The following is a 109,949-nucleotide window of genomic DNA, read 5'->3' as shown; positions in this document are numbered from 1 at the left end:
GCCCGCGCGAACAGCGCCAATCTTGACGAACCCCCGTCCATCCGCGAGACGCGCACCACTATGACCATGCGCACCGTCTCCGGCATCCAGCCCACCGGCAACCTGCACCTCGGCAACTATCTGGGCGCGATCCGCAATTGGGTGCGCATGCAGGACGATGCCGGCCAGTGCCTGTTCTTCCTGGCGGATCTGCACGCGATCACCGTCTACAACGATCCGGCCGCGCTGGCCGCCAATGTGCGCGGCATGGCGGCAGCGCTGATTGCGGCCGGCATCGATACCGATCGCGCCATCCTCTTCAACCAGGCGCGCGTGCCCGCCCATTCTCAGCTCGCCTGGATCCTCAACTGCACGGCCCGCATCGGCTGGCTGAACCGCATGACCCAGTTCAAGGAGAAATCCGGCAAGAATCGCGAGGGCGCGAGCGTCGGCCTCTATGCCTATCCGGTGCTGCAAGCCGCGGACGTGCTGCTCTACCAGGCAACCCATGTGCCGGTCGGAGAGGATCAGAAGCAGCATCTGGAGCTGGCGCGCGATATCGCGACCAAGTTCAACACCGATTTCGGAGTCGAGCTGTTCACGCTGCCGGAACCGATCATCCCGCCGGCGGCCGCGCGGATCATGTCGCTGCGTGACGGCACGGCGAAGATGTCCAAGTCCGATCCATCGGACATGAGCCGAATCAATCTCACCGACGATGCCGACACCGTCGCGCAGAAGATTCGCAAGGCGAAGACCGATCCGGAGCCGCTGCCGGAAGACTCCGCGCTGCTCGAAGGCAGGCCCGAGGCACGCAACCTCGTCGGCATCTATGCCGCTCTCGCGGACGAGAGCGTGTCGCAAGTGCTGGAGCGCTTCGCCGGCCAGGGATTCGGCGCGTTCAAACCGGCGCTGGCCGATCTGCTGGTGGAGACGCTGCGCCCGATCAAGACGCGTCTCGATGCCTTGCTCGCCGATCCGGCAGAGCTCGACGCGCTGCTGGAGAAGGGCGCTGCGCGTGCGAGGGAGCTGGCCGCGCCGACGCTCGATGCCGCCCATCGCGCACTCGGCCTCTCCGGCTGAGACCGGTCCGAATGAAGGCGCTCGGAGGCTGCGGAGCTCCAATCGTCGCGGATCATTCGACACGGGCCGCATAAGCCCTTGACTGTTCATCTATTGTTCAAACCCCGTTCAGGTGCCGATTGCGATAGAAGCAATCGTTCCTATATCCGGGTATCCGCCCGAGAGGTCGCAAGCCATGGCACTGAACAAGAAGATCTTTTCTCTCGCTGCTCCGGTAGCGCTGCTGGCCCTCTCGGCTTGCGCCACCCCGTTCCAGGCGGACGTTGCCCGGTTCCAGGCAATGCCGGCCCCGCAAGGCCAGAGCTTCGTCATCCAGCCGGCCAATCCGGCAAATGAAGGTGGCCTGGAATTCGCACAATATGCAGCGATCATCGCGCAGCGGCTGACCAGCCAGGGCTATGCTCAGGCGAGTGATCCGAAGAGCGCCACGCTGGTCGTGATGGTCGATTATGGCGTCGATCACGGCGTCGAGAAGATCCAAACCACCCCTGGCTTCGGACCCGGGCCCGGCTGGGGAGGCTGGGGCTGGGGTCGTCCTTATGGTTGGGGTGGCTGGGGCGGCTGGCGCGGCCGTTATTATATGGGCTGGGGTGATCCCTTCTGGGGCTGGGACTATCCGGACGTGTCCAGCTACACCGTCTATACCAGCCACCTAGACATGCAGATCAAGCGCACCGTCGATGGCCAGAGCCTCTTCGAAGGCCACGCCAAGGCTCACTCGCGCGGTGACAAGCTGACCGAGCTGGTTCCGAATCTGGTCGAAGCGATGTTCACGAACTTCCCCGGCCGCTCGGGCGAAACGGTGAAGATCACCATCGCGCCGCCGGACAAGAAGTGAGAATGCTGCTCCCTGCGCCTGCCGCAGGGAGCACGGCATGGGATGCGCGCTTCATCGGAGCTGAACGGGGTTGAGCTTAGCGAGGAAGGGCTGCGACCGCGTCGGTAGGCAGCGCCGCTACGCCGCCTCCCTATCGACCGATACTGAATACCTTCAGCGTTGATTGATGTGCCGACGCGATGAATGCGTCCGGCTGAAAAGCCCGATCAGCCCTCAAGCTGGCGCATCAGCAGGCGGACGTCGGCGTCCAGTTCTGCGTCGCTCTGGCGGAGCTTCTCGATCTGACGGACGGCGTGAATCACCGTCGTATGGTCGCGGCCGCCGAATCGCCGGCCGATCTCGGGCAGCGAGCGCGGTGTGAGCTGCTTGGCGAGATACATGGCGATCTGCCGCGGCCGTGCCACTTCCCGCGCGCGGCGTGCGGACGACATTTCGGCCTGGCGGATGCGATAATGATCGGACACGCGGCGCTGAATCTCGTCGATCGTGATGCGACGCTGATTGGCGCGGAGCAGATCGGCAAGCGTTTCCTCGGTGAACGCCATGTCGATCTCGCGGCCGGTGAGCAGCGCATAGGCGACGACGCGGTTGAGCGCGCCTTCCAGCTCGCGGACATTGGCGCTGATCCGCCGCGCGAGGAACATCACCACCTCGTGCGGCACCCGGGCCTCGGGCATCGCCTCGAGCTTCTTCACCAGAATGTTGAAGCGCAGCTCGAAATCGGCGGGATTGACGTCCGCCACCAGCCCCCAGGTGAGACGAGATTGAATCCGGCTCTCGATTCCCTCAAGATCCTGCGGCGATCGATCTGCGGTGATCACCAGCCGCTTCTTGGCGCTGATGATCTCGTTCATCGTGTGGAAGAATTCCTCCTGGGTGGAATCCTTGCCCGAAATGAACTGCACGTCGTCGATCATCAGCACGTCGGCCGCACGCAGCCGGGCCTTGAAGCTGTAGGTGTCCTTCGCCCGCATCGCGGAGACGAACTCGAACATGAACTTCTCGGCGGACATGTAGATCACGCGCGAGCCCGGCTGGCGCCGCAGCCATTCCTGCCCGATCGCATGCATGAGATGCGTCTTGCCGAGGCCGGTGCCGCCGTGGAGGAAAAGCGGATTGAACGCCAGCGCCCCGCCCTCGGCCAGCGTGCGCGCGGCATTATAGGCCAGCTCGTTCGCCTTGCCGACGACGAAGCTGTCGAAGCTGTAGCGCGCCTCGAACGGCGAAGGCTCAGCGGAGACCGGCGCGGCGGGCGCCGAAATGATCTCGACCGGCTTCGTCGGCTCGGCATCTTCATCCCGCTCGATCGACGCTATCAACGGACGAGCCGATTCCGCCGCAGCCTCGATGGTCACATAACGCACGAGCGGGAGCATGGCACGCCAGGCAGCGCGAATCTGCTCGGCGAAATGGGTTTCGACCCAGTTCGCCATGAATTCGGAGGGCAGCGTCAGCCGCACTGTGCCGCTCTCGGCATCGAAGCCTTCGAGCTTGATCGGCTTCAGCCAGCCGTCGAAGGTCCGCACGCCGCAGCTTCGCTTGAGCTCGGCCCGGATCGCCATCCAGGCCGCATCGAGAGGCGAAGCCTCGGATCCGGCGCCTTCCGGCCCCTCGAAAACACAATCAGGCTTCACCGTTTGCGCCACTCAACAGCCCCCCTCTCCCCGGCAAGCACCATGCCCCCGAGAGACGCGAACACTCATCCGTTGCGCTACGGAGCCCCCGCAGTCGCTCTATACCCACCATGATCGATGCTTTGCCGGACCGGAGAGATTCGCCTGTCCGATGCAGTCTTTTAGGGAGAGATTTCGGCCCCGATCAAGGGGACAAAAAGTCACGGAACTGAAATATAGCTGTTGACAGCAACTAACGGCGAAAGTGCGTCGAGATGCCCATTAAATACATGATCTAAAAGGAAAATTTCTCAATCGGCCCAAAAGCCGAGCCGCAACGAATCGTGGATTATCCACAACATCCCGCAGTGCACATGACAGAAAACCCGCCGGGGAAAACTCCCCGGCGGGCTGCCTTAAATTTGTAACCCAGGTTGCGGCGGCTCAGGCGAGCGACGCGACGGCCTTCGTCAGGCGCGAAAACTTGCGCGATGCCGTGTTGCGATGAAGCACGCCCTTGGACACGCCACGCTGCAGCTCAGGCTGAACCGACGCCAGGGCAGCGACGGCAGCCGTCTTGTCGCCGGCGTTGATCGCGGCTTCGACCTTCTTCACGAAGGTCCGGATACGGCTCACGCGCGCACCGTTGATGTCGGCGCGGCGATTGTTGCGACGGATGCGCTTCTTTGCTTGCGGCGTATTCGCCATGCTCGTCCTCGGATGCTTGAAATAAAAACGGCGCGGAAAACCGCACCGGCACGGCGGGCGATCTACACAGAGATGGCCGCCCGGTCAACCTGAACCGTAACGGTATTGAAAAAGCCCGGCGTCGGTTCACCGCTGGCACTTTTCGCAGAAGAATGTCGATCGCCCGCTATCTACCCGGCGCGCGACCGGCCGGCCGCACAGGCAAGGCTCGCCTTCCCTTCCATAGACTCGCCATTGCTTCGAAAAATAGCCGAGCTCGCCGTCGGGCCGCGCATAATCCCGCAGCGTCGAACCTCCGGCGTCGATCGCCGCTTCGAGCACCGAGCGGACCGAGCCCACCAGCGAATCGAGCTTTGCGCGCGAGATACTGCCGGATTCGCGCGTCGGCGCGATCTTGGCCATGTGGAGCGCCTCGCAGACATAGATGTTGCCCAAGCCCGCCACGATACGCTGATCGAGCAGCATGGCCTTGATCGGCGCGATCCGCCCTTCCAGCCTGCCGTGCAGATAGCGACCGGTGAAATCCGGCCCAAGCGGCTCCGGCCCCAGTGCCGCAAATGGCGCGAACGCAGGAAGCGCAGCCGTCTCGATAAGATCGAGCGAGCCGAAGCGGCGCGGATCGCACAGTGCCAGCCGCCGCCCCGCCGCCGTCTCGATCAGCAGATGATCGTGCGTGCCGATATCTCCCGGATCGACTCGCCATCGCCCTGACATGCCGAGATGGAAGATCAGCGTATCGCCGCGATCAGTGTCGATCAGCCCATATTTGGCGCGACGCGAGAGGCCGGTGACGGCGGCGCCGGTCAACCGCTGGCGCAGATCCTCAGGAATGGCGCGGCGCAGATCCGCACGGCGCGGCTCGACGCGAGTCAGACGCGCGCCATCCAATACGCTGCGCAGGCCGCGGACGGTGGTTTCGACTTCGGGAAGCTCGGGCATCCTTCGTAGCTAATGCGAAGCGACGCCGGATTGAAGCCCTCCGCGCTCAGTCCCCCCGCCCCTCTGCCATCAGCGTCGCGACCAACGGCTGCATCCGGACATCGTAGCGTGCAAGCGTCACATGATCCTCGGCCACGTCGAAATGGCTGACCAAGCGGTCGCCGGTCCACAGATGGAGCGCGAAGGCTGGCGGATCGGCGACGATCATCGCCCGGTTGTCCGGCCGGTCCGCATCGATGGTCGACAGATCCAGAGCCACCTGCGGCGCACTGGACGCACAGACCGTCAGCACCCGTCCCTCCCAGATGGTCGTCATCTGCCGGTGGATATGACCGCACAGCATACCCACGATATTATGCGCACCGGAGAGCGCATCGCGCAGCCGCACGATCCAATGTTCATCCGGCAGGCTTGTCATCCAGCCGATGCCGGTCTCGACCGGAGGATGATGCAGCACCAGCACGGTGGGCCGCTCCGGCTCATCGGCGATGCGCTCCTTCAGCCAGCGCGCGCGCGCCGGGCAATAGCCGCCGCCATGGCGCCCCTCCTCCAGCGTATCCAGCACGAGGATGCGCAGCGGCCCGGCATCCAGCCCATATTGCAGGAATCCGTCCGGCATCTCGAAATCGGGGAATATCCGCCGGAATGACGCCCGCGCGTCATGATTGCCGAGGCAGGGAAAGACCGGAATCTGGCAGCCGTCCAGCGCGATCCGGAGCCGCCGGTAGGAATCGACGTCGCCGCGATCGACCAAATCGCCGGAGGCGATGATCAGATCCGGCCGCCGTTCCATCTCCTCGAAGGTACGCAGCACGCGATCAAGGCGTTTGCGGTTGAACTCCGCAGGATTGTCGGGTTCGAAGCCCAGGTGGATGTCCGTGATCTGTGCGATCAGCATATCAGACGTCCATGCCCCCATCTCCCCCGGAAAGAAAGGAATCCCCATTTCCCATCTCCGTCAAGCGCGCTCGAAGCGTGCCACGGGGGGATGGGTGCTCCTGTGAGACGGCTCACAGTTCCGCTCGTTCCATCGCCGTCACGAGAGAAATTTTTGCGCTATGCTGCACGGGCTTGTGGCGCAGCAGTGGCCGGAAAGCAGCCTTTTCTCGCACCGTACCGGATCTCGACGATGAGCCATCACTCCTTCCCTCGCGGCGAAGTGCCTCGCAGACACGGCCGGCCGCACGCCCTGCCCGATTTGCGCCTGCCGCGCCAGCCCGGCGCGCGAGGCTACCATTACGGTGAAGACAGGCCATCCTGCCCCGCACTTTTTCTCGTCGCCGCGGGCAGGCATCGCCGGTTGCTTTCCGGTCGCCGAACGCTCAAAGGAGCCCGCCTGAAAGGATGTGGTAAAATGGCGACGAACTGGACGCCCGAGAGCTGGAAGCAATACGAAGCGCGGCAGATGCCCGACTATCCCGATGCTGCGGCATTGGCCAACGCGACGGGGGAACTGGGCCATTATCCGCCGCTCGTCTTTGCCGGCGAAGCGCGCGCGCTCACTGCGGACCTTGCCCGCGTGGCGGAAGGCAAGGCCTTCCTGCTCCAGGGCGGCGATTGCGCGGAGAGCTTTGCCGAGTTCCATCCGAACAACATCCGCGACACTTTCCGCGTCATCCTCCAGATGGCGGTGGTGCTGACCTATGCTTCCAAGCTGCCGATCGTGAAGGTCGGCCGCATGGCCGGCCAGTTCGCCAAGCCGCGCTCGGCGCCGACCGAGGAACTCGGCGGCGTGTCGCTGCCGAGCTATCGCGGCGACATCGTCAACGACATCGCGTTCGAGACAGAGGCACGTCAGCCCGATCCGCAGCGGCTGATCAAGGCCTACAACCAATCGGCCGCTACCCTGAACCTGCTGCGTGCCTTCGCGCAGGGCGGCTATGCCAATCTCCATCAGGTCCATGCCTGGACGCTCGACTTCATGGGCCGCAGCCCCTGGGCGCAGCAGTACAGCCAGGTGGCCGAGCGGATCGGCGACGCGCTCGACTTCATGGCCGCGTGCGGGATCAATCCGGAGACGGTGCCGCAGCTCAACGGCACCTCCTTCTTCACAAGCCACGAGGCGCTGCTGCTTCCCTATGAGCAGGCGCTGACCCGCCAGGATTCGCTCACCGGCGGCTGGTACGACACTTCGGCGCACTTCCTCTGGATCGGCGACCGCACCCGTTTCGAGGGCTCGGCCCATGTCGAATATCTGCGCGGCATCGGCAATCCGATCGGCCTCAAATGCGGGCCGAGCCTGGATCCGGACGTGCTGCTACGTCTGCTCGATACGCTCGATCCGGGCCGCGAGCCGGGCCGCATCACGCTGATCACCCGCTATGGCCACGATCAGATCGAAAAGCACCTGCCCGCACTCGTCCGCGCCGTAAAGCGCGAAGGCCGGCCGGTGGTCTGGTCGTGCGATCCGATGCACGGCAATGTCGTGAAGGCCGCCAATGGCTATAAGACGCGGCCGTTCGATCGCATCCTGGCCGAGGTGCGCGGCTTCTTCGCGGTGCACCGCGCGGAAGGTACGCATGGCGGCGGCATCCATGCCGAGATGACCGGCCAGAACGTCACTGAATGCACCGGCGGCGCGATCGCGATCACCGAGCAGAGCCTCGCCGACCGCTATCACACCCATTGCGATCCGCGGCTCAACGCCGGCCAGTCGATCGAGCTCGCCTTCTTGCTCGCAGAGATGCTCAATCAGGAAATGCGCGAGCGCGAGAAGGACGCGGCCTGACCTCCATTTCATCCTCCCCCGCGGGGGAGGATGAGAGGGATCACCCCTTCTTCGCAGCAGCTTTCTTTTTCGCCGGAGCCTTCTTGGCAGCCGGCGCTTTCTTGGCGGCCGGCGCTTTCTTGGCGGCCGGCGCTTTCTTGGCGGCCGGCTTCTTGCCCTTGGCCGGCCCTTTCGCGGCGCGTTCCTCGAGCAGCCGCAAGGCCGTCTCGAAATCCAGCGTTGCCGGATCGGCCGATTTGGGCAGCGTCGCGTTGGTCTCGCCGTCGGTGACATAGGGACCGAAACGCCCCTCCATCAGCTTCACCGGCTTGCCCGTCACCGGGGAGTCGCCAAACGCCTTCATCGGCTCGCGTGCCGCGCCGCGGGCGCGTCCGCCGCCATTGGCGGCGTCGGCCAATTTCGAGACCGCGGCGTTCATGCCCGTCTCGAACACTTCGGCGGTCGATTTGAGGCGCGCATATTTGCCGTCATGCGCCAGATAGGGGCCATAGCGGCCGATGCTCGCCGTGATCGGCTTGCCGGTCTCGGGATGGTCGCCCACGGTGCGCGGCAGCGAGAGGATGCGCAGCGCCCAATCCAGGCCGAAATCCTCCGCCGGCACATCCTTGGGAATGGAGCCGCGCTTGGCTTCCTTGCCCTCGCCGAGCTGGACATAGGGCCCGAACCGGCCGGAGCGCTTCGTCACCTCCTCGCCGGTGTCCGGATCGGTGCCAAGCACCACGGGCCCCTCGTCCGCCCCGACATCCTGCGCACCCGCCTGGGCGAAGCGGCGGGTATATTTGCACTCCGGATAGTTGGAGCAGGCGATGAACGCACCGAAGCGCCCACCGCGCAGCGACAACCGACCCTGGTGGCACACCGGACAAAGCCGCGGATCGCTGCCGTCGCCCTTGTCGGGGAAGAGATAGGGCGCGAGGAATTCGTCGAGCGCGGCGGTGATCTCGCTCGGCTTGCGCTCCATCACCTCGGCGGTCTTCGGCTTGAAATCACGCCAGAAGGCTTCGAGCACCTGTTGCCAGCTGGCGCGGCCGCCCGACACGTCGTCCAGGCTCTCCTCCAGCCCGGCGGTATAGTCGTAGCTCACATAGCGTTCGAAGAAGCGCTCGAGGAAGCTGGTGACCAGACGGCCGCTCTCGGCCGGTATGAAGCGGTTCTTCTCTACCGTCACATATTCGCGATCCTTCAGCACCTGCAGGATCGAGGCGTAGGTGGACGGCCGGCCGATGCCGAGTTCCTCCATCTTCTTGACGAGGCTGGCTTCCGAATAGCGCGGCGGCGGCTGGGTGAAATGCTGCTCGGCATGGACCGCCTTCTTGGCCGGCGTGTCACCGTCCTTGAGGCGCGGCAGGCGGCGGCTATCCTCGTCGTCGCTTGCGGCTTCGGCGTTTTTGCCGGAGCCGCCGACAGGATCGTCGCGGCCTTCCTCGTAAAGCGCGAGATAGCCGGGGAAGAGGATCACCTGGCCGGTGGCGCGCAACCCATGCTGGCCGGTGCCGTCGGCGAGGTCCACGGTCGTACGCTCCAGTCGCGCCGATGCCATCTGGCTCGCCAGCGCGCGCTTGAAGATCAGATCGTAAAGCCGGGCATGATCGCCCGAGCCGGCGCGGTCGCGCGAGAAGTCGGTCGGCCGGATCGCCTCATGCGCTTCCTGCGCATTCTTGGCCTTGGCGGTGTAGTGGCGCGGCTTGTCCGGCACGTAGGAGGCGTCGTAGCGATTGGCGATTGCGCCGCGCGCTGCGGAGATCGCGCTTTCGTCCATCTGCACGCCGTCGGTACGCATATAGGTGATCGCGCCGTCCTCGTAGAGATTCTGGGCAATCCGCATGGTGTGGCTGGCTGAGAAACCGAGCTTGCGTGCGGCTTCCTGCTGCAGGGTCGATGTGGTGAAAGGCGGCGGCGGGTTGCGCGTCAGCGGCTTGGTCTCGACCGAGACGACAGAGAAGCGGCCCTGCTCCACCGCGGCCTTGGCCGCTTCCGCATCGCCGGCATTGCCGATCGACAGGCGATCCAGCTTCTGGCCCTTCCACCGCGCGAGGCGCGCGACGAAGGGCACGCCGTCATGCTCCATGTCGGCATGGACGGACCAATATTCCTGCGGCTTGAACAACTCGATCTCGCGCTCGCGATCGACCACGAGACGCAGCGCCACCGACTGCACGCGGCCGGCCGATTTCGCGCCGGGCAGCTTGCGCCAGAGCACCGGCGACAGGGTGAAGCCGACCAGATAATCGAGCGCGCGGCGGGCGCGGTAGGCGTCGATCAGATCCTCGTCGAGAGCGCGCGGATTCGCCATCGCTTCGGTGACCGCCGGCTTGGTGATCGCATTGAACGTCACCCGGCGCACGTCCTTGGGCAGCGCCCGGCGCTTCTTCAGCACTTCCTGCACATGCCAGCTGATCGCCTCGCCCTCGCGGTCGGGGTCGGTCGCGAGGATCAGCGTGTCGGCGTCCTTCGCCTCGTCGGTGATCGCCTTGAGCTGCTTCGCCTTGTCCGCGTAGCTTTCCCACTCCATGGCAAAACCGTTGTCCGGATCCACCGATCCGTCCTTGGCCGGCAGGTCCCTCACATGGCCGTAGGAGGCGAGAACACGATGGCCCGGCCCCAGATATTTCTCGATGGTCTTGGCCTTGGCCGGCGATTCGACGACGACGAGCTTCATGATCTTGCGCAGCATCCCTTACACGTACGCGCGATGGTGGAAGCCGGTGGCAGAATGCGTCAAGCCCGGCAAGCGAGTTGATACGCGCGGAAGGTTGCGCCGGTCCCTCGTCGGTCGCTAGATGCCCCGCACATGAATGCCTATCTCACCTTGTCGATCGCGATCCTGGCCGAAGTGATCGCCACATCCGCGCTCAAGGCATCGGAAGGTTTTTCGAGGCCGATTCCCTCGGCGATCGTCGTGGTGGGCTATGGCATCGCCTTCTATTGCCTGTCGCTCACCCTGCGCACGATGAGCGTGGGCGTCGCCTATGCCATCTGGTCCGCGGCAGGCATCGTGCTGATTTCCGCGATCGGCTGGATCGCGTTCGGCCAGAAGCTCGACGCCGCCGCGATGATCGGCATGGGATTGATCATTGCCGGCGTGCTGGTGGTCAATCTCCTTTCCAGATCGAGCCTGCACTGATCCCGTGATCGGCGTCTGAACCTGTCGCTCAGGCCTTCGGCGTCAGCTTGAGCAGCCGCCCGCCCGATCCGTCTTCGAGCAGCCAGATGGCGCCATCAGGGCCTTGCTCCACCTCACGGATCCGGCGGCCCATGTCCCATTGATCGCCCTTGGAGGCGCGCGTCCCGTCGAGGTGGACGCGGATCAGCGCTTCGCCCGACAGTGCACCGAGGAAAGCGTCGCCCTTCCATTGCGGGAACATCGCACCCGAATAGATTATCAGGCCAGCCGGCGAGATGGAGGGATTCCACCAGAGCTTCGGCGCTTCGAAGCCGTCTCCCGGCCGGTGATCGGGAATGTCACGGCCGTCATAATGGCTTCCGTTCGACGCGCGCGGCCAGCCGTAATTCCGGCCCGGCAGGATCAGATTCACCTCGTCCCCGCCCCGCGGTCCCATCTCCTGCTCCCACAGATTGCCTTGAGCATCGAAGGCGATGCCGAGCAGGTTGCGGTGGCCGTAAGACCAGATCGCCGGATTGAAGCCTTTCGCGGCAAGAGGATTGCCGGCGGCCGGCGATCCGTCGTCGTTCAACCGCAGCACCTTGCCGAGCGTGGAGGCGGGATCCTGCGCGGGATCGAACTTCTGCCGCTCGCCATTGGTGAAGAAGAGATGGCCGTCGGGCGAAAAAGCGATGCGGCCCGAATAATGACCGTTGCCGGCGACGTAGGGGCTGGCGCGAAAGATGGGCCGCACCTCGAGCAACGCCGGACGGGCGCCATCGCTGAAGACGCCGCGCGCCAGGACCACGCCCTTGCCGCCCACGCCTGCATCGGAATAGCTGAAATAGACCAGCCGGTTCTGCCCGAACTGGGGATGGAGGACGACATCCATCAGGCCGCCCTGCCCCGCGCTGTCCACCTCGGGAATGCCCTCGACCGCAACCTTGGTGCCGCCGTCCGCCGACAGCAGCAGCATGCGGCCCGCCTTCTCGGTGACGAGCATGCGGCCATCCGGCAGGAAGGTCATCGCCCACGGCGCATCCAGCGTGGCGACCGGTATCATTGCGAAAGGCCGTGTATCGGGGCGGCCGCCGCTTTTTCCGTCTGCCGCATTTCCCGCGATCCCCTTACCGCTTCCGCAGGCAGTGACGAGAGCGATGAGCGGAAGCAGGATGGACAGCCGGCGCATGGAACCTCCTCGATCGCACACCGTCCCAACGCTGCGAGGCGTGTCCAGTTGCGCCTGCCGCCGAGGACAGATCAGCCGCGAGGAGCAATCTCGATATGGCGGATCCTTCCATCCTCGATCCGATAGCGTCCGGTGAGCGCCAGCTCGACCGCCTGGCCCGCATTCAGCGCCATACCCAGGAAGTCGGCCACGTCCGCGCGCGCCACCAGCCGATCGTGGATGTCGACCACGGCGCCATCCCCGCTCTCGACGATCCGTTCCGGCGTCATCCGATCGACGAAGGTCGCGATCATGTAGCGATAAGTGGCCAGATAGGCGTCGCGCCCCGCCTGCTCGCCCGCGGCGGAGACGAGCACGACATCCTCGGCCAGCAACGGCGCCAGTCGGCTCTCGTCCTCGCTGTTATAAGCCTCGTAATAGGATCGCATCAGCGCTTCGTTGGTCATCGGCCCGGCTCTCCATCATCCTCGTGCAGGGCAGGCAGCAGACCAGATGCGGAAGCGCCGCACCACCACAGAAAACGTCGAATATCCGCCAAATGCTTTTGAAGCAGCGGACGTGCCATCTGGAAATCAGGCGATGCTCACCCGTCCGCCCGCGTGCCGATCGAGCCGCCCGCCGAGCTCGAGCTCGAGGAGCACGGTCTGCACGATCGCCGGCGGCAGCCCCGTCTGACGTATCAGCTCGTCGACGGGGACCGGCACCGGCCCCAGCAGGGCGATGACCGTCCGGCGCTCCGCATCGCCGGCATCGGCGGGCGGCGGGCCGGAATAGCTGCGCGCCGGGGTCGCGAGACCGCCCCCGATGCTGCTCACCGCCTCGACGATGTCGTCCACGGTCTGCACCAACGTCGCTCCCTCCCGGATCAGCAGGTTGCAACCTTGCGCGCGCTGATCGAGCGGAGATCCGGGCACCGCCATCACCTCCCGCCCGAATTCCGCGGCGTAGCGGGCGGTGATCAGCGATCCGGATTTGGGCGCGGCTTCGACGACGACGGTACCCGCCGCCAGCCCCGCGATGATGCGGTTGCGATAGGGAAAGTGCCGCGCGCGCGGCTCCGTTCCGGGCGGCTGCTCGGCGACGATGAGGCCGCGTTCGCCGATCTCGCGCTGGAGCGCATCATTCTCGGGCGGATAGACGATATCGACGCCGCCGGCCACGACCGCGATGGTGCCGCTGGCGAGCGATCCCTGATGCGCGGCCGTGTCGATGCCGCGGGCAAGGCCCGAGACCACCACCATCCGCCGCTCCGCCAGGCCAGATGCCAGCATGCGCGCGAAGCGGACCGCCGCGGCCGAGGCGTTGCGTGCGCCCACCAGCGCCACCGACGGCCGATCGAGCAAGCCGAGCTCGCCCTTGACGATCAGCACGGGCGGCGCGCCCTCGCTTTCTGCCAGAAGGCGCGGATAGAGGCCTATACCGCGAAACAGATAGCGTGCGCCCAACGCAGCGACTGCGGCGACCTCGCGTTCGATTGCAGCCCGCGGCGCTATGGCCGGCGGGCGACCGCCGCCGCGGCGGGCCAGCTCGGGCACCGCTTCGATCGCGGCGGTCGGCGAACCGTAACGCTGCAGCAGCTGATGATAGGTGACCGGGCCGATGCCGGGCGTACGGATCAGACGCAGCCGGGCGATACGGTCTTCGTCGCGATCGTCCCCGCCGTCTGCCACATCACCCCCCGCCGATACGCGGCTCCGCCCCCGCGAGCAACCGGTCCAGATTGCCGCGATGCTTCCACAACAGCATCAAGGTGAATGCAAGGAAAAGCAGCGCCAGATCGAACATTCCGAAAGCCGCGGCGGCGACCGGAGCGGAAACGCCCGCGGCCATCCCGCCGACAGAGGAATAGCGGGTGATCAGCGCGGCAAGGATCCATATGACGGCGAAGATGAGGCCGCACGGCCAGTGCAGCGCCAGCGCGACGCCGAGAAAGGTCGCAACACCCTTGCCGCCGCGAAAGCGCAGCCAGACGGGATAGAGATGGCCGATGAAAGCGCCCGCAGCCGCGATCATCGCGCAGTTCCAGTCCCACAGCGCGAGCGCGGCGAACACGGCGACGGCGCCCTTCGCGCCATCCAGAAACAGGGTTGCCCCGGCCAGATCCTTGCGCCCGGTGCGCAGTACGTTGGTGGCCCCGATGTTGCCGGAGCCGATCTCACGCAAATTACCCGCGCCGGCGAGGCGCGTCAGAAGCAGCCCGAACGGGATAGAGCCGAGCAGATAGCCCAGCACCGCAGCCAGGACGGGACCGGCCCAGAAAGTAGACTCCACGCAAATCCCCTCTCGGGAGCGAAACTAGGTCATAATCACGCGTGCGCAACAATCTGAATCAAGCCGGATCGTGCCCCGCCCGCGTTGCGCGGCAGCATAGCAATGCGTACATGGCGCGCAACACGTGCGACCTCTGGAGCGGCATGAACGACCCCCGTCCGATCCTCTTCTTCGATTCCGGCGTGGGAGGGCTTTCGGTGCTGGCGCCCGCTCGCGCACTCCTGCCCCGCGCTCCGATCGTCTACACGGCCGACAATGCCGGCTTCCCTTATGGCACGAAGCGGGAGGCGGAGATCGCCGCCAGGGTTCCCGCCCTGCTCGGGCGGCTGGCGGAGCGCTATCGCCCGCGGTTGATCGTGATCGCCTGCAACACCGCCTCCACCATCGCGCTGGCGGGCGTGCGCGCTGCGCTGGAGTTGCCAGTGGTCGGCACGGTGCCGGCGATCAAGCCCGCAGCCGTGCTGTCGCGTAGCAGGGTGATCGGCGTGCTCGGCACCAATGCCACCGTGCGCCAGCCCTATGTCGACGATCTTTCGGAGAAATTCGCCTCCGATTGCCTCGTGCTGCGCCATGGATCGGCCGAACTCGTGCAACTCGCGGAAGCGAAACTGCGCGGCGAGGCGACCGATCCCGCCGCCTACCGTGCGGCGCTTGACGGATTGCTCGACCAGCCTGGCGGCGAGCGCATGGACGTCGTCGTGCTCGCCTGCACCCATTTCCCTCTCGTCGCCGACGAACTGGCCGCGGCGAGTCCGCGCCCGCTGCGGTTCATCGATGGCGGCGCCGGCATTGCGCGTCGCATCGCATCGCTCACCGAGGGGCAGACATGGCCGGAGGATCGCGCCAAAGGCGTTGCCGTCTTCACCGGACCGTTCGAGCCGCCGCCCGGCCTTCGCGCCGGCCTGCGGGCGCATGGCCTAGAACGGATCGAGTTTCTTTAGATCGACCTGCTCGATCACAGCGGCGCAAGCAACATGTTGGATTCCGGCGCCATAGGACAATATGTCACTATTGTTGCGAACGGTTCTCGCTGGAAAACCCGGCAGTTCGCCTCTATCTGGCCGGGACGGACTAAGGAGCGGGTGCCTTGGATTATCAGCGTGTCTTCACCCAGGCCATCGACCGGCTGCATGCCGAAGGCCGGTACCGGGTGTTCATCGATATCCTGCGCAACAAGGGCATGTTTCCCAATGCGCGGTGCTTTGCGGGGCATAACGGGCCGAAGCCGATAACCGTCTGGTGCTCGAACGACTATCTTGCGATGGGCCAGCATCCCAAGGTGATCGCAGCGATGGAGGAGGCGCTGCACGATGTCGGCGCCGGCTCCGGCGGCACGCGCAACATCGGCGGCAATACGCATTACCATGTCGATCTGGAAGGTGAGCTCGCCGACCTGCACGGCAAGGAAGGCGCGTTGCTATTCACTTCGGGCTATGTCTCGAACGAAGCGACACTGTCGACCCTTGCGAAAATTCTGCCGGGCTGCATCATCTTCTCGGACGAACTCAACCACGCCTCGATGATCGCGGGGATCCGCAATTCGGGCTGCGAAAAGCGGGTTTTCCGCCACAACGACGTCGAGCATCTGGAGGAGCTGCTCGCCGCCGAGGATCCCGAGGCACCGAAGCTGATCGCGTTCGAGAGCGTCTATTCGATGGACGGCGACATCGCACCGCTGCACGCAATCTGCGACCTCGCCGACAAATATAACGCGCTGACCTATCTGGACGAGGTGCACGCCGTCGGCATGTACGGTCCGCGCGGCGGCGGCATTTCCGAGCGCGACGAGGCGGCGAGCCGCATCACCATCATCGAAGGCACATTGGGCAAGGCATTCGGCGTGATGGGCGGGTACATCGCGGCGGACAAGATGATCATCGACGTGATCCGCAGCTATGCCCCCGGATTCATCTTCACCACCTCGCTGTCGCCCGTGCTGGTCGCCGGCGTGCTTGCGGCGGTGCGCCACCTGAAGAGCTCCAGCGAGGAGCGCGACGGGCAGCAGGCGGCGGCGGCACGGCTGAAGGCGATGTTCGCCGAAGCCGGCCTGCCGGTGATGCGGTCGGTTACCCACATCGTGCCCCTGATGGTCGGCGACCCGGTAAAGGCCAAACGGATCAGCGACATATTGCTCGCCGAATATGGCGTCTATGTGCAGCCGATAAACTATCCGACGGTTCCGCGCGGCACCGAGCGGCTGCGCTTCACGCCCGGCCCTGCCCACAGCGAAGAAATGATGCGCGAGCTCACCGATGCGCTCGTCGAGATCTGGGATCGCCTTGATATGCGGGCGGCCGCCTGAATCGAGCGCGGCCGCTTCGGACGGTCTTAAATCGTCGCAAGACAGGGCTTCATCCAGGTTCTTTTCGCCCCTGCACCGGCAATGGCGGCTGCCGCTTTGTCGGATCATGCCCTGAAAAGGGTTGATCGAGGCCGCATCCTTCACGCTCCGCTTACCAATTGAGCCGATAATCGATCGGCGACCGGCGAATGGGCGGCGGCCGTGAGCGAGAGACCTACCATCGCCAGATCCGCCATACGCAGCGGCAACGCGCGCGAGGTCGCTTCCGGCGGGCTGGAGGCCCGTCTGATCGCGCTCGTCACCGCAGCGGTATCCGTCCTGTTGCTGCTCATGGTTGCCTATGCCGGCTTGCAGATGAATCGCAGCGCCCTGGCGATGGAAGGACGGTTGCTCAATCGCGAGATCGACCGGCTGATCCTCAAGACGCTCGACGAACAGAAGAGCGTCACATTGTGGGACGACGCGGTCCGCCACACCACCAGCCTAGACCAGCCGTGGCTCGACCAGGAAATCGGCGGCTATCTGACGCGCACCTATGGGCATGACCAGATACTCATCCTGAATGGCGCCGATCAGGTAATCTACCGCTTCCCACCGTCAATCGCCGACGCACCGAACATGCAGCACCTGCTTGCTGCTGCCGCACCGCTGATCCGCGAGGTTCGGGGCGGCCCAGTCCGACCGTTCACGCGCCGTGACGGCGATTTCCAGTCTTCCACCCAGAATCGCGGACAAACCGCCGATGGACGACCGTTGCGAGCGGCCTCCAACCTGCTCTCGATCGACGGAAAGCCGGTGATTCTCTCCGTGATGGAGATGCTCCCCACCACCGACAAGTCGCTGCTCGCCGCGCGCCCTGCGCTCGAACTGTCCATGCTGAAGCTGAGCCCGCAGCGCCTCGCAGCGATGGGCATGGCGGTGGAGGTGAAGGGCGTCCGGCTGAACACGTCTGGCGGACACAATGCCCGCAACGGCATCATGCCATTCTATGCCGACGATGGCACACCGCTCGGCCGCCTGACCTGGGATCCGGTCAATCCTGCGCGCGGCCTGCTGACCATCATGCTGCCGCTGCTCGCTTTCGCATGTTCCTGGGCGATCTTCGCCTGCCTCGTCCTGCTGCGCCGCCTGATGGGATCGGCGAGGCGGCTACGCGAAAGCGAAACGGCGGCGATCGCCCTGGCGAACAGCGATCCAGTGAGCGGCCTGCCCAACCGGCGCGCCTTTTCCGTCATGTTGGAGAGCCGGCTGACGGCATGGCGGAGCGGCGAAGGGCCGCGCCCGATGCTCGCCTGCCTGGATCTCGATCGATTCAAGAACGTCAACGATACTCTCGGCCATGATGCCGGCGACCGCCTCGTCGTCGCCGTTGCCGAGCGACTGCGTGATGCACTGGAGCCCGACAATATCCTCATTCGTCTCGGCGGCGACGAATTCGCGGTGATCGCCCCCTGCACCGACGATCAAGCTCCACAGCGCCTCGCTGACCAGCTCACCGGTCTCTTCGCTACTCCGTTCGACATCACCGGCCATCATGTCGGCATCTCCACCTCGATCGGCATCGCGATTGCACGGCAGGGCGACTCCACCGCCGTGACGATGGCACGTTATGCCGACATCGCGCTCTACGAAGCCAAGGTGAACCGCGGATCGACGCAGATCTTCCGCCACGAGATGAGCCACGCCGTGGAGCGGCGTCATCAGCTCGAAATCGAACTCGACGAAGCGATCCGCACCGGTGAGGGGTTGCGCCTCGTCTATCAGCCGGTGGTGCCGGTCCGACGCACGGGCGAGCAGGGCGTGGAGGCGCTGCTGCGCTGGACGCGGCGCACCGGCGAAATCGTATCGCCCGACGAAATGATCCCGATCGCCGAGACGTCCGGCCAGATGCAGCGGCTCGGTTCCTGGGTCATCGGCCGCGCCTTTCGCGATGCCGCCGGCTGGCCGGATATAGAGGTATCCATCAACCTCTCTCCCACACAATTTCGCGATAGCGGGCTCGTGCGCTATCTGGAGGGCAAAGCGCGCACCTGCGGCGTCAGCCCGACGCGGATCATCCTGGAAGTCACCGAAAGCGTCGTCCTCGAAACGCGCTGGAATGCAGACCAGGCTTTCAAGGATCTGCGCGCGGCCGGCTTCCGCATCGCGCTTGACGATTTCGGCGTCGGCTATTCGTCGCTTTCCTATCTGCGCCGTTTCCCGTTCGACAGGCTCAAGCTCGATCGATCGCTCTCCAGCGGCGTATCCGAGGATTCGACGGCAATGGCGATCGTCGAGACCGCCGCAGCGCTCGGCCTGCGGCTCGGCCTGGACGTGATCGCCGAGGGCATCGAGACGCAGGCGGAAGCGGATCTCATGCAGGTAGCCGGCTGCACCCACCTGCAAGGCTATCTAATCTCCCGCCCGATCGAGGCGGCGGACATGCTGCGCTATCTCGCGCTTGCGCAGGACGGCCAGAACCAGAGTTCATCGACGTAAGGCTCACGCCGGGCGGCAGAATCCCTCGCCCGGCTTGATCATCAGGCAATTGGGTTTGTCCGCCAGCCATTTGAGCCCGGTTTCGCTGCCCGGCACCTGACGGATCGTTTCCACCACGTCTCCGCGCCTGAAGCGGATCACGCTGCCGTCCGCTTCGCCTTCATAGACATTATGGCTGTCGAGCAGATCCAGAGTCAGCCGATAGGCGCCAGGGCCGCTGCCCTTCGCGATGTCCAGAGCCAAACCTTCGACCCCCGTCCATTTGCCGATCCATCCGTCCGTCGGCAACGCGGCCGCTTCACTGCCGTTCGCGACCGGCGAAGCATCCATATCCTGCAAGGCGACGGTCGTATTGGCCGGCTCATCCGACCGTTGTTCGCCGCCGCAGGCCGATACCAGCCCCATCAGGATGATCGTCGCAAATCCGAAACGCATCACGCACCCTCCTCGTCAACCCTTCGTCCCTACTCCGTCCAGCCTACCCCAATCGCTTGTGGATCGCTGGTGGCTTTTCGCTCCGGACGCTACTAGATAGCCGCCATTCGACTCATAGGAACCCCGTCCAATGGCAGATAAGATCGCCATCGCATCCGATCATGCCGCCGTCGACCTCAAGGCGGCGCTTGCGGCATGGCTGCGCGAGGCCGGTCACGAAGTGGTGGACCTGGGCCCTGCAACCGCGGATTCGGTGGACTATCCCGATTATGGCTACAAGCTGGCCGAGCATGTCGCCTCCGGTCAGGCCGACAAGGGCGTCGCGCTGTGCGGCTCCGGCATAGGCATTTCCATCGCGGTGAACCGCAATCCGGGCTGCCGCTGCGCGCTCGTTTCCGACGGCCTGTCGGCACGCCTGTCGCGCGAGCATAACGACGCCAACGTCATCGCCATGGGCGCGCGCCTGATCGGCATCGATACCGCCAAGGATTGCCTCTCGGCCTTCCTGACCACCCCCTTCGGCGGCGGCCGCCATCAACGCCGCGTCGATAAGCTTTCCAACCCTGAAAATGTGAAGGAGCCCGCATGAGCACCAACCCGGCATCGCTGCACGAGGTCCAGCCAGACGGTTTCTTCACCCGCGGTCTGGGCGACGCCGACCCCGCCGTCTTCGGTGGCGTCCAGAAGGAGCTTGCCCGCGAGCAGCACCAGATCGAGCTGATCGCCTCCGAGAACATCGTCTCGCGCGCCGTGCTGGAGGCGCAGGGCTCGGTCTTCACCAACAAATATGCCGAGGGCTATCCCGGCAAGCGCTATTATCAGGGCTGCGCGCCGTCCGACGAGGTCGAGCAGATCGCCATCGATCGCGCCAAGCAGCTCTTCAACTGCGGCTTCGCCAACGTCCAGCCGCATTCCGGCGCCCAGGCCAATGGCGCGGTGATGCTGGCCCTGACCAAGCCCGGCGACACGATCATGGGCCTCAGCCTCGACGCGGGCGGCCACCTGACCCATGGCGCCAAGGCAGCGCTGTCAGGGAAATGGTATAATGCCGTGCAATATGGCGTGCGCCCGGACGATCACCTGATCGACTTCGATCAGGTCGAGGCTCTGGCCCGCGAGCACAAGCCGAAGCTGATCATCACCGGCGGCTCGGCCTATCCGCGTCATATCGATTTCGCCCGTTTCCGCGCGATCGCGGATGAGGTCGGCGCACTGTTCATGGTCGACATGGCGCATTTCGCCGGCCTCGTTGCCGGTGGCGTGCACCCCACGCCCTTCGGCCATGCCCATGTCGTCACCACGACGACGCACAAGACGCTCCGCGGTCCGCGCGGCGGCATGATCATGACCGACGACGAGGCAATCGCGAAGAAGATCAACTCGGCCGTCTTCCCTGGCCTGCAGGGCGGTCCGCTGATGCACGTGATCGCCGCCAAGGCGGTGGCGTTCGGCGAGGCGCTACGCCCCGAGTTCAAGAGCTACGCCAAGGCGGTGATCGACAACGCCAAGGTGCTTGCGAGCCGCCTCAAGGAGCGCGGCGCGGATCTCGTCGCCGGGGGCACCGATACGCATCTCGCGCTCGTCGACCTGCGGCCGCTGGGCGTGACCGGCCGGGACGCGGACGAGGCGCTCGAGCGTTCGGCGATCACCTGCAACAAGAATGGCGTGCCGTTCGATCCGTTGCCGCCCGTCAAGACCAGCGGCATCCGCGTCGGATCGCCCGCCGGCACGACGCGCGGCTTCGGCCCGGCCGAATTCCGCGAAATCGGCGACATGATCGCCGACGTTCTCGATGCCCTCGCGAAGAATGGCGAGCATGGCGATCCGGCGGTGGAAGCGGATGTGAAGGCACGCGTGCGGACGCTGTGCGATCGCTTCCCGATCTACCCCGCGGCCTGAGCCGACCGGAGGCGGATCCGCTAGATGCGTTGCCCTTTCTGTTCCCATGAGGACAGCCAGGTGAAGGACAGCCGTCCCTCCGAGGACGGCAACGCCATCCGCCGCCGCCGCCAGTGCGAAGGCTGCGGCGCCCGCTTCACCACCTTCGAACGCGTGCAGCTGCGCGAACTCACGGTGGTGAAGAGCGAAGGCCGCCGCGAAGCGTTCGACCGGACCAAGCTCGAACGCTCGATCGCGATCGCCTGCCGCAAGCGGCCGATCGCGAGCGAGCGTATCGAGCGGCTGGTGTCCGACATCCAGCGGCAGATCGAGACCAGCGGCGAGAGCGAGATCGCGGCCAAACATGTGGGCGAGATGGTCATGACTGGTCTCAAGGCGCTGGACAGCGTAGCCTATATCCGCTTCGCCAGCGTCTATAAGGACTTCACCGAAGCCAAGGATTTTGAGGATTTTGCGGGGGCGGTGAGCGAAGCGGGCTCGTCGTGATCCCCTTTTTGGCCCGGCAATTCCCATCTCCGCTCATCCTGAGTAGGGACTGAGCCTGGCGAATTCCCGTATCGAAGGATCCTGGCTTGAGCGCCTCTAAAGATTTTCAGCCCTCTGGGGACGCCTCCCCGCCTCCCGTGATCATCCTGGTCCGCCCCCAACTCGGCGAGAATATCGGCAAGGCCGCACGGGCGATGCTCAATTTCGGGCTCACCGACATGAGGCTCGTGGCACCGCGCGACGGCTGGCCCAATCCGGATGCCGGCCCCGCCGCGTCCGGTGCGGACATCGTGCTGGAACAGGCGAAAGTCTTTGACAGTATCGCCGACGCGACCGCCGACTGTGCCCATGTCTATGCGACTACGGTGCGCAAGCGCGGCCTGGTGAAGCCGGTCGTTACACCCGAAGAGGCCGCCCGCGCCATCCGCACCGAAGCCGGCCGTTCCGCTTTCCTGTTCGGACCGGAACGGTCCGGCCTCGAAACCGACGACGTCGCGATCGCACGGACGATCGTGACCGTGCCGATCAATCCCGAATTCGGCAGCCTCAACCTGGCTCAGGCGGTGATCCTCGTCGCCTATGAGTGGTCGAAAGGGGAAACGCTCGCCTCTCCCCCCAGCGTGGAACTGGAGCCACCGGCGCCACAGGCCGATCTAGACGGTCTCGTTGAGCATCTGGAAGCGATGCTTGAGGACGCCGGCTATTTCTTTCCACCCGATCGCGTGCCCGCGACCAAAAGGACGCTGCGTTCGGTGCTGACCAAGCCAGCCTGGAATGCCCAGGAAGTGCGTACCTTGCGCGGCGTGCTGAGTGCCCTCGAAAAGCCCCGCCCGCGTTGAGCTTGACTTTGGCCGCCACGGCTCTAGAAGCCCGGCCTTCGCAATCGGCCCCGCACCCCGGTGAAGCGGTGGCCCTGCCGATCCCATCCGAGATCCCAGCAGAGCGAAATACCGGGAAGAACCCCGTCCCTCCTCCCGCAGGATGGGCGGATTACGTCGTAGCGATTGAAGGATAGATTCATGTCGAAGCGCAGCAGCGCCAAGTTCAAACTCGACCGCCGCATGGGCGAGAACATCTGGGGCCGTCCGAAGTCCCCGGTGAACAAGCGCGAATATGGCCCCGGCCAGCACGGCCAGCGCCGCAAGGGCAAGCTTTCGGATTATGGCATTCAGCTGCGCGCCAAGCAGAAGCTGAAGGGCTATTATGGCGACGTCACCGAAAAGCAGTTCAAGAAGGCCTATGTCGAGGCCAGCCGCATGAAGGGCGACACCTCGCAGAACCTGATCGGCCTGCTCGAGCGCCGCCTCGACGCGATCGTCTATCGCGCCAAGTTCGCGCCGACGATTTTCGCCGCGCGCCAGCTCGTCAGCCATGGTCACATCCGCGTCAACGGCGTGAAGTGCAACATCGCCTCGCGCCTCGTGAAGCCGGGTGACGAGGTGACGCTGGGCAGCAAGGCGCAGGAAATGGCGCTGGTGCTCGAGGCCCAGAGCCTCTCCGAGCGCGACATTCCCGATTATGTCGCTCCGGACGGCGCGGCCAAGGTGACCTTCATCCGCGTTCCGACGCTCGACGAAGTTCCCTATCCGGTGAAGATGGAACCGAACCTGGTCGTCGAGTTCTACTCGCGCTGATCCGGCCTTCCAGCCAAAGCAAGAAAGGGGCGGTCCCAACGGGGGCCGCCCCTTTTTACATGTGCAGATTGGCCTTCAGGAAATCATAGCTGCGCGCGAGCAGCTGCGTCCGCGCATCACTGTCGTCGAGCTGGTGATCCAGCCCCTTGAAGACGACCAGTTCGCTCGATTTGCCGGCGTGCCGCAACGCATCGTCCATCTCGCGCGACTGGAAGATACGGACGTTGCCGTCCTGATCGCCGTGGAACATCAGCACCGGCGCTTTAAACGCCGCCGCATGACGCACGGGTGACCCGTCAGTCACCGCCGGGCCGTCACCGACAAAGGCTCGCACCAGCCTGTCGTTGGTGAAATTCTGCGCTTCTTGCTTCAGCGATTGCAGATCGGTGACCGGCGCGACGGCAATGACAGCCTTGAACAGATCGGAGTCCAGCACGTTGGACTGGAGCGCCGCATAGCCGCCATAGGACCAGCCGAAGATACCTAGCTTCGCCGGATCCGCTATGCCTTCCTTGATGAGCCATCGCCCGGCGCCGACGACATCCCCGATCGCCGTCCGCCAGGAGCGAAAGCCGTTGTCGACAAACCAGTCGGCACCATAGCCGCTCGATCCCCGGAAATTGGGCTGGAGAACGGCAAACCCGCGATGCGCGAAATATTGCGCAAGCCAGTCGAACCCCCACTCGTCCCGCGCCGAGGGGCCGCCGTGCGGCATGACCAGCGCAGGCAGGTTCTTGCCGTTGCTACCGGGCGGAAGCGTCAGATAGGCGGGCACCCGCACGCCGTCGATCGAGCTGTATGTAACCGCTTTCTGCTCGGCGAGACGGACATGCTCGAGATCGGGCCGGGCCAGACTGATCTCCTTCATCTGATGTGTGCTGCGGTCGAGCACGTAGTAGCGGCCTGGATCGATGTCGCTTCCCGCGAAGATAAGCAGTTTCGACAGATCCCGGCTGGCATCGATGAACCGGACGAGCGGCAATCCCGGCAGGGCCTTGGAAAGGGACCTCGCCAATTTTTCATAATCGGGATCGAGATACGCCACTTCCCGCCTGTCGGTGACGTAGCTGACCCCGATCACGTGCCCATCCCGCCCCAGAGTCACGATATCGTCGACGTCCACCTGCGGATTGGCATAGACGAGATCGGTCTGCATCGAACCATCGAGCAGAATCTTGTAAAGGGCATTCCGACCGTCTTTCTTCTTGAGTACATAGACCGCATTCTGCCCGCCATCGACGCCCAGTGGCGTGAAGCTCTGATCGGTCTTGGGATCATTTCTGGCGAGTTCCTTCCAGCCGTCGCCCTGTGAGGAACGATAGTAGGTGACAGTCACGCCGGTCAGCGATTGTTGGGGCCCGGCCGTCATCTCCATCTGCATGATGCGGACATGACCATTTCCGTCGGACATATAGCGCGCGGCGTTTTCTCGCGCGACCTCGACATTCTGGACGGCGAGCGTGCGGACATTGACCTTGTCGACACCTAAACCAGATCGCGTTTGGGCCAGGCGGGTTCCAATATCCACTTGGGGCACGTAGCTGCGGCTGAGCAGAACCCACTCCCTCTGATCCAGCCGGTCAATGATCTCGCCGTCGAACTGGTGCAGCCCCAGTGTCTTGTCGTTATCCCGCGTACCGAGTTCGCGCGCAGCGCCGGTGTTCGTATCCACGGCGGACAGCCGGGTGAAGCCGATCATGTCTCCTTGAAAATGCACCAGCCCGTAGGTCATGCAGACGAGCCTGTCGTCGGCGACCCAATTGCAACTCACCAGGCGCGTCGGATTTCCATCTGTCCGGTTGAGCCCTTTGGGAGCCTGCCCCACACCCACCTTGGCGACGCTCAGGATCGACGCGCGTCCCGGCCCCGGCATGATCAGAGCCACCTTGCTGCCGTCCGGCGACAGCGAGATATCCTCGATATCCGGGCGAACCCCGAACAGGCGGGCCGGATCGACCGGAGCGTCTGCCGCCTCAGCCGGGATCGCGCCCGCGAACAGCACGGATGCCGCCAGAAGCCCCATCCAGCCGCAGTTGCCCCGCAGCCGGCGCTTGACCGTTCCTATCCTCATTCTTCCCCCTTCACCCTGTTTCTTTGGCCCAGCCTACACTTTCCGGCCAGAGGCAGATGGCTGGAATCACATCCAAAATCGAAACGATCGCAAGACCCCCGACATGGTCTGGATCACAAAGCCGCCGTCCGCCGCTGTTGCGCAGTCCGAGGCGTCCTGCCATGCTTCAGGCCATCGTCGTGGGGGACGAACGAACAGGAGGAACCTCATGGCGCTTATCCGTCCGTTGCGCGCGCTGGCGCTCGTCTCTTTGCTGGCCACCACCGCCCAGGCCGCGCCGCCGGCGATCTCGATCGACACGCTCAAAAGCGTGACGCAAACCCTTTCCTCAGACGCTTATGAAGGCCGCAAGCCGACCACGCCGGCCGAAGAGAAGACCACCGCCTATATCGTCGAGCGCTTCAAGCAGGCGGGGCTGCAGCCCGGCAACAAGGGCAGCTGGTTCCAGGACGTGCCGCTGGTCGAGATCACCGCCGCACCCACGACGCATCTGGACATCAGCGGCGGCAAGACGCCGCTGTCCCTCACGTACAAGACCGACATCGTCGCCGCCACCTATCGCGTCCGGCCGCAGGTCTCGGTTGCCAATTCCGACATCGTCTTCGTCGGTTACGGCATCAACGCCCCCGAGAAGAACTGGAACGACTATGCCGGCATCGACGTCAAAGGAAAGACGGTCGTCCTGCTGATCAACGATCCCGACTGGAAGACCCAGACGCTCGACGGACCGTTCGGCGGCCGGGCGATGACCTATTATGGCCGCTGGACCTACAAATATGAGGAAGCGGCGCGGCAGGGCGCGGCGGCAGTGTTCATCGTCCACGACACCGAGCCCGCCGCCTATCCTTTCGACGTCGTCGTCTCGTCCTGGACGGGGCCGCAGCTCGAGATGGACGCTACCAACGATCATATGGACCAGTCGGCGGTGATCGGCTGGCTGTCCAATGCGGCGGCGCGCCGGCTGATGGCCGCGGCGGGGCAGGATCTGGATGCTCTGGCTGCCGCAGCGTCGAAGCCTGGCTTCAAGGCCGTGCCGCTGAAGCTCAAGGCATCGATCACGATCGACAACGCCATCAAGCGGCAGAAATCGAAGAATGTGGTTGGCATCCTGCCGGGCAAGACCCGTCCGGACGAGGTGGTCATCTATTCCGCGCACTGGGATCATCTCGGCCATTGCGAGCCGGTCAACGGCGACGACATTTGCAACGGCGCGCTCGACAATGCGAGTGGCGTCGCGGGCCTGGTCGCGCTCGCCGAGGCGCAGGCCAAGGCCGGCCCCACCGCCCGCTCGCAGGTCTTTCTTGCGGTGACTGCGGAGGAAGCCGGCCTGCTCGGCTCGCAATATTATGCGGAGCATCCGATCTTTCCGCTCGCGCGCACCGTCGGCGGCGTCAACATGGACGGACTCAACGTGAAGGGTCGCACCCGCGACATCGTCGTCGTCGGACCGGGCAAGTCCGAGCTCGAGGAAAGCCTAAAGCGCTGGGCCGCTACCCAGCATCGCACGATCATGCCGGAACCGACGCCGGAGAAGGGCTTCTACTATCGCTCGGACCATTTCAGCTTCGCCAAGAAAGGCGTGCCGATGCTGGATGCGGACAGCGGCCAGGATCTCCTCGTCGGCGGCATCGCTGCGGGCAAGAAGGCGGACGACGATTATACGGCGCATCGCTATCACAAGCCGCAGGACGAATATGATCCGAACTGGGACTGGTCGGGCGCTGTCGAGGATCTGACACTTTACTATGATATCGGCCGCGAACTGGCCGATGGCGATATGTGGCCGAACTGGTATCCGGGCACCGAATTCAAAGCGATTCGGGACAAGTCACGCGAGGGAATGTGAAAGCAAGGCTACCGGCGGAATGGGCGCCGCATGATTGGGTGTGGATCGGTTTTCCGAGCCACGCCGATCTCTGGGAAGACGATCTGGCGCCAGCGCAGGAAGAGGTTGCGGCCTTCGCTCGTGCCGTCCACGCAGACGGCATGGGCGAGCAAGTTCGCCTTGTAGCCGCTAACGAGGAGGCGGCGAAGGCGGCACAAGCACTGGCCGGCGGCTGCGCGTGCATCGAGCTGCTGCCGTTTGGCGACATCTGGCTGCGCGACACCGGGCCGATCATCGTGCGTGGCGACGCGGGCCTGACCGCGCGCGACTTCGGCTTCAACGGCTGGGGCGGCAAATATGATCTGGAGCATGACGACACGGTCGCCCGCGGGCTGGCCGGCCGGGCAGGCTTTTCCGTCAAGACGTGCGACTGGATCTTCGAGGGCGGCGCTATCGACGTCGACGGTACCGGCCTTGCCGTCACCACCGAACAATGCGTGCTCAATCCGAACCGCAATCCGATGTTGAACCGCGCCCAGCTCGAGGCGCGGCTGGCCGAGGATCTGGGCGTGGATCGCCTGCTGTGGCTCGGTGACGGTCTGTTCAACGATCACACCGACGGCCATGTCGACAATCTTGCGCGCTTCGTGGCCGAGGGTGTGCTGGCGGTGCCGGAGCCGGCGTCGGCCGACGATCCCAATGCCGCCGTCTATCGCGACGCCCGCGCGCGGGCGGAGGCGTTCGGACTCGAGGTCGTCGCCATTCCTTCGCCCGGCAAGGTCGAGCGGGATGGCGGAATCGTCCCGGCTTCCTACATGAACTTCTACATCGGCAACGCCGCCGTCGTGATCCCGCTCTATGGCGCGGAGAACGACTCGGCGGCGGTGGAAGCGATCGGCACGCTCTTTCCAGGACGCAAGGCCGTGGGCTTTCGGGCCGACCATATCTTGACCGGCGGGGGCAGCTTCCACTGCATCAGCCAACAGGTACCGAGACCATGAGCCAAATCAGCGTTGCCGCCCTCCAGCTTGCCTTCACTGACGACATCGACGCGAATATCGCGGCGGTATCCGAGCTGGTGCGCGACGCCGCGGCCCGCGGCGCCAAGGTGATCCTGCCGCCGGAGCTGTTCGAAGGCCCCTATTTCTGCCGCGTCGAGGACGAGGGCCTGTTCGCCAATGCCAAGCCGCTCGGCGAACATAAGGCCGTCCGCGCGATGCAGGCACTCGCCGCCGAGCTCGAAGTGTTTATCCCGACCAGCTTCTTCGAGGCGGACGGCCCTCATTATTACAACACGCTGGCGATGATCGACGATCAGGGCCGCGTGATGGGCAGCTATCGCAAGAGCCACATTCCCGACGGCCCGGGCTATGAGGAGAAATTCTACTTCCGGCCCGGCAACACCGGCTTCAAGGTGTGGCCCACCCCCTATGGCACGATCGGCGTCGGCATCTGCTGGGATCAATGGTATCCCGAAACGGCGCGCGCGATGATGCTGATGGGTGCCGACATCCTGTTTTTCCCCACCGCGATCGGATCCGAGCCCCATGATCCCTCGCTGGACACCAGCCGGCTGTGGCGACGCGCGATGATCGGGCACAGCGTCTCGAACGTGGTGCCCGTCGTCGCCGCCAACCGGATCGGAACCGAGCAAGGCCAGCGCTTCTATGGCCACAGTTTCATCACCGACGAGCGGGGCGATTTCGCTGCGGAATATGGCGCCGAGGAGACCGGCGCGCTGGTCGCCAGCTTCGATCTCGACGTGGTGAAGCGCCACCGCGCGGCATTCGGCTTCTTCCGCGATCGACGACCCGAGCTATATACCCGCCTGACCCAGGATATTTAAGAGGGAGGAAGCCGATGACTGTTGCCCGCCTGTATCTGATGCACGCCGCCGATGGGAAGGACGCGACGCTGGAAACGGCGCTCTACGGCCTCGCCGATCATGTCCGCCCCTTTCCCGGTTGCCAGGGCGTCGAGGTGCTGCGCGACCTCGGCAACGAGAAGCGCTTCGTCTTCATCGAGAAATGGGATTCTGAAGAGGCGCACAAGGCCGCCGGCGGCAATCTCGACAAGGCCGTCATCGGGCCGGTAATGGCCGCGCTCGACGGCCCGCCGGACGGCTCCTATCTCGACTATCTCAAGACCGTCTGATCAGGATCGGTCGGGGCCGCGCCGTCCCTTGCGGACGGCGCGCCAGCCCAACCAGAGCGCCAGGCAGGCGCAGACGATGCCGGCGACCATCCAGGCTGCGAGATTGAGCGCGGCCTTGAGCAACAACACCATGAAATCGACGATCGCGAGCGTGAGATGAATCATGTCACGCACTCGATCGCGCGCGTGAATACCGCTTCAAACATCGCCGGCGTCAGCCGCCCGGTATTCTGGTTGTAGCGCGAGCAATGATAGCTATCGATCAGCCGGATGCCGTTCGGCAGCCGGTGTTCGGCGAGATGGCCGAAAGGATATTTGGGCAACTTTCCGCCGATCGCCTTGATCGCCGACTGATGTGCGATCTGCCCGAGCGCGATCACCACCCGTAGGGCCGGCAACGCCGCAAGCTCGGCGTCGAGGAATGGGCGGCAGGCATGGATCTCCGACGGCACAGGCTTGTTCTGAGGAGGCACGCAGCGCACCGCATTGACCACGTACACGCCCCTCAGGCGCAGCCCGTCCGAACTTTCGCCCCGAAATTCACCCTCGGCGAGGCAGAATTTGAGGAGCGTGCCATAGAAGAGCGCACCCGAAGCATCGCCGGTAAATGGTCGGCCAGTGCGATTGGCTCCCTGCAGGCCCGGCGCCAGACCGACGATGGCAAGCCAGGCGTCGGCATCTCCGAAACTGGGCACGGGTGCATTGAACCAGTCGGGATGGGCCGCCCGCTGTTCCTCGCGGAACGCAGCGAGGCGCGGACAAAGCGGACAATCGCGCGGAGGGGTGGCCAAGCCGGTCACCTGCTCCGCCTACAGGATCGAAAGCGGGTCGGCCATCACCAAGCCCCTCGACTCGCCGCATCAGGCATAGTCTAGCGCGATCATGAGATATCATTTTGCGATCGCGCTGGGATCGAACCGACGCCATGGTCGGCACGGCGCACCACGCCACGTCATCCATGCGGCGCTGACCGCGCTAGGCTCGGAAGACGTCAGCGTGCTCGCCATTTCGCCGATCCTGACCACGGCACCGCTGGGGCCGGCCGGCCGGTCTTTCGCCAACGCCGCCGCCCTGATCGCGACCGATCTGGAACCCGACGCGCTGTTGACCCTGCTCAAGCGGATCGAGCACGATTTCGGCCGCAGACGCGGCCGGCGCTGGGGGCCGCGCGTGATCGACCTCGACATCATCCTATGGAGCGGAGGACGCTGGACCTCCTCGGGACCGGGCCGGCTGACCATACCGCATCGATCCTACGCGGAGCGCGATTTCGTGCTCCGGCCGCTGGCCGCCATCGCCCCGCACTGGCGCCATCCCGCGGGTCATCGCACCGTCCGCCATCTGCTCGCGCGCGTGACCCGGCGATCTCCAGTTGACCGCAACCGCGTCGCTCCCTAGGGGAAGCAACCCGATCAGGGCGGTACGCCGCACCCGATCGCAGCGAGGTGGGTCCGTAGCTCAGTCGGTAGAGCAAGCGACTTTTAATCGAGAGGTCCCGGGTTCGAATCCCGGCGGACCCACCACCGCTTCCCCAGGGCGCCTGCCTTTTCCTCGATATTCGAAGCTCTTGGCTCGACCGCGCGCCTATCGCCGACCGGATCGCCTCGCCAACTCCGCATCCACCCATTTTCCGTCGGGCGCACGCACCAGCGCCATACCGCAACGCCGGCAGTGAGTGCGAAACTCCAGTCCGTCATGGCGGATACGACCGGGATCGCGTGCATGCCCCAAGGCCGTGCAAAGAAAGGCCATCATTCCCACCACTTGTCAGCAAGGGAATTAGCTTACATTTATGTAAATTGAAAAGGAAGTGGGTTCGACCCGATAAATGTCGTAAGAACAAGCCGCCGCCAGGATCGCAAACGCGCGTCAGGCAGCGCCGGTCAGCGCCGCCACGAGTGCCTTCACCTTCTTCTGCCGCCATTGCGGTAGCGGCGCGATCAGCCAATAGGCGCGCGCAGCCTTGCGCTCGTCGGCCAGTGCTGCAATCCGCCCCGAAGCGATATCGGCCGCAGCAAGCAGTGTCGGAACCGCCGCGCGCCCGAAGCCGCTGGCAGCGGCATCGATGGCGAGGCCAGCGTCGGCAACGCTCAGCACCGGCACCGATTCCGCATCGGAAGGGCAACCGGGCCAGGAGATCATGCCAGCCGGCCCGTCAGGCAGGCCGACCGTGACGAACCCGCCTTCCGCCAGCTTGATGCCCTCATGCTCGCCCGGACCGTCGGCGAGGCGGATCGCCACGTCGAGATTCGCCTGGGTGAAATCCAGTTCCTCGTCGGCGGACAGCAGCACGAAGCGCAGTTCGCCATCGGAACGGCCATATTCGGCGAGGCGCGGCGCGAGCCACTTGGCGGTGAAATCGCGCGGCGCAGCGATGGTAAGGCTTTTCGAGCTCTGCCCCGCCTGCATCGCTCGAACCGCCTCCTCGAACTGGAGGAAGCCAGCACGCAGCGCATCCAGGCCGGCCTCGGCTTCAGGCGTCAGTTCCAGCCCTTTGGCGGTGCGGCGGAACAGTACGACGCCGAGCGTATCCTCCAACGCACGGATCTGCTGGCCAACCGCGGCCGGCGTCACCGCCAGTTCGTCCGCGGCGCGGGTGAAGGAGAGATGCCGGGCGGCGGCATCGAGCACGCGCAGGCCGTTGAGCGGCAGATGCGTACGCTTCATTGCGCCACCGCCGGCGCGATCAGCGGGAAGCGCGGAATGGCGACATCGAAGCTCGTCCCGTCCTCGCCGACCATGCGATAACTTCCCTCCATCGCCCCCGTGGGGGTGTGAAGCGGGCAACCGGACACATAATCGAACGAGCCACCGGGCTCGACTACCGGCTGCTCACCGACCACGCCCTCCCCCTGCACCTCATGCTTGCCGCCGCGGCCATCCACGATCAACCAATGGCGGGTCAGCAGCTGTACCGCCTGCTTGCCCTCATTCTCGATACGGACATGATAGGCCCAGAACCAACGACCCTTGGCCGGTTCCGACTGCTCCGGCAGGAAACTCACCGACACGCGCACCGTCACCCCGCGCGTGGTCGCCACATGCGGGAATAGCGCTTTCATCACAGCCCGACCGCCTTCAGCGCGCGATCGAAATCCTCGATCACGTCGTCCGGATGCTCAAGGCCGACATTGAGCCGCAGCATGCCCTCCGTCACCCCCATCGATTCGCGCACCTCCGCGCTGAGTCCGGCGTGCGTGGTCGACGCGGGATGAGTCATGAGCGAACGGGAATCGCCGATATTGTTGGAAATGTCGACGAGCTGGAGAGCGTCCAGCAGACCGTGTGCCTGCGTGCGGCCACCATCGAGATAGAGCGAGAGGATGGTGCCACCGGCATCCATCTGACGCATCGCCAATTCGTGCTGCGGATGGCTGGCCAGCCCCGGATAGAGCAGCGTCGGCACACGCGGCTCGAGGAAGCGGGCGACCTTCAGCGCGTTTTCGCTCTGGCGGCGGATGCGCAGGTCCAGCGTTTCCAGCCCCTTCAGCACCACCCAGGCATTGAACGCGCTCAAGGTCGGGCCGGTGTTGCGGGTGAAGGCGAGGAAGGTCTTCTCGATGAACTCCTGCGTGCCGCATACCGCGCCGGCCAGCACGCGCCCCTGCCCGTCCATCATCTTGGTCGCAGAATAGGCGACGATGTCGGCGCCATAGTCCAGCGGCTTCTGCAAGAGAGGCGTGGCGAAGGCGTTGTCGACGACCGTGGTGATCCCCGCTTCGCGGGCGATGCCGCACACCGCCGCGAGATCGACGATGTCAAGCGTCGGATTGGCCGGCGTCTCGAAGAAGAAGACCTTGGTGTTCGGCCGGATCGCAGCCTTCCACTGATCGGGATCCCGGCCGTCGACGATCGTCGTCTCGATGCCGAATCGCGGCAGCAGCGTGTCGGTAAGCCAGCGGCAGGAGCCGAAAGCCGCGCGGCCGGCGACGAGATGATCGCCCTGGCTGAGCTGGCAGAGCAACACCGCCGTCATCGCCGCCATGCCCGAGGCTGTGCAGCGCGCCGCCTCGGCGCCCTCCAGCAGCGCGATCCGCTGCTCGAGCATCTCGACCGAGGGATTTTGCAGGCGCGAATATGTCATCCCAACCTGCTCGCCCGCGAAGCGTGCAGCAGCGTCAGCCGCGCAATCATAAGCGTAACCGGAGGTCAGGTAGATGGCCTCGCTGGTCTCGCCAAAATGGGAGCGGACCGTGCCGCCCCGCACCGCCTGTGTGGCGGGGCGCCAAGTCTGGGTGATGCTGCGATCCTGGCCAGTGTGCTTTTTCATCGTGGCGACGCTTTGCAGCCGAAGGCAGGGGCACGTCAACCGCAGCCTGTGGTCCTGCTGCGGGGCCGTGGCGCAGCCTCGCGGAACGGCGGCTGCCCCTGCCTCGCGCTATTTGTCCGGCGGATTATATCGCTGCACGAACGTCAACGCGGATTCGAGCATGCGGAGCCGTGTCGTGCCGCGCGAAAGCCAATGATCTTCGCCAGGCAATGTGATGAACTCGACCGGTTTGCTGGCCCTGCGCAGCGCGCTCTCCATCGCCTGGCTCTGCGAATAGGCGACGACGGTGTCGTCCTTGCCATGGATCAGCAGCACCGGCGCATCGGCCTTGCCTGCGAAATTGACAGGCGACACGAGTTTCAGATCCCTGCCCGAACCGATCTCGTCCTTGAGCGCGCGGATCATCGTCTGATCCCCGCCACTTTCCGCCACGTCTGTCCGATAAAGGGCAAGAACGTCGCTTATCCCCGCCACGGCAACCGCGCAGCGATACAGCCCATGCTGCAGCGTCACGCCGGCCAAAGCCGCATAGCCGCCATAGCTGGCTCCCATGATGCAGGCGCGCTTGGGATCGACGATGCCCAGCCGAACCAGCTCGCCCAGGCCATCGGAAATGTCAGTCTGCATCTTGCGGCCCCACTCGCCATGGCCCGCCCTCTGGAAAGCCGCATCGAAGCCGGTAGAGCCGCGGAAATTGGGCTGGAACACCGCATAGCCGCGCGAGGCGAACGCCTGCGCCCACCAATCGAATTCGGCATAGTCCCGCGAGGCCGGGCCGCCGTGCGGAAGCATCACCACCGGCAGATTCTTCGGATCGCGGCCGGGCGGCAATGTGAGCACGCCGGACATGGCCAGGCCATCCCGTGCCTTGTAGGCGATCGTGCTCACCGGGCCGACCTCCTTGCTAGGGATGGTGTAGGAAACGCCGATATCCGTCGCACTGCCGGTCTTGATGTCGACCAGCCACCAGGTGCCAGGGTCGCCGGTGCCGTCCGTACGGACCAGCAGGTGGTTGAAATCGTCGCTCCAGTCGATCAGCTCGACATTGAGACCGGGAAAGGCCTTGCGCGTGCCCCGCATCACCTTCCGCCGCTGGGCATCGAAGAAGACGCTGTCGAACTTGTCGTCGCTGCTGCGGTAACCGATGAGCTGGCGGCTGCGATCGTCGATATAGGCGTGGCGCACGCCGGTTCCCGGGAGCACCTGCTGCGCGGTGCCTCCCTGCTGGGGCAGTTCGAACCAGCTTTCCGTCCCGTCACTCTCGTCGGTGCGGACATAAAGGATGATGCCAGGCGTGCGGCCGACGCTCACCAGGCCGATGCCGCCGAGCGGGTTTCGGCCCGCCGCCAGCTCCTTGCCGGTGCCATGCGAATCTTCCAGCTGCCATCCTTGGACATGAAATCCAGCGAGGCGGCGACCGTGCCATCCGGATTGATCAGCCAGTCCCTGTCGATGGTGCTATCCGCGCGGCGCGCGATCCGGCGGATGCGGCCATCGGCCATATCCACCTCGTAAAGTTCCGCGCTGGTGTCCCCCAAATAGGCGGAGCCGCGATCCTGCTCCAGCGTGATGCCGCCGAAATACCCATACCAGCGCCCGTCATGCTGCTCGATGCCGTAAAAGCCGCGTACGCCGCCGGTGATCGATCCCTTGCCCCCGAACACCGTCCAACCCTTACGGCCGTCCACCGGAATGACGAGCGCGTTCGACAGCTCCACCTTATCGGCCGTGAAACCGATGCCGAGGCTGGTGGTAGCGCTCACCCAGACGACGACCTGATCCTCGCCCGCCCAGCGGATCTGGCGCAGCTTGTTGTTCCCGACGCCAGACACCAATAATGTTTTGCCGTCCTCGTCGAGAATGATCAGTCGGCGCTTGTCCTCGACGACGCCGATCAGCGCGATCTTTTTTTCCGGAAGGCGAAAGCGCCGCCATCTCGAAGCCGGGCAGATTACCGTAGATGCTCAGTGCCGGCGGCTCTGCGACAGCGGGCGGCGCCACAATCGCCATGCCCGCCGCCATCAGGCACGCCACGATCAGATTCTTCACAAAGCCCTCAGCGCCCCGTCTTCCCCGACGCCGGTCTAGTCTCGGGGGAGCAGGACCGGCAAGCAGGGATCGTCACCGAAAGGGAGGGGCTTCAGAGCGCGGCGATCACCGCATCGCCCATCGCGGCGGTCGTCATGCCGCCGCCGAGGTCTGGCGAGCGTGCGCCATTGGCGAGAGCGCGGGCGACGGCCGCCTCGATCCGATCCGCAACCGCAGCCTGATCCAACGAATAGCGCAGCATCATCGCGGCCGACAGGATGGTCGCCAGCGGATTGGCCTTGCCCTCGCCAGCGATGTCCGGCGCCGAACCGTGGATCGGCTCATAGAGGCCCTTCTTACCCGAATCGAGCGAGGCTGAGGGCAGCATGCCGATCGAACCGGCGCACATGCTGGCCTGATCCGACAGGATGTCGCCGAACAGATTGCCGGTGACGACCACGTCGAACTGGCCGGGATTACGCACCAGCTGCATCGCGGCATTGTCGACATACATGTGGCTCAGCGCGACATCGGGATAGTCGGCGGAAACCTCGATCACCACGTCGCGCCAGAGCTGCGAGGTTTCCAGCACGTTGGCCTTGTCCACCGAGCAGAGCTTGCCCCGGCGGGCTCGCGCCGTCTCGAAGCCGACGCGGGCGATGCGGGCGATCTCCGCCTCGTCATAGCGCATCGTATCGAAGCCTTCGCGCAACCCCGCCTCCGTCTTGCGGAGGCCGCGCGGCTGGCCGAAATAGACGTCGCCGGTCAGCTCACGCACGATCACCAGATCGATCGCGGTGGCGACTTCGGGGCGCAGCGCGGAGGCGTCCGCCAGTTCTGGAAAGAGCTTGGCGGGACGGAGATTGGCAAAAAGGCCGAGCGCCCTGCGCAGACCGAGGATCGCCTGTTCGGGCCGCAAATGCCGCTCCAGCGCGTCGCAATCGGGATCGCCGACCGCGCCGAACAATATGGCGTCGGCGCGGCGCGCGACGTCCAGCGTCTTTTCCGGCAGCGGATGACCCTCTGCCTTGTAAGCCGCGCCACCGACCAGAGCCTCCTCATAGGCGAGCCCCTCGGCGCCGGCCGCGGCGAGCACGCGCACCGCCTGCTCCACGACCTCCGGTCCGATTCCGTCTCCCGGCAGCAAGGCAATGAGCGCCATGGTGTCTCCCCTTCATCCAGATGCAGCGGCGCTCATGCACAGGCGGGACGACAGGGGCAAGCCCCTGCCCGATCAATCCGCCGATCAGTTCGTCACGCGGCGAAGCCGCTGCACCAGACGCTCGCGCGCAGCGAGCACCGCCTGCTTGCGATCGGTGAGCACGTCGCGATCGAGGAAGAAGCCGGTGAGGCGCAGGCCATCCAGCAGATCGGGCCACTCCGCCTCGCCGCCATCGCGCAAAAAGGGAGGCAATCGCAGCAGGCGCGCCGCATAGGCCTCTCCGGCGGCACGGCTGACCGCACCCGCGCTTCTGGGGCTGACGAAGGCGAGATCTTCGCTCGCGCCGGTCGCGACGCATTGCGACAGATCGAGTCCGAAACCGAGCTCCGCGAGCAGCAGAAGCTCGTAGCGGACCAGCGCCGCCGTCCACCCCCTTGCGCTCGGAGCATGCTCTATCGCACCGAGCAGACCGTCCAGTGCTTCATACAGACGGGGAGCCGGCAGCCCCTCCGGCAGCGCCGCGGCGCTCAGCGCTGTGGCCCAGTCGATCGCAGCCGCAGCCAACGCCTCGCCGAGCAGCGGACCACGGCTGTGGACCAGTTCGACGGTGAGGCCGGCCAGCTGGTCTTCCGTGCGGGCGCGGAATTCCGCGGCGACGACGTTGCCGGGCAGCAGCACCGGGCGCAGCCGCCGCGAACGGCCGCCTCGAACATAGCCGGGCTGAAGGCCGTCCTCCGGCGTCATCAGCCGGGCGATCGCACCATGCTCGCCATGCGGCAGGACCGCGCAGACGATGGCGTGGGCGGCGATATGCATGGATGCCGTCTAGAACCTTTCCGAACGATGCGGAAACGCTCTTGTCCGCCCTTCGCTATTTTCCATCCGCCCGCCCCGTCAAAGGTTGGGAGATGCCAATGTAAATGAACCCCGGCTGCCAGAACCATTCAGTCTCCACACATGCCGACCGTCCTAGAAAGGGCCATCGGTTCCGACAGCCGACGAAAGGACAATGAAGATGGCACGCAAGACAATCGCCATGACGGCCCTGGCAGCTGCGATCAGTGCAGCCGCCATTCCAGCCGCTGCCAATGCGCAGGACTATTATGGCGGCTGGAATAACGGCTATTATTCTTCCTATGGATATCGCGACAGCGGCCGATACGATGATCGTTACGCTTATGACGATCGCTCCTATTATGGCGATGCCGGCTATGGCGATCGTCAATATTATGGCCGACAGCATTATCGGTATCGCTGCCGCAGCGACGGCACTGCCGGCGCGATCATCGGCGCGATAGCCGGCGGCCTGATCGGCAACGGCGTGGCAGGCCATGGCGATCGGACGCTGGGCACGATCCTGGGCGGCGGCGCGGGTGCGCTCGCCGGCAGCGCGATCGATCGCTCGAACAGCCGCTGCTGAGCAGCACGCAGGCCTGGCAAATTTCCCGGAAACCCAGGAGACCGATAATGCTGAAGACCTTTGCAATTCCCGCCGCACTCGGCCTTGCGGCCGCGGCGGCCCTTCTTCCGACGACTGCTTCGGCGCAAAGCTACGGCGTCTATGTCGGGTCCGGTTATCCAGGCTATGGTTATGGCGGACGCGGCTATTATGCGCCGGGCTATGACCCCTATGGCTATTATGACGACCGGCGCGCGGCATGGATTGCCCATGAACGCTGGGAACAGCGCCGACGCTGGGAAAGCGATCGGGCGCGCCGCCATTGGGAGCATGAACGGTGGGAGCATCGCTACTGGCATGGCGACGACGATGATGACTGAGCAGGACACCCTGCAGTGACTGCCGGCAATCTCAGATCAAGCTGCGCGATATGTGAATCGCACAGCTTGCTCTAAGTCTTTGTGATCGCATCCTTTATGCGGAAAATCGGTTTCCACTTTTCCGCACGATGCTCTAGCTTTTGATGCCGTTCGAGACGAGCCCGTCAAAACTTCCCGTCTTCCCGCCCCGCTAAGGGAAGGACATCGGGCAGTTTGCGGCGGGCTCGGCTCATCCCGGCTCAGAGATCGGCGATCTTCAACAGGATCTTGCCACCGACATGGCCCTGCTGGACCCGATCATGCGCCGCACCGGCCTGTTCCAGCGGCACGATCTCGTAGGGCGGCACGGAGACGCGGCGCTGGACGATCGCGTCAAGCAGTTGACGGAACGCATGGACTTGAAACCAGGTCGGATCCTCCGTCATCGCATCGGCGACGTTGTCGACCACCCGCACGTTCCGGGCGGCGGCGAGATCGAGATCGAAATCCTCGACGCCGGTGATGAGATTCTGGATGCAGACCAGCGTGCCGCCCGGCCTGATCAGCCGCGGCATGTCGCGCGGCAGGCTGTGCTGGCCGACGGCGTCTATGACCGCATCCAGCCCGTCCGGCGCCCATTGTGCAAGCCCCGCTGCGATATCCTCCCGCAGATAGTCGATCACGAGATCCGCGCCGAGGCCACGGACATGGTGGACATTGCGCGTGCTGCAGGTCGCCACGACATGCGCGCCGAGATGCTTCAGGAACTGGATAGCGAAGGTGCCGACGCTGCCCGCGCCACCGTTGACGAACACGGCATCGCCCACCTTCGCCTTGGCGACATCGATGATCGAACTCGCCGCGCTGGCCGAGGCGATCGGGATGGTGGCACCCGCCGCGAAATCGAGATGCGCCGGCAAGGGCGCGACGCGTGGCTCGGGCACGACCACATATTCGGCATAGGTGCCCTGCAGGCCTAGGCCCATTCCGGATAGGCTGATCACCCGGTCATCCGGCCGGAAGCCGGTGACCCCCCTTCCGACGGCAGTGACGACACCGGCACAATCCATGCCGATGGTGATCGGAAAGGGATAATGGCCGAGGTGGGGCAACATGCCCGCCCGCCCCTTCCAGTCCGCCGGATTGACGCTGGCATAAGCGACGCGGATCAGCACCTGTCCTGGACCCGGCCGCGGCACCGGCAGATTGGCGAGGCGGAACTCGTCCGAACCGCCGAAGCGGTCAATCACCATGGCCTTCATCGCCGCATCCCTCCCCTCGCTATTCCAGCCCTGCATAGCGCGCGCCCTTGCCCTGCGAAGGGCGGCGGACTGTGCTGGCAGGTGAGGGAGCGGCGGCCACCGCCGGCCGCCACAATCCGGACGGCAAGCCGGCGGTTCAGCCTGCGGGGTGGAAATAATCGTAGATGGTGCGCGCCATGGCAGAGGAGACGCCGGGCGCTCTTTCGAGATCCTCGAGCGCGGCACCGCGAACCGCCTTGGCCGTGCCGAAATGCATCAGCAGCGCCTTCTTGCGGGCCGGGCCTATGCCCGGCACCTCGTCCAGCGGACTTGCGGTGAACGCCTTGGCACGCTTGGCCCGGTGCGCGCCGATGGCGAAGCGATGCGCCTCGTCGCGAATGCGCTGCAGGTAGAAGAGCGTCGGCGAATTGAGCGGCAGCATCGATTCGCGGCCGTCCGGCAGGTGGAAATGCTCCCGACCGGCGTTGCGATCGGGGCCTTTTGAGATGCCTACTACCGGCACATCCTCGACGCCGGCTTCCTCCAGTACCTTGCAGACCGCCGACACCTGGCCCTTGCCGCCGTCGATCAGCAGCAGATCGGGCCATTCGCCGGACTTGCGATCGGGGTCCTCCTTCTCCAGGCGGGCAAAGCGTCGCTCCAGCACCTCACGCATCATCGCGAAATCGTCGCCCGGCGCCGTCTCGGGGCGGCGGATGTTGAACTTGCGATAGGCATTCTTACGGAAGCCCTCCGGCCCCGCGACGATCATCGCGCCGACCATGTTGGTGCCCATGACGTGGCTGTTGTCATAGACCTCGATGCGATTGGGCGGTCCTTCCAGCTCGAACAGGTCGGCAAGCTCCTGCAGGATGCGGCCCTGCGTCGAACTTTCGGCAAGCCGGCGGTCGAGCTCCTCGACGGCATTGCGCTGCGCCTGTTCGAGCAGCTTGCGCTGTTCGCCGCGCTGCGGCCGATGGATACGCACCTTGCGGCCCGCCCTCTCGCACAGCGCCTCTTCGAGCAGCGCATTTTCGGTGAGATCGCGATCGACGAGGACGAGGCGCGCGGGCGGCACCTCCTCGTAGAACTGCATCAGGAAGCTGGCGAGCACCTCCTCTTCCGGCACATCCGCGGTATGGGCCGGAAAGAAGCTGCGATGGCCCCAATTCTGGCCGCCGCGGATGAAGAAGGCCTGGATGCCGACGGTGCCCGCCCTGGAGGCGAGCGCAAAGACGTCCGCATCGCTCACTCCCTCGGCGTTGATCGCCTGGGCTCCCTGGATGAAGGTGAGCGCGCGGAGGCGATCCCGGTAGACCGCGGCCAGCTCGAAATCCATTGCGTCGGCGGCGACTGTCATCGCCTGACCGAGCTTCTTCTGGACCTGGGTGGACTTGCCGGTGAGGAAGGCTTTCGCGTCCGCGACGAGCTCCGCATAGTCGTCGGCCGAGATGCGATCGACGCAGGGTGCGGAGCAGCGCTTGATCTGGTAGAGCAGGCAGGGTCGATCGCGGTTGGCGAAAAAACTATCCGTGCACGAGCGCAGCAGGAACAGCTTCTGCAGCGCGTTCAGTGTCTTGCGAACCTGGCCGGCCCCGGCGAACGGACCGAAATAATCACCTTTCGCGCGGCGGGCGCCACGATGGAGCTGCACGCGCGGAAAATCGTGATCGGAGCGCAGCAGGATGAACGGAAAGCTTTTATCGTCGCGCAGCAGGACGTTGTAGGGTGGCCGGAAGCGCTTGATCAGCTGCGCCTCCAGAAGCAGCGCCTCTGCCTCCGTATTGGTGGTGACTATGGTCATGCCGCGAGTCTGGGCCACCATGCGGTTGAGCCGCTGCGGCAGGCGCGAGACCTGCGTATAGTTGGTGACGCGGTTCTTCAGGACGCGCGCCTTGCCGACATAGAGCACATCACCGCGCGCGTCCGTCATCCGGTACACGCCCGGACGGGCCGGCAGGGTTTTCAGCACTTCGCGTATGGCGGCGATGCCGGCCTCGAGATCGGGCTTGTCCGATCCGCGGACCGTGTAGGTCGCCTTTTCCTCGTTGAAGCGATCGGGGGCGGAGGGTTCGTTCACGCGCCGGATTTAATGCGGAGGCGTCGCCCATGCCAGTGGCTTGGGTCTGGGCATCGTCCGGCAGACGATATGGACAAAAGAAAAACCCTCCCCCGCGAACGGGAGAGGGTTTCGGATTCCTGCCCGGATGGGCGGATCAGTTCAGGCGGGCACTGCCCAGACCGGCGATGGTCGTATCCACCAACGTCCGGTCCGCCGTGGCGTCGTGGCTCTGTCCGATCAGCGTGGCTGCCGCAGCGGATGCCGCCGCTGCCGCCTTGGCGCGGACTTCGGCCACCGCGGCACGCTCGGCCGCTGCGATCTTGTCCTCGGCCATCTTGGCGCGGCGCGCGACCAGCGCCTCGGCGTCGGTCTTCGCCTGGCCGACGATCAGATCGGCTTCCTCGCGCGCACTGGCAAGGATCGCCTGCGCCTCGGATGCCGCAGCAGCCGATTTCTTCTCATATTCGGCCTTGAGCGCTTCCGCCTCGCCGCGCAGCTTTGCCGCCTCGTCGAGATTCTTGCGGATCGATGCGATCTTCTTGTCGAGCGACGTGCCGATCACCGCCGGCACCTTCTTCACGAGCAGCAGGACGATGACCACGATCATCGCCAGCGCGACCCACGCGGTCGCGTTCAGGCCCAGGGCGGTGGGATCCGCATGCTCGGAGCCGCCATGGACGGTCGCCTCGGTCGTAGCGTTGGCGCCTTCGAGATGATCGGCGTGGGCTAGATTGCCAGCGGCTTCACTCATGGTCTGTCCTTCAGCCATTGGCCAGCGCGGCCTTCACCGCCTGGGCGGCGGCGGCGCGATCGACTGCGGCGCCCGACACCCGAGCGACAATCTCCTGCGCCGCTTCGGCGGCGACATCCTCGATTCCGGCGAGAGCCTCGGCCTGGGCCGCGGCAATCCGTGCATTGGCAGCATCGGCCTGGGCGCTGAGCTCGGCATTGGCCGCCTTCACCCGCTGCTCGGTTTCGGCCGCAGCCTTGGCCTTGGCAGCCTGAGCGGCCTGCTGCGCTTCGCTGCGCGCCGCATCCATCTTGGCCCGATAGGCTTCTTCCGTCATGTCGGCTGCCTTGCGGGCGGCTTCGGCGGCGGCGAGGTCATCGGCGATCTTGCGGTCACGCAACTCCACCGTACCCTGGATCTTCGGGAACATGCCGTAGCCGATTCCGAAGAAGATCACGCCGAAGACGATGAGCAGCCAGAAGATCTGCGACGCATAGGTTGCAGCAATCTGTGCGATCTGGGGCATGGGCGGAGCAATCCAGAATTACGATCCGGTCCGCGCCGCGCCCGCCGAAGCGATGCCGCTTCGACGAGGCCCGGCCGGATCGGAAGAAACAATCAGGCGACGAACAGCAGGATCATCGCGACGACGAACGCCAGCAGGCCGAGAAGCTCGGCGGCGGCGAAGCCGATGAAGAGGCGGCCCTGCTGGCCGTCCGCAGCGGCCGGATTGCGCAGCGCGCTCTCGAGGAACGAACCGAAGACATTACCCACGCCGAGCGCGGCAAGGCCGACGCCGATGGCAGCCAGACCGGCACCGATAAGCTTTGCAGCTGCTGGATCCATGATAAGCTCCTTCTTTTTAATCGTTGTAATGGTTGACGAAAATCTCAGTGCAGATTGATCGCGTCGTTCAGGTAGAGCGACGTGAGCAGCGCAAAGACATAAGCCTGGATGGCGCACACCAGCAGTTCGAGCAGGGTGATGCCGATCATCAGGATGAAGCTCGGTATAGAGACGATCGCCGCGATGCCGGGGCCGGCGTTGATGCCGTTGATCACGAAGCCGGCAAGCACCTTCAGCAGGATGTGCCCCGCGGTCATCGCGACGAACAGTCGCAGGCCGAGCGAGAAGGGGCGGATCAGGAAGGAGAAGAGCTCGATCAGAAAGATCAGCGGGATCATGTAGCCGGGCGTACCGTGCGGCACGAACAGCGAGAAGAAATGGAAGCCATGGCGCGCGAAGCCGACCACCAGGACGATCGAGAAGCTGATGATCGCGAGGACGCCGGTCACCGTCAGATGGCTGGTCACGGTGAAGGCGTGCCAGCCGGGAACGATGCCCAGCGGCAGCATGCCGATCAGATTGGCGACCAGGATGAACATGAAGAGCGAGAAGACATAAGGCGTGAACGCCTTGCCCTTCGGGCCGATGTTCGTCTCCATCATATTGGCGACGAAGCCGGTGAAGCCCTCCACGGCGGCCTGCCAGCGACCGGGGATGAGGGCACGCTTCATACCGCCCATCATGAACGCCCAGATGCACGCCAGCGTCAGCACCATGAACAGCGCGCTGTTGGTGAAGCTGATGTCATAGCCGCCGACGATGAGATGCTTGCCGAACAACGGTTCGACAAGGAACTGGTGCATCGGATCGATCTTGCCGCCTTCAGCCGCCACGCTCTGCTGTCCCCTGCTTATAGCCCGAGCGCCCGAATCACTCCGGACGCTCGTTCGAAATTCGTATGATGACCCTGAAAGCCGCCGCTATTCCGAGGAACAGGAAGGCAAGCAGGAGCCAGGGTGACGTGTTGATGTGGAAGCGGCCCAGAACATGGTCCAGCGTCCATCCCACCAGCGCGCCGACGGCGGGTCCCGCGATCAGGGTCGAGAGCACGCGATTGCCCTGGGAATAACCCACATCAGGCTTTTTTCGCGTCGTCCCTGTCCTGACCTTTTCCGCGTCCGTTGCCGCCTTCAGCCGCTCGTCGAGCGACGCCAGGCGGGCATCTTCCGCGCTTTTCGGGTCACGCCCGGGTTCGTTCTCCGCCATTGCCGTTCCCCTCCCTGTCCAAGAGCGTCGGGCGATGCCGGCGAGCGACCCCGCCAAGGCGAGGCCCCTTTAGGAAGGGGGTGTGCGCAAGTCAACCGCAACGCTGCGGTGCAGAAGCTGCAATCGTCTGCTTCAGGACGACAATTGGACCAAAGAACTGCTCAGGGGCAGCGGCTGTCACGCTTCGGAGCCCCGGAACCGCGGGTCTGCCAGCTTCCGTCGGGCGCCTGATATTTTTCGCCAGGCGAGGTTTGCGCGATGAGATTGCAGCCGGTGGTGAAGGCGAACTGTTCGATCGTCGCGCTGCCGTCCGTGACCTTCGCGGTATAGGCGGCCTTGCGCTTGATGTTGATGTCGCGCACCAGCGCCTGGATGTCGGCGCCCTGGTTGCCGACGACGCCGAGATAGCCATCCGGCTTCTCTCCGATCTTCCCTTCAGCGCGCGCGGCCGCATAGGCCGGGTCACGCTGCGCCTGGGCCGTTCCTGCGGCGCCGAGCGCCGCACCAGCCATAACCGCACCCCAAATCAGTTCGCGCATCATCAGAAAATTCCCGACTGCTGCTGGATGAGGCTCTTCGCCTCACCATCGAGACGATAGACCACTTCCTGCTTGATATTGATGTTCAGGTTGATCTCGATGGGCTTTTCCGGCGCCTTGAGCGACACGCACCCTGAAAGCGCCATGCCCGCGGCCGCCATGAGCCCGATCGCTGCCCCTTTGCGCGCTCCCATGCCGGGAGACGTCGCATTGGCCACGCCATCGGTCAATATCAGCTTATTCATGGCTTATTCCCGCTTACCGGAGGCTGAACGGGCGCCGGCTTCGCCGCGCCCTCCTGAACTTTCATGAGTGTCGGCAGATTCTGTTGCACGAGCAGGCTCGGATCATAGAGCGATCGCGCCGAGAAAAGGAGCTGGCGGAAGGGCGCGCGGATGGTGACGTTGAACCGGATCGGCAAGGCGGCGATCTTGCGGGTAAGGAAATTCTGCTTGGCGCCAACGCCCTGGCTCAACCCCGTAAAAGCGACCTGCGTCACCATGTCGCCGTCGAGATTGCCGTTGAGCTGCAAGTTCAGCGTCTTGTACGTCACCGAGCGCAGGGACTGGAACGCATAATTGCCCCAGCTACCCAGATCCCTCTGCGTGAGCTCTCCGACATAGGCGAGCGAGCCGCCGCTCTCCCGCACTTCCAGATACCCCTTCTCGATCCGGCCGCCATTGGCGCCGAACACGATCGGCAGAACGCCATCGAACGTACCGGTGGCGTTGATGTTGTCGAAATCGAAGCGCTGCAGGAAATCGTCCGCCTTCACGCCCTTGACGTGGAAGACCAGGCGACGGTCGACCGGCTGGCTCATGTCGAGCACACTGTCGTCGAGGACCAGCTCGCCGCCGGCAAAGGGCCATCGGCCGCCCTCCACCCGCACCTTCTGCCCCGGCAGCAACTGATAGCGGATCACGCCGTCATTGACGGCGACACCGGGATTGACCTCGCCGAGCGTCACCTTCTGGCCGGGCGGCGTCGACAGCGCGAGGAGATCGTCGAACACCACCTCGCCCTTGATCCCGCTCGCCGGCCCGAAGGCAGCGGCGAGGCTCATGTCGTCGGTACGGAAACGACCGTCGCTGGAGACACCGTCGGGACTCCAGCGAATCTGCCCCCGCCCGCGAATCGTTCCCTTCACATTGGCGATCACGCCCAGTGTCAGCCGGGTCAGCATGTCCGGCTGGAGCGCGTCGCTGAAAGTGAGGCCGGGCACGTCGAGGGTCGCGTGGCCGCTGCCGGAACCGAGATCGTGGACGATGGCAACGTCGGTCACCCCCGAATGCCGGCGCGGCTCGCGCAGCCGCCCGCCGACGGTGATCACCCCGTCCTTCAGCGTCAGCTTCACATCGTCCGTATAGAGCGGAAAGAAGCGCGGATCGGTCTGTTCATCGGCGACCTTGAGTTTGCCGCCGATGTCGAGGACGGCACCGCCCAGCCGCCAGCGCCCTTCCCCATCGGACATAAGCAGCGGAACATTGGCGAGCTTTCCCGCAAGCCCCGAGAAATCGCCGCCGAGACCGGCATTGCCGTAATCGCCGCGCAACGCGGCGACATCGAGCCGCGTCACCGCCTGGCCGGTACCCAGGCGGATCGCCACCCCGCCGGCCGTAAAGCCCGGCCGCGACAGGCTGGCGGAAAAGCCGTTTGCGCTTAACGCCAGCGGCGACTTGCCGATCGTTCCGACGAGGCGCGGGCGATCGATTCGGACCCCGCCCCGCAGCGTGCCCCCCGGAGATCGCGCAAGCAGCGACGGGCCTTCGAGCGGACACAGCGGCAGCCGCGATCGTCCGACCGTCATGCCGGCTATGGCGAGCCGGACGAAATCGACGGGCATACAGCCTGCCGCCAGCGCGAAGGAGCCGTCGCCGGAGAAGCTGCCGGAAAGAGGCATGCTGAGCCCTTCGACGCGCCCGTTGCCAAGCGGCCCGTCCAGCGTCGCGTGGGTCTCGAAGCGGGTGCGGCCGCCGGCGGCCACGAAGCGCACCGGCTGGAGCGCGATCCGCGCATCGCCTGCCTGATAGGGCGCGATGGTCGCCAGCCCCTCGATCGGCGCCCCTGGACGTTGCTGTTTCAAGCGGATGTCCGCCTGGGGCAGGCCACCGCCGTCCACAGTAAGCCGTCCGTCGAGCCGGGTAAGACCGGCCGGCCATACATAGGTGACGCCGGTACCGCCGCCCCAGGAGATTTCCGCACCGCCGCCTTCGGCGACCAGCCGGCTGACCCGAAAGCCGCCGCGCGCCGGCGTACCCGCGAGCGCGATGTCCGCGTCCAGCTTCGTCGTCCCCGAGGCGCGTCGCATCGCATCGGCCAGCGCTACGCCAAAGGGCGCGAGCGGCGTTCCCGCCATCCCCCCGAGAGAGGCAAGAGCCGCGTCGAGGGCGGCGGGCTCGGCCGCAGCTTGCCGCACGCGCGCACGCGCCTTCACGCCGAACCGCTTCTCGCCCGATCGATAGGCATAGCTACCGTCGAGTGCCGCCGCGATGCCGGCAAGGCTGCGTCCTGCCGAGAAGCGTTGCGCCGTCGTCGAGAAATCCCCTCGCGTCTCGTTCACATCGCCTTCGAAACCGATCTGGGCAATCAGCATCTCCAGTCGATTCGTCCCCTGCCCGGCAGCGAGCAGCTCGACATGGGCGCCGCCCTTCCAGCTGTTCAGCGCCTCGCCCAGCGTCGCATCGATCGCAATCTGGGGAGCAGTGAGCGACAGCCCCGAATCGCAATGCACGCCTCGCACCCGCACCGGCCCGTCAAATGCCGGCTTTGAGTCGGAGACGGCGATGTTGACGAACGCGGTCGCGCGGTCCGCCTCACAGGCACCGATCGCCAGACGCGGCGCGATCGCGGCGAGCTTGCCCTGAAAACCGTCCGAAAGATTGCCGCTACCGTCGAGGGCAAGCCCCGCCTGGCCGAAGGGCGTATCGAGATGCATCCGCGCATCGCTGAGACGCATGTCGATATCCGGCAGAGACAGCGGTCCTCCGGAGGATGCGGGTAGTAACCGGTCGATGGCACCGAGCGACAGCCTGCCGCCGCGCACCCGCCCACGCATCCGCACGCCGCCCGCCGCGAGCGAACTGACCCCAACCCCGCCCCACGGCGTATAACCGACGCTCAGCTCCACCCAATCCGCGGTCAGGTCCGGGCGCCTTGGATCGCCGATCACCAGATGTTCGATGCGTTGCAGCCCCGGCTCGATTGTCACGAGGTCGTAGCGCGCCGGCACGCCCTTGGCGCGCAGCGTCTCATCGATCAGATCGCGCGCGATCGGCTTGCGCTGCGTCCACAGAATGAGGACAGCACCGGCCAGCAGGACGAGCAGCCCTGCCGTTCCGACCAGCCATCGCCGTGGCGGCTTCCTGTCCCCTTCTGCCACGATCGTCAGCCTAGCCGCACAAATCCTTGCGCGGCCATAGCGAATCCATCGTCAATCACCCGCAACTCCCACCAGTCCTTGCCTCCCTGCAACGCCCGATCGCGCAATAGGATCATTTCGCGGCCGTCTTCAAACCACCGCGTCCTTGCTATACCCCGCAATACATGAACGATTCCGTGACGGACGGCAGCGGCCATCGCGCGCGCCTGCGCCAGCGTCTGCTGACGCTCGGGCCCGAGGGGCTGCTGGACCATGAACTCGTCGAATATCTGCTTGCCCTCGCCATCCCTCGCCGGGATACGAAGCCGCTCGCCAAACGGCTGCTGGCCGAGTTTGGCGGGCTGGAGCCGCTGCTCTGCGCCGAACCTGAAAGCCTGGCCCGCGCCGGCCTCGGCGAAAGCGTCGTCGCGGCGCTGAAAATAGCGGAGGCCGCGGCGCTGCGGCTGCTGCGCAAGCGCATCGCCGATCAGCCGATTCTCTCGAACTGGCAGGCGCTGCTCGACTATCTGCAAGCCGACATGGCGCATCGGCCGATTGAGCGGGTCCGCGTGCTCCATCTCAACAGCCGCAACATGCTGATCCGCGACGAAATGATTGCCGAGGGCTCGATCGATCAGGTCGCCATCCACGTCCGCGAGATCGTACGCCGCGCGATCGACCTGCACAGCGCCGCACTGATCATCGTCCACAACCATCCGAGCGGCGATCCGCAGCCCAGCCGCGAGGATATCCGCCTCACCCGCGAGGTGATCGACGCCTGCCGTCCGCTGGGCATCGCACTGCACGACCATGTCGTGATCGGCGCACAGGGCAACAGCAGCATGCGCTCGCTTGGATTGATCTGACGGCCCCTCCTGCCTCCGGCAGCGCCGGATCGACGGCCATCACATGCCAGGCGGACGGTGCGAATCGTCGATATAGTCGGAAAATTTGGTGATCTTGCTCTCGAAACGGAGCTTCACCTTGCCGGTGGCGCCGTGCCGCTGCTTGGCGATGATCAATTCGGACAGCCCGAATACGCGCTCCATGTCGCGCGCCCACTGGTCATGTGCTTCGAAGGTCTTGGCGTCGTCGCCTTCCAGCGGGCGCTTGGGCTCGCGCGACTGGACATAATATTCCTCGCGGAACACGAACAGCACGATATCGGCGTCCTGCTCGATCGAGCCGGATTCGCGAAGGTCCGAGAGCTGCGGGCGTTTGTCCTCGCGCTGCTCGACGGCGCGGCTGAGCTGGGACAAAGCGATCACCGGCACGTGCAGCTCTTTCGCCAGCGTCTTGAGGCCGCGGCTGATCTCGGAGATCTCCTGCACGCGATTGCCATCGCTGCTGCGGCCGGATCCCTGCAGGAGCTGCAGATAGTCGACCACGATCAGGCCGATGCCCCGCTGCCGCTTGAGGCGGCGGGCGCGGGTGCGCATCGCGGCGATGGTGAGACCCGGCGTATCGTCGATATAGAGCGGCAGGCCCTCGAGCTCCGCCGCGGCGCGGGCGAGATTGCGGAAATCGGCCTGGCTGATCTTGCCCATACGCAGATTTTCCGAGCTGATGTTCGACTGCTCGGAAAGGATGCGGGTGGCGAGCTGATCCGCCGACATTTCGAGGCTGAAGAAGGCGACCGCCGCCCCCATCGACTTGGCATCCTCGATCCCGTCCTCGCGATCGCGCACCAGCCGCTGGGCCGCATTGAATGCGATATTCGTGGCGAGCGACGTCTTGCCCATGCCGGGGCGGCCGGCGAGAATGATCAGATCCGAACGATGCAGGCCGCCGATGCGCGAATTGACCCCTTCGAGGCCGGTCGTGATACCGGAAAGATGGCCGCCCGAATTGAGCGCGCGCTCGGCCTGCTCGACGGCCATCTTGGTGGCCTGGCCGAAGCTCTTGACGCTGCCCGTCTCGCCGCCCTGTTCGGCAACCTTGTAGAGCGCGACCTCGGCGGCTTCGATCTGCGCCTTTGGATCGACGGTGTCGGAGGTATCGACCGCCTTCTCGACCATCTCGCGCCCGACACCGATCAGTTCACGCAGCAAAGCGAGGTCATAGATCTGGGTCGCGAAATCGCGCGCGCCGATCAGCGTTGCGCCACTGCCCGTCAGCTGGGCGAGGTAGGCTGGACCGCCCAGCTCGCGCATCGCCTCGTCGCTCTCGAACATCGGCCGGAGAGTTACCGGATTGGCGATCATGTTCTTGTCGACGAGCTTCAATATCGCTTCGTAGACGCGCCCGTGGACCTGTTCGAAAAAGTGATCGGGACGCAGCGTGCCCTGAATATCCTCGGCGAGCCGATTGTCGATCATCAGCGCGCCAAGCAGCGCGGCCTCCGCCTCGACATTGCAGGGAAGCGTCGTGGGTTCACCGGCAGGCACCGGCATGAGTCGTGCGGGCTCGGCCATATCCTCCCCTATCGCGCCTCCCGCCATTCCTCTCAAGCCCCGGACGAAAAGCTTCGGTGGGCAGTCCTGTGGACAAAAGACGGGCCAGCCGTAGGGCGGATCGGCTTGCGGTCCTCATTATGATGATGGATAGGATAAGCATGCTTATGGATCATCAGCGCTCGCTCGGTTTTCTGATGCACGACGTGGCAAGCCGCATGCGCTACCGCTTCGATGCGCGCGCTCGCGCGCTCGGCGTCACGCGCCAGCAATGGCGGGTCATTTTCTGGCTTGCGCGCACGCCGGGCGTGACCCAGGCCGAGCTTGCCGACACGCTTGAGGTGGAACGCATCACCCTGTGCCGCATGATCGACCGCATGGCGGAAGCCGGCCTGGTCGAGCGGCGCGCCGATCCCAGCGACCGGCGCGTCTGGCGCCTCCATCTTTTACCGGAGGCGGTGAGAATCGCAGACAAGCTCGCCGAAATAGGCGCGGAAGTGGAACGCGAGGCGTTGGCCGCTTTATCGCCCGAAGCTGCCGATATCGTGATAGACAGCCTCGAACGATTGCGTAATGGGCTACGCCATCGAGAGACCGAAGCGGTCGGACAGAGAGAAATCGCATGAACGAGATGACCCGGATCGAGGCCGACGAGCTCGTCGACGCGCCCGTCGCGCCGGGCGCCCGCGTCCGCCGGCTGCTCATCATGTCTTCCGTTCCGGTGCTCCTTGCGTTCGTCGCCGTCTATTTCTGGCTGACCAGCGGCCGCACCGTTTCGACCGACAACGCCCAGATCCAGGCGCATGTCGTCAGCGTCTCGCCCGAGGTCAGCGGCCGCATCATCGAGATGCGCGTCAAGGAGAATCAGATCGTGAAGGCGGGGGATGTCCTCTACCTGATCGATCCCGAACCCTATCGCATCGCGCTGATGCAGGCCGACGCAGCCGTCGGCAACGCGCAGCTCGACATCTCGCAACTCCAGGGCAGCTATTCCTCAAAGGTCGCGGACATCGGCGAGAAGGCGGCCGACGTGCAGCTCGCACAGGAGAATTTCCGCCGGCAGGCCGAGCTTCTCCAGCGCGGCTTCACGACCCGGGCCGCCTATGACGCCGCGCGCGCCGCGCTGGCGTCCGCCCAGGCCCAGCAGAATTCCGCGTCGGCCAGCGCCGATGCCGCCCGCGCGATGCTGGGCGTATCCGACAATGGCGGCCATCCGCAGGTCGAGGCGGCGATCGCCGCGCGCGACAAGGCCGCGCTCGATCTGCGCCGCACCGTGATCCGCTCGCCGATGGACGGCCGCGTCAGCCAGGCCGACAAGATCCAGCCAGGAGCGATGGCGATCGCCATGTTCCCGGGTCTCAGCATCGTCAGCAACGAAGGCTATTGGATCGACGCGAACTTCAAGGAAACGCAGCTTCCGAGGATCCGCATCGGACAGCGCGCCGAAGTGGAAATCGATGCGATTCCCGGCCGCACGTACAAAGCGCATGTCACCGGCATCGGTGCGGGCACAGGCTCGGCCTTCTCGGTGCTTCCGGCCCAGAATGCCACGGGCAACTGGGTGAAGGTGACGCAGCGCGTCGCCGTGCGGCTCGTCCTCGACGATAAGCCCGATCGCCCGCTTGTCTCCGGCTGGAGCGCACATGTGACGGTGCACGTCGCCGAGTGAGGCCACGATGCGGCCTGAGGCGCGCGCCGAAGCAACGGCGCCCTCTCCCTTCGTCCCCCTTTGCCAACCAGGTTGCGCTCCGGTAACAGCGCACCGGCCATGGCCGACCCTCGCATCATCGATATCGAGCTCGACGAGCGCACCATCCTGTGGCGCAACGCCGACGTCGAGCAGGAGCGGCGGATCGCGATCTTCGATCTGCTCGAGGGCAATCATTTCCGGCCCCTGCGCGAATATCCGAACGACTATGCAGGCCCATACAGGATCCGTCTGCATGTCGAGGAAGGCCGCCTGGCGATCGACATCAAGGCGGAGAACGGCACGCTGCTGGAGACGCTGATCCTCGGCCTTGCCCGCTTCCGCAGGCCGATCAAGGACTATTTTGCGATCTGCGACAGCTACTTCCAGGCCATTCGTCAGTCGACGCCTGATCAGATCGAGACCGTGGATATGGCCCGCCGCGGCATCCATAACGATGCCGCCGAACTGCTGATGGAACGGCTGGCCGGCAAGATCGAGACCGACTTCGACACCGCCCGCCGTCTGTTCACGCTCATCTGCGTCCTGCACATCCGGGGCTGACGAGCATGACGACCTTCGTTGGCGATCGGCGGCGGCTCTCGCGCATCCTTCTCGCGGCAATCGGCGCAACAGCCCTTTGCATGGCAGCCTATGCTTATGTCCGTCTCTGGCACCCGACGCGCGCCCATTTCCCGATCCAAGGACTCGACGTGTCGCATCACCAAGGCACGATCGACTGGCAGCGCGTGAGGAAAGCCGGCGCGGATTTCGCCTATATCAAGGCCAGCGAAGACGGTGATCATCGGGATTCGCGCTTCACCCAGAACTGGCAGGGCGCGCGCGCGGCAGGACTACGCACCGGCGCCTACCACTTCTTCACCCTCTGCCGATCCGGGGCGGAACAAGCGGCCAATTTCGCCGCGACGGTTCCCGCCGCGTCCGACACCCTTCCGCCGGCCATCGACCTGGAGTTCGGCGGAAATTGCGCTGCCCGTCCGTCACGGGCGGCCTTCTTCCGTGAACTGGCAATCGCTCTGCACGGCATCGAAGCGCACAGCGGAAAACGCGCGATCCTCTATGTCACCGACGAATTCGACGCGGCATATCGGGTCAGCGCTGCGATCCCGCGGCCGCTCTGGCTGCGCAGCCTTTTCGCGCCGCCCGGCTATGGCGCGCGCGACTGGACGATCTGGCAGGCATCGAACATCCATCATGTCGACGGCATAGAAGGCTGGGTCGATTGGAACGTCACCCGGCAGTGAGCAAGCGACGGAGCGACCATGGCTGAACAGGCAGATCTCGGCGACGTCGCCGGCGCCATATTGATCGGTGCGGCACGGGGCGCGGCGCTGCATGCGCATGCCCCCTATTCGCGGTTCGCCGTAGGCGCGGCCGCGCTGCTGTCCGACGGTGCCGTCATCACCGGCGCGAACATGGAAAATGCCAGCTACGGCCTTTCGCTCTGCGCCGAGACCGTCGCCATCGCCGCGGCCAGCGCGCAAGGCCGGCTGGCCGACATCGTCGCGATCGGCGTGGCGGGAGGGCGGCTCAAGAAGGGCGAACTGACCGGCGACGACGTCGTCCGTCCCTGCGGCCGCTGCCGCCAGATCCTGGTCGAAGCTGCGCAGACCGGCGGCCTCGACATCGCCGTCCATTGCGCCTCTGGGGACGGCAAGACAGTGGAGAAGCACATGCTCTCCTCGCTGCTGCCCTTCCCCTTCGGTCCCGACGATCTGGGTTGAATTCCGCCGTCGGCGCGGCGAAAGCTGCGCGCCGCCTTGCTTTCCCGGCACCCGCCGGGGAGAAAGTGCAACACGATCCCTACCGTCATCCCTCATCCGCTCGCGGAGAGGACGCCCTACCCCTCAGATGCAGGAAAGCCCCCAATGTCCATCATGTCCGACCGCTGGATCCGCGACCGCGCCATGCAGGACGGCATGATCGAACCCTTCGTGGAGAGCCAGCGGCGCGACGGTTGCATCAGCTTCGGCCTTTCCTCCTATGGCTACGACGCGCGTGTGGCCGACGAATTCAAGATCTTCACCAATGTCGATTCGGCGACGGTCGATCCCAAGAATTTCGCGGCGAACAGCTTCGTCGACCGCAAGACCGACTGCTGCATCATTCCGCCCAACAGCTTCGCGCTGGCTCGCACGGTAGAATATTTCCGCATCCCCCGCGACGTGCTGGTGATCTGCCTCGGCAAGTCCACATATGCACGCTGCGGCATCATCGTGAACGTCACGCCGCTCGAACCCGGCTGGGAGGGCCATGTGACGCTCGAATTCTCGAACACGACCCCATTACCGGCGAAAGTCTATGCCAATGAGGGCGCCTGCCAGTTCCTGTTCCTGCAGGGCAACGAACCCTGCGAGGTCAGCTATGCCGACCGGGCGGGCAAATATATGGGGCAGCAGGGCGTCACGCTGCCACGGATGTAAAACGTCCCTGGAAAATTATCCGGGGATGACGACGGAGATCGTCGAGCCCTATTTCGCCATCCGTCCGAACGGCAGAAGCTGCTCGGCGAGCTTGGCCGCGGCGGATCCATCGCCCGCCCGCAACGGGACCAGCAACCGCGCCGCGTTGATCTTCATGATCTTGTCCACGGGCGTCGGCGCATTGCCGTTCGCGGCCTTTTCCGCCAGCGTGCGCGCCGCGGCCACATCATCGGAATCGAGCACGATCCGCAGCAGCGCCGCATAGCCTGCGTAAAGCGACCTGCCGCCCCCGAGCGCGACCGCACGATCGAGAGCGCTCAGCCCGGCCTTCTTCTTTGCGCCGAGCATGGCACCCGCGATCATCGAGCCGACATCATGCACCGCTTCCAAATGCCAGCCGGCGAGCGCGATTTGCGCCTCAGGATCGTTCGGATCCGCTGCCGCGAGCGATTCGAACAGGCGCTTGGACGTTTTCGCTTCGCTCAGGCTCCTCGTAAGCTTGGCCTTGTAACCGGTCGCTATTGCGTGCTGAAGGGCCGCCTCACGATCCTTCGCATTACGCTGCAGTTCGCGGTCGGAAGCAGTCACAGCCTTGTCGATCAGGACGAGTGCGGCAGCTTTGGTGCTCGTGGCATATGCAGCCTGCACGAGCATCGCGCGCGGCGTCAGAGCCTCGGCCGCGTAAACGGGTGCCGCCGGAACCAGCGTAGAACCGACCGAACAGGCGACCAGCGCCCATGAACGGGACATGCGCAAAGACCATATCTCCCAAGCCACGACAGGGCTTCCAACGCATGTCTGCAGTTAGGGTGCCAATCACTTGACCACCTTTCGGCTCAGTTGAGCCGCCTGTCGGTCAGCCTAGCCGAAATCGCCTCTATCGCAACAGGTCGGCGCGCGCCGCCTCATATTCGCGCGCGAGCCGGGCAACAAGCTCCGCGGCAGGAACGATATCGTCGACGCCGCCAATACCTTGGCCCGCGCCCCATATGTCCCGCCAGGCCTTGGCATCGCCTGCACTGGAGGCAAAATCCATCTTGGAAGGATCGCTGGTCGGCAGATTGTCGGGATCGAAGCCGGCAGCGGCGATCGACGGGCGCAGATAATTACCGTGAACGCCGGTGAAAAGGTTGCTGTAGAGAATGTCCTCCGCAGAACCTTCGACGATCATCTGCTTGTAGGCCTCCGGAGCATTGGCCTCTTCCGTCGCGATGAAGGCGGACCCGACATAGGCGAAGTCCGCGCCCATCGCCCGCGCCGCCAGGATCGAACGGCCGGTGGCGATCGCACCCGACAGAGCGATCGGGCCGTCGAACCAGGCCCGCGTTTCCTGCACCAGCGCGAAGGGCGACTGGACACCGGCATGGCCGCCTGCGCCAGCGGCCACGAGAATGAGACCGTCCGCCCCCTTCTCGATCGCCTTGTGCGCGAACCGCTGGTTGATCACGTCATGAAAAACGAGGCCGCCGTAGGAATGGATCGCCTGGTTCACCTCCACTTGCGCGCCGAGCGAGGTGATCACCAGCGGCACCTTGTGCGCGACGCAGGCTTCCAGATCCGCCGCCAGGCGATCGTTGGAGCGATGCACGATCAGGTTGACCGCAAACGGTGCCGACGGTCGGTCCGGATGGCGCGCATCATGATCCGCCAGCGCGGCCTGGATGCGATCGAGCCATTCGCCGAGCCGTGCCTGCGGCCGGGCATTGAGCGAGGGAAAGGAACCGATCACGCCCGAGGTGCACTGGGCGATGACGAGATCGGGATTGGAGACGATGAACATCGGAGAGGCGATCACGGGCAGGCGCAGCCCGCGTTTGAGCTCAGTCGGTACGGCCAAATCTTGCTCCTATCGTCTTCTGCCCTGGTGCCGGATATTGGCCGGGCGACCGCGCCGGCCCATCACCCGCCGATCCTTGCCGCCCCGCCGCACCGGCAGATGGTTGGCGCCCTCCGGCAACTCGAAACGCAGCGCCCCGTTGATCGGGTTGGCCTCGACGAGACGAAGCTGGAGGAACTGGCCGGACGCGTAGCGTTCGCCGCTCTCCTCGCCAACCAGCGCATGCGCCGCCTCGTCGAAGCGGAAACGCTCCGCGCCGAGCGTCGAGACCGGGACGAGACCGTCGCCGCCAAGCCCCACGACGGTCGCGAAGAAGCCGAAGCTCTGCACGCCGGTGATCCGCGTGTCGACGATCTCGCCGACATGCGTGGCAAGATAGGCCGCGACATAGCGATCGATCGTCTCGCGCTCCGCCTCCATCGCGCGCCGCTCGGCCTGACTGATGCTTTCGCCGAGCCGTCCCATCTGCTCGGCCTCCTCGCTCGTCAGACGGCCCTCGCCAAGCCCATAGGCGCCGACCAGCGCACGGTGGACGAGCAGATCGGCGTAGCGGCGAATCGGGCTGGTGAAATGGGCGTAGCTGCCGAGCGCCAGGCCGAAATGGCCCGTGTTCGTCGGTGCGTAATAGGCCTGTGTCTGGCTGCGCAGCACCTGTTCCATGATCTGCGGGCGTATGGCCTCGTCGTCGACGCGTCCGAGGATATGGTTGAAGGTGGAAGGCCGGACCACCTGGCCGAGGGCGAACTGGATGCCGAAGGTGGCGAGATACTCCTTGAGCGCGACCAGCTTCTCCCGGCTCGGCGGCTCATGGTCGCGGTACATCACGGGGGCCTTCTTCGCCTCCAGCGCCTTGGCCGCTGCGACGTTGGCAGCGATCATGAAATCCTCGATCAGCCGGTGCGCATCGAGCCGCTCGCGCGGAGCCACCGAAAGGATGCGTCCCTTCTCGTCCAGCATCACGCGGCGCTCGGGCAGGTCGAGGTCTAGCGGCTGGCGCGCGTCGCGGGCAGCAGCGAGGGCCGCCCAGCAGGCCCAGAGCGGCCGCAACGCCTCCTCGACCAGAGCGGGCGCGACGGCGCCGTCCGATCCGCCCGGCACCGCATCGATCGCGGCCTGGGCATCCTCATAAGCGATGTTGGCCGCGACGCGGATCACGGCGCGGGTGAAGCGCCATGCCCGGATCGCACCCGTCTTGCCGATCTGCAGGTGACAGACCAGCGCCGCGCGATCCTCGTCTTGCTTGAGCGAGCAGATGTCGGCCGAGAGCGTTTCCGGCAGCATCGGCACGACGCGATCGGGGAAATAGACGCTATTGCCCCGCTTGCGCGCCTCGCGGTCGAGCAGGCTGCCGGTACGAACATAATAGCTGACGTCAGCGATGGCCACGATCGCCTTGAATCCGCCTGGATTCTCCGGATCATCGTCGGGTGCGGCCCAGACCGCGTCGTCATGATCGCGCGCATCCGCAGGATCGATCGCGACGATCGGGAGCGAGCGCAGGTCCTCCCGGCCGGCACCGAGCGGCTGCTTCGACACTCGCTCCGCCTCTTCGAGAAGATCCTCCGAGAAGCTGTTGGGAATACCATATTTGTGGATAGCGATGAGGCTGAAGCTGCGCGGCGCAAAGGGATCGCCGAGCCGCTCGGTCACTTTCACCGTGATGCGCGGCGGGCGGCCCGTCTTCTCGGCGAGCACGAGGTCGCCGGCCTCGGCCTCGCCGGCATCGGAAACCTGCCAGTCGCGCTTCTCGCGCTTGTCGACGGGCCGAAGCCAGAGGCGGTCGCCCTCCGCATGGAGCACGCCGAGCACCAGTTCCTCGCCCTTGGCGAGCTTCTTGAGCGGATGGGCGATCCAGCCGCGGCCTGCCTCCTCGGTGCGAGCCAGGATGCGGTCTCCTACGCCGAGCGCGGACCGGCGGCCGCGCTCCGCGACGCGCAGGCGCGGCGGCGGCTGATCGCTTTCCCAGCGCTCGGGAACGGCGAGCGGCTGATCGCCCTCGATGTCGACGATGCGCAGCACCGTCACCTTCGGCACGCCGCCCATCTTGTGAAAGGCCCGGCCCGGGGCCGAATCGATCAGCCCCTCGTCGGCCATGTCCTTGAGCAGCGCCTTCAGCGCGATCTTCTCATTGCCGCGAAGGCCGAAAGCACGCGCAATCTCACGCTTGCCGGCCGGCTGATCCGATCGGGTGATGAAATCGATGATCTGCTGCCGTGTCGGCAGGCCTGGCGTGAGCTTGGACATGCCCGACACATAGGGACGATCCCTCCCCGACGCATCCTTCCTCTTCGCTGCCCTCCGCGGCGAATGATCAGGCAGCCGCGCGGGCCTTTCCGCTCATGCGGATGCGCAGATCGTCGAGGCAGCGCGCCGCGGTGCAGCCGTCCCACAGGTCCGGGCGCTTGCGTTCGCTGCGCGGCTGGCCCAGCGCCGTTTCCAGCGCCGCGATCAGCGTGCCGGCGTTGACCAGCCGGCTTGTGCCTTCGCTGATCGTGATCGGCCGCTCGGTATTCTCGCGCAGGGTGAGGCAGGGAATGCCGAGATAGGTGGTCTCTTCCTGAATGCCGCCCGAATCAGTGATTACAGCGGCGGCATTCATCACGAGGCTCATGAAGCGGATATAGGGCGCCGGCTCGGCGAGGATCACCCCGGCGTCGCGCAGCCGGACGTCATGCCCGCCGGCCGCCAGCCGCTGGGCGGTGCGCGGGTGAACCGGGAAGACCAGCGGCAGGCGCCGCTGCGCGGCCAGCAGCGCATCGACCAGCCGCGCAAGCTGCGCCGGATCGTCGACATTGGATGGCCGGTGCAACGTCACCACGCCATAGCCGCCGACCGCGACTCCCAGCCGGCCCGGCTCGTCCGCGGCGGCGATGGCCGGGCGCACCAGCTCGAAACTGTCCATCATGATGTTGCCGACGCGGGTGATCCGTTCCGCCGGAATACCCTCGGCCAGCAGATTATCGTCCGCGTCCGGGGACGGCGTCCACAACACGTCGGCGAGCACGTCCGTGACGAGTCGGTTGAGTTCCTCGGGCATGGCTCGATCGCGGCTGCGCAAGCCGGCCTCGAGATGCACGGTCGGCACGCCGAGCTTAGCCGCCGCCAGCGTGCAGGCCGCCGTCGAGTTCACGTCGCCGACGACGATCAGCCAGTCCGGCCGCTCCGCCATCGCCACCTTCTCATAGGCGATCATCACCCGGCCGGTCTGCTCGGCATGGCTGCCCGATCCGACGCCGAGATGGTGATCCGGCGCCGGCAGGCGGAGATCCGCGAAGATCGCGTCGGACATGTTCGCGTCATAATGCTGGCCGGTGTGGATCAGCACCGGCGCGAAATCGGGCGCGGCGGACAAAGCATGCCAGAGCGGCGCCACCTTCATGAAATTGGGACGGGCGGCGGCGATCAGGTGGATGCGGGCAGGCGAAATGGTCATGCCTCCTGTCATTAGGCCGACAAAGTTTCCGTCCGGTTTCCGACAGAACCGGCTAACGCACGCGGATAAATTCGCGATGACGCATTGGCTATCTGCACAGGCTATGGCATCGGCCCGCGTGAGGACAGAGGAAAACGGGAGTCAGGTCGGATGAGCGAACCCTTCATCGTCGGTATCGGTGGCACCGCGGCAGCGGGCTCATCCACCGAGAACGCCCTCAAGATCGCGCTGCAATCGGCCGAGAAAGCGGGCGCGCGCGTGCGGCTGTTCGACGGCCCCTTCATCACCAGCCTGCCCCATTATATGACCGACGCCGCAAAGGCTTCCGCCGAGGGCACCGAGTTCGTCGAAGCGCTCCGCAAGGCCGACGGCGTGATCATCGCGAGCCCGGGCTATCACGGCTCGATCTCCGGTTTGGTCAAGAACGCGATCGACTATCTCGAAGAGACGTCCAAGGATGCGCGCGTCTATCTCGACGGCATACCGGTCGGCCTGATCGCCACCGCCTATGGCTGGCAGGCAACCGGCAGCACGCTGGCGACGCTGCGCGCCATCGTCCACGCGCTGCGCGGCTGGCCGACCCCGCTGGGCGCGGCGATCAACAGCTCCGGTGGTATTTTCAAGGGCGGCGTCTGTACGGATGCTGGCGCCAACATGCAGCTCGAACTGGTCGGCAAGCAGGTCCACGACTTCGCCCGGCTGCGCATGGCGGATCCGTCCGTGATGGAAACCGGCGCGAACTGAGCTCAGTCCCCAAAAGCTGGAAGGGCTCCGCGCACCGGATATGTATCGTTCGCGCTTCTGCGAATAGCTCGCAATATGGTTGCAGCTGCGGATCATTCGCGCTAGGCGGTCGGGGTGAACGCCCCGATCCCGATCCCGTCCGCTTCCGTCAAGAAGCGCCGTATCAGCCGCGGCTGGTGGCTGAAGCAGCTTCATACGTGGCATTGGATCAGTGCGGCGGTCTCGCTGGTCGGCATGCTGATGTTCGCGATCACCGGCGTGACGCTCAATCACGCCGCCTCGATACCCGCCACTCCGAAGGTAGTCGATCGTTCCGCAAAGCTGCCTGCGTCGCTGCTGCGCATGCTGAAACCGACGCCAAAGGCCTCCGACGCGCCCATGCCGGCGCCGGTCGCCGAAGCCATCGCCGGCGCGGTCGGGCTCGATCCGTCCGGACGCGCCGCGGAATGGAGCGATAGCGAGGTCTATGTCGCGATGCCGCGGCCGGGCGGCGATGCCTGGGTGAGCGTCGATCGTGCGACGGGCGAAATCAAGTCGGAGACGACCAGCCAGGGCCTGGTCTCACTGCTCAACGATCTCCACAAGGGGCGCAATACCGGTCTCGCCTGGCGGCTGTTCATCGACGCTTTCGCCGCCGCCGCCATCCTCTTCACCGGCACCGGCCTGCTGCTCCTCCAGTTCCACGCCAAGCATCGCAAGAAGACGTGGCCGCTGGTCGGTCTCGGCCTCGCCGCTCCGCTCATCATCGCCATCCTGTTCATTCATTAGGGGGACACGAAAGCCATGCGTCCTGCTTCCTACGCGCTGATCGGCAGCGCCGTACTCATCGCGCCTGCCGCCAACGCCGCCACGATCACGATCACGCTGCCGCGGCTGCCTATCGCCGAATATAAAAAGCCCTATGTGGCCGGCTGGGTGGAGCCGGCGGGCGGCGGCGCGCCGCGGAGCCTTTTCGTCTGGTACGATCTCAAGAAGGGCGGCAACGAGCCGGGCACCAAATGGCTGTCCGACCTGCGCTCCTGGTGGCGCAAGAGCGGACGGAATCTGTCGCTTCCCGCCGACGGCATCAGCGGTGCGACCAAGAGCCCGGGCAGCTACGCCGTGCCGCTGCCCGCCGATCTTCCGCCCGGCAATTATGTCGTCAATGTCGAGGCTGCGCGCGAAAATGGCGGACGCGAGCTGGTCAGCGTGCCGATCAAGGTGCCAGGTGCTGCCGGACGCGCGGCAGGCAAGACCGAGCTCGGCGCCGTGATCGTGGCCGCGAAGTGAGGAACTGGATCATGCAGCGCTGGGCACGCCCGCTCCTCCTGGCCGCCCTGCTCGCTCCTACGGCGGCACTGGCGGATCATTCTTTCATCCTGCCGTCGAACACCAATGTCTCGGGCACCAACACGATGGTGACGTTCGACGCGGCGGGATCGGAGCATGTCTTCTTCTTCGATCACCGCCCGATCCAGCTCGCAGCGATCAGGATCTGGAAGCCGGATGGAACGCCGGGCGAATCCGTCAACGGCGTCCAGGGCCGCTTCCGCTCGGTATTCGATGTGAAGCTCGATCAGCCGGGCACCTGGAAGGTCGCCGCAGAGCAGAAGATGATCACCGGCAGCTTCAAGCTGAACGGCGAAGAGCGACGCGTCGGCGGACGCGGCGGCGCGCCGCGCGCCGGACAGCCCGGCCCCGGCGGCCCAGGCCAGCCCGGCGAAGCCCGTCCCGCAAGTGGGCAGCGCGGCAGTGAGGGCGGCGAGCCTCGTGGCCCCGGCGGTGCGAGAGGCCCCGGCGAGGGCGGCGCGCGCCGCATGCCTCCGGTGGCGTTCGAGGATATTCCCGCCGAAGCGACCGACGTGCATCTGACCGAGATCGCCAACCGCGTGGAAACCTTCGTCACGCTGGGCGCGCCGACGACGACGATATTCAAGCCGACGGGCAAGGGCATGGAGCTCGAGCCGGTCACCCACCCCAATGCCATTGCCGCAGGCGAAACCGCCCGTTTCCGCTTCCTCATCGACGGCAAGCCGGCCGCCGGCTTGAAAGTGACCGTCGTTCCGGGTGGAGATCGTTACCGCGAAGATGTCGGGACGATCGAGCTGGCAACCGGAGCGGACGGCGTGGTTGCCGTCACCTGGCCGCATGCGGGCATGTACTGGCTCGGCGCCGAGGCGACGGACGATAATCCCAGTGAGAAGCGTGCCGAAGCGCGCAGGATGAGCTATGCGGCGACCTTCGAGGTGATGACGCCCTGACACGCCTGCTCATCCCGCGATCGATCGCCGACCGCGCGGCCATATCTCCGCCGGCCGGCGAGACCGTGCGCGCGGACGGGCTGACCATGGGCACCCGATGGTCGCTGGCCTGCGTGCTGCCAGGCGGCGTGACCATCGAACGCATCGCCGCCGGCGTGCAGGCCGCGCTCGACCGGGTCGTCGCGCAGATGAGCAACTGGGAAGCCGATTCGGATCTTTCCCGCTTCAATCGCGCGCCGGCAGGCTCCGCCGTGACGCTGCCGGGCGAATGCCTTCACGTATTGGAGACCGGCCTCGCCATAGCGCGCGCGACGCGGGGTGCGTTCGATCCCACCCTCGGCGCGCTGGTCGATCTGTGGGGTTTCGGCCCAGCCCCTGCTCCCGCCGAACGCCCCTCCGAGGATATGATCGCCGCGGCCCTGACCCACTCCGGATGGGAGCGGCTGACGATCGACCGGGCAGCGTCCAGCGCCGTGCAGCCGGGCGGGATCTCGCTCGATTTTTCGGGCATCGCCAAGGGCTTCGGCGTCGATCTCGCTGCCGACTGGCTGAAACGCAGCGGCATCTGTCATTTCCTGATCGAGGTCGGCGGGGAACTACGCGGCGAAGGCGTGAAGCCCGACGGCTCGCCCTGGTGGGTGGAGATCGAATCGCCGCCGGGCCTCGCCCTGGAGCAACTGCGCATCGCGCTCCATGGCCTCGCGATCGCGACGTCGGGCGACTATCGTCGCTTTTCCGATCGCGATGGCCGGCGGCTGCCGCACAGCCTCGATCCGCGCACCGGACGGCCGATCGTCAACGGCGTCGCCTCGGTCAGCGTCGTCCATCCGAGCTGCACCGCCGCGGACGCCTTCGCCACCGCCCTGACCGTGCTGGGCCCCGGCCAGGGCATGGCCTTCGCGACGCGACTCGATCTCGCCGCGGTGATCGTGACGCGCAACGAGGCGGATGGAACGTGGGAGGATTTCTCGCCCGCGCTGAAAGCAATGCTCGACTGAGCGAGAGTGGTGGGCCCGGAGGGACTCGAACCCCCAACCTAGCCGTTATGAGCGGCCAGCTCTAACCATTGAGCTACAGGCCCCGACCCTGCCCGACCGGCGATAGCGGAGGGGTGCCCTTGCTGGCAAGCCCGGCCTGGAATGCGCCGACCACTTCCTCGACACGCGCGGGGCGTACATTTTCGCGCGCAAAGAAATCGAGGACGCCATCCCACCAGGCGTAGAAGCGCCGCAGATCCGATCCGTCCCGGATATAGGGCGTATGGCCGGGCTCGACCGACGGCGAGTGGAAAGAGATGCTGAACAGCCGGATGCCGTCGTCGAGCAGCACGCGCAGCGCCTCGAGCACCTCGCTTAGCGGCATGCCCTCCGGCGTGAGCGCGACGCGGTTGATCAGCCCTGCGCGCGCCAGCACCGCCCGCAGCAGAGGAACATGCCGGGTCAGCGGAAAGATGCGGGATGCCGATCCCCGCAGCAGGCCGACATAGGCGGTCGTCAAGGGCAACTCTACGAGCTGGTTCCGGCTGCCGGCCCACCAGGGCCACGCCGGCATCCGCGAGAAATCGGGCCCCTCGTCCTGCCGGTAGTCGAACAGCGAGCGTACCGAAACGTCGAGGCGATACCCTGCCTCCTCGAGCAGCGCAGCCGTGTTCCGGCCGACGCCATAGCGGCCGGCGCGATAGACGATCGGGTGCCGCCCGAAGGTCTGCTCGATCCTGCTGGTCAGCGCGTGCAGCTTGGCCCGCTCCAGGTCCGGCGGAAGATTGCCGACGAAGCTATTGCTGGCGGTCAGTTCCTCGACGAAGGGCGGATTGACCCAGGGGTGGAGCTGGGCACCGACCGTACATTCGCCGCTATTCTGCCAGCCGCGCAGCAATTCGGCTCCGCGCACACTGGTGACCACCGGGAAATCGGCAAGATAGGCCGGAATGATGCCAAAATCACGCAGCCGGCGATGCGCGATGGGAAGCGCGTTGAGCGCGTAGGTTGAGGTCGACTCGCGGCTGCGCGGCGCCTGCCAATCGAATTCCTCCTCCGTATCCACGAACGTCAGGAAGCGGCGCCCGAAATCCATCGGAAGGTCGGCCCGCGCCGATGCTGGCGGCGGCCGATCGAGCCCGACTTCGGAAATCTCCGTTCCGGATGGCCCGTCAGTGCTCAATATGCCTATCCGCTCCCCTCGCCGCTCAAGACGGTATCGCTTTTTGCCGGGAGTCCCAAATAGAAGCGATCCGCCTCGATGACCAGCGTTCCGTGCGCAGCGTTGGCGAGGTTCCTTACCAGCCGCAGCGCGAAGCCCAGCCCGAGCGCGGGCGCGTCAGGCCAATCGCCTTCGGGGCTGTAGCCCGGATCCAGCAGGGTCCGCTCCTCGCGTCCCGCCAGCAAGGCCGGGCGACCGACCGAAAGGGCGACGCTGTCGGTGCCCGCCTCGCCGGGCGTGAGCGCCACGGCGATGGTCTCGCCCGCCTGGGCAAGACCGATGGTGGCCGCGAGCAACCGGGCATACATGCGCTCGACCGCGATCGGATCGGCATCGAGCGGCGGCAAGCCGGTGGCGAGCCGCACCTTGAGCTGTACGCTCCGACCATCGGCCACCGGCTCATATTCGCCATGCAGCCGCAGCAACAGTGCCGCCGCATCCACCGGCACGCCCCGCAGCGCGAGGCGTCGCGTATCGATGCGCGCGGCCATGTCGAGATCGTCGACGGCGGCGAGCAACTGTCGCGCCTGCGCGAGAATTTCCTCCGCCCGCTCCCGATAGGAAAAGGCGACCGGTCCCAGCATCTGGCGGCTGATCATCTCGGCGAAGCCGGAGATGGCATTGATCGGCGTGCGCAGTTCATGGACGAGCTGGCGCAGCGAATCCGCCATGAGGCCGGACCCGTAGAGCCCCTCGGCAGCAGATGCCGGCGCCTGTGCCGTTTCGGCGCGCGGCGCCATTTCGTCTGCGCGGGGGCGACGGCCGCTGCCGCGATAGCCGGTAAAGCGTCCGTCGGCATGATCGAAGAAGGGCACGCCGGAGATGCGCCATTCGCCCGAGGCTGCTCCGACCCCGGCGACCGTGAGCCGCGCATCCCGAAACGGCGCGCGTTGCCGATAGGCCCCTGCCGCATGGCCATCGACGCCATGCTCGGGGCCGCTGGCCGGCGTCGCGATGCTCATCCCGATGAGCGGCCCGCGCGGCGCGCCGTCCACCCACAGGACGACGCCGTCAGCCCCCGTCTCGAACCGGAAATCCTCGCTCGGCACTGTCGGATCCCCAGGCGGATCCGACAGTTCGGGAGGGCCGCGCCGCGTCCGCCGAAACGCGTCGATGCGCGCCATCAGATCGCGAATCTGCATCGGCCCGCTGAGAGGCGGAACGTCCTTCACGGGATCGGCAGCCGCCGTCACGGTTTCCGTTCGGGAAACAAGCGGCGCGGTGAGATCCAGGATCGCGCCGGCCGACTCCTCTGCCGGCAACTCCGGGGCTTCGTGCGCCGATTCCGGTGCGGGAATACCGAAATCGCTGAGCCCGAAATGGGTTAGTGCCTTCGCCACGTCAGGCCCGAGATCGCGGCGGTTGCGCAACAGCGCGCGCGCCGTGGGCGAAAGCGACGGCAGCAGGTTTATCCAAACTTCGTCAGGCAGACGTGCCGTGCCGATGATCGGCGCGGCGATCGGGCCGGGCTCCTCGGCGAACAGCGCCACGAGGTCCTGCGGCAGAGCGCGACCGACAAGCCCACGCGCGACCTCGGCACGCACCTCGAGCGGCACATCCCGGCGCAGAAACCGTACCATATCATAGGCTTCGTCGACGACTGGGCCATGCTGCCCACGTCCCTGGGCGAGCAGGTCCACAATCTGACGCCACGCAGCGGCCCGCGCTTCACCCGTATTCAGGGGCTGCGCGAGGACAGTCGATAGCATGTCGTCGAATCGCACCCGGCCATGCCTCCCGCCCAATCTGCCGACCGCTTAGCCGACATGCCGCTCCCAACTCGTTAACTGGCGCCGACGATGCGGGGAAGCGACTTTTCTGCCCCGTCGCAATGTGGGACAATTGCACAAAGCCGAAATAATATTTTAGGCTGGCGGCAGAAGATGAAAGGAAATGCCGTGGCCGGACAAAGCCAGCCTCTCGACTCCATTGATCGCGTCATTCTCTCGACGCTGCAGAAGGAAGGCCGTATCACCAATGTGGACCTTGCCAGCCGGGCCGGCTTGACCGCGCCACCGTGCCTGCGCCGCGTGCGGGCGCTCGAGGATGGCGGCGTCATCGAAAGCTATCATGCCCGCCTCAGCGCCTCGGCGCTCGGCTATGGCATCATGGTGTTCGCGCTGGTCAGCCTCAAGAGTCAGGCCGAAGCCGACCTCAAGGCATTCGAAACGCATATGGCGACGCTGCCCGAAGTCCGCGAATGCCACATGCTCAACGGGGAGATCGATTTCATCGTGAAGATCGTCGCCCACGACCTCCAGGCCTTCCAGAGCTTCCTTACCTCCCAGCTCACCCCCGCGCCGAATGTGGCGGGCGTCAAGACTTCGCTGGTGATCCGCACGTCCAAGGACGAGCCGGGAATACCGGTCGACCCCGCATAGAAAGATACGAAAAAAGGAGCGGCGCGGGATCCGGAGATCCCGCGCCGCACCCACTGATCGATCCGATCAGGCCGTCTTCTGGTCCACCCAGACAGAGATATATTTGGCGAGGTTCGCGCGCGGACCGGTGATCTGCGCGAGGGCCTGCTTGGCGGCATCCTTCTGGCCGGCATAGGCATAGGCATAGGCCAGCCGCGTATTCACCACATTGGCGTCCACGCCGCCTTTCGCGAGCGCCTGCTTGTACAGCTCGATCGCGCTCGCATAGTCCTTGTAGCCGAGGAAGGCGTCGCCGGTAAGCAAGGCGGCTCGGCCGCTCGCCGCATTCTTCGCGCCGGCCAGGGAGGCCTTGTCGGCCTGGATCTTGCCGGAGACGATGCCGAGCATTTCCTTCACATTCTGGTTCGACGCCTGCAGCGCACCCGCGGCGATACCCTCGTCCAGAACGGCCTTCGCCTCACCCGGATATTTCAGGTAGGTAGCCTGGGCATATTCCATATAGTCGGCCTGGCCGGTGAGGCTGCCCGTGGCGCGCATCAGCCGCATCAGATCGAGTTGCGTGTCCGCATCGGGACTGTTGAGTTCGCGATAGATCACCAGCGAGTCACGCCAGTTGCTCTTGGTCGGATAGGCGGCCACCCACTGCTGGGTCAGGTCGGTCGCCTGCGGTCCGAGCTTGGCGTCATAGGCCATCGCGACGGCACGGCCGAACCATTCCGCCGGAACAGGCTGATTGGCCGCCTTCATGGCCGCTATGCCCTTCTGCAGCGTGGCGAGCGCGGCCGGCTTGTTACCGCTCTGATACTGGGCCTCGGCAAGCAGCGGCATCAGCGACGGATCGCTGAAATTATTCTGCTGGGAGAGGGTGAAGGCCTGCTCCGCCTTGGCGTAGTTCTTAGCCTGATAGGCGAACTGCCCCTGGAAGAAATAGAATTTGCCGAGATCCTCGGCCGGCACGCCGCCGCTGGCCAGCGCTTCGTCGACGCCCTCCGCCTGCAGTTGGGGGTTGTTGCTCTTGGTGCCTAGGTTGATCTTGTACTGGCCGACGAAGAACTTCTCGTCATTCGTCTTCGCCGCGGCGGAAGCCGTCGCGATCTGCGAGGTGGCGGTGGGGAAGTCGCCCGCGTTCATGGCCTTGTCGGCCGCAGCCAGGGCATTGCGAACGCCATCGCTCAGATTGACCGTCTTCGGCTTGGGCGCCTTGTCCTTGGCGACGGCGGGCGTGACCGCAACCATCGTCGCCGCGCTGCCGAACGCCAGCGCCAGACCCAGCGCCATCGTCGAGACAAATTTCATTCTTCAAGCTCCTCCTGGGCGAACGACCGGACACGGGGGCATGCCCGGGCTCGGTCGCCTAGCTACTGACTGCGCGTCCGCGACACAAGCGATCCGCAGCATTTGACGGGCTTGTGGAGCATGCGCGCTGAACGGCGATTGAACTGCCGATAATGGCTTTGACCGGCGCGGGGCGTATGAGCTACCGGCGATGCCACGATGCTTGCCCTTCTCTCTCCTGCGAAAACGCTGGATTACAAACGGCCGTTCCCGCCGATCGATCCCACCTCGCCCCGTTTCAGCGAAGAAACGGACAGACTGGTGCGTTCGGCCGCGCGGCTGGGCGCGAAGAAGCTCAGCGCGCTCATGCACATATCCGACGCGCTCGGGACGCTGAACGCCGATCGCTACAGGGGCTTTGCGGCGCAGGAAGAGCGTCCTGCCCTCTACGCCTTCGCCGGTGACGTCTATCTTGGTTTCGAGGCGCGCAGCCTGGAGGCGCCCGCAATCGATTTCGCGCAGGGCCATGTGCGCATCCTTTCCGGCCTTTATGGCCTGCTTCGCCCGCTCGACGCCATTCGCCCCTACCGGCTCGAAATGGGCACGCGCTGGGCGCCGCGGCACAAGTCCCTCTACGGCTTCTGGGGCAACCGGATCAGCGACCTGCTTGCCGACGACCTGGCAGCGGAAGGATCGGGCGTGATACTGAACCTGGCCAGCAAGGAATATTGGCACGCCGTCGAAACCGTCCCGCCCAAGGGCGCACGGATCATCACTGTCGACTTCCGCGAAAACGGCCCGAACGGGCTGCGCTTCAACAGCTTCGCCGCCAAGCGGGCACGCGGCATGATGGCCCGCTATCTGTGCGAGCATCGCATCGCCGATCCCGAAGCGATGAAGGGCTTCGACAGCGACGGCTATCGCTTCGACGGTGCCGAGGGCGATCTCTGGCGCTTCGTGCGCGGCTGATCTTCGGCCTCCCGCCCTTTTCTCTCTCGCCGCGGCAGGCGAGAGAAAGCTGCAGCGCTCATTCTGCCGTCATCCCGACAGAAGTCCGTATCCATTCGCCGCAGCGTCGCGCTTGATCCACACCGAGGTCAATGGGTCCCCAATCAAGTCCGGGATGACGACGAAAAAAGACGCAGCCTGCGAGCCGAGAGCCACGTGCGAGGCGAAGGCCACAAAGGCCACAATCGACCGTGCGCTCGCGCGCGCACGCGTACGCGCGTGTGCACGAGGGGTGGCGCTGGCCCTGCGGATCGTCTAGGGACGTTCGGATACGCCTGAGCGGCGCCCTGCATCATCACACAAATCACGGAAATCCCTCTTGGCCAGCACTCCGCCGACCATCGATCCCAGCGATATTTCCCCCGTCTCCATCGTCGAGGAGATGAAGTCCTCCTATCTCGACTATGCGATGTCGGTGATCGTCAGCCGCGCGCTGCCGGACGTGCGCGACGGGCTGAAGCCGGTGCATCGCCGTATCCTCTTCGCCAGCCAGGAGGGCGGCTTCGTCCCCGGCCGGCCCTATCGCAAATGCGCCAAGATCGTCGGCGACGTGATGGGCAATTACCACCCGCACGGCGACAGCTCGATCTACGACGCGCTCGCCCGCCTCGCCCAGGATTGGGCGATGCGCGTGCCGCTGGTCGACGGCCAGGGCAATTTCGGCTCGATGGACCCGGATCCGCCCGCCTCGATGCGGTACACCGAGGCGCGGCTCGCCAAGGTGGCGATGAGCCTGCTCGACGATCTCGACAAGGATACCGTCGACTTCACGCCCAACTATGACGGCTCGCGCGAGGAGCCGCAGGTGCTGCCGGCGCGCTTCCCCAACCTGCTGGTCAACGGCGCGGGCGGCATCGCGGTCGGCATGGCGACCAACATCCCGCCGCACAATCTCGGCGAGGTGATCGCCGCCTGCAAGGCGTTCATCGACAATCCCGGCATCGGCATCGAAGAGCTGATGGAGATCATCCCCGGACCGGACTTCCCGACCGGCGCGCTGATCCTCGGCCAGGGCGGCATCCGGTCGGCCTATCACACCGGCCGCGGCTCGATCATCATGCGCTCGCGCCACAAGATCGAGGAAGGCCGTGGCGACCGCCGCTCGATCGTGCTGACCGAGATCCCCTATCAGACCGGCAAGAACGGCTTGGTCGAGAAGATCGCCGAAGCCGCGAAGGACAAGCGGGTCGAGGGCATCAGCGACATTCGTGACGAATCCAACCGCGAGGGCGTGCGGATCGTCATCGACCTGAAGCGCGATGCGACGCCGGACGTGGTGCTGAACCAGCTCTGGCGGCACACGCCGGCGCAGACCAGCTTCCCGGCCAATATTCTCGCCATACGCAGCGGCCGCCCCGAGACGCTGAACCTGCGGGACATCATCGAAGCCTTCGTGAAGTTCCGCGAGGAGGTGATCACCCGCCGTTCCAAGTTCGAGCTGAACAAGGCGCGCGACCGGGCACATATCCTGCTCGGCCTCGTCATCGCGGTGACCAATCTCGACGAGGTGGTGCGGATCATCCGTGGCTCGGCGAGCCCCGCCGAAGCGCGCGCGGCGCTGCTTGCACGGGAATGGCCGATCGCGGAGATCGCGCCCTATATCGCGCTGGTCGAGGCGGTCGAGCAGATCGAGGCCAGCGACGTCTACCGGCTCAGCGACACCCAGGTTCGCGCCATCCTCGACCTTCGCCTGCATCGCCTGACCGCCCTGGGCCGCGACGAGATCGGCGGCGAGCTGCGCGAGCTGGCGGCCTCGATCGCCGGGCTCCTGGAGATACTGTCGAACCGCGCCGTGCTCTACGGGGTGATGCGCGACGAGTTCGACCTGATCACGACCGAGTTCGCCACGCCGCGCCGCACGCAGATCGCGCCCGCCGGCGACGACATCGACGACGAGGATCTGATCGAGCGTGAGGAGATGGTCGTCACCGTCACCCTCGGCGGCTATATCAAGCGCACCCCGCTCGACGCCTTCCGCGCGCAGAAGCGCGGCGGCAAGGGCCGCTCGGGCATGGCGACCAAGGACGAGGATGCGATCACCAAGCTGTTCGTCACGTCGACGCACACGCCGGTGCTGTTCTTCTCCACCCACGGCAAAGTGTACCGCATGAAGGTATGGAAGCTGCCCGAGGGTGCGCCGCAGGCGCGTGGGCGGCCGATGGTCAATCTGCTGCCGCTGGCCGAGGGCGAGACCATCTCGACCGTGCTGCCGCTGCCGGAGGACGAGCGGGAGTGGAGCAAGCTCCATGTCATCTTCGCGACCGCGCACGGCAGCGTGCGCCGCAACAGCATGGACGCCTTCGCCAACATCCCGTCCAACGGCAAGTTCGCGATGCGCTTCGACGAGGATGCGACGGACCGGCTGATCGGAGTCGCCTTGCTGACCGAGGAGGACGATGTGCTGCTCGCCACCCGCGAGGGCAAGGCGATCCGCTTCGAGGCGACCGCGGTGCGCGAATTCCAGAGCCGGACCTCGACCGGTGTGCGCGGCATCAGCCTGCGCGACGGCGACGAGGTGATCTCGCTCTCCATCCTCGGCGGCTTCGACGCCACCACCGAGGAACGCGACGCCTATCTGCGCGCCGCGCCCTGGAAGGATGGCGATCGCGAGGTGACGCTGAGCGCCGAGCGCATGGCCGAGTTCGAGGCGGCGGAGGAGTTCATCCTCACCGTCACCGCCAACGGCTATGGCAAGCGCACCTCGGCCTACGAATATCGCCGGACCGGCCGCGGCGGCCAGGGCATCACCAATATCGTGTCCTCCGAACGCAACGGCCCGGTCGTCTCCAGCTTCCCCGCGCATAATGGCGAGGAGCTGATGCTGGTCACCGATCAGGCAAAGATGATCCGTACCACGGTGGGCGACATCCGCGTCGCCGGCCGCAACACGCAGGGCGTCACCATCTTCCGCGTCGCCGATGACGAGCATGTCGTCTCCGCCGCGCGGATCGAGGAGAGCGAGGAGGAGGCCGAAGCGGATGTCCGCTCCGAGGCTGAGAAGACCAGCCCCGAGATCGCGCCCGAAGAAGGCGCCGAGATCGGCGACGACTTGGCCGACGGCAGCGAGAGCGAGGAGTGAGCGCCCATCCCGCGGCCGCGTGGAAGATACTGACTGCCGAGCAATGGGCGGATTTCGAGGCCGCCGGCGTGTTCAGGGGGGCGCCGGTGGACCTCGCCGACGGCTATATCCACCTGTCCACTGATGAGCAGCTCGCGGAGACGCTGGCCAGGCATTTCGCCGGCCAGTCAGGCCTCGTCCTCGCCGAAATCGCACTCGCGCCATTGGGCGAGGCCGTGCGCTGGGAAGTCTCACGGGGCGGTGCCCTCTTCCCCCACCTCTACGCGCCGCTGCCGATGAGTGCCGTCATCGCGACACGGCTTCACACGGCGGAATAAACGCACGGGCCGGGGAGTCCTATTTCTCTCTTTCGGGACCATTCCCAACAGAGAGCATGAAGCACGCCCGTCATCCCGCCCAAGGTCGCGATGACGATAAATTCCGCAATAGTGTCTCCACGGGTGCGTGCCCCGCGCAGGAGCAACGCCTCTTCAGCGTCTTCTCTCCCGTTCACGCCGGCCGATGGCAGACCGCCTCGATATTGTTGCCGTCCGGATCCAGCACGAAGGCGCCGTAATAATTGGCGTGATAATGCGGGCGGATGCCGGGCGCGCCATTGTCCCGCCCGCCAGCGGCCAGCGCGGCCTTGTGGAAAGCATCGACGAGAGCACGGCTCTCCACGGTGAAGGCGACGTGCGTGGCACCCGCGGGTGCGCCGTCGCTCCCGATCCAGAAAAAGGGATGGCCGCCCGCGCCGAAGCCGACATGCGTGCCGCTGCCGCTCTGCTCGGGCGTGACAGTGATCAGCGGCTCGACCCCGATCGGCGCCAGCGCCGCGAGATAGAAAGCGTAGGAAATCTCGAAGTCGCTGACCGGAAAGCCGATATGATCGATCACGTCCTGCTCCTGTGTCTGCTCAGCTCGTGGATGAGCGTTGCCCCTATCCCGCACTCGCGATCAGGGAAAAAGATCGACGACCTCAGCGCCGTTCGCCACCGCATCGAGCAGCAGGCTGCGGTGGCAGCGATGCGGATCCCGCTCGAAGCAGAGCAACGCGGAAGGCTTGTCGCGGGCCATATCGAGCATCTGCTCGGCCTGCACCATGGCCTCGGGCAAAGCGAGTTGGCCGGCATAAGAAGTTTCCAGCCCGCCGCGATCGCCCTTGCGCGCCGCCTCGCGCCCTTCCGGAGGCGTGCCGAGCGCCTTCAAATGCACATAATCGATCCCGGCGGCACGCAAGCCGGCAGCGAGGACATTCTTGGAAAAGCCTGGCTTGCGCGACAAGGGTACCGCCCGCACGTCGATCAGCCGCTCGACTCCGGCCGCCTGCAGCGCCGCGATCAGCCCGTCCTGCGTCGTGCCCTCATAGCCGATGGTGAAGATGCGCAACGCCATGCCGCGATCCTAAAGCATTTCCAGCGGCGGAGCGATCCGCTATCCGCCGCGCGATGAAGCATATCCACATCATCGGCGGCGGCCTCGCCGGATCCGAGGCCGCCTGGCAGCTCGCCGAAGCGGGCGTGCGCGTGCGCCTTTCCGAAATGCGCGGCGTCGAGGAGACACCCGCGCACCAGACCGACCGGCTCGCCGAGCTCGTTTGCTCCAACAGCTTCCGGTCCGACGATGCCGAACGCAACGCGGTCGGTGTGCTCCATGCCGAGATGCGCGCACTGGGTTCGCTCATCCTGCGCTGCGCCGATGCGCATCGTGTTCCGGCCGGATCGGCGCTGGCCGTCGATCGGGAGGGGTTTGCCGACGCCGTCACCGCGGCAATCGAGGTGCATCCGCTGATCGAGGTGGTGCGCGAGCGGATCGACGCGCTGCCGCCGGCCGAGCATGGCCCGGTGATCGTCGCGACGGGCCCTCTCACCGCCGGCGGGCTGGCGGCATCGATCGCCGGTGCCACGGGCGAGGATGCGCTCGCCTTCTTCGACGCGATCGCTCCGATCGTCCATCGCGACTCGATCGACATGGACATCTGCTGGATGGCCTCGCGCTGGGACAAGGGCGACAAGGACTATATCAACTGCCCGATGACCAAGGAGCAGTATCTCGCCTTCCACGCCGCGCTCTTGGCCGGCGAGAAGACCGAGTTCAAGGAGTGGGAGCGCGACACGCCCTATTTCGAAGGCTGCATGCCGATCGAGGTCATGGCCGAGCGCGGGCTCGACACGCTGCGCTACGGGCCGATGAAGCCGGTAGGCCTCGATGATCCACGCACCGGACGTTGGCCATGGGCGGTGGTCCAGCTGCGCCAGGACAATGCGCTCGGCACGCTGTGGAACATGGTCGGCTTCCAGACCAAGCTGAAACATGCCGAGCAGGTGCGCCTGTTCCGCACCATACCCGGGCTGGAGAAGGCGGAGTTCGCGCGGCTGGGCGGTCTGCACCGCAACACCTTCATCCAGTCGCCCCGGTTGCTCGATCCCACGCTGCGGCTGAAGACCGCGCCGCACGTCCGCTTCGCAGGCCAGATCACCGGCTGCGAGGGCTATGTGGAATCAGCCGCCGTCGGACTGCTGGCGGGACGCTTCGCCGCCGCCGAGATTGCCGGCAGCACCCTCGCCGCGCCGCCGCAGACCACAGCGCTGGGTGCCCTGCTGGGCCATATTACCGGCGGCGCCGACGCCGACAGCTATCAACCGATGAACGTCAATTTCGGGCTGTTCCCACCGCTCGAAGGCAAATCGCGCAAGGCCGACCGCAAGGCGTTGATGGCGGCACGCGCGCGCGCCGATCTCGCCGCCTGGGCAGCCTGACGATCGGCCGCGGGGCCTATTCCTCCTCGTTCTTCCCGGTGGCCGGCGGCGGACAGGCGCAGCGCGCGCTCGCCTTGCGCACGACGCGGGTCTTCGCGAACTCCGCCGGAGTGAGCGCGCCCGATCGGTCGGCATCGGCATCCGCGAACTTCTTCGTAGTCTTCACCGCATATTCCTCGAAATCCAGCTTGCCGTCGCCATTGGTATCGAGCTTGGCAAAGGCCTTGCGCCGCGCCGCCAGATATTCTTCGCGGCCGACCTGGCCGTTCTTGTCCTTGTCGTAGCGGGCAAAGCGCTTCTCCTCGCGCGTCTTCTCCTCCGCTTGCGGCGGGTCCGCGACGGGAACGGGCGCAACCGGAGAGGCGACGGCAACGCCGGCTGGCGGCGGCGGCACCGGCCCCTCCGCAACGGCCGAGGTGCGCCAGACGACGATGCCGAGCGCGACCAGCAGCAGAACCCCGCCAATGCCCGAAACGATCCACCTCATGCTATGCCCCCTCAACCCCTGACCGGCAGAGTAAAACAGCCTCAGCGCCCTGTCAGCCCGTGCCAGAGCGCACGCAGCACGCGGCCGGGCGATCCCTGCGTGCGCGGCTGATCGAAACCGGACACCGCGTCGGCGCGCCCGAGCGAGGCGAGTATCCCGATCGATCGCAGCGGGCGCGGCCAGCGATAGGGCGGCGCCGCATCCCACCGCGCGCGTGCCAGAACCAGCGCACGCTCGGCAGCCGCGCGATCACTGAGGTGGAAGGCCAGATCGGTCAACGCCCAGGCCTCTCCTTCGCGGACAAGGTCCTCGCTGGCTTCGACGCCCAGCAACGACGCCGCGATCCGGAACAGGCGACCGCCCCGCTCGCGGCCATGATCGCTGAGCCCGCGCGCATCCAGCTCGCCGAGCAGCGGCAGCCAGCCATCCTCGAGGCCGGACAGGAGCTGTCCCGACACGCCGGCCGGCACCAGATGCTGGCCGATCGCCTGCAGGAGCGGCTCGGGCGGTACCACCCCCGCGTCGAGCCTCTGCAGAGCCTCCCGCCACCAGGCGAGGCGGATGGCGCCAATGCCCGACTCGGTCGTGGACGCGAGCACCGTCGCGAAGCGCTCGTCCAGCGCCCACAAGGTCGCCAGCGAGGCCCGCGCCGCCGCCGGAGCATAGGCTAGGGAGAGCCTGCGCTCCGGGTCCGTCACCGATGGTAAAGAAATCATTCGCCTCCTTCTTCGCGCATTTCCGCGGCCGACCGTGCGCAATCGGAAATTAACCCTGACGTTTCAGCGGAATTTATACCTTTTTGTCTCATTAACCGGTCGGATGTGGAAAAGCTGGAAGACATTGGCGGACATGAACGACAGGAACAAGGGTGGAGCCGGGGAAGGACGGCAGCCGTTTTTGATCCGTTTACTGCATGATCGCAGGGGCAACACGCTGGCGATCGTCGCGGCGGCGCTCATCCCGCTGATGCTCCTGATCGGCTCGGGCGTCGATCTCGCCCGCACCTACATGGCCCAGGCACGCCTGCAGCTCGCCTGCGATGCGGCCGCTCTGGCCGGGCGCCGCCTGATGGGCAGCGGAGCGTTGGACAGCGGCGACATCGCCGAGGCAAACAAATTCTTCAATTTCAACTTCAACACCGGCACCGCCGGGGTCGATGGAACCGGCGCGTTCGGAACCAAGGGCTTCACGCCCGTCGTCAGCACCGATCCCAGTGACGCGACAACGGTGCGCGTATCGGCCAACACAACCATCCCGACGACGATCATGCAGATCGCCGGATACAAGACGCTGCCGATCTCCGCGACCTGCTCGTCACGCCAGGATTTTGTCAATACCGATATCGTGCTGGTACTCGATACGACCGGATCGATGGCCGACAAGGCCGTCTATACCGACACAGACACAAAGATCGTTGCACTTCGCAAGGCGGTGCTAGCGCTCTTTGACACGCTGAAACCGGTCCAGGATCAACTCGACAGCGTCGGCCTGCGGCTGCGTTATAGCATCGTGCCCTACTCGAGCAGCGTCAATGTCGGAAAAATCCTCCGGGACTTCAATTCCAGCTTCATCCAGACTACGAGCTACCAATATCAATCCCGCATGCCGAACGGCACGAGCACCACCACATCCAGCAGCACCTGTAACAATAATGGCGGCCTCTACAGCGGCGGCACATGCTATTATTTCAAATATGGTCCCCAGACGATCAACATTGCCGACTATGTCGCCGGCAAGTCGGTTCCTCTGGCCCCGATTATCGGAGGTCCGGCAAAATCTGCCACCTGGGCTGGCTGCATCGAAGAAAGGCAGACGACCAATACGCTAACCTCCTCTACCGCAAATATACCGGCGGCGGCCTATGATCTTGATATCGATAAGGTGCCGACAACAGACAATACCACCAAATGGAAGCCGTTCTGGCCAGAAGTAGAATATCTTCCGACCAATGCCTATCAATATGGCGGCGAAGCGAACAAGCCGCAGTGGGCCTGCCCGGCGGAAGCGGTGCGGCTCAAGGAATGGGCGCGCGCCGACCTTTCGACCTATCTCAACACGCTGTCGCCCAATGGCGGCACCTACCACGACAATGGCATCATCTGGGGAGGAACTTTCATCTCGCCGGACGGCATCTTCAAGGCCGACAATCCGAACACCTACAACAACATGCCGGTGTCTCGCTTCATCATCTTCATGACCGACGGCCTGCTCGATACCGGCTACGACAAGCTCTACACCACCTACGGCATCGAGAAGTACGATGCGAGGGTCACACCCGGCGGCAGCAGCTCGAATGAAACCGATCAGGGCAATCGCCACCGCCAGCGCTTCAAGCTGGTCTGCAGCACGGTGAAGGCCAAGGGCGTCTCAGTCTGGGTGCTCGCCTTTGCCCAGACGCCCGATGCCGATCTGTCGAGTTGCGCGAGCAACAGCAATCAGGTGTTCACCGCCTCCAACTCGTCGGATCTCAACGACAAGTTCGTGCAGATCGGCAAGAATATCGGCGCCCTGAGGCTGACGCAGTGACACGGCTCGGCCGACTGAAGCGCATCGGCGCGGATGACGAAGGCGTGACCGTGATCGAGTTCGCCCTGGTCGCCCTGCCGCTGTGCATGATCCTGCTGGTGATGTTCGATTTCGGTTATCGATCCTATATCGGCGCGGGCGTCGAAGGTACGGTTCATCGGGCCGCGCGCCTGGCCACGGTCGGCGGGCAGACGTCGGATCAGATCGACACCTATGTCCGCGGCCAGATCCAGGCTTATGCGAGCAACGCCACGATCACGATCACCAAGCGCAGCTATTCGCAATTTTCCGGCGTCGGCGTCGGCGAGAAATGGCAGGAAACCACGGACACCAAGAGTCCCTATCACAATGGCGTGTACGATGCCGGACACGAATGCTATTATGATGCCAACAACAACGGCAAATATGACAATGCTTCAAGCGCCGGCACGACCGGCCTCGGCGGCTCGGACGACATCGTCTATTATTCGGTGAAGGTCGATTTCCCGGCCATCGTTCCCGTGGATCGCCTGATGGGCTGGGACAGCATGGAAACCGTCACCGCCAATACGGTGATGCGCAACCAGCCTTATGGCTCGCAGGCAGTCGTCCAATGCAAGCTGTGATCGAACGCCTGCGGCGGCTGCGTCGGGACCAGTCCGGCCTCGCGCTCATCGAATTCGCGATTACCGCGCCGGTGCTGCTTACCCTGGGTCTCATGGGCATCGAGGTGGTCCACTTTGCCATCGCCAATCTGCGCTGCAGCCAGATCGCGATGACCGTGGCCGACAATGCCAGCCGCGTCCGACAGCAGATCACCGAAGACGACATAAACGAAGTGATGCAGGGCGCGATTCTGGTCGGCAACGGCATCGATTTCGGCAACAAGGGCCGGGTCATCCTTTCCGACCTCGAACCCACCTCCACCTATTCGACGGATGGCGGCAAGCAGTGGATCCGCTGGCAGCGCTGCGTCGGGGTCAAGAACGTAACCTCCAGCTACGGCGTTCCCAAGACCAGCACCGGCACGATCATCACAAACGGTACGGAAAAGACCGCTCCTTCCAGCCAGGCCACGTCGATCCCCACCAACGGAACGACCAGCACGCCGACCGCGATGGGCCCGAGCGGCCGCCAGATCGCGGCATTGAGCGGAACTGCCGTGATGTTCGTCGAAGTCGTTTACGACTATCAGCCGCTCGTGCCGCTGGCGACGCCGCTGCTGGGCACGCGCACGCTCAACTATGTGGCGGCGTTCAACGTCCGCCAGCGTACCGATCAGACTTTGTACGCCGGCTCCGGCAGCGTCAAAAGCTGCAACAGCTTCACCAGTTCCTGATCCACACCGGCTTCGCGGCGGGCGAGCAGCGACGGGCCTGTCCGGCCGCCGCTGCCCGAGCGCTTAGCGTCTATTTGTAAATGCGCCTTCGGCGCATTTACAAACGGCTCTTAGCGGTAGCTGACCTTCTTTGCCGCAGCGACGACGTCCTCGGCCTTGATCAGCGCCGCCTTCTCCAGATTGGCGGCATAAGGCAGCGGCACGTCCTCGTTGGTCACGCGCAGCACCGGCGCGTCCAGATCGTCGAAGCCGTCCTCCATGGCGGTCGCCATGATCTCGGACGCAATCGAGCAGACCGGCCAGCCTTCCTCGACGACCACCATGCGGTTGGTCTTCTTGAGGCTCTCCAGTACGGTCGCCTTGTCGAGCGGGCGCAATGTGCGCAGGTCAATCACCTCCGCCTCGATGCCCTCCTCGGCAAGCTTCGCCGCGGCATCGAGCGCCACGCCGACACCGATCGAATAGCTAACCAGCGTGACGTCGCCGCCCTCGCGCGCGATGCGTGCCTTGCCGATCGGCAGCACATAATCGTCGAGCTTCGGTACTTCGAAGCTCTGCCCGTAGAGCAGCTCATTCTCGAGGAAGACGACCGGATCGGGCGAACGGATCGCCGCCTTCAACAGGCCCTTCGCGTCCGCCGCCGAATAAGGTGCTACCACGATGAGACCGGGAACCGCGGCATACCATGGCCCGTAATTCTGACTGTGCTGCGCGCCGACCCGCGCGGCGGCGCCATTGGGTCCGCGGAACACGACCGGGCAACGCATCTGGCCGCCGGACATATAGTTGGTCTTGGCCGCCGAATTCACGATGTGGTCAATCGCCTGCATCGCGAAGTTGAAGGTCATGAACTCGACGATCGGCTTGAGGCCTCCCATCGCCGCGCCCGTGCCGATGCCGGCGAAGCCATATTCGGTGATCGGCGTATCGATCACCCGTTTGTCGCCAAATTCGTCGAGCAGGCCTTGGGTGACCTTATAAGCCCCCTGATATTGCGCGACTTCCTCGCCCATCACGAAGACAGTGTCGTCCGCGCGCATTTCCTCGGCCATCGCATCGCGCAGCGCTTCGCGCACGGTCTGCTTCACCAGCTCGGTGCCCGCAGGCACCTCTGGCTCCTCCGGACTGCGGCTCGCCGAGGCGACGAGTTCGCGCGCCGCGGTTTCCATCTGATGCGGAGCGGGCTCACCGCCGCCCTCCGGCGCGGGCGGCGCCTTTTCCGGCTTGGCCTCGGGCGCGGCCGGCTTTTGCTCGGCAGCAGGCTTCGCATCGCCCACCGGCGCTTCCGCCGGCTCGTCCTCACCGGCGATCAGGGCGATCACTTCGCCGACCTTCACGCCGTCCGTGCCTTCGGGAACCACGATCTTGCTGATCGTGCCCTCGTCCACGGCCTCGAATTCCATCGTCGCCTTGTCGGTCTCGATCTCGGCGAGGATGTCACCGGATTTGACCGTGTCGCCTTCCTTCACCAGCCATTTGGCGAGCGTGCCCTCTTCCATCGTCGGCGAGAGGGCCGGCATCTTGAGTTCGACAGCCATCAATAATCACCCACCAGAACGTCGGTATAGAGCTCGCCCGCCTCGGGCTCCGGCGCCTGCTCGGCAAAATCGGCCGCTTCGGCGACGATCGCACGCACCTGCTTGTCGAGCGCCTTGAGATCGTCTTCCTTGACGCCGAGCGCCTCGAGTTCCTTGGCGAGATGATCGATCGGATCGGATTTCTCGCGAACCGCCTGCACCTCGTCGCGCGAGCGATATTTCGCCGGATCCGACATGGAATGGCCGCGATAGCGGTAGGTCTTGAGCTCCAGCAGGATCGGGCCCTTGCCGGCCCGCACCCAGGCGACCGCTTCCTCGGCGGCGCCGCGCACCGCGAGCACGTCCATGCCGTCGACCTGCAGGCCCGGGATCCGGAAGCTCTCGCCACGGCGATAGAGCTGATCCTCGGCCGATGCGCGGTTCACCGAGGTCCCCATCGCATATTGATTGTTCTCGATCACGAAGATGACCGGCAGCTTCCACAGTTCGGCCATGTTGAAGCTTTCGTAGACCTGGCCCTGATTGGCCGCGCCGTCGCCGAAATAGGTGACGCAGACACCGCCATCCCCGGCATATTTATGCTTGAAGGCAAGGCCGGTACCGAGGCTGACCTGCGCGCCGACGATACCGTGGCCGCCATAGAAGCCGTGATCGACCGAGAACATGTGCATCGAACCGCCCTTGCCGCGCGAAATGCCGGCCGCCCGCCCGGTCAGCTCGGCCATGATCACCTTCGGATCGATGCCGTAGGCGAGCATATGGCCATGATCGCGATAGCCGGTGATGACACTGTCCTTGCCGACCTCGAGCGCGGATTGCAGGCCGACGGCGACCGCTTCCTGGCCGATATACAGATGGCAGAAACCACCGATGAGCCCGAGACCGTAAAGCTGGCCCGCCTTTTCCTCAAACCGACGGATTAAAAGCATCTGGCGATAGAATTCGAGCATCTCCTCCTTGTCGGCTTTGTACCGATCTGGTTCGTCTGGGCGTTCGCGATTTGACGCTGCGGTTGGCGCAGCCTGTTTCTTGGCAGGTGCGCGTCGAGGAGTAGTCGATCTTGCCAAAATTCTGGCTCCTGTTCCCTGGGGAGGGGTGAACGGCAGGGCATATAGGACGCGCCGCGCACCCTGCGCAACCCGCCCGGCACCGCTTAAAAACAGGAAAATTAGCGGATCTGCAGGATCACTTCGTCAGGGCGCACCTGGCCAGTCTCGCGGCGCACCAGTTCGTCGGCATAATCCGGATCCACCTTGCGCGGATCGAGCAGCGCGACGCGATGTGCCAGCACCGCCTGCTCAGCCTTCAGCGTCTCGAGCTCCTGGCTCCGTTCGGTCAGACGATGGCGATAATCGCTCCACGCCAGCAACCCGTTGGCACCGAACAAGGCGTAACCGGCAAAGTTGACGATCACCAGCACGGCCAGCGCCGCCGGTGCGGCAGCGCGAATGAGGGAGAGAGCGGATCGAGAACGGGTCACTGCCACACAGAATCATCAATGATTCCACGACGCAAGCCCTTTGAGAGGAGAATTGCGACGAAAGGTGTGCAATCCACATATTTAGCTACATTTAAGCTGGCAGCGCCAGCTGTTCGTTAACGATAGGCAATGTTCCCGGCGCGCGGGTGAGGCCCGGCCCGAAGGCCGGGCGCAAGTTCAGCCACGGAAGATCGAGCGGCCGGCATAGCGGGCCACGGGGCCGAGCTCTTCCTCGATGCGGATCAGCTGGTTGTACTTGGCAAGCCGGTCCGAGCGCGCGAGGCTGCCCGTCTTGATCTGGCCGCAGTTGGTGGCAACGGCAAGGTCTGCGATGGTCGCATCCTCGGTCTCGCCCGAGCGATGCGACATCACGGCGGTGTAGCCGGCGCGCTGGGCGGTGCTCACCGCTTCCAACGTCTCGCTGAGAGTACCGATCTGGTTCACCTTGACGAGAAGCGAGTTGGCGAGCCCTTGGGCGATGCCGTCGCGCAGTCGAGCCGGGTTGGTAACGAACAGATCGTCGCCGACGAGCTGGACCTTGTCGCCGATCTTGTCGGTCAGCGCCTTCCAGCCGGCGAAATCGTCCTCGCTCATGCCGTCCTCGATCGATTTGATCGGATATTTGGCGCAGAGATCGGCGAGATAGGCGGCCATCTCGTCGGGCGAGAGCACCCGGCCCTCGCCTTCGAGATGATAGGCGCCGTCCTTGAAGAACTCGGTCGCGGCGCAGTCCAGCGCCAGCACGACGTCGTCGCCCGGCTTGTAGCCCGCCTTCTCGATCGACTGCATGATGAAGTCGAGCGCGTCCGGCGCGCTGGCGAGGTTCGGCGCGAAGCCGCCCTCGTCGCCTACCGCGGTCGCCAGGCCCTTGTCGTGCAACGCCTTCTTCAGCGTGTGGAAGATCTCGGACCCCGCACGCACCGCCTCGGACAGGCTCGACGCACCGACCGGCATGATCATGAATTCCTGGAAGTCGATCGGATTATCCGCATGGGCGCCGCCATTGACGATGTTCATCATCGGCACGGGCAGGACATGCGCCGATACGCCGCCGACATAGCGATAGAGCGGCAGGCCACGCGCGTCGGCCGCTGCCTTGGCGGTCGCGAGGCTGACGCCGAGAATCGCGTTGGCGCCGACCCGGCCCTTGTTGGCGGTGCCGTCGAGCTCGATCATGCGTGCGTCGATCAGCCCCTGATCCTCCGCATCCATGCCGATGATCGCGTCCGCAATCTCACCGTTCACGGCAGCTACGGCCTGGCCCACACCCTTGCCGAGCCACTTGGCCTTGTCTCCATCGCGCTTCTCGACGGCCTCGTGCGCACCGGTGGACGCACCCGACGGAACGGCAGCGCGGCCGAACGATCCATCGTCCAGTGTGACATCCACCTCAACGGTCGGATTGCCACGGCTGTCGATGATCTGGCGCGCGTGGATGTCGACGATCGCGGTCATTTCGGCTACGTTCCTTCCCTGCTGGACGATGGCGTGAGCGCGCTCTATCCGGGCAGCCGACGATAGGCAATCATCGCCTGTCCATGAAATGGAACAGTATCAAGGCCGCTCTGTTGTTGGTCTGGAACGAGCCCCGCAAGCCTGGAGAATCATGATGGCCCGTAGCAAGCAACCCCTGCCTGAAGGCACCGACGCGATCCTCGATACCGACGCCGGGATTACCCAGGACGGCGCCGAAACGCTCTCCCCGAGCGAAGGCAAGGCCGCATCGGCGAAGCTCGGCGGAGCGAAGAGCGCGATGAAGACACGCGCCCGCGCCGCACTGAAGAGCATCGGCGACGAGGTCGGCAAGGAAGCTGCGGATATCAAGAAACAGGCGAGCGGCAAGGCCCGTGAGCTCGCAAGTCAGGGCAAGGAGAAAGCGGTCTCCACCCTCGACGGCGCCACCAGCCTGATCGACGATGCTGCCGGTGCGATCGATTCCAAGCTCGGCGAGCAATATGGCGATTATGCACGCAAAGCTTCCGAGGCCGTTGCCAGCATCGCCGCTTCGCTCCGTACCAAGGAGGTGGAAGATCTGATCGAGGACGCGCGGAGCTTCGTGAAGAAGAGCCCTGCCGTCGCGATCGGGGCCGCTATTGCGGTCGGCTTCGTGGTGTCCCGGCTGGTAAAGGCCGGCGCTGACGAAGACGGCAAGGCCTGAGCCTTTGCGCCAGCCGGGGGACGAGCTTGACCGCTCGACGTTAGGAGGGCTGTTCTCACGCCTCATCGAGGATACCGAACAGCTCGTTCGCGCTGAGCTGCGCGTCTATCGCGAGATGCTGGTCGCACGCCTGTTGCGAGCGCAGCTCGCGGTGGCGGCACTGATCGTCGCGCTGCTGATCGTCGCGGCGTCCGTCACTTCGCTGTTCGTCGGCCTTTCCATCGCGCTGGGCGAACTGATCGGGCGGATCGCGGCGTGCTTCGTGGTCGGCTTCGGCGGGCTTGCGATTGCCGGTCTGCTGGTCTGGTTCGGCATTCGCCGGATCGGCTCCATCATCCAGGAAGCGCTTGGCAGGGGGAAATCCTGATGAGCGACAAACCGGTCGACATTGCTCGGGCCGACGCGCTCGCGGCGAGAGAGCGCTTGGTGGACACGCTGGGCGAGCTGCAACAGCGCTTTTCACCGGGCCATCTCGCCGCGGAAGCCTGGAAGGAAGCGCGCGGGCTTATCGATGACGTCACCGACGATGCCGCCCGCATCGCGATGAAGCGCCCCGGTCTCGCGATCGCGATCGCCGGGATAGCAATGGTGGCGGTAGCACGCGGACCGCTTTGGGACATGCTCAAGAGCGGAATCTTGAAGCGCCACGCAACCCGCCGGGAGATGGCGGGTTTATCGGATACTGAGGAGGATTCGACGCAATGAGCAATCCGGTGAAACAAGCCGCGGATCGGGCCAGCAGCTACGCCGGCGAAAAGCTTGGCAGCGCACGCGACAAGGTCGGCGCGACCGTCGAAAACGCCAAGGCATCCCTGTCGGATGCGGGCGAATCCGCGATGGAAGCGATCGGCGACAATCCCGGCGGCGCCGTCGTCGGCGCGCTGGCCCTAGGTGCGCTGATCGGCGCACTGCTGCCGCGCACGAGCGCGGAGACGCGTATGCTGGGCCCGATCGGAGGTCGGCTCAACGCAGCCGCCAAGGACGCCGCTTCCGCAGCCAGGGAAGCCGGTGTCGGCAAGCTCGCCGAACTCGGCCTCACCAAGGAGGCGGCGCGTCAGAATGCCGGCAAGCTGATCGGTAACGCGCTGTTGGCAGCGGTAACCGCAGGCGATGCGGCCGTAATCGCCGCCCGTCACAAGAAGGAAGCCGAGCCCGTCACGGAGGCCAGCCCGGCGGAGTAAAGAATTCAACGTCGGTTCATCCGTTCGGCTCTACTGCGCGGCGGGAGGCATCCGGATGATCCGGCGACCTAAAATAATGATATCCGGAGATTTTATATCATGCGCTTGCACCGTACGCTGATTGCCGCGCTGCTTCCGCTTGCCAGCCTCGCCGCCCCCGTGCTCGTCGCCCCGGCGGCCGCTGCGGTCGACAACAGCCAGCCTGGTCCATTCATCGACAGCCTTGCCAAGGATGGCTTCGCGGCACTTCGCTCGTCCAACCACACGGCGGCCAAGGCGCAATTCCGCCAGCTCCTGTCGCAGCATTTCGCCGTCGATCAGATCGGAGACCGGCTGATCCGCCGCTGGCGCCCGACGATCACGCCCGCGCAATATCAGGCGTACAAGGCGGCAATGCCGACCTTCATCATCAATACCTATGCCGACCGCCTGTTCGAATATGCCGACGCCAACCTCAAGGTGGTGCGCGCCCAGCAGAGCGGTGACGGCGCGGCAGTGTTGAGCCAGGTCACCAAGCCCGGCGCCCAGCCGATCACGGCGGTATGGACGGTGGCCAAGACGCCCGCCGGTTACAAGGTGACCAACCTGACCGTTGGCGGCATCAACCTGGCGCTCACCCAGACCGCCGATTTCGATGCCTTCATCCAGCGCAAGGGCTTCGACGCGCTGGTCGCCTTCATGAAATCCCGCGGCTGACGGCGTATCCGCCGCCGGGTCGTCGCGATTGCGCCACGTTGAACCCGTTTTCGGCCTGACGGACGAATAATCGGCGACTCACATTTCTCCGCGGGCGTGGCGAATCGCATACCAGCGCTTCACATTGGCGTCATGCTGGGCCAGCGTGTCGGCAAAGACATGGCCGCCCTTGCCGTCCGCCACGAAGTAGAGGGCGCGGCTGTTTGCGGGGTTCAGCACCGCCGCGATCGAAGCCCGGCCGGGATTCGCGATCGGGCCGATGGGAAGCCCGGCACGGACATAGGTGTTATATCCATTGTCCGCTTCCAGCTCGGACTTGAGGATCCGCCGGCCGAGCGGTTTGCCCTTGGTGACCGGATAGATGACCGTCGGATCCGCCTGGAGCGGCATGTGCTGGCGCAGGCGATTGGAGAAGACCGCGGCCACCATCGGCCGCTCGCCGGGCACCCCGGTCTCCTTCTCGACCACCGACGCCAGGATCACGGCCTGCTGCGGCGAGGTCACGACTGTCGTCGGCTTGCGTCCCGCCCATAATCGGGCGAGCTCCTTCGCCATTGCCGCCTGCATCCGCGCAAGTACGGCCGCCCGGCTCTCGCCACGCACATAGGCATAGCTGTCCGGCAGCACGGTTCCCTCCGCGGGCGTCTGCACGCCGCCGGTGAGCAGCGGCGTCGCCAGCAGCTTCTCGTGCACGAGGATCGATGGCATGCCTTCGGGAATGGTCACGAGCCGCTGCAGCGTCTTGCCGGATTGCAGCAGCAGAAGGACGTCCGCCGCGCTGGTGCCCGGCGCGATTTCATATTCGCCGGCATGGATCGGCTCTTTCGATCCGAAGAGCTTCGCATCGCGCAGGAAAGCGCGCGCGGACCGGATCGCGCCCGCCCGCTCCAGCGCGCGCGCCGCGCCGGCCAGGCTGGAGCCCTCCGCCACCTGCACCGTCAGCGGTTTCGCCGCCGGCCCGGCACCGTACCAGCCATGCAGCACGAGCCCTCCGGCGATCAGCAGGAGGAGGAGCGCTACCGCGACGAAGCGCAGGACGCCGGACTTCCCACGCTTCGCCATGGCCCGATCAGATCGCCTTCATCACCAGGCTGGCGTTGGTGCCGCCGAAACCGAAGCTGTTGTTGAGCACCGCCTTCACCTGCCGCTTTTTCGCGACATGCGGGACGAGATCGACGCCCACGCAATTGTCGCTCGGATTGTCGAGGTTGAGCGTCGGCGGCACGATCTGATCGCGCAGCGCCAGGATGCAGAAGATGCTCTCCACCGCGCCCGCACCGCCGAGCAGGTGCCCGATCGCCGACTTGGTCGAGGACATCGAGACCGTGTCCATCGCACTCCCGAACAGGCGGCGAACCGCGCCCAGCTCCAACTCGTCGCCCAGCGGGGTCGAGGTTCCATGCGCATTGATATAGTCGATATCGGCGGGCGAGAGGCCCGACTTGCGCAGCGCCATCTCCATCGAGCGATAAGCGCCCGATCCTTCCGGATGCGGCGCCGTTACGTGATAGGCATCGCCGGAGAGGCCATAGCCCACCACCTCGGCGTAGATCTTCGCGCCGCGCGCCTTGGCCCGCTCATATTCCTCGAGCACGACGACGCCCGCGCCCTCGCCCATCACGAAGCCGTCGCGATCCTTGTCATAGGGGCGGCTCGCCTTTTCCGGCGTGTCGTTGAAGCTGGTGGACAGCGCACGCGCCTGGGCGAAGCCGGCAATACCCAGCGGGCAGATCGCGCCTTCCGCGCCGCCCGCCAGCATCACGTCGGCATCGTCCATTGCGATCATCCGCGCGGCATCGCCGATCGAATGGGCGCCGGTCGAGCAGGCCGTGACCACCGCGTGATTCGGCCCCATCAAGCCATATTTGATCGAGACCTGGCCCGAGATCAGGTTGATCAGCCGGCCGTGCACGAAGTGCGGCGAAACGCGGCGCGGCCCTTTTTCGTGGAGCACGATCGATTCGCTCGCGATGCCCGGCAGGCCGCCAATGCCCGAGCCGATCGAACAGCCCGCGCGGTACCGCTCTTCCTCGCTCATGTCGGTCAGGCCGGCATCCTCGATCGCCTGGCCGGCCGCATCGATGCCGTAGATGATGAACGGATCGACCTGGCGCTGCACCTTGTGATCGACGCGTTTGCCGGGATCGAAGCCATAGGCGTGATCGGCCGGCTTCACCTCGCAGGCGATCCGGCAGGCATAGTCGGTCGCATCGAATCGCGTGATCGTGCCCGCGCCCGATTTCGAGGCGATGATGTTTGCCCACGCGGTTTCGACGTCCGCGCCCAGCGGGGTTACGAGCCCCAGTCCGGTTACGACCACACGGCGCATGGCTTCTCTCCGTAATGATGATCTAAAAAGGAAAACGGCCCCCCGGCCTTGTCGGGGAGCCGTTTGCGCTATTCGGCTCGATCAAGGCCGGGCCGCCTCTGTGGCGGCCGGTTGATCTGTCCCGCTCAGCCCTTGTGGCTGTCGATATAGGTGATCGCATCCTTGACGGTGCTGATCTTCTCGGCGGCGTCATCCGGGATCTCCACCCCGAATTCCTCCTCGAACGCCATCACCAGCTCGACGATGTCGAGGCTGTCGGCACCCAGATCGTCGATGAAGCTCGCGTCCTCGGTCACCTTGTCCGCTTCGACGCCGAGATGCTCGACGACGATCTTCTTCACGCGCTCGGCGGTCTCGCTCATGTGGTCACCTTCCTCCGGTATATGTGTTTGCGCCCTAGCGGTGAGGGCATTTGCTTGCAAGAGGGGCGCGACAGCCCCCGTTCAGATCATCGCCATTCCGCCGTTCACGTGCAGCGTCTGGCCGGTGACGTAACCGGCCTCGCGGCTGGCGAGATAGGCGACGGCTGCGCCGATATCCTCCCCGCTGCCGAGATCGCCCGCAGGGATCTTGGCCAAAATGGCAGCCTTCTGCTGCTCGTTCAGCGCGTCGGTCATCGCCGAGCGGATGAAGCCCGGCGCGACGCAGTTTACCGTGATGTTGCGGCTGGCCAGTTCCTGCGCAAGCGCCTTCGACATGCCGATCAGGCCTGCCTTGGACGCGGCATAATTGGCCTGCCCCGGGTTTCCGGTGACGCCGACCACCGACGTGATCGAGATGACGCGGCCGAAGCGCGCCTTCATCATCGGCTTGGCGGAAGCGCGGATCAACCGGAACGCGGCTTCCAGATTCACCTGGATCACCTGATTCCACTCGTCGTCCTTCATTCGCATCGCGAGATTGTCGCGGGTGATGCCCGCATTGTTGACGAGAATGTCGAGCTTACCGCCCAGCGCCTCCACGGCACGCGGGACGAGGCCGTCCACCGCCGCCGGATCGGACAGGTCGCAGATCAGCGCGGCATGATCGCCGCCGAGCTCTTCCCGGAATGCGTCCAGCTTCGTCTGATTGGAGCCCGAGATCGCCAGGCGCGCGCCCTGGGCGGCGAGCGCCTTCGCGATCGCCGAGCCAATTCCCCCGGATGCGCCGGTCACGAGCGCGGTCATGCCAGTCAGATCGAACATTATTGTCCTCGCCTTTTTCCCGAACGTCATGCCCGCACCGGCAGGAATGACGGCATGTAATGACAGTCTGGAGAATTACAGCGCCGCGGCCAATGCTTCGATGTCCGCCATCGAGACGATGCTGGTCGGCGTGGCGTCCGGCGCGATGCGCTTGACCATCGGCCCGACGACCTTGCCGCCGAATTCGACGAAATGGGAAACGCCAGCCTCGGCCATGGCGAGGATGCTCTCGCGCCAGCGCACCGTGCCGGTCACCTGCTGGACCAGCAGCGCGCGAATCATGTCGGGATCGGCGACGGCGGCGGCCGTGACGTTGGCATAGACCGGGACGAGCGGCGCCCGCAGATTGGCCTTGGCCAGCGCCTCGGCCATCGCATCGGCGGCCGGCTGCATCAGCGCACAGTGGAACGGGGCGGACACGGGCAGCAGCATGGCGCGCTTGGCGCCCTTGCCCTTGGCGATCTCGACCGCGCGCTCGATGGCGGCCTTGTGACCGGATACGACCACCTGCCCCGGCGCATTGTCGTTCGCCGCAGCGCAGACCTCGCCTTGCGCGGCTTCCTCGGCCACCTCGCGCGCGGCGTCGAAATCGAGGCCGAGCAGTGCCGCCATGGCCCCCTCGCCCACCGGCACCGCCGCCTGCATCGCCTGGCCGCGCAGCTTCAGCAGGCGTGCCGTCGTCGAAAGATCGATCGCCTCGGCCGCGCAGAGCGCGGAATATTCGCCGAGGCTGTGGCCAGCGACGAATTCGGCCTTGTCGGCCAGCCGCACGCCGCCTTCCTTCTCCAGCACGCGGAGAGTGGCAATGGCATTGGCCATGATCGCCGGCTGGGCATTCTCGGTCAGCGTCAGATCGCTTTCCGACCCTTCGCTCATCAGGCGAAAGAGATGCTGGTTCAGGGCGTCGTCGACTTCCTGGAAAACTTCTCGGGCCGTCGCGCTCGCGTCGGACAGCGCCTTGCCCATGCCGACAGACTGGCTGCCCTGCCCCGGAAAGATGAAAGCGCGCATCGTCATGTCCCCGTCACAAATGTGCCGGCGCGTTAGGCAGCAAGGGCGGCGCGGTCAACCGGGCGAAGAATCCGGCGATCTCTTCCCGTGGGCCCCAAACCGGGCGTAGAAGCGCCCTCATGCACATCCTGCCCGGCGATTTCGGCGATCCGCGTATCATCGCGCTGCTCTCCACCCACCTCGCCAGAGCCCGCGCACAGACCGCCGCGGGCAGCGCGCATGCGCTCGATCTGAGCGGACTCCAGGCGCCCGATATCCGTTTCTGGGCGCTCTGGCAGGAGGAGGAACTGCTCGGCCTAGGCGCGCTCAGGCGGCTTCCGGACCGCCATGGTGAGGTAAAATCGATGCACATAGCCGAGCCATTTCGCGGCCGCGGCGCAGGCAGCGCGATGCTCGCCCACATCATCGCCGCCGCCCGTTCGGACGGCCTCGCCCGGCTCAGCCTGGAGACCGGCTCCTGGGATTATTTCCTGCCCGCCCGGCGCCTATATGCTCGCCACGGCTTCGTCGAATGCGCTCCGTTTGGGGATTATGCGCCCGATCCCAACAGCGTTTTCATGACACTCGATCTCCGGAAGGCCTGATGCCATGACCCTTCACATTCTCGCCACCGGCACCAGCCGGGGCATCGGCGAGGCGATCGCCGCGCGGTTGCGGACCGAAGACGTCCGAATCGTCGGCCATGCCAGCCGCCCGGGCGATTCCGGCACGATCGCCGCCGATCTTTCCGATCCCTCCGCACCGGGCACCCTGTGGAACGCAGCGCTGGACCGGCTCGACGGACGCATCGACGTGCTGGTGAACAATGCCGGCATCTTCGAGGCGGCGCCGATCGAGCAGCCGGAGGAGAGCTGGTCGCACGCCTGGGCGCGCACGATGCAGATCAATCTCACCGCCTCCGCCCAACTGAGCCGTCTCGCGGTGCTCCATTTCCGGAGCCTGGGCGGCGGCCGCATCGTCAACGTCGCCAGCCGCGCCGCCTATCGCGGGGACAGCCCTCTGCACTGGCATTATGCCGCCTCGAAGGCCGGCATGATCGGCATGACGAAGACGATCGCACGCGGCTATGCCGCCGAGGGCATCTATGCCTTCGCCGTCTGCCCCGGCTTCACCCTGACCGGTATGGCCGAGGACTATCTGGCGAGCCGCGGCGGCGACGGGCTGCTTGCGGACATTCCGCTCGGCCGCGTCGCCATGCCCGAGGAAGTCGCCGAAACGGTCAAGTTCCTCGCGCTGGACGCGCCGCCGTCGATGACCGGTGCGGTGATCGACATCAACGGGGCGAGCTATGTGCGCTGACCGGTGAGCTTGTTTCCCGCGCGCAGCGGCTGGACCACGAGGCGGCGGAACAGTTGCGTCATGGGCGCCTCGACCCATCTGTGGACGAGCAGCCCCGCGACGATCGGGACCGAGAGCCCGATAACCATCCACAGGAGGAACTGACACCAGCCATAAGCCGGCAGGAGGCCGTGCGCGGCATGGAGTGCGGCGAGCACCGGCCAGTGCGACAGATAGAGCGAGTAGCTCGCATCGCCGAGCTGCTTCGGGAGTTGCGGCACATGGGCGGCGAACCGGTCCTCCAGCGCCACCGCCCCGGCCACGACCGCGATCGCCGAGAGGCCTCGCAACAGCGCGAGATGATCGATCCGGGCCGCCAGCGGCATGGCGCAGACCAGCAGGCCGACCGCCCCGATCGGCAACAGTAAGCCGAAGCGCCGCAGTCCAACCGACAGATGCAGCTGGCCAAGGAGCATGCCGCCCAGGAAGCGGCTCAGCAGCGGACTGGTCCAGACCGCCGCCATCGGACCCTTGTCGTGCAGCAGCACGCCGACGCCGATCAGGATGACCAGAATCGCGCCGGCCACCAGAAGCGGCCGGCGACACGCCAGCCCCACCGCGAAGACGGCATAGAAGGCCATCTCGAAATTGAGCGTCCAGCCCGGCACGAGGATTGGCGTCGGAACCGCGAAATCCTGGCGATAATAGGGAATGAACAGCAATGACCGCACCACCGTGCCCGTGCTGAGCGGAGCATCCGCCCACGGCCGCAGCAGCATCAGGACGGCGATATATGCGAAGGTCGCCAGCCAATAGAGCGGAACGATACGCACCACCCGGCGGACGACGAAGCCGCCCACGCTCTCCTCGCGTGCGGCGATGATCATGATGAAACCGCTGACTACGAAGAACAGGTCGACGCCACCCGTCCCGAAGCGAAACGGCTCGAGCGGATCGAACAGCCAGTTCGTGGGAATGCGGACATGGTGGAAAAGCACGAGCAGCGCAGCGACGCCGCGCAGGCACTGGATCGAGACCAGCTGGCTACGCCGCTCCGTCCCGTGCGGCCTCACCGCGCCGAGGCCCCCTCCGAAAGCCGTCGGGTGCCGGACACCCGACGATCTGCGTTTATTCGGCGGCCTCTGAATAGAGCGCTTTCTCCATCTCCGGCGCCAGGAACTCGCCGGGCTTCGCACCGGTATAAGCACCATTCTCGAAGGTCGGCACGCCGTTGACAAGGGTCAGCCGCATCGGCGCCGCCTCGCGGGTGAAGCGCCAGGTGATGCCGCCCTTGCCGTCCGGCACGTCGTAACGCTTCTCACGCTTGCGAACCTCGATCTCGTCGAGATTCCACACCGCGATATCCGCCCGCTTGCCGACCTTTATCTCCCCGCGATCGGCCAGGCCGAAGAAGTGCGAGAGCTTGCCGGTCTGCATGTGCACGGCATGTTCCAGCGAGATACGCTTGTCGTCGCGTGCATATTTGGTGAGCAGCATGACATTCTCGCCACCACCGCACAGCATCTGGAGATGCGCGCCGGCGTCCGAGATGTTGCCGACCGTCTTCTCCTCCAGCATCAGGCGGACGGTGAGGTCCTCGTCCTTGGCCATCGGCACCATGTCGACCGTGGACATGGTGCCGTTCTTCAGGAACCAGTCGGCCAGCGCATCGGAAGGATGGATGCCGAGGCTGTCGGCATGGTCCTTCACGCTGATGTCGACCGGCCCGTCGCCCTTGTCCGGATTGGTGAGGATCAGGATTGCGGGATTGCCGAATGGCGAATGCTTCCAGGCCTTGTTGTCCCAGCTGTCGCGCGCGCGGGCTCGCCATTCGGGATCGCGCAGGATCTGCTCCTTCGCTTCCTCGCCCTCGGCGCAGACCACCTCGTGCCAGACATAGTCGTTGGACTGGGCGAAGAGCAGCGACTTGTAGAGGCTGGCGGTCACCGTCGGCGGCACATGCGCATAACCCGGCCACACGTCATAGCCCTCGGCTCGCATCCGGTTCACCGTGCCGTCCATCCGGTCGACGAAGGGCCGCTGATATTCGAGGGTCGGGATCGCGCCGGCGATCTGCATGCGCAGCTTGCGCCCCTTGGTGAGCCGCGCCAGTCGCTCCAGCATCTCCGGCCCGGTCTGCCGCATCGAGGTGTCGACGATCACCTGATAGGTGGCCGGCGCATGCTTCTCCAGCACGGCGAGCAGCGCCTCGAACTCGGCATCGTCGGCGATCAGAGTCGGCACGGGACGATTATCGCCGTCATGATCGTGCAGATTGTCCGAAAGGCCGAGCGCGCCGGCGGAAAGCGCATCGTCCAGCATCCTCGCCATCGCCTCGATCTCGGCCGGCGTCGCGACGCGCGTCCAGGCATCGAGACCCATCGCCGCGAGGCGGATGGCGAGATGGCCGACGAACATGCCGTAATTGGTCGGCAGCTTGATGTTGGCCTCCACCGACCGGCGATATTCCGGCCAGCTCCGCCAGTCCCACGGCACATTCTGGAGGAACGGCCCGAGCGGGATGTCTTCGAAGAAGGCGAAGATCTTGATCATCTCCATGCGCGCGGCTTCCTCGTCGGAGAGCGGCGCGGCGCTGAAGCCGCAATTGCCGGTGACGATGGTCGTCGCTCCATAGCCCGGCAGCGGATCCAGATCCGGCTGCCACCACATGGTCGCGTCATAATGGGTGTGGCTTTCGATGAAGCCGGGCGATACGTAACAGCCTGCCGCATCGAACAGCGCGTCGCCATCGGGCGAAAGCGCCGCTCCTATCTCCACGATCGCACCATCGCGCACGCGCACGTCGGCGGCGAACGCGGGCGCCCCCGTACCGTCAATCACGGTCCCGCCCTTGATCAGCATGTTGGCCATCATCCTCTCCTCTGCGATCGCCGTCCGTCTCTCCGGGGCAGAGCATAGCCAGGATGCGCCCCGCTGCCACGGCGTGGCGTTGCCGGTCGGCGGGCGGCTGCCGCATTCTGGCCCTATCGATATGCGATGTCGGCATTGCGCGGGCGAGAACGGCGGATCGGCCCCGCCCCTTGCCTTTTCAACCGCTTTCCTCCATGAGCCCCGCTTTCCGGCGTGAGCGCCGGTAAAGACGAAGGCCGGAGGGGCGTAGCATGGGGCTACGTCAGCGATCGGCAGGAAAGAAGGACAAGCGAGCATGGCTCTTTACGAGCATGTGTTTCTCGCGCGTCAGGATCTGGCACAGGCTCAGGTCGACGCGCTGGCAGAAACCGCCACCAAGATCGTCGAGGAAGGACAGGGCAAGGTCGTGAAGACCGAGACCTGGGGCCTGCGCAGCCTCGCCTATCGCATCAAGAAGAACCGCAAGGCGCACTATGTGCTGCTGGAGATCGACGCGCCCGCCGCCGTCGTCGCCGAGCTGGAGCGCCAGACCGCGATCAACGAAGACGTGATCCGCTACATGACGATCCGCGTCGACGAGCATGAAGCAGGCCCGTCCGCGATGATGCGTCGTGGCGATCGTGACCGCGAGCGTGGTGGCCGTGGCGGCCGCGACGGCGAGCGGGGTGATCGTGGTGGCCGTGGCGAGCGCCGTGAGCGCGACGATCGCAACTTCGAAGCGGCGTAAGGAGTAACATTCATGGCCCGCCCATTTTTCCGCCGCCGCAAGAGCTGCCCCTTCGCCGCCAAGGATGCGCCGAAGATCGACTATAAGGACGTCCGTCTGCTGCAAGGCTTCGTGTCCGAGCGCGGCAAGATCGTCCCCAGCCGCATCACCGCGGTTTCCGCCAAGAAGCAGCGCGAGCTCGCCCAGGCGATCAAGCGCGCCCGTCATATCGGGCTGCTTCCCTACATCGTGAAATAAGGAGGGCACGCACATGGACGTGATCCTGCTCGAACGAGTCGAAAAGCTCGGCAGCATCGGCGACGTGGTCTCCGTGAAGGCCGGTTTCGCCCGCAACTACCTCCTGCCGCGCAAGAAGGCCCTGCGCGCCAACGAGGCGAACAAGAAGATCTTCGAAGCCAACCGCGCGCAGATCGAGGCCGAGAACGCTGCCCGCCGCGAGTCGGCCCAGACCGAGGCGAAGACGCTCGACGGCATCTCCATCACGCTGATCCGCCAGGCGTCGAACACCGGCCAGCTCTACGGCTCGGTGTCCGCGCGCGATCTCGCCGAGGCGCTGAACGCGGATGGCCACAAGGTCGCCAAATCGGCGATCGTGCTCGGCCGTCCGATCAAGGCGATCGGCGTCCATGAGGTGAAGGTGGCCCTCCACGCCGAGGTTTCGGTGACGGTGAAGGTCAACGTCGCCCGCTCGCCGGAAGAAGCCGAGCTACAGGCGCAGGGCGTCGACGTGATGGCCTCGATGTTCGAGCGTGACGAATCCGGCTTCACCGAAGACTATGATCCCAATGCGGAGCCCGGTGAGATCGCCGTGGCCGAGCCGGCTGGCGAGGAGGAGGCCGCGTCCTGACGCAGCCTTTCCCGACATCATGGGAAAAGAAGGGCCGCCGGATTTTCCGTGCGGCCCTTTTTTATGGCGTCGGCGCCGAGGTTGCGACCGCCGCGCGCCTGACTCGGCCACCTCGCAGCAAAATTTCCAAACGCCGGCTCGCGCTCGATGACGCTGTGAGCGTCGATCACCGCCGGACTGCTGAAGCTGATTCGCATGGTGACGGCGCTCGTCGGCGCTGCACTCGCCGGGAGGAGCCGCTGTTGGATATCACGTCCAGGCCTGCCCGGCATCCACCCCGGCTAGATCAGGTGCGCGTGAACGGCGTGCGATAGGGCGACGCCGTTCTCGTCGGAAGCAACGCGACGGTAGCCCGCCGGCTCAATAGCCCATCAGGCTAAGCACTTCCTTGCGGCTGCGTTCATCGTCGCGGAACACGCCCATCATCCGGCTGGTCGTCATGCCGACGCCCGGCGTGCGCACGCCTCGCGCCGTCATGCAGCTGTGACTGGCCTCGATGACCACGGCGACGCCCTGCGGGTGGAGATTTTCCCAGATGCAATCCGCCACCTCCGCGGTCAGCCGCTCCTGCACCTGCAAGCGGCGGGCAAAGCCCTGCAACACGCGGGCCAGCTTGGAGATGCCCACGACGCGGTTCTTGGGCAGATAGGCGATGGCCGCCTTGCCGATGATCGGCGCCATATGGTGTTCACAATGGGACTGGAACGGAATATCGCGCAGCAGGACGATCTCGTCATAACCGCCCACTTCCTCGAAGGTGCGGCTAAGATGGTGCGACGGATCTGCTTCATACCCCCCGCAATATTCCTTCCAGGCGCGTGCGACGCGCTTTGGCGTGTCCATCAGTCCTTCGCGGCTTGGATCGTCGCCGGCCCAGCGGATCAGCGTCTTGATGGCTTCTTCGACGTCAGCTGGTACGGGGATCTTGCCGTCTTCTTCTTCGTAGATATCGGCCATGCATTCACTCTCCAGCCATTTTGCCCTTATAAGATGGTGCCCCCGGGGTGACTCGAACACCCGACCTGCGGTTTAGGAAACCGTTGCTCTGTCCAACTGAGCTACGGGGGCAACCTGGACCGGGTAAGGTTCCGTCCCTACCCGGTCAACGCGAATTGATTGCAAAAGGCGCATGTCGTGACCCAATCACACCATGTGGTGCGCCATCAATTGTCCATTCCCGGAGGCCTGACCGGAAAAGGCAAAGGCGACACGTCGATGCCGTCCTCGATCAGCGATTTCACCTCCGTCGGCGAAGCCTGGCCATAGATTGGCCGTTGTTCGCTGTCGCCGAGGTGGATGTCGCGCGCTTCCCGGGCGAAGCGGTCACCGACATAATCCATCTTCTCCAGCATCCTGCTTTGCGCTTCGGCGGCGGCCTGAAGCATGGCCTTGAGCGCCTCGGGCGCGATCGGCGGCTGGGGCGGGGATGCGACCATGGCCTGCCGCGGCGTTTCGGACAGCTGGTTTCCCTTCGGCCCGACGCGTGGCGCCATCACCGCCTTCTCGACCTCCGCCGATCCGCAGAATGGGCATTGCACCAGGCCACGCGCCTTCTGTTTCTCATAATCGTCGGTTGATCCGAACCAGATCTCGAACACATGTTCGGCCGGGCAGCGCAGATCGAAGACGATCATGGCACGACGTCCGGATCGGGGATCGGGCGGCGATGCAGCAGCGCCGGCACGCGTTCGCGAACCTGCGCGATCCGCTCGATCTCGATATCCGCGATTCCGACGCCGGGCTCCGATCCCAGTTCGAGCAGCACGTCCCCCCACGGATCGATCACCATCGATCGTCCATAGGTTTCGCGCCCATCCTCGTGGCGCCCGCATTGCGCGGCGGCGATGACGAACACGCCGGCTTCGATCGCGCGCGCGCGGAGCAGCACGTGCCAATGCGCTATGCCGGTCGGCACGGTGAAGGCGGCAGGAATGGCTATGATCTGCGCGCCCGCATTGGTCAGCGCCGCGTAGAGCGCCGGAAAGCGCAGGTCGTAGCAGATCGAAAGGCCGAGCTTACCCCATGGCGTATCCGCGACGACGGCTCGGCGCCCGGCGACATAGGCCGCGGACTCGCGCCAGCTCTCTCCCGTGGCAAGATCGACGTCGAACAGGTGCATCTTGTCATAACGCGCGCGCAGCGCACCGGTGTCGTCGATCAGGAAACCACGATTGACCATGCGGTCGGGATCTTCCTCGCTGCGCAGAGCAAGCGACCCCAGTTGCACCCAGATGCCGGCCTTGGCGGCGCTCTCACGCACCTCGGCCAGCACCATGTCGTCTTCCTCGCGGACGATCCGCATCCCGGCGCGCTTGCGATCCCGGTCGAGCAGGCCGCTCATCTCGGGAGTGAACAGCATGTCCGCCCCCTCTCCCGCCGCAGCGGTGATCGCCTCCCGGAGATTGAGCGCGTTGGCCACCGGGTCGATGCCGGTGCGGCTTTGAAACAGAGCTGCGCGCATGGTCTCAGGCCATCAGGCGAGCATGGGGTCGAGCTTGCCTGCAGCCTCCAGAGCAGCAAGGTCGTCCGATCCCCCGACATGGACGCCATCGATGAATATCTGCGGCACCGTGGTCCGCCCATTGGAGCGCCCGAGCATCTCTGCCCGCTTCGGCCCGCCCATGGTGATATCGAATTCCTCTATCTCCACCCCCTTTGCGCGCAGCAGCTTCATCGCCCGAGCGCAATAAGGGCACAGCATCTTGGTATAGATCTCTACTTTGGCCATTTTTCACGTTCCGTCTGGTCGGTTACCGAAGTGTTGTCCCCACCACCATTTGTCAATGTCGCTCGGCCTCGTCGCGCACCACGCGAGCCCAACAAACCAGCCGGACGCGCGCCGCTCCCGCCTTCTTCAGCGCACGTGCACAGGCATTGCCCGTCGCACCGGTGGTGTAGACGTCGTCGACCAACAGGATGGCACGACCTTTCACCATCGCGCGATGTCGCCCGGTCACGCGAAATGCGCCGCGCAACGCCTTGGCGCGCGCCGCTGGGCCCATGGCGCGCAGCACCGGAGTAGCCTTTACACGACGGACGAGGTCCAGTTCGACCGGTATGCCCGTTCTCCGTCCCAGAGCGGTGGCGATCAGCGCAGCCTGATTATAGCCCCGCCGCCAGATGCGCCAGCGATGCAAGGGGATCGGCACGATCAGGGCATCCTGCTCCTCATCCGCCAGCCGGGCGATCGCACGCGCGATCGTTTCGGCGAGCGCCGGCCGTCCTCCATATTTGAGCCGCAGCGCGACCTTGCGTGCGATCTCGCCATAGGCGACCGCGCCGCGCGCTCGATCGAAGGCCGGTCTATCGGCCAGACAGGCTCCGCACAGCGCATCCGGCCCCCGATCGAGCGCAAAGGGATCGCCGCAGGCCGCGCAAGCCGGATCGCCGAGGAAATCGAGTTGCTGCCAGCAGTCGGCACAGAAGCTGTGATCTTCGCCCGTCACTGCGCCGCAGCCCGGACAGCGCGGCGGGAGAGCGAACGCGATCACCTGTCCGATGCCGCTTTTCAGATATGCTGCCCACGCTCCCATTGCCCGCCTTGTCTCGTGCGCTCCGGCGGCGCACAAGCCCGCTGATGAGCGAGACCGAAATTTTCGATCGTGCCGCGCGCCGCCTGCGCCGCGATCGCGCCGCGCCGGATTTTGCCGAACAGGACTTTCTGCGGGCGCAAATGATCGAGGGCCTGCTGGACAGGTTGTCCAGCGTGACGCGGAGTTTTTCCCTGGCGCTCGATCTCGGCTGCTTCGACGGCGCGCTCGGCGTGGAATTGCGCGCGCGGGGCGTGAAGGTCGTCTCTGCCGACGCCGGCTTCGCTTTCGCGAAAATGGCCGGCGGCGTGCAGTGCGACGAGGATCGTCTGCCCTTCGCCGATGGCAGTTTCGATCTCATTCTCTCGGCCGGCGTGCTTGACAGCGTCAACGATCTGCCGGGAGCGCTGACCTTGATCCGGCGGGCGCTGAAGCCCGACGGGCTGTTCCTCGGCGCTTTCGTTGGCGCTGGCAGCCTACCGCAGTTGCGCGCAGCGATGCTGGCGGGCGACATGGTCCACGGCTCGGCCGCGCCACGCATCCACCCACAGATTGAGGTGCGTGCCGCCGGCGATCTGCTGGCGCGTGCCGGCTTCGCGCTGCCCGTTGCCGACTCGGAGCGCCTCGACATACGCTATCCCGGTCTGCTGCGGCTCGCTGCCGATTTGCGCGCCGCGGGTGCAACCAACATCCTGTGCGGCCGATCGCATGTGGGGCTGACCCGGCCGCAGATCGGCGCGGCGCTGCAGGCATTTGCCGAAGCGGCGGAGCCTGACGGCAAGACCCGCGAACGGATCGAGATTCTCTATCTCACCGGCTGGAGCCCCGCACCCAGCCAGCCCCAACCGGCCAGGCGCGGCAGCGCGGTCCGCTCCCTCGCGGAAGCGCTACGCAAATCCTAAAGCGTGGCCAAAAAGCGGAAACCGGGTTTCCCGCAAAAGGCTGCGGTCACAAAAACTTAGAGCAAGGCGTCCAGCAGGCCGATCAACGGCTTGTCTGCCGGCGGCATCGGCAATGCATGCAATTCCAGCGGCAGCACCCATTTGAGCCCGCTAGACTCCATAGGGCGTGGAACACCGCGCCATTTGCGGCAAATGTACAGCAACAGGATCAGGTGGCGCTCGCCGAGCGGTTCGCTCGCAAAGGCCGCGGGTGCGAGGCAGGCAGTCTCGGTGTCAATGCCGAGTTCCTCGTGCAGTTCGCGGACGAGGCACGCCTCCGGCGTTTCCTCCGGCTCTACCTTGCCACCCGGAAATTCCCACAGTCCGGCCATGGATTTGCCGTCGGGCCGCCGCTGCACGAGGACGCGGCCATCCACATCGATCAGCGCCGCAGCGGTGACCAGAAGCGGCGGACGGTGAGACGAAGGGACGGAACCGACAATCATAAAGTTTCCTTAACCACCCCTTGCCTAACATCACGCGCCGGATCGGGTGCCGGCTCCAGGGGATGCGGCATGAAACGTCCGATCGGCAAGCTTTTCAATGACATCAAGGGCGGCACCGCCATCGAATATGGATTCATCGTCGCACTCGTGGTGATCGTGATGATGGTCGCCCTCTTTAATCTCGCCAGCGTTACCATCGGCATGTGGAACAATGTTTCCGACAAGGTGTCGCAAGCCAACTGATCCGGATTCGATTTCGGATTTCGTTAACCCTCTTTCCTCAAAATCGCCGTTAATCCCCTAATCTTTTGTTTACCGGACATAGCTTAGTCAACTCGTGCTGACCCGCTCAGGGGGGCCAGCGGGGAAATGTTGATCTGAAGTTTGGAACCACGGAGACCGGTTATGCAGTTCGTTCGCAAGATGATGAAGGACACCAAGGGCGCCACCGCGATCGAGTATGGCCTGATTGCCGCCCTCATCGCCGTTGCCGCGATCACCGCGATGAGCAGCCTTGGCACCCAGCTCTCGACGACGTTCAACAACGTCACGAACAACATGAAGAAGGCCAGCTAATCTTCAGCTGACCTCTGAAAGCAAAGCGGGCGGCGAGGCACGGCTTCGCCGCCTTTTTCTGTCAACTTCCCGGCGGCCGCTTCGGCGTAAAATCGAACGCGGATGTACCGATCCAGCCGTAAACATAATTGAGATAGAAGAGCGCGAAGAGGATCGTCGCTACGATCACCGTGCGAACCGCAACTTTGCTCCCACGAAACTCCACCGGCGCACTTTCCGCCTGACCTGGCGTCTTATCGACACCGGCCTCGTCATGCGTGCGCGCGCTGAACGGCAGGACCAGGAAAAGACTGAAGGCCAGAAACAGGAAATAAATGGCGCTGATCGAAGTGAGTCGCATGGGGAGAGTCAGATCCTGATCAGCGAGACATCTACCACGGGTTTTTTGCCCGTCCACTGAGTCGCGCAACGCCGGACGGCAAGACGGATGCCCTCGCGGAGCTTGGCCTCGTCGCGCGGACCGCCGTCAGCCGCCTCAGCCGCCGCTTCGCGCGCTTCCTCGAGGAAATCGGCGCGATCCTCCTCTACCGGCACGCCCTGCAGTCCGATCGCCGGCTCGCCACGCACCTTGCCTTTCGAATCCAGCGCGACCGTCACCGAGATCAGCCCGTGATTCGCGATCTTCCGCCGCTCGTTCATCGTCACGCCGTCAGCCGGCAGGATCACGTCGCCATCCAGGATCAGGCGGCCGACCCGCTCCTCTCCGACCTTGACCGGCCCATCCGGTGCGAGGCGGACGACATCGCCATTCTTCTGAACGATGGTGCGCCCGACGCCCTTGGACGCCGCAAAGCGCGCCTGCTCCGCCATGTGGCGGATCTCGCCATGTACCGGCACGACGATCTCCGGCCGGATCCAGCGGTACATCAGCTCGAGCTCCGGCCGTCCGGGATGGCCGGAGACGTGCACATGCGCCTGGCGATCGGTGATCATCGCGATGTCCTTGGCCGCCAGCGCATTCTGGATGCGGCCGATCGCCAGTTCGTTGCCGGGAATCTGCTTGGACGAGAAGACCACCAGATCGCCTTTGGAGAGCCTGATCGGATGGCTGTCGAAGGCGATGCGCGAGAGGGCAGCTCGCCATTCGCCCTGCCCGCCTGTCGCGACGATCATCACCTCGCGCGGCGGCAACCGCATGGCCGTATCGACATCCACCGTCTCGGGGAAATCCCTGAGATAGCCGGCCGCTTTCGAAACCTTGATGATCCTGTCGAGCGATCGCCCCGCGACGCAGAGCTTGCGTCCGGTATCGCGGGCGACCTCGCCCAGCGTCTGCAATCGCGCCGCATTGGACGCGAAGGTGGTGACGAGCACGCGCCCCCGGGCCGAGGAGATGACGCCGTCCAGCCCCTCGCGCACCGCCGCCTCCGATCCCGATGCCTCCTCGTTGAAGACATTGGTGGAATCGCAAATCAGCGCCAGCACGCCCTCGTCGCCGATCGCACCGAGCTCGGCCGCGGTCGATGGCGTGCCGAGCAGCGGCTCATCGTCCAGCTTCCAGTCCCCGGTATGGAAGATGCGTCCATATGGCGTCTCGATCAGCAGCGCATTGCCCTCGGGAATCGAATGGGCGAGCGGCACATAAGTGAAGCCGAACGGCCCGAGGCGGAAGCTGCCCTCATTGTCGACGACGTGGAGCTTCACCTTGTCGCCTAGCCCCTCCTCGTCCAGCTTGCCGCGGATCAGGCCCGCGGTGAAAGGCGTCGCATAAAGCGGCACGCCGAGATCGGCGGCGAGATAGGGGATCGCCCCGATATGATCCTCATGCCCATGGGTCAGCACGATGCCGAGCAGGTCGCCGGCGCGCTGCTCGATGAATTCGAGATCCGGCAGAACGAGATCGATGCCGGGATAGCTGGGATCGCCGAAGGTGAGGCCGAGATCGACCATCACCCATTTGCCCTGCGTTCCATACAGATTGACGTTCATGCCGATCTCGCCCGATCCGCCGAGCGCGAGAAAGAGCAGTTCGTCTCCGGGTTTTGTCACGATTTTTCAGAGTCCAATGTTCGTGCCGGACGACCGATGCGGTCCGGCGAAAATATGCGATGCGCCGTCGGTCAGCGCTTGGTGCGATCGTAGAGGAGCGACAGCCCCTGGATGGTGAGGTCACCCTCGATAAAGTCGAAAACAGATGTATGCTTGTCGAACAATGTCGCAAGCCCGCCCGTCGCGATCACTTTCACCGGGCGGCCGATTTCGGCCTTCAGGCGCGCTACGAGTCCTTCGATCAGGGCCACATAGCCCCAATAGATGCCGACATGCATGCCTTCTTCTGTGGTGCGGCCGATCACGCTCTTGTTGGTAGGCGCCTCGATGGCGATGCGCGGCAGCTTCGCGGTCGCGCCGACCAGCGCGTCGAGCGAAAGATTGATGCCGGGCGCGATGATGCCGCCCTTGTAGGAACCGCGATAATCGACGACGTCGAAGGTCGTCGCCGTGCCGAAATCGATCATCACGAGATCACCCTCGTGATTGGCGTGCGCGGCGATCGCGTTGACCAGCCGGTCGGCACCGACCGAGCGCGGCTCGACCATGTCGATCTCGATACCCCAATCGACCGGTGGAACACCCGCGACGAGCGCGTCGACGCCGAAATATTTGCTCGCCAGCACCTCCAGATTGTGGAGCGCGCGCGGAACGACGGTGGCGATGATCACCGCTTCCACGACGGAGCGGTCATGCCCTTCGAGCGCCAGCAGTTGATGCAGCCAGACGGCATATTCATCGGCGGTGCGGCGTGCATCGGTGGCGATGCGCCAGCGGGCGCGGATCGTGCCGTCCTCGACGAGCGCGAACACGACATTGGTATTTCCTGCATCGATCGCGAGCAGCATGGCTCCCCCCTAAGCCCGTTTTGCCGTCCGTGCCAGCGGCACGAGGCGATTATTCGCACACCCACTCGAACCCACCTGCCCCAACCTATGGCAGATCGGGGACCCGCAGGAAAACGCCATCTCAGAGCAGGAAGACGTCGGCCGCATGGATCGTCTGCGTACCCTCGCCAGTCCGCAACAGCAGCGCGCCATCGGCATCGAGCCCGCCGAACAGCCCTTTGGTCTCTGCCCCGTCCGCCGTCCGGGCGACCAGCGGCGTGCCCGCCGGGTGCGCGCGCTCGAGCCAGCGGTTACGGATCGGAGCAAGCCCCTCCCCTCGCCAGCGCGACAGCCAGGCGGAGAAGCTCGCGGCGAGATCTTCGACGAACAGCGCCGGATCGGGTGAAGGTATCAGTCCTGCGGCGGCAAGGCTGATCGCGGGCCTGTCCAGACCTTCCGGATGATGGGCCAGATTGACGCCGAAACCGATCACGATCGCATCGCCATGCCGTTCGAGCAGGATGCCCGACAGCTTGGCGCCGTCCAGCAGAAGATCATTCGGCCATTTCAAGGCGATCCGCGCTGCACCCGCATAGGCCGAGGCGACCTGCTCCAGCGCCACCGCCGCGACCAGCGCGAGGCCCGGTGCAGGCGGATCGCCGGAACGCAGGCGAACGAGGGTACTCGCGTAAAGATTGCCCGCCGGCGAGACCCAGACGCGGCCCCGGCGGCCCCGTCCTCCGCTCTGCGTCTCGGCGCGCAGCCACAGCCCCTCCGCCTCGCCCGCGTTCGCGAGGGCAGCGACATCGTCGTTGGTGGACGCCGTGGCGGCGACGGTGCGGATAGCGGACAGAGGCTTAGAACAGCGCCTTGGCCGCGGCGAGGCTGGCCGCGCCCAGCGCCGGGATCGCGAAATAGCCGAGCGGCGAGACGAACAGCGCAGTCAGGGCGATCAGGCCGCCTTCCACCGCGCTCTGCGACGGAGCATAGGCCGGAGCCGGCTCGTCGAAATACATCGTCTTGACGATCTTGAGATAATAGAAGGCGCCGATCACCGAGGTAGCGATGCCTACCGCAGCCAGCCAGGTGAGGTGCGCGCCGACGGCCGCATCGAACACCAGGAACTTCGGCCAGAAGCCGAACAGCGGCGGAATGCCCGCCAGGCTGAACATGAAGATGGCGAGCGCGGCGGCGAGGCCTGGCCGCGTCCGCGACAGGCCCGACAGGCTGGCGATGGTCTCTACCGGATTGCCCGCCGCATCGCGCATCTGCAGCACGCACAGGAAGCTGCCGAGCGTCATGGCGACATAGACCGTCATATAGGTCATCACCGCAGCGACGCCGTCCGCCGTGCCGGCCGCCAGACCGATCAGCGCGAAGCCGACATTGTTGATCGAGCTGTAGGCGAGCAGCCGCTTGATGTTGCTCTGACCGATCGCCGCGACGCCGCCGAGGATGGTCGAGGCCAGCGCCGAGAAGATCACGATCTGCTGCCAGGCGTGCGTCTCGGTGCCGAGCGCGCTCACCGCGACGCGGACCAGCAGGCCCATCGCGGCCACCTTCGGCGCCGAGGCGAAGAAAGCGGTGACCGGCGTCGGCGCGCCTTCATAGACGTCCGGCGTCCACATGTGGAACGGCACCGCGCTGATCTTGAAGGCCAGACCGACGAAGACGAAGACCAGACCGAACAGCCGCGCCGTGGCGATGCCCGTCGAGGCCGGCGGCACGGCCAGGGCGTGGGCGATGCCCTCGAAGCTCGTCGTACCGGTGAAGCCGTAGAGCAGCGAGATGCCGTAGAGCAGGATGCCGCTCGCCAGCGCGCCGAGCACGAAATATTTGAGGCCGGCTTCGGCCGCGCGCGTGTCGCGCCGCAGGAAGCTCGCCAGCACATAGGCCGCAAGGCTCTGCAGCTCGAGGCCGACATAAAGGGTCAGCAGGTCCGCCGCGGACACCATCATGCCCATGCCGGTGGCGGAGAGCAGGATCAGGATCGGATATTCGCAGCGCAGCGTGCCGAGCCGGCTGAAATAGCCATGGGCCGCGATCACCGAGATCGCCGACGCGATATAGATGAGCAGCTTGGCGAAGGCCGCGAAGCCGTCCGCGCGGTAGAGGCCGCCAAAGGCGACCCCGCCGCTGCCGGCCGGCCCGATCAGCGACACGGCGGCTGCGACGAACAGCGCGACGGTGGCGCCGATCACGAAGGACGCGGCGCGGTCGCCGGCATAGGCCGAAACCATGAGGAGAGCGAGCGCACCGAGGGCGAGGATCACCTCCGGCAGCGTCATCATGAAAGACAGGCTGTTCATCAGTGCGCCCCCTCATGCGCGGCAGGAGCAGGCCGATGGCCGAAGGCGATCTTCGCGTCGCCTCCCGGATTGGCACGTTCGATACGGGCGAGCAGGCTGCCCACGTCGCGGCGCATCGGCGCCAGGAAGCTCTCGGGATAGACGCCCATCCACAGCACGGAGAGCGCGAGCGGAACCATGATCGCCAGTTCGCGCGCCGAAAGATCGGGCAGCGACGCAACCTCCGCGTTCGGCGCCTCGCCATAGGCCACACGGCGATAGAGATAGAGCATGTAGGCCGCGCCGAGGATCACGCCGGTGGTAGCCACGAACGCCACCCAGCTCGACGCGTGATAGGCGCCGACCAGGCTCAGGAACTCGCCGACGAAGTTGCTGGTGCCGGGCAGGCCGACCGAGGCCATGGTGAAGAGTAGGAAGAACAGCGCATATTTCGGCATGTTGTTCGACAGGCCGCCGTAGCGCGCGATCTCGCGGGTGTGCAGGCGGTCGTAGATCACGCCGACGCACAGGAAGAGCGCGCCCGAGACGAGGCCGTGGCCGAGCATGACCATCAGGCCGCCCTCGATGCCCTGCCGGTTGAAGGCGAACAGGCCGATCGTGACGAAGGCCATGTGGGCCACCGACGAATAGGCGATCAGCTTCTTCATGTCCTCCTGCACCAGCGCGACGAGGCTGGTGTAGACGACCGCGACCATCGACAGGCCGAACACCAGCCACATCAGCTGCGCGGAGGCTTCCGGGAACATCGGCAGCGAGAAGCGGATGAAGCCGTAGCCGCCCATCTTCAGGAGCACGCCGGCCAGGATCACCGAGCCTGCCGTCGGCGCCTCGACGTGCGCATCGGGCAGCCAGGTGTGCACCGGCCACATCGGCATCTTCACCGCGAAGCTGGCGAAGAAGGCGAGGAACAGCCAGGTCTGCGCATGGACCGGGAAATCATAGTTCATCAGCGTCGGGATATCGGTCGTGCCGGCTTCGCGGACCATCCACAGCATCGCCACCAGCATCAGCACGGAGCCAAGCAGCGTGTAGAGGAAGAATTTGTAGCTGGCGTAGATCCGGCGCGCGCCGCCCCAGATGCCGATGATCAGATACATCGGGATCAGACCGGCTTCGAACATGATGTAGAACAGGAACAGATCCTGTGCGGTGAAGACGCCGATCATCAGCGTCTCCATCAGCAGGAAGGCGGCCATATATTCGGGCACGCGCTTCTGGATCGCCTCCCACGAGGCCGCGATGCAGATCGGCATGAGGAAGACGGAGAGCATGATCAGCATCAGGGCGATGCCGTCTATGCCGAGCGC

Annotated in this window: 118 protein-coding genes and 3 tRNA genes (1 of these 121 running past the window's edge); 53 read left to right on the top strand and 68 right to left on the bottom strand. The window is 65.3% G+C overall.

Annotated elements, in window-relative coordinates:
- Positions 1–66 precede the first annotated feature (66 nt).
- Both trpS and GQY20_RS13955 read left to right on the top strand, forming a co-directional pair.
- Complete coding sequence (trpS, locus tag GQY20_RS13960; protein ID WP_157217865.1) at positions 67–1,062, top strand: tryptophan--tRNA ligase; 996 nt, start codon at positions 67–69, stop codon at positions 1,060–1,062.
- Positions 1,063–1,237: 175 nt separating this feature from the next.
- Complete coding sequence (locus GQY20_RS13955) at positions 1,238–1,900, top strand: DUF4136 domain-containing protein (RefSeq protein ID WP_157217717.1); 663 nt, start codon at positions 1,238–1,240, stop codon at positions 1,898–1,900.
- 206 nt (positions 1,901–2,106) lie between these two features.
- On the opposite strand, the gene dnaA is transcribed toward GQY20_RS13955, so the two are convergent.
- From dnaA to GQY20_RS13935, 4 genes are all read right to left on the bottom strand, one after another.
- The gene (gene dnaA, locus GQY20_RS13950; RefSeq protein ID WP_157217864.1) at positions 2,107–3,462 is read right to left on the bottom strand and encodes a chromosomal replication initiator protein DnaA; all 1,356 of its coding nucleotides are present in this window, start codon (positions 3,460–3,462) and stop codon (positions 2,107–2,109) included.
- A 495-nt stretch (positions 3,463–3,957) separates the two neighbouring features.
- Positions 3,958–4,221, bottom strand: a complete 264-nt coding sequence (gene rpsT / locus GQY20_RS13945; RefSeq protein WP_157217716.1) for a 30S ribosomal protein S20 — start codon at positions 4,219–4,221, stop codon at positions 3,958–3,960.
- Positions 4,222–4,347: 126 nt separating this feature from the next.
- Positions 4,348–5,160, bottom strand: coding sequence for a bifunctional DNA-formamidopyrimidine glycosylase/DNA-(apurinic or apyrimidinic site) lyase (mutM, locus tag GQY20_RS13940; protein ID WP_157217715.1), 813 nt, complete (start codon positions 5,158–5,160; stop codon positions 4,348–4,350).
- Between the two features lie 46 nt (positions 5,161–5,206).
- Complete coding sequence (locus GQY20_RS13935; RefSeq protein WP_157217714.1) at positions 5,207–6,058, bottom strand: metallophosphoesterase; 852 nt, start codon at positions 6,056–6,058, stop codon at positions 5,207–5,209.
- Positions 6,059–6,514: 456 nt separating this feature from the next.
- Here GQY20_RS13935 and GQY20_RS13930 point away from each other — a divergent pair, with 456 nt between their 5' ends.
- The gene (locus GQY20_RS13930; protein ID WP_157217713.1) at positions 6,515–7,888 is read left to right on the top strand and encodes a class II 3-deoxy-7-phosphoheptulonate synthase; all 1,374 of its coding nucleotides are present in this window, start codon (positions 6,515–6,517) and stop codon (positions 7,886–7,888) included.
- 40 nt (positions 7,889–7,928) lie between these two features.
- On the opposite strand, the gene topA is transcribed toward GQY20_RS13930, so the two are convergent.
- Entirely contained in the window at positions 7,929–10,547 is a 2,619-nt protein-coding gene (gene topA / locus GQY20_RS13925; protein WP_157217863.1) for a type I DNA topoisomerase, read from the bottom strand.
- Positions 10,548–10,679: 132 nt separating this feature from the next.
- Between topA and GQY20_RS13920 the strand changes: the two genes are divergently transcribed.
- A complete protein-coding gene (locus GQY20_RS13920) occupies positions 10,680–11,012 on the top strand; it encodes a DMT family transporter (RefSeq protein ID WP_157217712.1) in 333 nt (110 codons plus the stop codon).
- Positions 11,013–11,040: 28 nt separating this feature from the next.
- Here GQY20_RS13920 and GQY20_RS13915 read toward each other — a convergent pair whose 3' ends face one another.
- The 4 genes from GQY20_RS13915 to plsY all read right to left on the bottom strand — a co-directional run bounded on the left by GQY20_RS13915 (position 11,041) and on the right by plsY (position 14,451).
- Positions 11,041–12,180 carry a PQQ-dependent sugar dehydrogenase gene (locus GQY20_RS13915; protein ID WP_157217711.1) on the bottom strand — a complete coding sequence of 380 codons (1,140 nt, stop codon included), beginning with the start codon at positions 12,178–12,180 and terminating at the stop codon, positions 11,041–11,043.
- 71 nt (positions 12,181–12,251) lie between these two features.
- A complete protein-coding gene (locus GQY20_RS13910; RefSeq protein WP_157217710.1) occupies positions 12,252–12,626 on the bottom strand; it encodes a nuclear transport factor 2 family protein in 375 nt (124 codons plus the stop codon).
- A gap of 126 nt (positions 12,627–12,752) precedes the next feature.
- On the bottom strand, positions 12,753–13,850 hold the full coding sequence (dprA, locus tag GQY20_RS13905) for a DNA-processing protein DprA (RefSeq protein ID WP_157217709.1): 1,098 nt from the start codon (positions 13,848–13,850) through the stop codon (positions 12,753–12,755).
- Between the two features lies 1 nt (position 13,851).
- Complete coding sequence (gene plsY / locus GQY20_RS13900) at positions 13,852–14,451, bottom strand: glycerol-3-phosphate 1-O-acyltransferase PlsY (RefSeq protein WP_157217708.1); 600 nt, start codon at positions 14,449–14,451, stop codon at positions 13,852–13,854.
- Between the two features lie 143 nt (positions 14,452–14,594).
- Here plsY and murI point away from each other — a divergent pair, with 143 nt between their 5' ends.
- From murI to GQY20_RS13885, 3 genes are all read left to right on the top strand, one after another.
- Positions 14,595–15,392, top strand: coding sequence for a glutamate racemase (gene murI, locus GQY20_RS13895; protein ID WP_157217707.1), 798 nt, complete (start codon positions 14,595–14,597; stop codon positions 15,390–15,392).
- A 146-nt stretch (positions 15,393–15,538) separates the two neighbouring features.
- On the top strand, positions 15,539–16,753 hold the full coding sequence (gene hemA, locus GQY20_RS13890) for a 5-aminolevulinate synthase (RefSeq protein WP_157217706.1): 1,215 nt from the start codon (positions 15,539–15,541) through the stop codon (positions 16,751–16,753).
- A 201-nt stretch (positions 16,754–16,954) separates the two neighbouring features.
- The gene (locus GQY20_RS13885; RefSeq protein WP_157217705.1) at positions 16,955–19,231 is read left to right on the top strand and encodes a bifunctional diguanylate cyclase/phosphodiesterase; all 2,277 of its coding nucleotides are present in this window, start codon (positions 16,955–16,957) and stop codon (positions 19,229–19,231) included.
- A gap of 3 nt (positions 19,232–19,234) precedes the next feature.
- On the opposite strand, the gene GQY20_RS13880 is transcribed toward GQY20_RS13885, so the two are convergent.
- A complete protein-coding gene (locus GQY20_RS13880; protein ID WP_157217704.1) occupies positions 19,235–19,666 on the bottom strand; it encodes a hypothetical protein in 432 nt (143 codons plus the stop codon).
- Positions 19,667–19,796: 130 nt separating this feature from the next.
- On the opposite strand from GQY20_RS13880, the gene rpiB reads away from it, so the two are divergent.
- The 5 genes from rpiB to rpsD all read left to right on the top strand — a co-directional run bounded on the left by rpiB (position 19,797) and on the right by rpsD (position 23,685).
- Positions 19,797–20,255 (top strand): ribose 5-phosphate isomerase B, encoded by a 459-nt coding sequence (gene rpiB / locus GQY20_RS13875; protein WP_157217703.1) that lies wholly within the window; start codon positions 19,797–19,799, stop codon positions 20,253–20,255.
- Positions 20,252–21,565: a serine hydroxymethyltransferase gene (glyA, locus tag GQY20_RS13870; protein ID WP_157217702.1), complete on the top strand. Its 1,314-nt coding sequence runs from the start codon at positions 20,252–20,254 to the stop codon at positions 21,563–21,565. Before rpiB ends, glyA begins: the two co-directional genes overlap by 4 nt.
- A gap of 24 nt (positions 21,566–21,589) precedes the next feature.
- Positions 21,590–22,051 carry a transcriptional regulator NrdR gene (gene nrdR, locus GQY20_RS13865; protein ID WP_157217701.1) on the top strand — a complete coding sequence of 154 codons (462 nt, stop codon included), beginning with the start codon at positions 21,590–21,592 and terminating at the stop codon, positions 22,049–22,051.
- Positions 22,052–22,137: 86 nt separating this feature from the next.
- Positions 22,138–22,890, top strand: coding sequence for an RNA methyltransferase (locus GQY20_RS13860; protein WP_157217700.1), 753 nt, complete (start codon positions 22,138–22,140; stop codon positions 22,888–22,890).
- Positions 22,891–23,070: 180 nt separating this feature from the next.
- Positions 23,071–23,685: a 30S ribosomal protein S4 gene (gene rpsD / locus GQY20_RS13855; protein ID WP_157217699.1), complete on the top strand. Its 615-nt coding sequence runs from the start codon at positions 23,071–23,073 to the stop codon at positions 23,683–23,685.
- Positions 23,686–23,740: 55 nt separating this feature from the next.
- Here the strand turns inward: rpsD and GQY20_RS13850 are convergent, their stop codons facing one another.
- A complete protein-coding gene (locus GQY20_RS13850; RefSeq protein WP_232476043.1) occupies positions 23,741–25,756 on the bottom strand; it encodes an alpha/beta hydrolase family protein in 2,016 nt (671 codons plus the stop codon).
- 208 nt (positions 25,757–25,964) lie between these two features.
- On the opposite strand from GQY20_RS13850, the gene GQY20_RS13845 reads away from it, so the two are divergent.
- Genes GQY20_RS13845 through GQY20_RS13830 form a run of 4 tightly spaced genes read left to right on the top strand, consistent with a single transcriptional unit; the run spans position 25,965 to position 29,735 of the window.
- The gene (locus GQY20_RS13845; RefSeq protein WP_157217698.1) at positions 25,965–27,602 is read left to right on the top strand and encodes a M28 family metallopeptidase; all 1,638 of its coding nucleotides are present in this window, start codon (positions 25,965–25,967) and stop codon (positions 27,600–27,602) included.
- Complete coding sequence (locus GQY20_RS13840; RefSeq protein ID WP_157217697.1) at positions 27,599–28,582, top strand: agmatine deiminase family protein; 984 nt, start codon at positions 27,599–27,601, stop codon at positions 28,580–28,582. The genes GQY20_RS13845 and GQY20_RS13840 overlap by 4 nt, the downstream gene beginning before the upstream one ends.
- Entirely contained in the window at positions 28,579–29,427 is an 849-nt protein-coding gene (gene aguB / locus GQY20_RS13835) for an N-carbamoylputrescine amidase (protein WP_157217696.1), read from the top strand. The genes GQY20_RS13840 and aguB overlap by 4 nt, the downstream gene beginning before the upstream one ends.
- 14 nt (positions 29,428–29,441) lie before the next feature.
- Complete coding sequence (locus GQY20_RS13830) at positions 29,442–29,735, top strand: putative quinol monooxygenase (RefSeq protein ID WP_157217695.1); 294 nt, start codon at positions 29,442–29,444, stop codon at positions 29,733–29,735.
- Here the strand turns inward: GQY20_RS13830 and GQY20_RS13825 are convergent, their stop codons facing one another.
- Both GQY20_RS13825 and GQY20_RS13820 read right to left on the bottom strand, forming a co-directional pair.
- A complete protein-coding gene (locus tag GQY20_RS13825) occupies positions 29,736–29,900 on the bottom strand; it encodes a hypothetical protein (protein WP_157217694.1) in 165 nt (54 codons plus the stop codon).
- On the bottom strand, positions 29,897–30,535 hold the full coding sequence (locus tag GQY20_RS13820; protein ID WP_157217693.1) for a uracil-DNA glycosylase: 639 nt from the start codon (positions 30,533–30,535) through the stop codon (positions 29,897–29,899). The genes GQY20_RS13825 and GQY20_RS13820 overlap by 4 nt, the downstream gene beginning before the upstream one ends.
- Positions 30,536–30,617: 82 nt before the next feature.
- Here GQY20_RS13820 and folK point away from each other — a divergent pair, with 82 nt between their 5' ends.
- Both folK and GQY20_RS13810 read left to right on the top strand, forming a co-directional pair.
- On the top strand, positions 30,618–31,133 hold the full coding sequence (gene folK, locus GQY20_RS13815; protein WP_157217692.1) for a 2-amino-4-hydroxy-6-hydroxymethyldihydropteridine diphosphokinase: 516 nt from the start codon (positions 30,618–30,620) through the stop codon (positions 31,131–31,133).
- A 49-nt stretch (positions 31,134–31,182) separates the two neighbouring features.
- A tRNA-Lys gene (locus GQY20_RS13810) sits at positions 31,183–31,258 on the top strand.
- A gap of 346 nt (positions 31,259–31,604) precedes the next feature.
- Here the strand turns inward: GQY20_RS13810 and GQY20_RS13805 are convergent.
- From GQY20_RS13805 to recO, 7 genes are all read right to left on the bottom strand, one after another.
- The gene (locus GQY20_RS13805; protein WP_157217691.1) at positions 31,605–32,402 is read right to left on the bottom strand and encodes a LysR family transcriptional regulator; all 798 of its coding nucleotides are present in this window, start codon (positions 32,400–32,402) and stop codon (positions 31,605–31,607) included.
- A complete protein-coding gene (apaG, locus tag GQY20_RS13800) occupies positions 32,399–32,797 on the bottom strand; it encodes a Co2+/Mg2+ efflux protein ApaG (RefSeq protein ID WP_157217690.1) in 399 nt (132 codons plus the stop codon). The genes GQY20_RS13805 and apaG overlap by 4 nt, the downstream gene beginning before the upstream one ends.
- Positions 32,797–34,005 (bottom strand): trans-sulfuration enzyme family protein, encoded by a 1,209-nt coding sequence (locus GQY20_RS13795; RefSeq protein WP_157217689.1) that lies wholly within the window; start codon positions 34,003–34,005, stop codon positions 32,797–32,799. The genes apaG and GQY20_RS13795 overlap by 1 nt, the downstream gene beginning before the upstream one ends.
- A 108-nt stretch (positions 34,006–34,113) precedes the next feature.
- The gene (locus GQY20_RS13790; protein ID WP_157217688.1) at positions 34,114–35,316 is read right to left on the bottom strand and encodes an alpha/beta hydrolase family protein; all 1,203 of its coding nucleotides are present in this window, start codon (positions 35,314–35,316) and stop codon (positions 34,114–34,116) included.
- Positions 35,313–35,837: a hypothetical protein gene (locus GQY20_RS13785; RefSeq protein WP_157217687.1), complete on the bottom strand. Its 525-nt coding sequence runs from the start codon at positions 35,835–35,837 to the stop codon at positions 35,313–35,315. The genes GQY20_RS13790 and GQY20_RS13785 overlap by 4 nt, the downstream gene beginning before the upstream one ends.
- A gap of 308 nt (positions 35,838–36,145) precedes the next feature.
- Positions 36,146–37,195 (bottom strand): 3-isopropylmalate dehydrogenase, encoded by a 1,050-nt coding sequence (gene leuB, locus GQY20_RS13780; protein ID WP_157217686.1) that lies wholly within the window; start codon positions 37,193–37,195, stop codon positions 36,146–36,148.
- 84 nt (positions 37,196–37,279) lie between these two features.
- Positions 37,280–38,011, bottom strand: a complete 732-nt coding sequence (recO, locus tag GQY20_RS13775; RefSeq protein ID WP_157217685.1) for a DNA repair protein RecO — start codon at positions 38,009–38,011, stop codon at positions 37,280–37,282.
- 199 nt (positions 38,012–38,210) lie between these two features.
- On the opposite strand from recO, the gene GQY20_RS13770 reads away from it, so the two are divergent.
- Positions 38,211–38,615 (top strand): glycine zipper 2TM domain-containing protein, encoded by a 405-nt coding sequence (locus GQY20_RS13770; RefSeq protein WP_157217684.1) that lies wholly within the window; start codon positions 38,211–38,213, stop codon positions 38,613–38,615.
- A 47-nt stretch (positions 38,616–38,662) separates the two neighbouring features.
- Positions 38,663–38,974: a hypothetical protein gene (locus GQY20_RS13765; protein ID WP_157217683.1), complete on the top strand. Its 312-nt coding sequence runs from the start codon at positions 38,663–38,665 to the stop codon at positions 38,972–38,974.
- 239 nt (positions 38,975–39,213) lie between these two features.
- Here GQY20_RS13765 and GQY20_RS13760 read toward each other — a convergent pair whose 3' ends face one another.
- The 10 genes from GQY20_RS13760 to GQY20_RS13715 all read right to left on the bottom strand — a co-directional run bounded on the left by GQY20_RS13760 (position 39,214) and on the right by GQY20_RS13715 (position 48,956).
- A complete protein-coding gene (locus tag GQY20_RS13760) occupies positions 39,214–40,215 on the bottom strand; it encodes a quinone oxidoreductase family protein (RefSeq protein WP_198350953.1) in 1,002 nt (333 codons plus the stop codon).
- 136 nt (positions 40,216–40,351) lie between these two features.
- Positions 40,352–42,274 carry an excinuclease ABC subunit UvrC gene (uvrC, locus tag GQY20_RS13755; RefSeq protein ID WP_157217681.1) on the bottom strand — a complete coding sequence of 641 codons (1,923 nt, stop codon included), beginning with the start codon at positions 42,272–42,274 and terminating at the stop codon, positions 40,352–40,354.
- 136 nt (positions 42,275–42,410) lie between these two features.
- Complete coding sequence (locus GQY20_RS13750) at positions 42,411–43,007, bottom strand: F0F1 ATP synthase subunit B family protein (protein WP_232476042.1); 597 nt, start codon at positions 43,005–43,007, stop codon at positions 42,411–42,413.
- 10 nt (positions 43,008–43,017) lie between these two features.
- Complete coding sequence (locus GQY20_RS13745; protein ID WP_157217679.1) at positions 43,018–43,512, bottom strand: F0F1 ATP synthase subunit B family protein; 495 nt, start codon at positions 43,510–43,512, stop codon at positions 43,018–43,020.
- A gap of 92 nt (positions 43,513–43,604) precedes the next feature.
- Positions 43,605–43,832 carry a F0F1 ATP synthase subunit C gene (locus GQY20_RS13740; protein ID WP_157217678.1) on the bottom strand — a complete coding sequence of 76 codons (228 nt, stop codon included), beginning with the start codon at positions 43,830–43,832 and terminating at the stop codon, positions 43,605–43,607.
- A 44-nt stretch (positions 43,833–43,876) separates the two neighbouring features.
- Positions 43,877–44,665 (bottom strand): F0F1 ATP synthase subunit A, encoded by a 789-nt coding sequence (locus tag GQY20_RS13735; RefSeq protein ID WP_157217677.1) that lies wholly within the window; start codon positions 44,663–44,665, stop codon positions 43,877–43,879.
- 37 nt (positions 44,666–44,702) lie between these two features.
- Positions 44,703–45,038, bottom strand: a complete 336-nt coding sequence (locus GQY20_RS13730; RefSeq protein ID WP_157217861.1) for an AtpZ/AtpI family protein — start codon at positions 45,036–45,038, stop codon at positions 44,703–44,705.
- 161 nt (positions 45,039–45,199) lie between these two features.
- Positions 45,200–45,580: a YdbL family protein gene (locus tag GQY20_RS13725; protein WP_408641105.1), complete on the bottom strand. Its 381-nt coding sequence runs from the start codon at positions 45,578–45,580 to the stop codon at positions 45,200–45,202.
- On the bottom strand, positions 45,580–45,822 hold the full coding sequence (locus GQY20_RS13720) for a YnbE family lipoprotein (RefSeq protein WP_408641104.1): 243 nt from the start codon (positions 45,820–45,822) through the stop codon (positions 45,580–45,582). Before GQY20_RS13720 ends, GQY20_RS13725 begins: the two co-directional genes overlap by 1 nt.
- Positions 45,819–48,956 carry a YdbH domain-containing protein gene (locus tag GQY20_RS13715; RefSeq protein ID WP_157217676.1) on the bottom strand — a complete coding sequence of 1,046 codons (3,138 nt, stop codon included), beginning with the start codon at positions 48,954–48,956 and terminating at the stop codon, positions 45,819–45,821. Before GQY20_RS13715 ends, GQY20_RS13720 begins: the two co-directional genes overlap by 4 nt.
- Before the next feature lie 164 nt (positions 48,957–49,120).
- On the opposite strand from GQY20_RS13715, the gene radC reads away from it, so the two are divergent.
- Positions 49,121–49,801, top strand: a complete 681-nt coding sequence (gene radC, locus GQY20_RS13710; RefSeq protein ID WP_157217675.1) for a RadC family protein — start codon at positions 49,121–49,123, stop codon at positions 49,799–49,801.
- 39 nt (positions 49,802–49,840) lie between these two features.
- Here radC and GQY20_RS13705 read toward each other — a convergent pair whose 3' ends face one another.
- Positions 49,841–51,349, bottom strand: a complete 1,509-nt coding sequence (locus GQY20_RS13705; RefSeq protein ID WP_157217674.1) for a replicative DNA helicase — start codon at positions 51,347–51,349, stop codon at positions 49,841–49,843.
- 146 nt (positions 51,350–51,495) lie between these two features.
- Between GQY20_RS13705 and GQY20_RS13700 the strand changes: the two genes are divergently transcribed.
- From GQY20_RS13700 to dcd, 6 genes are all read left to right on the top strand, one after another.
- Positions 51,496–51,954 (top strand): MarR family winged helix-turn-helix transcriptional regulator, encoded by a 459-nt coding sequence (locus GQY20_RS13700; protein ID WP_232476041.1) that lies wholly within the window; start codon positions 51,496–51,498, stop codon positions 51,952–51,954.
- Positions 51,951–52,997 carry an HlyD family secretion protein gene (locus tag GQY20_RS13695; protein ID WP_157217673.1) on the top strand — a complete coding sequence of 349 codons (1,047 nt, stop codon included), beginning with the start codon at positions 51,951–51,953 and terminating at the stop codon, positions 52,995–52,997. The genes GQY20_RS13700 and GQY20_RS13695 overlap by 4 nt, the downstream gene beginning before the upstream one ends.
- A 99-nt stretch (positions 52,998–53,096) precedes the next feature.
- Positions 53,097–53,579, top strand: a complete 483-nt coding sequence (locus GQY20_RS13690) for a UPF0262 family protein (protein WP_157217672.1) — start codon at positions 53,097–53,099, stop codon at positions 53,577–53,579.
- A gap of 5 nt (positions 53,580–53,584) precedes the next feature.
- Positions 53,585–54,280, top strand: a complete 696-nt coding sequence (locus GQY20_RS13685; protein WP_157217671.1) for a GH25 family lysozyme — start codon at positions 53,585–53,587, stop codon at positions 54,278–54,280.
- Between the two features lie 18 nt (positions 54,281–54,298).
- A complete protein-coding gene (locus GQY20_RS13680) occupies positions 54,299–54,760 on the top strand; it encodes a cytidine deaminase (protein WP_157217669.1) in 462 nt (153 codons plus the stop codon).
- 144 nt (positions 54,761–54,904) lie between these two features.
- Complete coding sequence (gene dcd, locus GQY20_RS13675; RefSeq protein WP_157217667.1) at positions 54,905–55,459, top strand: dCTP deaminase; 555 nt, start codon at positions 54,905–54,907, stop codon at positions 55,457–55,459.
- Between the two features lie 48 nt (positions 55,460–55,507).
- On the opposite strand, the gene GQY20_RS13670 is transcribed toward dcd, so the two are convergent.
- The 4 genes from GQY20_RS13670 to wecB form a co-directional block, all read right to left on the bottom strand.
- On the bottom strand, positions 55,508–56,209 hold the full coding sequence (locus GQY20_RS13670; protein ID WP_157217666.1) for a hypothetical protein: 702 nt from the start codon (positions 56,207–56,209) through the stop codon (positions 55,508–55,510).
- Positions 56,210–56,336: 127 nt separating this feature from the next.
- On the bottom strand, positions 56,337–57,239 hold the full coding sequence (locus tag GQY20_RS13665) for an NAD(P)H-dependent flavin oxidoreductase (protein ID WP_408641113.1): 903 nt from the start codon (positions 57,237–57,239) through the stop codon (positions 56,337–56,339).
- A gap of 66 nt (positions 57,240–57,305) precedes the next feature.
- Entirely contained in the window at positions 57,306–59,540 is a 2,235-nt protein-coding gene (gene rnr / locus GQY20_RS13660) for a ribonuclease R (RefSeq protein WP_157217662.1), read from the bottom strand.
- Between the two features lie 67 nt (positions 59,541–59,607).
- The gene (wecB, locus tag GQY20_RS13655) at positions 59,608–60,729 is read right to left on the bottom strand and encodes a non-hydrolyzing UDP-N-acetylglucosamine 2-epimerase (protein ID WP_157217661.1); all 1,122 of its coding nucleotides are present in this window, start codon (positions 60,727–60,729) and stop codon (positions 59,608–59,610) included.
- Positions 60,730–60,879: 150 nt separating this feature from the next.
- Here wecB and GQY20_RS13650 point away from each other — a divergent pair, with 150 nt between their 5' ends.
- From GQY20_RS13650 to GQY20_RS13630, 5 genes are all read left to right on the top strand, one after another.
- Positions 60,880–61,473 carry an NADPH-dependent FMN reductase gene (locus GQY20_RS13650; protein ID WP_157217659.1) on the top strand — a complete coding sequence of 198 codons (594 nt, stop codon included), beginning with the start codon at positions 60,880–60,882 and terminating at the stop codon, positions 61,471–61,473.
- A 114-nt stretch (positions 61,474–61,587) separates the two neighbouring features.
- Positions 61,588–62,241: a PepSY-associated TM helix domain-containing protein gene (locus GQY20_RS13645; RefSeq protein ID WP_232476040.1), complete on the top strand. Its 654-nt coding sequence runs from the start codon at positions 61,588–61,590 to the stop codon at positions 62,239–62,241.
- Positions 62,242–62,256: 15 nt separating this feature from the next.
- Positions 62,257–62,742: a DUF2271 domain-containing protein gene (locus GQY20_RS13640; protein WP_157217657.1), complete on the top strand. Its 486-nt coding sequence runs from the start codon at positions 62,257–62,259 to the stop codon at positions 62,740–62,742.
- An 11-nt stretch (positions 62,743–62,753) separates the two neighbouring features.
- Positions 62,754–63,713 (top strand): DUF4198 domain-containing protein, encoded by a 960-nt coding sequence (locus GQY20_RS13635; RefSeq protein ID WP_157217656.1) that lies wholly within the window; start codon positions 62,754–62,756, stop codon positions 63,711–63,713.
- An 86-nt stretch (positions 63,714–63,799) separates the two neighbouring features.
- The gene (locus GQY20_RS13630) at positions 63,800–64,711 is read left to right on the top strand and encodes an FAD:protein FMN transferase (RefSeq protein ID WP_157217653.1); all 912 of its coding nucleotides are present in this window, start codon (positions 63,800–63,802) and stop codon (positions 64,709–64,711) included.
- Positions 64,712–64,718: 7 nt separating this feature from the next.
- Here GQY20_RS13630 and GQY20_RS13625 read toward each other — a convergent pair.
- From GQY20_RS13625 to GQY20_RS13615, 3 genes are all read right to left on the bottom strand, one after another.
- Positions 64,719–64,794 (bottom strand) — tRNA-Ile (locus GQY20_RS13625).
- Complete coding sequence (locus tag GQY20_RS13620) at positions 64,785–65,873, bottom strand: polysaccharide deacetylase family protein (RefSeq protein WP_198350952.1); 1,089 nt, start codon at positions 65,871–65,873, stop codon at positions 64,785–64,787. The genes GQY20_RS13625 and GQY20_RS13620 overlap by 10 nt, the downstream gene beginning before the upstream one ends.
- A gap of 5 nt (positions 65,874–65,878) precedes the next feature.
- Complete coding sequence (locus GQY20_RS13615) at positions 65,879–67,552, bottom strand: sensor histidine kinase (protein WP_232476039.1); 1,674 nt, start codon at positions 67,550–67,552, stop codon at positions 65,879–65,881.
- A gap of 243 nt (positions 67,553–67,795) precedes the next feature.
- On the opposite strand from GQY20_RS13615, the gene GQY20_RS13610 reads away from it, so the two are divergent.
- The gene (locus GQY20_RS13610; protein ID WP_157217650.1) at positions 67,796–68,293 is read left to right on the top strand and encodes an Lrp/AsnC family transcriptional regulator; all 498 of its coding nucleotides are present in this window, start codon (positions 67,796–67,798) and stop codon (positions 68,291–68,293) included.
- 66 nt (positions 68,294–68,359) lie between these two features.
- On the opposite strand, the gene GQY20_RS13605 is transcribed toward GQY20_RS13610, so the two are convergent.
- Positions 68,360–69,589: a tetratricopeptide repeat protein gene (locus GQY20_RS13605; protein WP_157217648.1), complete on the bottom strand. Its 1,230-nt coding sequence runs from the start codon at positions 69,587–69,589 to the stop codon at positions 68,360–68,362.
- Between the two features lie 198 nt (positions 69,590–69,787).
- Here GQY20_RS13605 and GQY20_RS13600 point away from each other — a divergent pair, with 198 nt between their 5' ends.
- The 3 genes from GQY20_RS13600 to GQY20_RS13590 all read left to right on the top strand — a co-directional run bounded on the left by GQY20_RS13600 (position 69,788) and on the right by GQY20_RS13590 (position 73,972).
- On the top strand, positions 69,788–70,537 hold the full coding sequence (locus GQY20_RS13600; RefSeq protein ID WP_157217647.1) for a YaaA family protein: 750 nt from the start codon (positions 69,788–69,790) through the stop codon (positions 70,535–70,537).
- A gap of 358 nt (positions 70,538–70,895) precedes the next feature.
- Positions 70,896–73,655, top strand: a complete 2,760-nt coding sequence (gene gyrA, locus GQY20_RS13595; RefSeq protein WP_157217645.1) for a DNA gyrase subunit A — start codon at positions 70,896–70,898, stop codon at positions 73,653–73,655.
- The gene (locus GQY20_RS13590; protein WP_157217643.1) at positions 73,652–73,972 is read left to right on the top strand and encodes a DUF952 domain-containing protein; all 321 of its coding nucleotides are present in this window, start codon (positions 73,652–73,654) and stop codon (positions 73,970–73,972) included. The genes gyrA and GQY20_RS13590 overlap by 4 nt, the downstream gene beginning before the upstream one ends.
- Before the next feature lie 172 nt (positions 73,973–74,144).
- Here GQY20_RS13590 and GQY20_RS13585 read toward each other — a convergent pair whose 3' ends face one another.
- Together GQY20_RS13585 and GQY20_RS13580 are read right to left on the bottom strand one after the other, a co-directional pair.
- Positions 74,145–74,531: a VOC family protein gene (locus GQY20_RS13585; protein WP_157217642.1), complete on the bottom strand. Its 387-nt coding sequence runs from the start codon at positions 74,529–74,531 to the stop codon at positions 74,145–74,147.
- Between the two features lie 60 nt (positions 74,532–74,591).
- Positions 74,592–75,023, bottom strand: coding sequence for a DUF488 domain-containing protein (locus tag GQY20_RS13580; RefSeq protein WP_157217856.1), 432 nt, complete (start codon positions 75,021–75,023; stop codon positions 74,592–74,594).
- A 59-nt stretch (positions 75,024–75,082) separates the two neighbouring features.
- Between GQY20_RS13580 and trmFO the strand changes: the two genes are divergently transcribed.
- Positions 75,083–76,393 carry a methylenetetrahydrofolate--tRNA-(uracil(54)-C(5))-methyltransferase (FADH(2)-oxidizing) TrmFO gene (gene trmFO / locus GQY20_RS13575; protein WP_157217640.1) on the top strand — a complete coding sequence of 437 codons (1,311 nt, stop codon included), beginning with the start codon at positions 75,083–75,085 and terminating at the stop codon, positions 76,391–76,393.
- Positions 76,394–76,409: 16 nt separating this feature from the next.
- On the opposite strand, the gene GQY20_RS13570 is transcribed toward trmFO, so the two are convergent.
- Positions 76,410–76,880 (bottom strand): EF-hand domain-containing protein, encoded by a 471-nt coding sequence (locus GQY20_RS13570; protein WP_157217638.1) that lies wholly within the window; start codon positions 76,878–76,880, stop codon positions 76,410–76,412.
- A 41-nt stretch (positions 76,881–76,921) separates the two neighbouring features.
- Positions 76,922–77,596 (bottom strand): hypothetical protein, encoded by a 675-nt coding sequence (locus GQY20_RS13565; protein ID WP_157217636.1) that lies wholly within the window; start codon positions 77,594–77,596, stop codon positions 76,922–76,924.
- Positions 77,597–77,630: 34 nt separating this feature from the next.
- On the opposite strand from GQY20_RS13565, the gene GQY20_RS13560 reads away from it, so the two are divergent.
- From GQY20_RS13560 to GQY20_RS13550, 3 genes are read left to right on the top strand one after another with little or no spacing between them, the layout of a single operon-like run.
- Positions 77,631–79,406, top strand: coding sequence for a TadE/TadG family type IV pilus assembly protein (locus GQY20_RS13560; protein ID WP_232476038.1), 1,776 nt, complete (start codon positions 77,631–77,633; stop codon positions 79,404–79,406).
- Positions 79,403–80,011 carry a TadE/TadG family type IV pilus assembly protein gene (locus GQY20_RS13555; protein WP_232476037.1) on the top strand — a complete coding sequence of 203 codons (609 nt, stop codon included), beginning with the start codon at positions 79,403–79,405 and terminating at the stop codon, positions 80,009–80,011. Before GQY20_RS13560 ends, GQY20_RS13555 begins: the two co-directional genes overlap by 4 nt.
- The gene (locus GQY20_RS13550; protein WP_157217633.1) at positions 79,999–80,724 is read left to right on the top strand and encodes a TadE/TadG family type IV pilus assembly protein; all 726 of its coding nucleotides are present in this window, start codon (positions 79,999–80,001) and stop codon (positions 80,722–80,724) included. The genes GQY20_RS13555 and GQY20_RS13550 overlap by 13 nt, the downstream gene beginning before the upstream one ends.
- A gap of 110 nt (positions 80,725–80,834) precedes the next feature.
- Here the strand turns inward: GQY20_RS13550 and GQY20_RS13545 are convergent, their stop codons facing one another.
- From GQY20_RS13545 to eno, 4 genes are all read right to left on the bottom strand, one after another.
- Positions 80,835–82,262 (bottom strand): pyruvate dehydrogenase complex E1 component subunit beta, encoded by a 1,428-nt coding sequence (locus tag GQY20_RS13545; protein WP_157217632.1) that lies wholly within the window; start codon positions 82,260–82,262, stop codon positions 80,835–80,837.
- Positions 82,262–83,329 (bottom strand): pyruvate dehydrogenase (acetyl-transferring) E1 component subunit alpha, encoded by a 1,068-nt coding sequence (gene pdhA, locus GQY20_RS13540; RefSeq protein ID WP_157217630.1) that lies wholly within the window; start codon positions 83,327–83,329, stop codon positions 82,262–82,264. Before pdhA ends, GQY20_RS13545 begins: the two co-directional genes overlap by 1 nt.
- A gap of 101 nt (positions 83,330–83,430) precedes the next feature.
- Entirely contained in the window at positions 83,431–83,742 is a 312-nt protein-coding gene (locus GQY20_RS13535; RefSeq protein ID WP_157217854.1) for an FtsB family cell division protein, read from the bottom strand.
- Between the two features lie 177 nt (positions 83,743–83,919).
- Positions 83,920–85,197: a phosphopyruvate hydratase gene (gene eno / locus GQY20_RS13530; RefSeq protein WP_157217628.1), complete on the bottom strand. Its 1,278-nt coding sequence runs from the start codon at positions 85,195–85,197 to the stop codon at positions 83,920–83,922.
- A 154-nt stretch (positions 85,198–85,351) separates the two neighbouring features.
- On the opposite strand from eno, the gene GQY20_RS13525 reads away from it, so the two are divergent.
- The 5 genes from GQY20_RS13525 (at position 85,352) to GQY20_RS13505 (ending at position 87,777) form a co-directional block, all read left to right on the top strand.
- The gene (locus tag GQY20_RS13525) at positions 85,352–85,900 is read left to right on the top strand and encodes a hypothetical protein (protein ID WP_198350951.1); all 549 of its coding nucleotides are present in this window, start codon (positions 85,352–85,354) and stop codon (positions 85,898–85,900) included.
- Between the two features lie 4 nt (positions 85,901–85,904).
- A complete protein-coding gene (locus tag GQY20_RS13520; protein ID WP_157217625.1) occupies positions 85,905–86,267 on the top strand; it encodes a phage holin family protein in 363 nt (120 codons plus the stop codon).
- A complete protein-coding gene (locus GQY20_RS13515; RefSeq protein WP_157217623.1) occupies positions 86,267–86,605 on the top strand; it encodes a DUF3618 domain-containing protein in 339 nt (112 codons plus the stop codon). The genes GQY20_RS13520 and GQY20_RS13515 overlap by 1 nt, the downstream gene beginning before the upstream one ends.
- A complete protein-coding gene (locus tag GQY20_RS13510; RefSeq protein ID WP_157217621.1) occupies positions 86,602–87,081 on the top strand; it encodes a hypothetical protein in 480 nt (159 codons plus the stop codon). Before GQY20_RS13515 ends, GQY20_RS13510 begins: the two co-directional genes overlap by 4 nt.
- Positions 87,082–87,180: 99 nt before the next feature.
- Entirely contained in the window at positions 87,181–87,777 is a 597-nt protein-coding gene (locus GQY20_RS13505) for an MlaC/ttg2D family ABC transporter substrate-binding protein (RefSeq protein WP_157217619.1), read from the top strand.
- A 78-nt stretch (positions 87,778–87,855) separates the two neighbouring features.
- Here the strand turns inward: GQY20_RS13505 and mltG are convergent, their stop codons facing one another.
- The 5 genes from mltG to fabD form a co-directional block, all read right to left on the bottom strand.
- Complete coding sequence (gene mltG, locus GQY20_RS13500; RefSeq protein ID WP_157217618.1) at positions 87,856–88,839, bottom strand: endolytic transglycosylase MltG; 984 nt, start codon at positions 88,837–88,839, stop codon at positions 87,856–87,858.
- A 7-nt stretch (positions 88,840–88,846) separates the two neighbouring features.
- The gene (gene fabF / locus GQY20_RS13495) at positions 88,847–90,106 is read right to left on the bottom strand and encodes a beta-ketoacyl-ACP synthase II (RefSeq protein ID WP_157217616.1); all 1,260 of its coding nucleotides are present in this window, start codon (positions 90,104–90,106) and stop codon (positions 88,847–88,849) included.
- 125 nt (positions 90,107–90,231) lie between these two features.
- Positions 90,232–90,468, bottom strand: coding sequence for an acyl carrier protein (locus GQY20_RS13490; RefSeq protein WP_157217614.1), 237 nt, complete (start codon positions 90,466–90,468; stop codon positions 90,232–90,234).
- A gap of 81 nt (positions 90,469–90,549) precedes the next feature.
- A complete protein-coding gene (gene fabG, locus GQY20_RS13485; protein WP_157217613.1) occupies positions 90,550–91,290 on the bottom strand; it encodes a 3-oxoacyl-[acyl-carrier-protein] reductase in 741 nt (246 codons plus the stop codon).
- Positions 91,291–91,365: 75 nt separating this feature from the next.
- On the bottom strand, positions 91,366–92,301 hold the full coding sequence (gene fabD, locus GQY20_RS13480; protein ID WP_157217611.1) for an ACP S-malonyltransferase: 936 nt from the start codon (positions 92,299–92,301) through the stop codon (positions 91,366–91,368).
- Between the two features lie 119 nt (positions 92,302–92,420).
- On the opposite strand from fabD, the gene GQY20_RS13475 reads away from it, so the two are divergent.
- On the top strand, positions 92,421–92,885 hold the full coding sequence (locus GQY20_RS13475) for a GNAT family N-acetyltransferase (protein ID WP_157217610.1): 465 nt from the start codon (positions 92,421–92,423) through the stop codon (positions 92,883–92,885).
- A 4-nt stretch (positions 92,886–92,889) separates the two neighbouring features.
- Positions 92,890–93,600 carry an SDR family NAD(P)-dependent oxidoreductase gene (locus tag GQY20_RS13470; protein WP_157217607.1) on the top strand — a complete coding sequence of 237 codons (711 nt, stop codon included), beginning with the start codon at positions 92,890–92,892 and terminating at the stop codon, positions 93,598–93,600.
- On the opposite strand, the gene GQY20_RS13465 is transcribed toward GQY20_RS13470, so the two are convergent.
- Positions 93,588–94,652, bottom strand: coding sequence for an acyltransferase family protein (locus GQY20_RS13465; protein ID WP_157217606.1), 1,065 nt, complete (start codon positions 94,650–94,652; stop codon positions 93,588–93,590). The two genes, GQY20_RS13470 and GQY20_RS13465, sit on opposite strands and share 13 nt — an antisense overlap.
- Positions 94,653–94,707: 55 nt before the next feature.
- Positions 94,708–96,450: an N-acyl-D-amino-acid deacylase family protein gene (locus tag GQY20_RS13460; RefSeq protein WP_157217853.1), complete on the bottom strand. Its 1,743-nt coding sequence runs from the start codon at positions 96,448–96,450 to the stop codon at positions 94,708–94,710.
- A 295-nt stretch (positions 96,451–96,745) separates the two neighbouring features.
- Between GQY20_RS13460 and rpsF the strand changes: the two genes are divergently transcribed.
- The 3 genes from rpsF to rplI are packed head-to-tail and all read left to right on the top strand — an operon-like array spanning position 96,746 to position 98,024.
- Positions 96,746–97,177, top strand: coding sequence for a 30S ribosomal protein S6 (rpsF, locus tag GQY20_RS13455; protein WP_157217604.1), 432 nt, complete (start codon positions 96,746–96,748; stop codon positions 97,175–97,177).
- A 12-nt stretch (positions 97,178–97,189) separates the two neighbouring features.
- A complete protein-coding gene (gene rpsR / locus GQY20_RS13450; RefSeq protein ID WP_157217603.1) occupies positions 97,190–97,414 on the top strand; it encodes a 30S ribosomal protein S18 in 225 nt (74 codons plus the stop codon).
- A 13-nt stretch (positions 97,415–97,427) separates the two neighbouring features.
- Complete coding sequence (rplI, locus tag GQY20_RS13445; RefSeq protein WP_157217602.1) at positions 97,428–98,024, top strand: 50S ribosomal protein L9; 597 nt, start codon at positions 97,428–97,430, stop codon at positions 98,022–98,024.
- 17 nt (positions 98,025–98,041) lie between these two features.
- Here rplI and GQY20_RS13440 read toward each other — a convergent pair whose 3' ends face one another.
- The 7 genes from GQY20_RS13440 to GQY20_RS13410 form a co-directional block, all read right to left on the bottom strand.
- The gene (locus GQY20_RS13440; RefSeq protein WP_157217601.1) at positions 98,042–98,221 is read right to left on the bottom strand and encodes a hypothetical protein; all 180 of its coding nucleotides are present in this window, start codon (positions 98,219–98,221) and stop codon (positions 98,042–98,044) included.
- A gap of 163 nt (positions 98,222–98,384) precedes the next feature.
- On the bottom strand, positions 98,385–98,981 hold the full coding sequence (gene folE, locus GQY20_RS13435) for a GTP cyclohydrolase I FolE (RefSeq protein WP_157217600.1): 597 nt from the start codon (positions 98,979–98,981) through the stop codon (positions 98,385–98,387).
- A 34-nt stretch (positions 98,982–99,015) separates the two neighbouring features.
- A tRNA-Arg gene (locus GQY20_RS13430) sits at positions 99,016–99,092 on the bottom strand.
- A gap of 95 nt (positions 99,093–99,187) precedes the next feature.
- A complete protein-coding gene (locus tag GQY20_RS13425; RefSeq protein ID WP_157217599.1) occupies positions 99,188–99,658 on the bottom strand; it encodes a DUF1178 family protein in 471 nt (156 codons plus the stop codon).
- Positions 99,655–100,485: a carbon-nitrogen hydrolase family protein gene (locus GQY20_RS13420; RefSeq protein ID WP_157217598.1), complete on the bottom strand. Its 831-nt coding sequence runs from the start codon at positions 100,483–100,485 to the stop codon at positions 99,655–99,657. Before GQY20_RS13420 ends, GQY20_RS13425 begins: the two co-directional genes overlap by 4 nt.
- A gap of 12 nt (positions 100,486–100,497) precedes the next feature.
- Positions 100,498–100,752 (bottom strand): glutaredoxin 3, encoded by a 255-nt coding sequence (gene grxC / locus GQY20_RS13415; protein WP_157217597.1) that lies wholly within the window; start codon positions 100,750–100,752, stop codon positions 100,498–100,500.
- 52 nt (positions 100,753–100,804) lie between these two features.
- Entirely contained in the window at positions 100,805–101,557 is a 753-nt protein-coding gene (locus GQY20_RS13410) for a ComF family protein (RefSeq protein WP_157217596.1), read from the bottom strand.
- Positions 101,558–101,601: 44 nt separating this feature from the next.
- On the opposite strand from GQY20_RS13410, the gene GQY20_RS13405 reads away from it, so the two are divergent.
- Entirely contained in the window at positions 101,602–102,456 is an 855-nt protein-coding gene (locus GQY20_RS13405; RefSeq protein WP_198350950.1) for a methyltransferase domain-containing protein, read from the top strand.
- Positions 102,457–102,512: 56 nt separating this feature from the next.
- Here the strand turns inward: GQY20_RS13405 and GQY20_RS13400 are convergent, their stop codons facing one another.
- Positions 102,513–102,941: a (deoxy)nucleoside triphosphate pyrophosphohydrolase gene (locus GQY20_RS13400; protein WP_157217595.1), complete on the bottom strand. Its 429-nt coding sequence runs from the start codon at positions 102,939–102,941 to the stop codon at positions 102,513–102,515.
- A gap of 69 nt (positions 102,942–103,010) precedes the next feature.
- Between GQY20_RS13400 and GQY20_RS13395 the strand changes: the two genes are divergently transcribed.
- Positions 103,011–103,184, top strand: a complete 174-nt coding sequence (locus tag GQY20_RS13395; protein ID WP_157217594.1) for a Flp family type IVb pilin — start codon at positions 103,011–103,013, stop codon at positions 103,182–103,184.
- A gap of 162 nt (positions 103,185–103,346) precedes the next feature.
- The gene (locus GQY20_RS13390) at positions 103,347–103,517 is read left to right on the top strand and encodes a Flp family type IVb pilin (RefSeq protein ID WP_157217593.1); all 171 of its coding nucleotides are present in this window, start codon (positions 103,347–103,349) and stop codon (positions 103,515–103,517) included.
- A 61-nt stretch (positions 103,518–103,578) separates the two neighbouring features.
- On the opposite strand, the gene GQY20_RS13385 is transcribed toward GQY20_RS13390, so the two are convergent.
- The 6 genes from GQY20_RS13385 to GQY20_RS13360 form a co-directional block, all read right to left on the bottom strand.
- The gene (locus GQY20_RS13385; RefSeq protein ID WP_157217592.1) at positions 103,579–103,857 is read right to left on the bottom strand and encodes a DUF1467 family protein; all 279 of its coding nucleotides are present in this window, start codon (positions 103,855–103,857) and stop codon (positions 103,579–103,581) included.
- Between the two features lie 8 nt (positions 103,858–103,865).
- On the bottom strand, positions 103,866–105,446 hold the full coding sequence (locus tag GQY20_RS13380) for a ribonuclease J (protein ID WP_157217851.1): 1,581 nt from the start codon (positions 105,444–105,446) through the stop codon (positions 103,866–103,868).
- Positions 105,447–105,577: 131 nt separating this feature from the next.
- Positions 105,578–106,354, bottom strand: coding sequence for a type III pantothenate kinase (locus GQY20_RS13375; RefSeq protein WP_157217591.1), 777 nt, complete (start codon positions 106,352–106,354; stop codon positions 105,578–105,580).
- Between the two features lie 121 nt (positions 106,355–106,475).
- A complete protein-coding gene (locus GQY20_RS13370; protein ID WP_157217850.1) occupies positions 106,476–107,177 on the bottom strand; it encodes a biotin--[acetyl-CoA-carboxylase] ligase in 702 nt (233 codons plus the stop codon).
- Between the two features lie 13 nt (positions 107,178–107,190).
- Positions 107,191–108,642 (bottom strand): NADH-quinone oxidoreductase subunit NuoN, encoded by a 1,452-nt coding sequence (gene nuoN / locus GQY20_RS13365; RefSeq protein ID WP_157217590.1) that lies wholly within the window; start codon positions 108,640–108,642, stop codon positions 107,191–107,193.
- Positions 108,642–109,949: the 3' portion of an NADH-quinone oxidoreductase subunit M gene (locus GQY20_RS13360; protein ID WP_157217589.1), read on the bottom strand. 222 nt of this gene lie beyond the right edge of the window; the window shows 1,308 of its 1,530 coding nt (coding positions 223–1,530); the start codon falls outside the window, past its right edge; it ends in the stop codon at positions 108,642–108,644. The genes nuoN and GQY20_RS13360 overlap by 1 nt, the downstream gene beginning before the upstream one ends.

It is taken from the genome of Flavisphingomonas formosensis, assembly GCF_009755815.1.
Lineage (GTDB): Bacteria > Pseudomonadota > Alphaproteobacteria > Sphingomonadales > Sphingomonadaceae > Flavisphingomonas > Flavisphingomonas formosensis.
Note: the sequence above shows the minus strand (reverse complement) of the source record. Positions and strands in the feature narration are given on the sequence as shown.

What these genes read in the sequence shown, in the direction of transcription:
- GQY20_RS13930 (WP_157217713.1), top strand. Translation starts at nt 6,515, where the DNA reads ATGGCGACGAACTGGACGCCCGAGAGCTGGAAGCAATACGAAGCGCGG.
- GQY20_RS13635 (WP_157217656.1), top strand. Translation starts at nt 62,754, where the DNA reads ATGCAGCGCTGGGCACGCCCGCTCCTCCTGGCCGCCCTGCTCGCTCCT.
- GQY20_RS13670 (WP_157217666.1), bottom strand. Translation starts at nt 56,209, where the DNA reads ATGTCCCGTTCATGGGCGCTGGTCGCCTGTTCGGTCGGTTCTACGCTG.
- GQY20_RS13745 (WP_157217679.1), bottom strand. Translation starts at nt 43,512, where the DNA reads ATGCCCCAGATCGCACAGATTGCTGCAACCTATGCGTCGCAGATCTTC.
- recO (WP_157217685.1), bottom strand. Translation starts at nt 38,011, where the DNA reads ATGCATATCGCCGCCCACGCCATCGTCTGCGCGGTCCTGCCGCATGGC.
- GQY20_RS13915 (WP_157217711.1), bottom strand. Translation starts at nt 12,180, where the DNA reads ATGCGCCGGCTGTCCATCCTGCTTCCGCTCATCGCTCTCGTCACTGCC.
- GQY20_RS13690 (WP_157217672.1), top strand. Translation starts at nt 53,097, where the DNA reads ATGGCCGACCCTCGCATCATCGATATCGAGCTCGACGAGCGCACCATC.
- GQY20_RS13665 (WP_408641113.1), bottom strand. Translation starts at nt 57,239, where the DNA reads ATGTTCATCGTCTCCAATCCCGATCTCGTCATCGCCCAGTGCACCTCG.
- GQY20_RS13640 (WP_157217657.1), top strand. Translation starts at nt 62,257, where the DNA reads ATGCGTCCTGCTTCCTACGCGCTGATCGGCAGCGCCGTACTCATCGCG.
- GQY20_RS13475 (WP_157217610.1), top strand. Translation starts at nt 92,421, where the DNA reads ATGCACATCCTGCCCGGCGATTTCGGCGATCCGCGTATCATCGCGCTG.
- GQY20_RS13605 (WP_157217648.1), bottom strand. Translation starts at nt 69,589, where the DNA reads ATGAAATTTGTCTCGACGATGGCGCTGGGTCTGGCGCTGGCGTTCGGC.
- GQY20_RS13460 (WP_157217853.1), bottom strand. Translation starts at nt 96,450, where the DNA reads ATGGCCAACATGCTGATCAAGGGCGGGACCGTGATTGACGGTACGGGG.
- fabF (WP_157217616.1), bottom strand. Translation starts at nt 90,106, where the DNA reads ATGCGCCGTGTGGTCGTAACCGGACTGGGGCTCGTAACCCCGCTGGGC.
- rpsF (WP_157217604.1), top strand. Translation starts at nt 96,746, where the DNA reads ATGGCTCTTTACGAGCATGTGTTTCTCGCGCGTCAGGATCTGGCACAG.
- trmFO (WP_157217640.1), top strand. Translation starts at nt 75,083, where the DNA reads ATGAAGCATATCCACATCATCGGCGGCGGCCTCGCCGGATCCGAGGCC.
- GQY20_RS13600 (WP_157217647.1), top strand. Translation starts at nt 69,788, where the DNA reads ATGCTTGCCCTTCTCTCTCCTGCGAAAACGCTGGATTACAAACGGCCG.
- GQY20_RS13765 (WP_157217683.1), top strand. Translation starts at nt 38,663, where the DNA reads ATGCTGAAGACCTTTGCAATTCCCGCCGCACTCGGCCTTGCGGCCGCG.
- GQY20_RS13740 (WP_157217678.1), bottom strand. Translation starts at nt 43,832, where the DNA reads ATGGATCCAGCAGCTGCAAAGCTTATCGGTGCCGGTCTGGCTGCCATC.
- GQY20_RS13720 (WP_408641104.1), bottom strand. Translation starts at nt 45,822, where the DNA reads ATGAATAAGCTGATATTGACCGATGGCGTGGCCAATGCGACGTCTCCC.
- fabG (WP_157217613.1), bottom strand. Translation starts at nt 91,290, where the DNA reads ATGTTCGATCTGACTGGCATGACCGCGCTCGTGACCGGCGCATCCGGG.
- GQY20_RS13955 (WP_157217717.1), top strand. Translation starts at nt 1,238, where the DNA reads ATGGCACTGAACAAGAAGATCTTTTCTCTCGCTGCTCCGGTAGCGCTG.
- GQY20_RS13825 (WP_157217694.1), bottom strand. Translation starts at nt 29,900, where the DNA reads ATGATTCATCTCACGCTCGCGATCGTCGATTTCATGGTGTTGTTGCTC.
- GQY20_RS13650 (WP_157217659.1), top strand. Translation starts at nt 60,880, where the DNA reads ATGAGCGAACCCTTCATCGTCGGTATCGGTGGCACCGCGGCAGCGGGC.
- GQY20_RS13510 (WP_157217621.1), top strand. Translation starts at nt 86,602, where the DNA reads ATGAGCAATCCGGTGAAACAAGCCGCGGATCGGGCCAGCAGCTACGCC.
- rpsR (WP_157217603.1), top strand. Translation starts at nt 97,190, where the DNA reads ATGGCCCGCCCATTTTTCCGCCGCCGCAAGAGCTGCCCCTTCGCCGCC.
- GQY20_RS13515 (WP_157217623.1), top strand. Translation starts at nt 86,267, where the DNA reads ATGAGCGACAAACCGGTCGACATTGCTCGGGCCGACGCGCTCGCGGCG.
- nrdR (WP_157217701.1), top strand. Translation starts at nt 21,590, where the DNA reads ATGCGTTGCCCTTTCTGTTCCCATGAGGACAGCCAGGTGAAGGACAGC.
- GQY20_RS13705 (WP_157217674.1), bottom strand. Translation starts at nt 51,349, where the DNA reads ATGGCCGAGCCCGCACGACTCATGCCGGTGCCTGCCGGTGAACCCACG.
- GQY20_RS13490 (WP_157217614.1), bottom strand. Translation starts at nt 90,468, where the DNA reads ATGAGCGAGACCGCCGAGCGCGTGAAGAAGATCGTCGTCGAGCATCTC.
- mltG (WP_157217618.1), bottom strand. Translation starts at nt 88,839, where the DNA reads ATGGCGAAGCGTGGGAAGTCCGGCGTCCTGCGCTTCGTCGCGGTAGCG.
- rpiB (WP_157217703.1), top strand. Translation starts at nt 19,797, where the DNA reads ATGGCAGATAAGATCGCCATCGCATCCGATCATGCCGCCGTCGACCTC.
- folK (WP_157217692.1), top strand. Translation starts at nt 30,618, where the DNA reads ATGAGATATCATTTTGCGATCGCGCTGGGATCGAACCGACGCCATGGT.
- rnr (WP_157217662.1), bottom strand. Translation starts at nt 59,540, where the DNA reads ATGTCCAAGCTCACGCCAGGCCTGCCGACACGGCAGCAGATCATCGAT.
- GQY20_RS13750 (WP_232476042.1), bottom strand. Translation starts at nt 43,007, where the DNA reads ATGAGTGAAGCCGCTGGCAATCTAGCCCACGCCGATCATCTCGAAGGC.
- mutM (WP_157217715.1), bottom strand. Translation starts at nt 5,160, where the DNA reads ATGCCCGAGCTTCCCGAAGTCGAAACCACCGTCCGCGGCCTGCGCAGC.
- GQY20_RS13725 (WP_408641105.1), bottom strand. Translation starts at nt 45,580, where the DNA reads ATGATGCGCGAACTGATTTGGGGTGCGGTTATGGCTGGTGCGGCGCTC.
- GQY20_RS13395 (WP_157217594.1), top strand. Translation starts at nt 103,011, where the DNA reads ATGAAACGTCCGATCGGCAAGCTTTTCAATGACATCAAGGGCGGCACC.
- GQY20_RS13850 (WP_232476043.1), bottom strand. Translation starts at nt 25,756, where the DNA reads ATGAGGATAGGAACGGTCAAGCGCCGGCTGCGGGGCAACTGCGGCTGG.
- GQY20_RS13685 (WP_157217671.1), top strand. Translation starts at nt 53,585, where the DNA reads ATGACGACCTTCGTTGGCGATCGGCGGCGGCTCTCGCGCATCCTTCTC.
- GQY20_RS13400 (WP_157217595.1), bottom strand. Translation starts at nt 102,941, where the DNA reads ATGATTGTCGGTTCCGTCCCTTCGTCTCACCGTCCGCCGCTTCTGGTC.
- glyA (WP_157217702.1), top strand. Translation starts at nt 20,252, where the DNA reads ATGAGCACCAACCCGGCATCGCTGCACGAGGTCCAGCCAGACGGTTTC.
- dnaA (WP_157217864.1), bottom strand. Translation starts at nt 3,462, where the DNA reads ATGGCGATCCGGGCCGAGCTCAAGCGAAGCTGCGGCGTGCGGACCTTC.
- GQY20_RS13700 (WP_232476041.1), top strand. Translation starts at nt 51,496, where the DNA reads ATGGATCATCAGCGCTCGCTCGGTTTTCTGATGCACGACGTGGCAAGC.
- GQY20_RS13550 (WP_157217633.1), top strand. Translation starts at nt 79,999, where the DNA reads ATGCAAGCTGTGATCGAACGCCTGCGGCGGCTGCGTCGGGACCAGTCC.
- dcd (WP_157217667.1), top strand. Translation starts at nt 54,905, where the DNA reads ATGTCCATCATGTCCGACCGCTGGATCCGCGACCGCGCCATGCAGGAC.
- GQY20_RS13565 (WP_157217636.1), bottom strand. Translation starts at nt 77,596, where the DNA reads ATGATTTCTTTACCATCGGTGACGGACCCGGAGCGCAGGCTCTCCCTA.
- nuoN (WP_157217590.1), bottom strand. Translation starts at nt 108,642, where the DNA reads ATGAACAGCCTGTCTTTCATGATGACGCTGCCGGAGGTGATCCTCGCC.
- GQY20_RS13830 (WP_157217695.1), top strand. Translation starts at nt 29,442, where the DNA reads ATGACTGTTGCCCGCCTGTATCTGATGCACGCCGCCGATGGGAAGGAC.
- GQY20_RS13410 (WP_157217596.1), bottom strand. Translation starts at nt 101,557, where the DNA reads ATGGGAGCGTGGGCAGCATATCTGAAAAGCGGCATCGGACAGGTGATC.
- GQY20_RS13795 (WP_157217689.1), bottom strand. Translation starts at nt 34,005, where the DNA reads ATGAAAAAGCACACTGGCCAGGATCGCAGCATCACCCAGACTTGGCGC.
- fabD (WP_157217611.1), bottom strand. Translation starts at nt 92,301, where the DNA reads ATGCGCGCTTTCATCTTTCCGGGGCAGGGCAGCCAGTCTGTCGGCATG.
- GQY20_RS13425 (WP_157217599.1), bottom strand. Translation starts at nt 99,658, where the DNA reads ATGATCGTCTTCGATCTGCGCTGCCCGGCCGAACATGTGTTCGAGATC.
- wecB (WP_157217661.1), bottom strand. Translation starts at nt 60,729, where the DNA reads ATGACCATTTCGCCTGCCCGCATCCACCTGATCGCCGCCGCCCGTCCC.
- GQY20_RS13760 (WP_198350953.1), bottom strand. Translation starts at nt 40,215, where the DNA reads ATGAAGGCCATGGTGATTGACCGCTTCGGCGGTTCGGACGAGTTCCGC.
- grxC (WP_157217597.1), bottom strand. Translation starts at nt 100,752, where the DNA reads ATGGCCAAAGTAGAGATCTATACCAAGATGCTGTGCCCTTATTGCGCT.
- GQY20_RS13680 (WP_157217669.1), top strand. Translation starts at nt 54,299, where the DNA reads ATGGCTGAACAGGCAGATCTCGGCGACGTCGCCGGCGCCATATTGATC.
- GQY20_RS13570 (WP_157217638.1), bottom strand. Translation starts at nt 76,880, where the DNA reads ATGAGGTGGATCGTTTCGGGCATTGGCGGGGTTCTGCTGCTGGTCGCG.
- GQY20_RS13920 (WP_157217712.1), top strand. Translation starts at nt 10,680, where the DNA reads ATGAATGCCTATCTCACCTTGTCGATCGCGATCCTGGCCGAAGTGATC.
- folE (WP_157217600.1), bottom strand. Translation starts at nt 98,981, where the DNA reads ATGGCCGATATCTACGAAGAAGAAGACGGCAAGATCCCCGTACCAGCT.
- GQY20_RS13420 (WP_157217598.1), bottom strand. Translation starts at nt 100,485, where the DNA reads ATGCGCGCAGCTCTGTTTCAAAGCCGCACCGGCATCGACCCGGTGGCC.
- GQY20_RS13525 (WP_198350951.1), top strand. Translation starts at nt 85,352, where the DNA reads ATGGCCCGTAGCAAGCAACCCCTGCCTGAAGGCACCGACGCGATCCTC.
- GQY20_RS13440 (WP_157217601.1), bottom strand. Translation starts at nt 98,221, where the DNA reads ATGCGAATCAGCTTCAGCAGTCCGGCGGTGATCGACGCTCACAGCGTC.
- GQY20_RS13505 (WP_157217619.1), top strand. Translation starts at nt 87,181, where the DNA reads ATGCGCTTGCACCGTACGCTGATTGCCGCGCTGCTTCCGCTTGCCAGC.
- GQY20_RS13805 (WP_157217691.1), bottom strand. Translation starts at nt 32,402, where the DNA reads ATGAAGCGTACGCATCTGCCGCTCAACGGCCTGCGCGTGCTCGATGCC.
- apaG (WP_157217690.1), bottom strand. Translation starts at nt 32,797, where the DNA reads ATGAAAGCGCTATTCCCGCATGTGGCGACCACGCGCGGGGTGACGGTG.
- rpsD (WP_157217699.1), top strand. Translation starts at nt 23,071, where the DNA reads ATGTCGAAGCGCAGCAGCGCCAAGTTCAAACTCGACCGCCGCATGGGC.
- GQY20_RS13880 (WP_157217704.1), bottom strand. Translation starts at nt 19,666, where the DNA reads ATGCGTTTCGGATTTGCGACGATCATCCTGATGGGGCTGGTATCGGCC.
- GQY20_RS13935 (WP_157217714.1), bottom strand. Translation starts at nt 6,058, where the DNA reads ATGCTGATCGCACAGATCACGGACATCCACCTGGGCTTCGAACCCGAC.
- GQY20_RS13385 (WP_157217592.1), bottom strand. Translation starts at nt 103,857, where the DNA reads ATGCGACTCACTTCGATCAGCGCCATTTATTTCCTGTTTCTGGCCTTC.
- GQY20_RS13405 (WP_198350950.1), top strand. Translation starts at nt 101,602, where the DNA reads ATGAGCGAGACCGAAATTTTCGATCGTGCCGCGCGCCGCCTGCGCCGC.
- GQY20_RS13470 (WP_157217607.1), top strand. Translation starts at nt 92,890, where the DNA reads ATGACCCTTCACATTCTCGCCACCGGCACCAGCCGGGGCATCGGCGAG.
- GQY20_RS13610 (WP_157217650.1), top strand. Translation starts at nt 67,796, where the DNA reads ATGAAAGGAAATGCCGTGGCCGGACAAAGCCAGCCTCTCGACTCCATT.
- topA (WP_157217863.1), bottom strand. Translation starts at nt 10,547, where the DNA reads ATGAAGCTCGTCGTCGTCGAATCGCCGGCCAAGGCCAAGACCATCGAG.
- rplI (WP_157217602.1), top strand. Translation starts at nt 97,428, where the DNA reads ATGGACGTGATCCTGCTCGAACGAGTCGAAAAGCTCGGCAGCATCGGC.
- GQY20_RS13380 (WP_157217851.1), bottom strand. Translation starts at nt 105,446, where the DNA reads ATGAACGTCAATCTGTATGGAACGCAGGGCAAATGGGTGATGGTCGAT.
- GQY20_RS13545 (WP_157217632.1), bottom strand. Translation starts at nt 82,262, where the DNA reads ATGGCTGTCGAACTCAAGATGCCGGCCCTCTCGCCGACGATGGAAGAG.
- GQY20_RS13730 (WP_157217861.1), bottom strand. Translation starts at nt 45,038, where the DNA reads ATGGCGGAGAACGAACCCGGGCGTGACCCGAAAAGCGCGGAAGATGCC.
- GQY20_RS13390 (WP_157217593.1), top strand. Translation starts at nt 103,347, where the DNA reads ATGCAGTTCGTTCGCAAGATGATGAAGGACACCAAGGGCGCCACCGCG.
- trpS (WP_157217865.1), top strand. Translation starts at nt 67, where the DNA reads ATGCGCACCGTCTCCGGCATCCAGCCCACCGGCAACCTGCACCTCGGC.
- GQY20_RS13630 (WP_157217653.1), top strand. Translation starts at nt 63,800, where the DNA reads ATGGGCACCCGATGGTCGCTGGCCTGCGTGCTGCCAGGCGGCGTGACC.
- eno (WP_157217628.1), bottom strand. Translation starts at nt 85,197, where the DNA reads ATGACCGCGATCGTCGACATCCACGCGCGCCAGATCATCGACAGCCGT.
- GQY20_RS13910 (WP_157217710.1), bottom strand. Translation starts at nt 12,626, where the DNA reads ATGACCAACGAAGCGCTGATGCGATCCTATTACGAGGCTTATAACAGC.
- GQY20_RS13375 (WP_157217591.1), bottom strand. Translation starts at nt 106,354, where the DNA reads ATGCTGCTCGCGATCGATGCAGGAAATACCAATGTCGTGTTCGCGCTC.
- rpsT (WP_157217716.1), bottom strand. Translation starts at nt 4,221, where the DNA reads ATGGCGAATACGCCGCAAGCAAAGAAGCGCATCCGTCGCAACAATCGC.
- GQY20_RS13695 (WP_157217673.1), top strand. Translation starts at nt 51,951, where the DNA reads ATGAACGAGATGACCCGGATCGAGGCCGACGAGCTCGTCGACGCGCCC.
- murI (WP_157217707.1), top strand. Translation starts at nt 14,595, where the DNA reads ATGAACGACCCCCGTCCGATCCTCTTCTTCGATTCCGGCGTGGGAGGG.
- leuB (WP_157217686.1), bottom strand. Translation starts at nt 37,195, where the DNA reads ATGGCGCTCATTGCCTTGCTGCCGGGAGACGGAATCGGACCGGAGGTC.
- radC (WP_157217675.1), top strand. Translation starts at nt 49,121, where the DNA reads ATGAACGATTCCGTGACGGACGGCAGCGGCCATCGCGCGCGCCTGCGC.
- GQY20_RS13770 (WP_157217684.1), top strand. Translation starts at nt 38,211, where the DNA reads ATGGCACGCAAGACAATCGCCATGACGGCCCTGGCAGCTGCGATCAGT.
- GQY20_RS13845 (WP_157217698.1), top strand. Translation starts at nt 25,965, where the DNA reads ATGGCGCTTATCCGTCCGTTGCGCGCGCTGGCGCTCGTCTCTTTGCTG.
- aguB (WP_157217696.1), top strand. Translation starts at nt 28,579, where the DNA reads ATGAGCCAAATCAGCGTTGCCGCCCTCCAGCTTGCCTTCACTGACGAC.